The sequence below is a fragment of the Chitinophaga tropicalis genome (genome assembly GCF_009758205.1).
Classification (GTDB): domain Bacteria; phylum Bacteroidota; class Bacteroidia; order Chitinophagales; family Chitinophagaceae; genus Chitinophaga; species Chitinophaga tropicalis.
In genome coordinates this window covers 115,344-230,686 of the sequence record NZ_WRXN01000011.1, presented here as the reverse complement: position 1 = coordinate 230,686, position 115,343 = coordinate 115,344, and the positions used below count along the sequence as shown (strand labels likewise).

General features: G+C 45.8%; 105 protein-coding genes and 1 tRNA gene (2 of these 106 cut by a window edge). 61 read left to right on the top strand and 45 right to left on the bottom strand.

The genetic code is table 11. The annotated features are described in order from the left end of the window. From GO493_RS22760 to GO493_RS22735, 6 genes are all read left to right on the top strand, one after another. Positions 1-759: the 3' portion of an urease accessory protein UreD gene (locus tag GO493_RS22760; protein WP_157308528.1), read on the top strand. 15 nt of this gene lie to the left of the window's left edge; 759 of the gene's 774 nt are visible here — the last part of the coding sequence; the start codon falls outside the window, past its left edge; it ends in the stop codon at positions 757-759. Positions 760-784: 25 nt separating this feature from the next. Further along, positions 785-1,486, top strand: coding sequence for an urease accessory protein UreH domain-containing protein (locus GO493_RS22755; RefSeq protein ID WP_157308527.1), 702 nt, complete (start codon positions 785-787; stop codon positions 1,484-1,486). A 198-nt stretch (positions 1,487-1,684) separates the two neighbouring features. Further along, on the top strand, positions 1,685-3,097 hold the full coding sequence (gene gndA, locus GO493_RS22750; protein WP_157308526.1) for an NADP-dependent phosphogluconate dehydrogenase: 1,413 nt from the start codon (positions 1,685-1,687) through the stop codon (positions 3,095-3,097). A 58-nt stretch (positions 3,098-3,155) separates the two neighbouring features. Beyond that, entirely contained in the window at positions 3,156-4,661 is a 1,506-nt protein-coding gene (gene zwf / locus GO493_RS22745) for a glucose-6-phosphate dehydrogenase (protein WP_157308525.1), read from the top strand. A gap of 5 nt (positions 4,662-4,666) precedes the next feature. After that, complete coding sequence (gene pgl / locus GO493_RS22740; RefSeq protein WP_157308524.1) at positions 4,667-5,392, top strand: 6-phosphogluconolactonase; 726 nt, start codon at positions 4,667-4,669, stop codon at positions 5,390-5,392. Between the two features lie 186 nt (positions 5,393-5,578). Further along, positions 5,579-7,033 (top strand): alpha-L-fucosidase, encoded by a 1,455-nt coding sequence (locus tag GO493_RS22735; RefSeq protein WP_157308523.1) that lies wholly within the window; start codon positions 5,579-5,581, stop codon positions 7,031-7,033. Here the strand turns inward: GO493_RS22735 and GO493_RS22730 are convergent. From GO493_RS22730 to GO493_RS22720, 3 genes are all read right to left on the bottom strand, one after another. Continuing rightward, a complete protein-coding gene (locus GO493_RS22730) occupies positions 7,023-9,803 on the bottom strand; it encodes a S8 family serine peptidase (RefSeq protein WP_198315801.1) in 2,781 nt (926 codons plus the stop codon). The two genes, GO493_RS22735 and GO493_RS22730, sit on opposite strands and share 11 nt — an antisense overlap. Before the next feature lie 88 nt (positions 9,804-9,891). Beyond that, a complete protein-coding gene (locus GO493_RS22725; RefSeq protein WP_157308521.1) occupies positions 9,892-11,448 on the bottom strand; it encodes an FMN-binding glutamate synthase family protein in 1,557 nt (518 codons plus the stop codon). Between the two features lie 95 nt (positions 11,449-11,543). Further along, a complete protein-coding gene (locus GO493_RS22720; RefSeq protein ID WP_157308520.1) occupies positions 11,544-12,362 on the bottom strand; it encodes a mechanosensitive ion channel family protein in 819 nt (272 codons plus the stop codon). 140 nt (positions 12,363-12,502) lie between these two features. Between GO493_RS22720 and GO493_RS22715 the strand changes: the two genes are divergently transcribed. The 8 genes from GO493_RS22715 (at position 12,503) to GO493_RS22680 (ending at position 26,223) form a co-directional block, all read left to right on the top strand. Next, the gene (locus GO493_RS22715) at positions 12,503-15,064 is read left to right on the top strand and encodes a family 20 glycosylhydrolase (RefSeq protein ID WP_157308519.1); all 2,562 of its coding nucleotides are present in this window, start codon (positions 12,503-12,505) and stop codon (positions 15,062-15,064) included. 179 nt (positions 15,065-15,243) lie between these two features. Then, positions 15,244-17,829, top strand: a complete 2,586-nt coding sequence (locus tag GO493_RS22710) for a phosphatidylglycerol lysyltransferase domain-containing protein (protein ID WP_157308518.1) — start codon at positions 15,244-15,246, stop codon at positions 17,827-17,829. 10 nt (positions 17,830-17,839) lie between these two features. Beyond that, the gene (locus GO493_RS22705; RefSeq protein WP_157308517.1) at positions 17,840-18,538 is read left to right on the top strand and encodes an AcvB/VirJ family lysyl-phosphatidylglycerol hydrolase; all 699 of its coding nucleotides are present in this window, start codon (positions 17,840-17,842) and stop codon (positions 18,536-18,538) included. An 806-nt stretch (positions 18,539-19,344) separates the two neighbouring features. Further along, on the top strand, positions 19,345-19,617 hold the full coding sequence (locus GO493_RS22700; protein WP_157308516.1) for a hypothetical protein: 273 nt from the start codon (positions 19,345-19,347) through the stop codon (positions 19,615-19,617). 786 nt (positions 19,618-20,403) lie between these two features. Further along, a complete protein-coding gene (locus GO493_RS22695) occupies positions 20,404-20,997 on the top strand; it encodes a response regulator transcription factor (protein WP_157308515.1) in 594 nt (197 codons plus the stop codon). A gap of 238 nt (positions 20,998-21,235) precedes the next feature. Continuing rightward, positions 21,236-24,331 carry a SusC/RagA family TonB-linked outer membrane protein gene (locus GO493_RS22690; protein ID WP_157308514.1) on the top strand — a complete coding sequence of 1,032 codons (3,096 nt, stop codon included), beginning with the start codon at positions 21,236-21,238 and terminating at the stop codon, positions 24,329-24,331. Positions 24,332-24,342: 11 nt separating this feature from the next. After that, positions 24,343-25,860: a RagB/SusD family nutrient uptake outer membrane protein gene (locus GO493_RS22685; RefSeq protein WP_157308513.1), complete on the top strand. Its 1,518-nt coding sequence runs from the start codon at positions 24,343-24,345 to the stop codon at positions 25,858-25,860. A gap of 126 nt (positions 25,861-25,986) precedes the next feature. After that, positions 25,987-26,223 carry a hypothetical protein gene (locus tag GO493_RS22680; RefSeq protein ID WP_157308512.1) on the top strand — a complete coding sequence of 79 codons (237 nt, stop codon included), beginning with the start codon at positions 25,987-25,989 and terminating at the stop codon, positions 26,221-26,223. A 10-nt stretch (positions 26,224-26,233) separates the two neighbouring features. On the opposite strand, the gene GO493_RS22675 is transcribed toward GO493_RS22680, so the two are convergent. The 5 genes from GO493_RS22675 to GO493_RS22655 form a co-directional block, all read right to left on the bottom strand. After that, positions 26,234-27,208, bottom strand: coding sequence for a tetratricopeptide repeat protein (locus GO493_RS22675; RefSeq protein WP_157308511.1), 975 nt, complete (start codon positions 27,206-27,208; stop codon positions 26,234-26,236). Between the two features lie 147 nt (positions 27,209-27,355). Beyond that, on the bottom strand, positions 27,356-27,829 hold the full coding sequence (locus GO493_RS22670) for a MarR family winged helix-turn-helix transcriptional regulator (protein WP_157308510.1): 474 nt from the start codon (positions 27,827-27,829) through the stop codon (positions 27,356-27,358). A gap of 115 nt (positions 27,830-27,944) precedes the next feature. Next, positions 27,945-29,120, bottom strand: coding sequence for a mannonate dehydratase (gene uxuA, locus GO493_RS22665; protein WP_157308509.1), 1,176 nt, complete (start codon positions 29,118-29,120; stop codon positions 27,945-27,947). A 75-nt stretch (positions 29,121-29,195) separates the two neighbouring features. After that, entirely contained in the window at positions 29,196-30,512 is a 1,317-nt protein-coding gene (locus tag GO493_RS22660; protein ID WP_157308508.1) for a glycerate kinase type-2 family protein, read from the bottom strand. Between the two features lie 64 nt (positions 30,513-30,576). After that, positions 30,577-30,999, bottom strand: a complete 423-nt coding sequence (locus GO493_RS22655) for a hypothetical protein (protein WP_157308507.1) — start codon at positions 30,997-30,999, stop codon at positions 30,577-30,579. 187 nt (positions 31,000-31,186) lie between these two features. Between GO493_RS22655 and GO493_RS22650 the strand changes: the two genes are divergently transcribed. The 3 genes from GO493_RS22650 (at position 31,187) to GO493_RS22640 (ending at position 36,161) form a co-directional block, all read left to right on the top strand. Beyond that, positions 31,187-34,231, top strand: coding sequence for an amidohydrolase family protein (locus GO493_RS22650; RefSeq protein WP_232538958.1), 3,045 nt, complete (start codon positions 31,187-31,189; stop codon positions 34,229-34,231). 19 nt (positions 34,232-34,250) lie between these two features. Then, positions 34,251-35,540, top strand: a complete 1,290-nt coding sequence (locus GO493_RS22645; protein ID WP_157308506.1) for an amidohydrolase family protein — start codon at positions 34,251-34,253, stop codon at positions 35,538-35,540. 117 nt (positions 35,541-35,657) lie between these two features. Next, entirely contained in the window at positions 35,658-36,161 is a 504-nt protein-coding gene (locus GO493_RS22640; protein ID WP_157308505.1) for a pyridoxamine 5'-phosphate oxidase family protein, read from the top strand. 40 nt (positions 36,162-36,201) lie between these two features. Here GO493_RS22640 and tyrS read toward each other — a convergent pair whose 3' ends face one another. Beyond that, the gene (gene tyrS, locus GO493_RS22635) at positions 36,202-37,485 is read right to left on the bottom strand and encodes a tyrosine--tRNA ligase (RefSeq protein ID WP_157308504.1); all 1,284 of its coding nucleotides are present in this window, start codon (positions 37,483-37,485) and stop codon (positions 36,202-36,204) included. A gap of 118 nt (positions 37,486-37,603) precedes the next feature. Here tyrS and GO493_RS22630 point away from each other — a divergent pair, with 118 nt between their 5' ends. Beyond that, the gene (locus GO493_RS22630) at positions 37,604-38,299 is read left to right on the top strand and encodes a TapB family protein (protein ID WP_157308503.1); all 696 of its coding nucleotides are present in this window, start codon (positions 37,604-37,606) and stop codon (positions 38,297-38,299) included. Between the two features lie 110 nt (positions 38,300-38,409). Here GO493_RS22630 and rfbD read toward each other — a convergent pair whose 3' ends face one another. From rfbD to GO493_RS22600, 6 genes are read right to left on the bottom strand one after another with little or no spacing between them, the layout of a single operon-like run. Continuing rightward, entirely contained in the window at positions 38,410-39,273 is an 864-nt protein-coding gene (gene rfbD / locus GO493_RS22625) for a dTDP-4-dehydrorhamnose reductase (protein ID WP_157308502.1), read from the bottom strand. Next, positions 39,274-39,840: a dTDP-4-dehydrorhamnose 3,5-epimerase gene (gene rfbC, locus GO493_RS22620; protein WP_157308501.1), complete on the bottom strand. Its 567-nt coding sequence runs from the start codon at positions 39,838-39,840 to the stop codon at positions 39,274-39,276. It lies immediately after the preceding gene. Between the two features lie 3 nt (positions 39,841-39,843). Next, the gene (gene rfbB / locus GO493_RS22615; protein ID WP_157308500.1) at positions 39,844-40,899 is read right to left on the bottom strand and encodes a dTDP-glucose 4,6-dehydratase; all 1,056 of its coding nucleotides are present in this window, start codon (positions 40,897-40,899) and stop codon (positions 39,844-39,846) included. A gap of 39 nt (positions 40,900-40,938) precedes the next feature. After that, positions 40,939-41,877 carry a UDP-glucuronic acid decarboxylase family protein gene (locus GO493_RS22610; protein ID WP_198315799.1) on the bottom strand — a complete coding sequence of 313 codons (939 nt, stop codon included), beginning with the start codon at positions 41,875-41,877 and terminating at the stop codon, positions 40,939-40,941. Positions 41,878-41,908: 31 nt separating this feature from the next. Then, entirely contained in the window at positions 41,909-43,219 is a 1,311-nt protein-coding gene (locus tag GO493_RS22605) for a UDP-glucose dehydrogenase family protein (RefSeq protein ID WP_157308498.1), read from the bottom strand. Beyond that, on the bottom strand, positions 43,216-44,355 hold the full coding sequence (locus tag GO493_RS22600) for a DegT/DnrJ/EryC1/StrS family aminotransferase (protein WP_157308497.1): 1,140 nt from the start codon (positions 44,353-44,355) through the stop codon (positions 43,216-43,218). The genes GO493_RS22605 and GO493_RS22600 overlap by 4 nt, the downstream gene beginning before the upstream one ends. A gap of 106 nt (positions 44,356-44,461) precedes the next feature. Between GO493_RS22600 and GO493_RS22595 the strand changes: the two genes are divergently transcribed. After that, complete coding sequence (locus GO493_RS22595; protein ID WP_157308496.1) at positions 44,462-45,724, top strand: 3-deoxy-D-manno-octulosonic acid transferase; 1,263 nt, start codon at positions 44,462-44,464, stop codon at positions 45,722-45,724. Here GO493_RS22595 and GO493_RS22590 read toward each other — a convergent pair. Continuing rightward, entirely contained in the window at positions 45,694-46,542 is an 849-nt protein-coding gene (locus tag GO493_RS22590; RefSeq protein ID WP_157308495.1) for a hypothetical protein, read from the bottom strand. The genes GO493_RS22595 and GO493_RS22590 overlap by 31 nt on opposite strands. 128 nt (positions 46,543-46,670) lie before the next feature. Between GO493_RS22590 and GO493_RS22585 the strand changes: the two genes are divergently transcribed. Next, a complete protein-coding gene (locus tag GO493_RS22585) occupies positions 46,671-47,240 on the top strand; it encodes a thymidine kinase (protein WP_157308494.1) in 570 nt (189 codons plus the stop codon). Positions 47,241-47,295: 55 nt separating this feature from the next. Here GO493_RS22585 and GO493_RS22580 read toward each other — a convergent pair whose 3' ends face one another. Further along, positions 47,296-47,775, bottom strand: a complete 480-nt coding sequence (locus tag GO493_RS22580; protein WP_157308493.1) for a GtrA family protein — start codon at positions 47,773-47,775, stop codon at positions 47,296-47,298. A 141-nt stretch (positions 47,776-47,916) separates the two neighbouring features. Then, on the bottom strand, positions 47,917-49,401 hold the full coding sequence (gene accC / locus GO493_RS22575; RefSeq protein WP_157308492.1) for an acetyl-CoA carboxylase biotin carboxylase subunit: 1,485 nt from the start codon (positions 49,399-49,401) through the stop codon (positions 47,917-47,919). A 39-nt stretch (positions 49,402-49,440) separates the two neighbouring features. Here accC and GO493_RS22570 point away from each other — a divergent pair, with 39 nt between their 5' ends. The 4 genes from GO493_RS22570 (at position 49,441) to GO493_RS22555 (ending at position 52,548) form a co-directional block, all read left to right on the top strand. Then, entirely contained in the window at positions 49,441-50,106 is a 666-nt protein-coding gene (locus tag GO493_RS22570) for a heme exporter protein CcmB (protein ID WP_157308491.1), read from the top strand. A 61-nt stretch (positions 50,107-50,167) separates the two neighbouring features. Then, complete coding sequence (gene ccsA, locus GO493_RS22565; RefSeq protein WP_157308490.1) at positions 50,168-50,830, top strand: cytochrome c biogenesis protein CcsA; 663 nt, start codon at positions 50,168-50,170, stop codon at positions 50,828-50,830. Further along, positions 50,827-51,081 carry a CcmD family protein gene (locus tag GO493_RS22560; RefSeq protein WP_157308489.1) on the top strand — a complete coding sequence of 85 codons (255 nt, stop codon included), beginning with the start codon at positions 50,827-50,829 and terminating at the stop codon, positions 51,079-51,081. Before ccsA ends, GO493_RS22560 begins: the two co-directional genes overlap by 4 nt. A 48-nt stretch (positions 51,082-51,129) precedes the next feature. Further along, positions 51,130-52,548 (top strand): Glu/Leu/Phe/Val family dehydrogenase, encoded by a 1,419-nt coding sequence (locus GO493_RS22555; protein ID WP_157308488.1) that lies wholly within the window; start codon positions 51,130-51,132, stop codon positions 52,546-52,548. Positions 52,549-52,605: 57 nt separating this feature from the next. On the opposite strand, the gene GO493_RS22550 is transcribed toward GO493_RS22555, so the two are convergent. After that, the gene (locus tag GO493_RS22550) at positions 52,606-53,049 is read right to left on the bottom strand and encodes a type I restriction enzyme HsdR N-terminal domain-containing protein (protein WP_157308487.1); all 444 of its coding nucleotides are present in this window, start codon (positions 53,047-53,049) and stop codon (positions 52,606-52,608) included. 72 nt (positions 53,050-53,121) lie between these two features. Between GO493_RS22550 and GO493_RS22545 the strand changes: the two genes are divergently transcribed. The 4 genes from GO493_RS22545 to GO493_RS22530 all read left to right on the top strand — a co-directional run bounded on the left by GO493_RS22545 (position 53,122) and on the right by GO493_RS22530 (position 57,543). Next, entirely contained in the window at positions 53,122-53,892 is a 771-nt protein-coding gene (locus GO493_RS22545; protein WP_157308486.1) for an AMP nucleosidase, read from the top strand. An 18-nt stretch (positions 53,893-53,910) separates the two neighbouring features. Next, positions 53,911-55,638, top strand: a complete 1,728-nt coding sequence (locus tag GO493_RS22540) for an ABC transporter ATP-binding protein (protein ID WP_157308485.1) — start codon at positions 53,911-53,913, stop codon at positions 55,636-55,638. A 94-nt stretch (positions 55,639-55,732) separates the two neighbouring features. Continuing rightward, positions 55,733-56,782, top strand: a complete 1,050-nt coding sequence (gene queA, locus GO493_RS22535; RefSeq protein WP_157308484.1) for a tRNA preQ1(34) S-adenosylmethionine ribosyltransferase-isomerase QueA — start codon at positions 55,733-55,735, stop codon at positions 56,780-56,782. An 80-nt stretch (positions 56,783-56,862) separates the two neighbouring features. Beyond that, on the top strand, positions 56,863-57,543 hold the full coding sequence (locus tag GO493_RS22530) for a 2-C-methyl-D-erythritol 4-phosphate cytidylyltransferase (RefSeq protein WP_157308483.1): 681 nt from the start codon (positions 56,863-56,865) through the stop codon (positions 57,541-57,543). Positions 57,544-57,638: 95 nt separating this feature from the next. Here the strand turns inward: GO493_RS22530 and GO493_RS22525 are convergent, their stop codons facing one another. Beyond that, positions 57,639-58,622 (bottom strand): Gfo/Idh/MocA family protein, encoded by a 984-nt coding sequence (locus GO493_RS22525; protein ID WP_157308482.1) that lies wholly within the window; start codon positions 58,620-58,622, stop codon positions 57,639-57,641. Between the two features lie 62 nt (positions 58,623-58,684). Continuing rightward, on the bottom strand, positions 58,685-59,395 hold the full coding sequence (gene radC / locus GO493_RS22520) for a RadC family protein (RefSeq protein ID WP_157308481.1): 711 nt from the start codon (positions 59,393-59,395) through the stop codon (positions 58,685-58,687). A 229-nt stretch (positions 59,396-59,624) separates the two neighbouring features. On the opposite strand from radC, the gene GO493_RS22515 reads away from it, so the two are divergent. The 4 genes from GO493_RS22515 to GO493_RS22500 all read left to right on the top strand — a co-directional run bounded on the left by GO493_RS22515 (position 59,625) and on the right by GO493_RS22500 (position 62,524). Continuing rightward, positions 59,625-60,575 carry a ribose-phosphate pyrophosphokinase gene (locus tag GO493_RS22515; protein WP_157308480.1) on the top strand — a complete coding sequence of 317 codons (951 nt, stop codon included), beginning with the start codon at positions 59,625-59,627 and terminating at the stop codon, positions 60,573-60,575. Between the two features lie 36 nt (positions 60,576-60,611). Further along, positions 60,612-61,196 (top strand): 50S ribosomal protein L25, encoded by a 585-nt coding sequence (locus GO493_RS22510; protein ID WP_157308479.1) that lies wholly within the window; start codon positions 60,612-60,614, stop codon positions 61,194-61,196. A gap of 90 nt (positions 61,197-61,286) precedes the next feature. Continuing rightward, a complete protein-coding gene (pth, locus tag GO493_RS22505) occupies positions 61,287-61,871 on the top strand; it encodes an aminoacyl-tRNA hydrolase (protein WP_157308478.1) in 585 nt (194 codons plus the stop codon). Positions 61,872-61,912: 41 nt separating this feature from the next. Next, positions 61,913-62,524, top strand: coding sequence for a fumarylacetoacetate hydrolase family protein (locus tag GO493_RS22500; RefSeq protein WP_157308477.1), 612 nt, complete (start codon positions 61,913-61,915; stop codon positions 62,522-62,524). Between the two features lie 59 nt (positions 62,525-62,583). Here the strand turns inward: GO493_RS22500 and GO493_RS22495 are convergent, their stop codons facing one another. After that, positions 62,584-63,018 (bottom strand): MarR family winged helix-turn-helix transcriptional regulator, encoded by a 435-nt coding sequence (locus GO493_RS22495; RefSeq protein WP_157308476.1) that lies wholly within the window; start codon positions 63,016-63,018, stop codon positions 62,584-62,586. Positions 63,019-63,089: 71 nt separating this feature from the next. Between GO493_RS22495 and GO493_RS22490 the strand changes: the two genes are divergently transcribed. Both GO493_RS22490 and GO493_RS22485 read left to right on the top strand, forming a co-directional pair. Continuing rightward, on the top strand, positions 63,090-65,219 hold the full coding sequence (locus tag GO493_RS22490; RefSeq protein WP_317165456.1) for an alpha-ketoacid dehydrogenase subunit alpha/beta: 2,130 nt from the start codon (positions 63,090-63,092) through the stop codon (positions 65,217-65,219). A gap of 78 nt (positions 65,220-65,297) precedes the next feature. Further along, a tRNA-Met gene (locus tag GO493_RS22485) sits at positions 65,298-65,371 on the top strand. A gap of 50 nt (positions 65,372-65,421) precedes the next feature. Here GO493_RS22485 and rhuM read toward each other — a convergent pair. Further along, the gene (gene rhuM / locus GO493_RS22480; RefSeq protein ID WP_157308475.1) at positions 65,422-66,414 is read right to left on the bottom strand and encodes a virulence protein RhuM/Fic/DOC family protein; all 993 of its coding nucleotides are present in this window, start codon (positions 66,412-66,414) and stop codon (positions 65,422-65,424) included. A 607-nt stretch (positions 66,415-67,021) separates the two neighbouring features. Beyond that, positions 67,022-67,732 carry a hypothetical protein gene (locus GO493_RS22475; RefSeq protein WP_157308474.1) on the bottom strand — a complete coding sequence of 237 codons (711 nt, stop codon included), beginning with the start codon at positions 67,730-67,732 and terminating at the stop codon, positions 67,022-67,024. Positions 67,733-67,909: 177 nt separating this feature from the next. Between GO493_RS22475 and map the strand changes: the two genes are divergently transcribed. Next, entirely contained in the window at positions 67,910-68,674 is a 765-nt protein-coding gene (gene map / locus GO493_RS22470; RefSeq protein WP_157308473.1) for a type I methionyl aminopeptidase, read from the top strand. Between the two features lie 55 nt (positions 68,675-68,729). On the opposite strand, the gene GO493_RS22465 is transcribed toward map, so the two are convergent. The 4 genes from GO493_RS22465 to GO493_RS22450 all read right to left on the bottom strand — a co-directional run bounded on the left by GO493_RS22465 (position 68,730) and on the right by GO493_RS22450 (position 72,067). Continuing rightward, a complete protein-coding gene (locus GO493_RS22465) occupies positions 68,730-69,131 on the bottom strand; it encodes a ribosomal maturation YjgA family protein (RefSeq protein WP_157308472.1) in 402 nt (133 codons plus the stop codon). 300 nt (positions 69,132-69,431) lie between these two features. Next, positions 69,432-70,100: a response regulator transcription factor gene (locus GO493_RS22460; protein ID WP_157308471.1), complete on the bottom strand. Its 669-nt coding sequence runs from the start codon at positions 70,098-70,100 to the stop codon at positions 69,432-69,434. Then, positions 70,097-70,786: a sensor histidine kinase gene (locus GO493_RS22455; RefSeq protein WP_157308470.1), complete on the bottom strand. Its 690-nt coding sequence runs from the start codon at positions 70,784-70,786 to the stop codon at positions 70,097-70,099. The genes GO493_RS22460 and GO493_RS22455 overlap by 4 nt, the downstream gene beginning before the upstream one ends. A gap of 810 nt (positions 70,787-71,596) precedes the next feature. Then, a complete protein-coding gene (locus GO493_RS22450) occupies positions 71,597-72,067 on the bottom strand; it encodes a hypothetical protein (RefSeq protein WP_157308469.1) in 471 nt (156 codons plus the stop codon). Positions 72,068-72,292: 225 nt separating this feature from the next. On the opposite strand from GO493_RS22450, the gene GO493_RS22445 reads away from it, so the two are divergent. From GO493_RS22445 to GO493_RS22420, 6 genes are all read left to right on the top strand, one after another. Further along, complete coding sequence (locus GO493_RS22445; RefSeq protein WP_157308468.1) at positions 72,293-73,234, top strand: caspase family protein; 942 nt, start codon at positions 72,293-72,295, stop codon at positions 73,232-73,234. Between the two features lie 26 nt (positions 73,235-73,260). Continuing rightward, complete coding sequence (locus GO493_RS22440) at positions 73,261-74,337, top strand: SUMF1/EgtB/PvdO family nonheme iron enzyme (protein ID WP_157308467.1); 1,077 nt, start codon at positions 73,261-73,263, stop codon at positions 74,335-74,337. A 19-nt stretch (positions 74,338-74,356) separates the two neighbouring features. Continuing rightward, positions 74,357-74,686 (top strand): YegP family protein, encoded by a 330-nt coding sequence (locus GO493_RS22435; RefSeq protein ID WP_157308466.1) that lies wholly within the window; start codon positions 74,357-74,359, stop codon positions 74,684-74,686. Between the two features lie 98 nt (positions 74,687-74,784). Further along, the gene (locus GO493_RS22430) at positions 74,785-75,189 is read left to right on the top strand and encodes a tellurite resistance TerB family protein (protein ID WP_157308465.1); all 405 of its coding nucleotides are present in this window, start codon (positions 74,785-74,787) and stop codon (positions 75,187-75,189) included. A 2-nt stretch (positions 75,190-75,191) separates the two neighbouring features. Next, on the top strand, positions 75,192-76,433 hold the full coding sequence (locus GO493_RS22425; RefSeq protein WP_157308464.1) for a coiled-coil domain-containing protein: 1,242 nt from the start codon (positions 75,192-75,194) through the stop codon (positions 76,431-76,433). Continuing rightward, entirely contained in the window at positions 76,430-77,326 is an 897-nt protein-coding gene (locus GO493_RS22420) for a hypothetical protein (RefSeq protein WP_157308463.1), read from the top strand. The genes GO493_RS22425 and GO493_RS22420 overlap by 4 nt, the downstream gene beginning before the upstream one ends. A 652-nt stretch (positions 77,327-77,978) precedes the next feature. On the opposite strand, the gene GO493_RS22415 is transcribed toward GO493_RS22420, so the two are convergent. Next, a complete protein-coding gene (locus GO493_RS22415; protein ID WP_394350745.1) occupies positions 77,979-78,314 on the bottom strand; it encodes an acyltransferase family protein in 336 nt (111 codons plus the stop codon). A 324-nt stretch (positions 78,315-78,638) separates the two neighbouring features. On the opposite strand from GO493_RS22415, the gene GO493_RS22410 reads away from it, so the two are divergent. Then, entirely contained in the window at positions 78,639-79,055 is a 417-nt protein-coding gene (locus GO493_RS22410) for an acyl-CoA thioesterase (protein ID WP_157308461.1), read from the top strand. Between the two features lie 131 nt (positions 79,056-79,186). Then, positions 79,187-80,422, top strand: coding sequence for an ATP-binding protein (locus GO493_RS22405; RefSeq protein WP_157308460.1), 1,236 nt, complete (start codon positions 79,187-79,189; stop codon positions 80,420-80,422). Here GO493_RS22405 and GO493_RS22400 read toward each other — a convergent pair. Beyond that, on the bottom strand, positions 80,415-81,098 hold the full coding sequence (locus GO493_RS22400; RefSeq protein WP_157308459.1) for a VIT1/CCC1 transporter family protein: 684 nt from the start codon (positions 81,096-81,098) through the stop codon (positions 80,415-80,417). The genes GO493_RS22405 and GO493_RS22400 overlap by 8 nt on opposite strands. Before the next feature lie 24 nt (positions 81,099-81,122). Continuing rightward, the gene (locus GO493_RS22395) at positions 81,123-81,275 is read right to left on the bottom strand and encodes a hypothetical protein (RefSeq protein ID WP_157308458.1); all 153 of its coding nucleotides are present in this window, start codon (positions 81,273-81,275) and stop codon (positions 81,123-81,125) included. Positions 81,276-81,559: 284 nt separating this feature from the next. On the opposite strand from GO493_RS22395, the gene yiaA reads away from it, so the two are divergent. Together yiaA and GO493_RS22385 are read left to right on the top strand one after the other, a co-directional pair. After that, positions 81,560-81,976 (top strand): inner membrane protein YiaA, encoded by a 417-nt coding sequence (gene yiaA, locus GO493_RS22390; protein WP_157308457.1) that lies wholly within the window; start codon positions 81,560-81,562, stop codon positions 81,974-81,976. A gap of 42 nt (positions 81,977-82,018) precedes the next feature. Further along, a complete protein-coding gene (locus tag GO493_RS22385; protein ID WP_157308456.1) occupies positions 82,019-82,351 on the top strand; it encodes a DUF4870 domain-containing protein in 333 nt (110 codons plus the stop codon). 95 nt (positions 82,352-82,446) lie between these two features. Here the strand turns inward: GO493_RS22385 and GO493_RS22380 are convergent, their stop codons facing one another. Next, complete coding sequence (locus tag GO493_RS22380; RefSeq protein WP_198315798.1) at positions 82,447-83,505, bottom strand: isoaspartyl peptidase/L-asparaginase family protein; 1,059 nt, start codon at positions 83,503-83,505, stop codon at positions 82,447-82,449. A 131-nt stretch (positions 83,506-83,636) separates the two neighbouring features. On the opposite strand from GO493_RS22380, the gene GO493_RS22375 reads away from it, so the two are divergent. From GO493_RS22375 to GO493_RS22360, 4 genes are all read left to right on the top strand, one after another. Beyond that, positions 83,637-85,790, top strand: coding sequence for a hypothetical protein (locus GO493_RS22375; RefSeq protein WP_157308455.1), 2,154 nt, complete (start codon positions 83,637-83,639; stop codon positions 85,788-85,790). 31 nt (positions 85,791-85,821) lie between these two features. Next, positions 85,822-86,955: a glycoside hydrolase family 88/105 protein gene (locus GO493_RS22370; protein WP_157308454.1), complete on the top strand. Its 1,134-nt coding sequence runs from the start codon at positions 85,822-85,824 to the stop codon at positions 86,953-86,955. A gap of 84 nt (positions 86,956-87,039) precedes the next feature. Further along, entirely contained in the window at positions 87,040-88,206 is a 1,167-nt protein-coding gene (locus tag GO493_RS22365) for a PepSY-associated TM helix domain-containing protein (RefSeq protein ID WP_157308453.1), read from the top strand. A 180-nt stretch (positions 88,207-88,386) separates the two neighbouring features. Further along, complete coding sequence (locus GO493_RS22360; protein ID WP_157308452.1) at positions 88,387-90,840, top strand: glutaminase family protein; 2,454 nt, start codon at positions 88,387-88,389, stop codon at positions 90,838-90,840. Between the two features lie 493 nt (positions 90,841-91,333). Here GO493_RS22360 and GO493_RS22355 read toward each other — a convergent pair whose 3' ends face one another. Beyond that, entirely contained in the window at positions 91,334-91,573 is a 240-nt protein-coding gene (locus GO493_RS22355; RefSeq protein ID WP_157308451.1) for a hypothetical protein, read from the bottom strand. A gap of 170 nt (positions 91,574-91,743) precedes the next feature. On the opposite strand from GO493_RS22355, the gene GO493_RS22350 reads away from it, so the two are divergent. After that, positions 91,744-93,204 (top strand): sialate O-acetylesterase, encoded by a 1,461-nt coding sequence (locus GO493_RS22350; protein ID WP_157308450.1) that lies wholly within the window; start codon positions 91,744-91,746, stop codon positions 93,202-93,204. A 73-nt stretch (positions 93,205-93,277) separates the two neighbouring features. Beyond that, complete coding sequence (locus tag GO493_RS22345; protein WP_157308449.1) at positions 93,278-94,156, top strand: DMT family transporter; 879 nt, start codon at positions 93,278-93,280, stop codon at positions 94,154-94,156. On the opposite strand, the gene GO493_RS22340 is transcribed toward GO493_RS22345, so the two are convergent. Further along, the gene (locus GO493_RS22340) at positions 94,137-94,556 is read right to left on the bottom strand and encodes a hypothetical protein (protein ID WP_157308448.1); all 420 of its coding nucleotides are present in this window, start codon (positions 94,554-94,556) and stop codon (positions 94,137-94,139) included. The genes GO493_RS22345 and GO493_RS22340 overlap by 20 nt on opposite strands. An 82-nt stretch (positions 94,557-94,638) precedes the next feature. Continuing rightward, positions 94,639-94,881 (bottom strand): hypothetical protein, encoded by a 243-nt coding sequence (locus GO493_RS22335; protein ID WP_157308447.1) that lies wholly within the window; start codon positions 94,879-94,881, stop codon positions 94,639-94,641. A 314-nt stretch (positions 94,882-95,195) separates the two neighbouring features. Here GO493_RS22335 and GO493_RS22330 point away from each other — a divergent pair, with 314 nt between their 5' ends. From GO493_RS22330 to GO493_RS22295, 8 genes are all read left to right on the top strand, one after another. Then, the gene (locus GO493_RS22330; RefSeq protein ID WP_157308446.1) at positions 95,196-95,780 is read left to right on the top strand and encodes an RNA polymerase sigma-70 factor; all 585 of its coding nucleotides are present in this window, start codon (positions 95,196-95,198) and stop codon (positions 95,778-95,780) included. Positions 95,781-95,844: 64 nt separating this feature from the next. Further along, the gene (locus GO493_RS22325) at positions 95,845-96,855 is read left to right on the top strand and encodes a FecR family protein (RefSeq protein WP_157308445.1); all 1,011 of its coding nucleotides are present in this window, start codon (positions 95,845-95,847) and stop codon (positions 96,853-96,855) included. A gap of 49 nt (positions 96,856-96,904) precedes the next feature. Beyond that, positions 96,905-100,381, top strand: a complete 3,477-nt coding sequence (locus tag GO493_RS22320) for a TonB-dependent receptor (RefSeq protein WP_157308444.1) — start codon at positions 96,905-96,907, stop codon at positions 100,379-100,381. A gap of 23 nt (positions 100,382-100,404) precedes the next feature. Then, a complete protein-coding gene (locus tag GO493_RS22315; protein WP_198315797.1) occupies positions 100,405-102,027 on the top strand; it encodes a RagB/SusD family nutrient uptake outer membrane protein in 1,623 nt (540 codons plus the stop codon). Positions 102,028-102,060: 33 nt separating this feature from the next. Then, positions 102,061-103,203, top strand: a complete 1,143-nt coding sequence (locus GO493_RS22310; RefSeq protein WP_157308442.1) for a SusE domain-containing protein — start codon at positions 102,061-102,063, stop codon at positions 103,201-103,203. 34 nt (positions 103,204-103,237) lie between these two features. Continuing rightward, complete coding sequence (locus GO493_RS22305) at positions 103,238-104,380, top strand: glycoside hydrolase family 76 protein (RefSeq protein ID WP_157308441.1); 1,143 nt, start codon at positions 103,238-103,240, stop codon at positions 104,378-104,380. A gap of 63 nt (positions 104,381-104,443) precedes the next feature. Beyond that, complete coding sequence (locus GO493_RS22300) at positions 104,444-105,505, top strand: glycoside hydrolase family 76 protein (protein WP_157308440.1); 1,062 nt, start codon at positions 104,444-104,446, stop codon at positions 105,503-105,505. Between the two features lie 89 nt (positions 105,506-105,594). Then, positions 105,595-105,882, top strand: a complete 288-nt coding sequence (locus GO493_RS22295; protein ID WP_157308439.1) for a GIY-YIG nuclease family protein — start codon at positions 105,595-105,597, stop codon at positions 105,880-105,882. Between the two features lie 2 nt (positions 105,883-105,884). On the opposite strand, the gene GO493_RS22290 is transcribed toward GO493_RS22295, so the two are convergent. From GO493_RS22290 to GO493_RS22245, 10 genes are all read right to left on the bottom strand, one after another. Continuing rightward, positions 105,885-106,046, bottom strand: a complete 162-nt coding sequence (locus GO493_RS22290; RefSeq protein ID WP_157308438.1) for a phosphatidate cytidylyltransferase — start codon at positions 106,044-106,046, stop codon at positions 105,885-105,887. A 40-nt stretch (positions 106,047-106,086) separates the two neighbouring features. Next, positions 106,087-107,301 carry a DUF3570 domain-containing protein gene (locus GO493_RS22285; protein ID WP_157308437.1) on the bottom strand — a complete coding sequence of 405 codons (1,215 nt, stop codon included), beginning with the start codon at positions 107,299-107,301 and terminating at the stop codon, positions 106,087-106,089. A 6-nt stretch (positions 107,302-107,307) separates the two neighbouring features. Continuing rightward, positions 107,308-107,532 (bottom strand): DUF4266 domain-containing protein, encoded by a 225-nt coding sequence (locus tag GO493_RS22280; protein ID WP_157308436.1) that lies wholly within the window; start codon positions 107,530-107,532, stop codon positions 107,308-107,310. Next, positions 107,516-108,445 (bottom strand): FAD:protein FMN transferase, encoded by a 930-nt coding sequence (locus tag GO493_RS22275; RefSeq protein ID WP_157308435.1) that lies wholly within the window; start codon positions 108,443-108,445, stop codon positions 107,516-107,518. Before GO493_RS22275 ends, GO493_RS22280 begins: the two co-directional genes overlap by 17 nt. Before the next feature lie 7 nt (positions 108,446-108,452). After that, entirely contained in the window at positions 108,453-108,980 is a 528-nt protein-coding gene (locus tag GO493_RS31150; protein WP_157308434.1) for a thioredoxin family protein, read from the bottom strand. Continuing rightward, on the bottom strand, positions 108,956-111,436 hold the full coding sequence (locus GO493_RS22265) for a mechanosensitive ion channel family protein (protein ID WP_157308433.1): 2,481 nt from the start codon (positions 111,434-111,436) through the stop codon (positions 108,956-108,958). The genes GO493_RS31150 and GO493_RS22265 overlap by 25 nt, the downstream gene beginning before the upstream one ends. 82 nt (positions 111,437-111,518) lie before the next feature. Continuing rightward, the gene (locus GO493_RS22260) at positions 111,519-112,100 is read right to left on the bottom strand and encodes a nitroreductase family protein (protein ID WP_157308432.1); all 582 of its coding nucleotides are present in this window, start codon (positions 112,098-112,100) and stop codon (positions 111,519-111,521) included. Between the two features lie 11 nt (positions 112,101-112,111). Continuing rightward, a complete protein-coding gene (locus GO493_RS22255; protein WP_157308431.1) occupies positions 112,112-112,543 on the bottom strand; it encodes a thioesterase family protein in 432 nt (143 codons plus the stop codon). A gap of 19 nt (positions 112,544-112,562) precedes the next feature. Then, positions 112,563-113,141: an RdgB/HAM1 family non-canonical purine NTP pyrophosphatase gene (rdgB, locus tag GO493_RS22250; RefSeq protein WP_157308430.1), complete on the bottom strand. Its 579-nt coding sequence runs from the start codon at positions 113,139-113,141 to the stop codon at positions 112,563-112,565. Between the two features lie 42 nt (positions 113,142-113,183). Continuing rightward, positions 113,184-113,681, bottom strand: coding sequence for a hypothetical protein (locus tag GO493_RS22245; RefSeq protein ID WP_157308429.1), 498 nt, complete (start codon positions 113,679-113,681; stop codon positions 113,184-113,186). Between the two features lie 195 nt (positions 113,682-113,876). On the opposite strand from GO493_RS22245, the gene GO493_RS22240 reads away from it, so the two are divergent. Then, positions 113,877-114,995: a branched-chain amino acid aminotransferase gene (locus tag GO493_RS22240; protein WP_232538955.1), complete on the top strand. Its 1,119-nt coding sequence runs from the start codon at positions 113,877-113,879 to the stop codon at positions 114,993-114,995. 71 nt (positions 114,996-115,066) lie between these two features. Then, a protein-coding gene (locus tag GO493_RS22235) for a hypothetical protein (RefSeq protein ID WP_157308428.1) crosses the window boundary here: on the top strand, positions 115,067-115,343 show its 5' portion. Its footprint extends 14 nt past the window's final position; the window shows 277 of its 291 coding nt (coding positions 1-277); its start codon is at positions 115,067-115,069; its stop codon lies beyond the right edge, outside the window.

The window sequence follows — 115,343 nt, the reverse complement described above, 5'->3', positions numbered from 1 at the left end:
CAGATAAAGGCAGCTGTGAGGGAACAACATACTTTCCTGCAGCACAGCTATTATACACGGCCTTTTAAAGTGGCTGATATCAGTGGCAGGAATACGGATGTGCTGCATCTTACTGTTATGACGGCCTCGCCCGGCATACTGGACGGAGATGAATACCGTATCAGGGTAGAGCTGGAGGAAAATGCTTCGTTGCAGCTTTATACACAATCTTACCAGCGCATCTTCAACATGCAGCAGGGCGCCAGGCAGGATTTTACTGTCACCATGGCTGACGGCAGCAGTTTCATTTATCTGCCTCACCCCAGTGTGCCTCACCAGGACGCTGTGTTTGAAGGAACAAACCATATTACGCTGGGAGAGAACTGCCGTCTTCTGTGGGGAGAGATCATTACCTGCGGCAGGAAACTGAGCGGAGAAGTGTTCCGGTGCAGGAAGTTTCAGAACATCACCAGTATATTCCGTGATGGCAGGTTATTGTTCAAAGATGTGACATTACTCCAGCCGGAAGCGGTACCAGCCGGGATAATGGGAGAGTGGGAGGAATATACGCACCAGGGTTCCATGCTATGGTATGAAGAGGGCCCTGATATGGAAGATCTGGTGTATGAGCTTTTACAGGCTGAAGAAGGCATTACTGCGGGTGTTTCGGCAACGGCCTGCGGGGCATTGCTGATCCGTGCACTGGGGCAGGGGGGAGAGCAGTTGTATGAACTGTTTAAAAAAATAGCGAAGCTGTCAGGCAATGAAAGAAAGCTATAGTATCTGATCTTAAACACAAGGAGCTATGAACACGGAATTACAGGTACTATTACTAACGGCTGTCACCATCAGCTGCCTGCATACAGTAACGGGCCCTGACCATTATCTCCCTTTCATTGCCCTTAGCAGAACAAGGGGCTGGTCTGCCAGCAAAACAGTTATCTGGACGTTATTCTGCGGTTTAGCCCATGTAGGCAGCTCGGTGTTATTAGGGTTGCTGGGTATAGCCCTGGGATGGTCTCTTACAAAGATCGGCGGACTGGAAACGTTACGGGGCGGACTGGCAGGCTGGGCATTACTGACATTTGGTCTGCTGTATACTGTCTGGGGGCTGAAAAGGGCCTGGCAGAACAGGGCGCATAAGCATTTTGACGTGTATGAGAACGGGGACATTTATGTGTATGAGCACCGGCATGAGGGTGTTGTTTATCCACAGGAAAGAACGAAGGTCACCCCCTGGATCATGCTGATCATATTTGGCCTGGGGCCCTGTGAACCGTTGATACCCCTGCTTACTTATCCGGCGGCGCAGCATTCGGGATATGGTATGGTTATGCTGGTAACTGTTTTTACGTTATTTACGCTGCTGACAATGCTGCTGATGGTGATGCTGGGATATTATGGGTTTTATTTATTGAAAACCAGTTACTTAGAAAGGTATGTGCATGCGTTGGGTGGATTCGCTATCCTGGTATGCGGGATAGGTATGGTATACCTGGGCTGGTAAATTTAACGTGAATTTAAGGTGGCCGCTTTCCTGCAAGGAAGTGCCGGCTGTTGCTCCGGGAAGCTGTATGAAGGCCGGATGCGGGTCAAATTGCCTCTCAAAAAATCTGTTATATACAACAACACCCTAAAAACAGACTATTATTCGTGATTGATAATTTGTATTTTTAGGCATCTTTTGGCATTTACACGATAATTTATGGCACAAAGCGTATTCGATTTTGGCATGATTGGTCTGGGCGTAATGGGTAGGAACCTTTTACTGAACATGGCTGATCATGGTTTTTCCGTTATTGGTTTTGATAAAGATAATACCAAGACCGGGGCTCTGGAATCGGCTGCTACAGCTGGCACAACTGTAAAAGGGGTGGCAGAACTGGCAACCATGGTACAATTACTGGAGCGTCCGCGCAAGTTGATGATGTTAGTACCTGCCGGTAAGCCGGTGGATGACGTGATAGAATCTCTCATCCCTCTCCTGGAGAAAGGAGACGTTGTAATAGACGGTGGTAACTCGCATTATACAGATACTTTGCGCAGGGTAAAATACCTCAGGGAAAAAGGTATTCACTTTATGGGTATCGGCGTATCCGGTGGTGAGAAAGGCGCCCGTACGGGACCCAGCATCATGCCCGGTGGCGATCAGGAGGCATACAATCATGTAAAGCCTATGCTGGAAGCTATTTCTGCCAAGGTAAATGGTACACCCTGTGTGGCTTACCTGGGTAAAGAAGGCGCCGGTCACTATGTTAAGATGGTGCATAATGGTATTGAATATGCCATCATGCAGCTGATCAGCGAAGCATATTCATTGCTGAAACTGGCCGGCCTGGATAATGATCGTCTTCACCAGGTATTTAAATCCTGGAATGAGGGTGATCTGCAATCTTTCCTGGTAGAGATCACGGCAGATATTTTCCTGCAGAAGGACGATAAGACCAGCAACCGCCTGGTAGATATGATCTCTGACAAAGCAGGTTCAAAAGGTACCGGTAAATGGACTTCGCAGGATGCAATGGAATTGCCTGTGGCTGTTCCGGTTATCGATTCGGCAGTTGCGCTGCGTACCCTTTCCGGTTATAAAGATGAGCGTGTACAGGCGGCTGGTTTATACAAATCGCCTGCCGGCACAATAAACACCCCGGCAGACACCTGGATACAGCAGGTGCATGATGCCCTTCACTTCGGTATTATTATCAGCTATGCACAGGGGCTGGCTATGCTGCACCAGGCTTCAAAAGAGCTGGATATGCAGATACCGCTTCCTGAAGCAGTGAAGGTATGGAGAGGCGGATGTATTATCCGTTCTACCCTCCTGGAAGTATATCTGAAGGCTTACCAGGCTGCTCCTGAGCTGCCAAACATCCTGCTTAACAAAGATGTGGCGGCATTAGTAGAGAATGCAATAACGAATACCCGCGCAGTAGTAGCCCAGGCTGCACAGACAGGTACGGCTGCTGCTGCTATCATGTCTTCCCTGGCTTACTTTGACGCTTACCGCACAGAACGTATGCCTACCAACCTGGTACAGGCGCAGCGCGATTACTTCGGCGCGCACACCTATCAGCGTATAGATGTACCTGGTAGCTTCCATACCGTATGGGGAGAATAATTAGTTGAAGCTGCTGTTCCGTTTCAGCGGAACGGCAGCTCAGTCCAAACCTTAGCATATGCAAAATCACAAACGTCCGCCTGCCTCCATCGTCTTCATTTTCGGTGGCAGTGGGGACCTGAACTACAGAAAACTCTCGCCGGCTTTATATAACCTGTTCCTGGACGATTACATGCCGGAAAAATTCGCTATTGCCGGTATAGGCCGTAGCCCTTATGATAACAGCGCTTACCTGGAGCGTTTACTGGACGGTATTAAGAAATTTTCCCGCCGCAAAGGAGAGCAGAACGGTCACTGGGATGATTTCAGCAAGCATGTAAGCTACCTGCAGATGGATGCAGAAGACCAGGCATCATATAGCAAGATCACTGATTTTGTGAAGGCAAAAGAGGAAGAATGGGATGAGCATCCTAATGTGATCTTCTACCTGTCTGTTGCGCCTCAGCTGATGCCTGCCATTGCTCAGAAACTGGGCAGTCTGAACCTGTGCACAGATACACGCAGCACCCGCATTGTAATAGAAAAGCCATTCGGGCATGACCTGCAGAGTGCTCATGAGCTGAATACCCTGTTGCAGGGCTTATTCTCTGAAGAGCAGATCTACCGTATTGACCACTACCTGGGTAAAGAAACAGTGCAGAACCTGATTGCGCTGCGTTTTGCCAATGCGCTGTTTGAGCCGCTGTGGAACCGTAATTACATCGATCACATACAGATCACCGCTTCTGAAACCGTAGGCCTGGAAGGGCGTGGTGGTTATTATGAAAGCTCCGGCGCACTGCGTGACATGGTGCAGAACCATATCCTGCAGGTGATGTGTATGATTGCGATGGAAGCTCCCGTATCGTTCGATGCCAACGAGATCCGTAACAAGAAAGTGGACGTACTGAACGCCATCCGCAAATTCACTAAAGATAAGATACACGAAAACGCAGTACGCGGACAGTATTCTGCCGGCTGGAGAAAAGGCCAGGAGGTAGTTGGCTACCGTGAAGAGAAAGGAGTAGATCCTGAATCTACTACAGAGACTTACGCTGCCGTTAAGTTCTATATTGACAACTGGCGCTGGCAGGGCGTACCGTTCTATGTACGTACCGGTAAGAACATGCACCAGAAAGCTACCAACATCACCCTGCAGTTCCGCCAGGCACCGCATTATGCGTTCCCGGCAGAATCAGCAGAAACATGGAGGCCTAACCGTCTTACCATCAGCATACAGCCGGAAATGGATATCCGTATCCGCTTCCAGGCAAAACGTCCCGGCCAGAGCATGACACTGGAACCAGTGGAAATGGTCTTCAACTTCGATCATCAATATGGTGATGATCACGCTCCTGAAGCATATGAAACATTGCTGCTGGACGTGATGGAAGGCGATGCCACGCTGTTCATGCGTGCAGACCAGGTAGAAGCTGCATGGAAAGTGATCATGCCTATACTGGAAACATGGGAAACCCGTACACCGGTAGATTTCCCGAACTATGCACCTGATTCCTGGGGGCCTGAAGATGCTGATGCGATGATTGCCCGCGACGGCCATAGCTGGATCAATCTACCTAAATAATAGAAATGGAATTACACATTGCTAAAAACACCCAGGAGCTGAGTGAGAACCTGGCCGCCTGGATCAGCAATTACATCCAGGAAGTATTGCAGGACCAGCCCATCTTTACCTGGGCCCTGTCTGGAGGAAGCACTCCGAAGCAGCTATATACCCTGCTTACCAAAGAACCCTATAAACTTATCATTCCCTGGGAAAGGATACATTTTTTCTGGGGCGATGAAAGGGCGGTGCCTTTTGAGGATGAACGCAACAACGCACGCATGGCCTATGAGACCCTGCTGGACGTAGTGGGCGTTCCGTCAGAGAATATCCACGTAATGCGTACGGATATCTCTCCGGAGGAATCAGCTGCTGAATACGAAAAGACGCTGAACAAATATTTCAAAGACAGCGATACCACTTTTGACCTGGTGCTGCTGGGTATGGGTGATGACGGACATACCCTGTCCCTCTTTCCCGGTACCGAAGTAGTACATGAGAAAAAAGCCTGGGTAAAAGCATTCTTCCTGAAAGCGCAGGACATGTACCGTATCACCCTTACTGCTCCTGTAGTAAATGAGGCGGCCTGTGTGATCTTCATGGCTACCGGTAATGGCAAGGCCCTGACGCTGAAGAATGTGATAGAAGGTTCTTTTGATGCAGAGCAATTCCCATCCCAGCTTATCCGCCCGCAGGACGGAGAGCTGCACTGGTTTGTGGACGAAGCTGCTGCAAGCGCACTGGAAATGTAAACAAACGCAGATATTACGCAAGGATAAGCCCTTCCCATTACTGATGGGAAGGGCTTTTCATTTATGATTCCCGGCTGTATGAAACTATCGCAAAAAAAATCTATCACTAACTGCATAGATCCTATTAGGAATTGGCCGGTAAGCAACTTACTTTAGCACTGGTCTCAACACATTAATTCCATCTGTATGAAAAAACTCCTGTTCTACGCAGCAGTTACACTGCTTTTTATCAACTCCAGGGTAGCAGCCCAGAAGTATACTGCCAACTGGTCTTCACTCAACACCCGTGGCATACCATCCTGGTTCAGCGATGCTAAATTCGGCATCTTCATTCACTGGGGCGTATACGCCGTACCTTCTTTCGCTGTAAAGGGCCCCGGAGGTTATTCTGAGTGGTACTGGTGGCAGCTTAACGGCGCTAACGATAAAACCCATGAGAAAGTACAGGCATTCCATGATAAGAACTATGGAAAGGATTTCCAATATCAGCAGTTTGAATCGCAATTCACTGCCTCCCTGTATGATCCTGCGCAATGGGCCGATATTTTCCGGCGTAGCGGAGCTAAGTATGTAGTATTGACATCCAAGCACCATGAGGGATATTGCCTGTGGGATAACAAGCAGGCCAATACCTCCTGGGGACGTTCCTGGAATGCTGTAACAGGAACGCCCAAACGGGACCTGCTGGGAGACCTTACCACAGAAGTGCGGAAGGCCGGCCTGAAAATGGGATACTATTACTCTTTGTATGAGTGGTTCAACCCTCTCTGGAAAACAGATAAGGCCAGGTATGTAAATGAAGTGATGATTCCGCAGTTCAAAGACCTGGTAACCCGTTATAAACCGTCTGTGATCTTTTCTGACGGGGAATGGGAGATGACAGATACGGCCTGGCATAGTACAGAGTTGCTGGCATGGCTGTACAACGAGTCGCCGGTAAAGGATGAAGTAGCTGTGGATGACCGCTGGGGCAGTAATACCCGGGGAAAGAACAATGGGGCCACTTATCTCACTTCAGAGTACGGCAGTGGTATGCAGCCCGGCGTGGTATGGGAGGAAAGCCAGGGCATTGGTAATTCTTATGGTTATAACCGTATGGAGAATGTGGATGATTATAAGAAAAGTGAAGACCTTGTTTTAATGCTGGTAGATATTGTTTCCCGTGGCGGTAACCTGTTGCTGGACATAGGCCCTACGGCAGATGGCCGCATTCCGGTGATCATGCAGCAACGCCTCATAGATATCGGATCATGGCTGGAAACGAATGGAGAGGCTATTTACAATACACAGCCGTGGAAAGAGACAAGGCAATGGAGTGCCGGGGCAAGGCCGCCGGTAAAAGAGGCCAGCTTCATGGCCGATTACAACATTGCAAAGATGGTAAGGCCTCACAAAGTGTATGCTCATATCCAGCTATTCTTTACAAAGAAAGCAGATGCGCTTTATTGTATTGCAACAAGCTATCAGCCTTCTCTTGTAATAAGGAATTACACACCTGCAAAGAATGCAGCTGTGAGTGTGCTGGGAACTTCCGGTGCTGTTACCTGGAAACAGCAGGGGAAAGATTGTGTGATTGACCTTTCCCGCCTGCGTCCGGGGGATATTGGTAACGGGCTCTTTGTTGTTAAGATCAAAGGATGACCACTACCTTCTTTACAAATACTTTTTTACTGCCGTTATAAACGGCACAGATATAGATACCGGGAGGTATGCCCTGCAGCGAAACGGTGTGTAACAGCTGTACAATACGCTGAGTTAATACAGTACGGCCGTACATATCCGTTAGCTGCAGGGTATAGTTGCCCAGTTCCCGGCTCATTAAAGTTAACTGTCCGGAAGCCGGTACGGGGAATACATGGAAATCCCGGTTGCGTAATACCTGTACCTGCTGCACGTCTGAATAGACCGTCCTGCCATCTGTAAGTACCAGTTTTATCCTGTAGAAATATAGTCCTGATGCCGGTGGGTTATCAGTATACTGGTAGCTGAGAGAGCTGCTGATATTCATGCTGTCTAATCCCACATAGCTGTTCCCGTCCCTTCGTTCCCATACAATTGTTTTTAACAGGTGGAGAGAGCTGAGTACGGCAAAGATGTTTACCTGGTCCTCTGCATCAACATCTGCCAGTACCTGCCTGAAATAACAGCCAACCCCCTGTTCCTGGAAATTGACCGTATTGCTTTTCAATCCTGCCCATCCGTTTTTGTGCATTGGCCTTACGGCAAAGTTGACAGAATTGATATCCTGCCGGGAAAAAAGCAGGAAAGTATCTGTGGTGTACCTGTTGAAGGAGAGAGCGTCACCGGACAATGTATAGACCTCATAACCCGCGGCATTGGCCTGTGCCGGCCAGTATAGCAGGGCGGAATCCGTGCAGTTCAGTCCTGTGCTGATTTCCGGGGGAGTGGAAATAGAGAAATAGTTGCTGGTCCAGGCAGTATCTGTGGTGCTGATACGTAAAAGCCCCTGAGTGAAAGCTGCCGGTACCTGCCAGCGGGTAGTGCCGCCGGTTAATGATACGTTGGTGGCAATCTGTACCCAGGTGGCGCCGCTGTCTGCGCTGAAAGATACTGTGCCTATGCCGGACTGGAGGGTGCTCCAGCGGATGGCGATGTTCCGTCCGGCAGTCAGCATATCTCCGGCAGCGGGATATTTCCATTCCAGGGAGGAGAGGGGTATGAACTGGTAGGCCAGGAAGAAGGGCTGGCTGCTTCCTGTACGGGCATTTACATGCAGTTGCAGATTGCCGGTGGGAAAATCTATTGTTACCTGTTCCTGGTTGTTGATACTATCCCGTCCGCGTCTGGCTGTTCCGGCCAGGGAATCTGCTGAAGGATAGGCGCTTAATACCCAGGGATCAGACCTTTTGCCTGCTTCATCTGTGACCCAGAGGTCCAGGTCATTCACCAGGGCTTTTGCGGCGTTTGCTGCCGCGGCAGGATCGTTCCAGCCCAGTGTTACCTTCAGGCGGCGGGTATTGGCAGGAACTGCCAGGGGAAACGTTTGTGTCCCTCCTGCTGTAACCGTACCATTGAAGAGTCTTTTTTCTTTAACGGTGCGTATGGCCTCCAGGGCATTCAACAGTCCGAATCCGCTGCTGTAATCAGGGTAAAGATTGCCTATATCATCTGCGCTGTTGATCAGTATCGTTTTTACCAGTGTTGCTGCCGGAGTAGCTCCATAGGTTTGCCGGCAGGCTTCCTGAACTATGGCCGCTATCCCGGTGGTGGTGGCGGCAGCGTCGGAGGTGCCTGCCTGTCCGTAGGCAACTACCTGGGGAACAATACGCCCGTCATATGAAGGTCCTTTTGAGCTGAGTATGGGAATGCCGTAAGAAGTATCTATTCCGCCTGCTACCAGTACGTTCTTGGCCTGTTTAAAAGTACCGGAAAGGTTGGCATAGCCTGCCAGTCCCTGGTAGGTACCGCTTGCCGGCGCCTGGTTCCCGCTGTTACCTGAAGAGAATACATTCAATAAAGTATCCTGTGCATTGATCAGCTGATCATAGGCCACTGCTTCTGCGCCGTAATAATTTTCTATGCCGGTACCGTAGGAGTGATTTTGCAGGGTGATGCCGGCGTTACGGAAATAAGCCGGATCGTCAGGTAACAGCCTGTTGTAGGTTGAAGAGCTTAAGTGGGCCCCGGGCGCTACTCCACGGCCTGAAGGGCCGCTATTGCCTGTTCCGGCAATGAGGGTGCCCATAATGGTGGCATGTTCTGATGTGGTGGCAGCTGCCAGGGCAGAGGGGACGGCTTTGCCCAGCAGGTCAATATCTGTAGTATCAAATTTCTCTTCTTTCAGGCCAATTACCTGTCCCATCCCCTGCAAATCAGGGTATTGCTGTTGCAGGGCGTTGATATAGTTAGAGGAAGGGAGTGCATTGCTTACCAGTATCTCTGTGCCGGCCTTACGTAGCCTGTCTGCAAAACTGAGGGCGCGCTGGGCTGTAAACGCTGCCCAGTCGTCTTTCTTTACCAGTGCGGTTACGACAGGGTAGGGAGGATAGGCAGCGGTTATCCTGCAATACTGTAGTGACTTGTCTTCTTTTGCCAGGGTGGCCTGTACTACTATACTGTCCTCAGGATGAGCATGTTCTGCCTGTTGTAATAGTCCCTCACTGCATTTCCAGTTATTGTTGGCAGGGACTACCAGTAAGATCTGCTTTAGTTCCAGTGAATCAAAGTTGGCTTGTTGTACAATATGATGTCTGGGGCTGACGGACCTGATCAATCCATGTTTCTGCAGGGAAGCAGTTGCAACGGCAGTACGGTATTTAACAAGATAATAGCCTGAGGCAGAGGGAGGGGTGCTGTAGCGGAGTACGATACTGTCGGCAGTGGTCCTCTCCTGGGCAGATAAGCAATTGGTAATAAACAGGGTAAGTAGTATAAGGGCCCGGATTTTCATTGATGGGTAACAATTTTGGTCGATGCGTGAATTTAAGGAAAAATATTCTGAGTGGATGGCTGACCTGCGGCCAGCCATCCACAAAAAATTACCATGCATCGCTGCTCACTGTTTCCAGGATAGGTCCATTCAGTAAAGATCCTGCAGCTACGCTGGGATATATCTCTTCAAATGTCTTTACCTGGTTCATAAACACTCTTCTGGAAATGTGGCTCCGTGTAATATGGTGAGGCGATTCCAGTCCGGCTGCTGCTGTCAGCTCTACAGCGCTTTCAATCGTGTCACGGTGATAATTCGCAACGCGATGTTTTTTATCGTCCACTACCAGTCCTGCCATCAGCCATTTATCCTGTGTGGCTACGCCTGTGGGGCAACGGTTGGTGTTACAGATCAACGCCTGGATGCAACCCAGGGCCATCATCATGGCGCGGGCGCTGTTGCAGGCATCGGCGCCCAGCGCCAGTGCGCGGAGTATATGGTAGCCGGTAAGTACTTTACCGGAAGCGATCAGCTTTATTTTTCCTCTCAGGTTGTATCCTGTAAGTGTATCATGTACAAAGGCCAGGGCGTCCATCAACGGCATGCCTACGGAATTGGAAAATTCAGGAGGTGCTGCACCTGTGCCGCCTTCGCCACCATCAACAGTAATGAAATCTGGGTAACAGCCGGTTTCCAGCATGGCCTTACAGATAGCATGAAACTCTTTTTTCTGGCCTATACATAATTTGAAACCAACAGGCTTGCCTCCGCTTAGCTGCCGCATGCGGCTAATGAACTGCACCATTTCCCGGGGCGTGCTGAAAGCAGTATGATAAGGGGGAGAGGCTACGGTGGTATGTGGCTTTACGTGGCGTATAGCTGCAATTTCAGGTGTGTTCTTGGATGCAGGAAGAATACCTCCATGTCCGGGTTTGGCGCCCTGGGAGATCTTCAGCTCTATCATTTTTATTTGTGGAGCGGTGCATTTTTCTGCGAACAGTTTTTCGTCAAAGTTCCCGTTTTCCGTCCGGCAGCCGAAATAGCCGGTACCTATCTGCCAGATAATGTCTCCGCCCTGGTTGAGATGATGTTCGCTGATACCGCCTTCTCCTGTATTATGGGAAAAATTACCCAGCCTGGCGCCCCCATTCAGGGACTCTACCGCATTGGAGCTGAGAGAGCCATAGCTCATAGCTGAAACGTTGAATATGCTGGCGGAATATGGTTGTGTGCATTCATTGCCGCCTATCAGCACGCGAGGGTCTTTGTTCATTGATTCAAATGCCCTGGGTTGAATGGAATGAGCCATCCATTCGTACCCCTCGGCATAGACATTGAACTGTGTACCAAAGGGTTGGGAGTTCAGTTCCCGTTTTGCACGCTGGTAAATGGTGGAACGGTCTACCCTGTTCACCGGGCTGCCGTCAATATCACTTTCTACGAAGTATTGGTAGATCTTGGGACGGATGTCTTCCATCAGGTAACGCAGACGCCCCACGATAGGGTAGTTGCGCATAATGGCGTGTTTTTTCTGTGTGATGTCTACCAGGCCCAGGATGATCAATGGCCCTGCCAGTATCAGCAGCCACCAGGTCCAGGGGAAAAAATAACCAAGACAGGCAATAAATGCTATACTGCCTGCCGCGAACCAGATAAATCCTTTCATAATTAGCTCCTTTTTTAGCAGTGTTTCAGTTTTGCATGCCGCATGTGTGCAAAGCTGAAACGGTACCTTTTGTTAAGGGGCTAAGATAGGAAAAATCAAATGAGCTTATTATCCCTGAGTACAGTGGTAATTTTCATGATCAGCTCATTCCTGGTGCTTTCAAATGTGCGTATATCCTTGTTCTCTATCCAGCAGATCAGGGTTACTTTAATGTTAACGCCGTCTATGTTGGAGAAGAAGACGTCTGGTTCCCGGTCTGTATACAGGTTCTCTGTTCCTGTGATGGCTTTACAGACAAGCTCTTTTATGCGTAAGGTATTTTCATTTGCTGCGGGTATGGTGAATGGTATTTCAGCTCTTCTGCCAGGAGTAAGCGAGTGGTTGATAATGGGTTTCTGGAATATTTCCTTATTGGGGATGATCACATGGAGGCCATCCAGGGTGCGTAGCAGGGTGGAACGCAGCTGGATCTCTTCCACTTTCCCGGTAAATCCGTTCGTTTCTATCTGGTGACCAACTTCAAAGGGCCGGCGGAAAGTGATGAAGATGCCGGAAATGAAGTTGGCTGTAAGGTCCTGGAAAGCAAAGCCCAATGCCAGGCCAATAATACCGGCGCCTGCCAGCAGGGAGGTGACGGCTTTTTCCAGCTTCAGTACGTCCAGCGCCACAAAAAAGCCTATCAGCGTAATGATCACAGATATGATATTGGATAAGAGCCCGCTGAGCGCAGGGGTATCAGAGATCTTAAGGGTGAATCTGAAGACCAGTGTTTTTATCAGCCTTGCCAGCAGGTAGAATGCAATGAGTACAAGAATAGCTACTGCCATATTAGGCAGCAGCTTAATAGCTGCAACACCCCACCTGTGCAATTTATCGAATATAAGGTCTCCCCAGTTCGCAAAACTTGTATTCATAATGAATGGTTTGTAACAGTTATGGCCATAATAACTGTGCCAGTATACAGGTTTATTAAAGCCTGCTGCAGCCTGTACAGTATTAGTTTGTTTTACAATGCTATAACCTTATCTTACACCAGCTAACAACGTTATTGAATATGTACTTCGGAAAACTACTACTGGCATGTGGCGTTCTTATTGGCGTCATAAAAGACAGCTATGCACAGGCTCCATTTGACGCTTCCCAGCTAAAAGTCTCCTGGGAAGTAGTGGAGAACAATCATAAGGACAAAGCGCAGTTCCTTTCAGCCTTCACTATTATCAATAAAAGTAAGAAGCCTTTCCCGGCCAAAGGCTGGCAGTTGTATTTCAACTTTGTACGCGCCATTACTCCCGGCGAAACTACCGGTGGGGTATCTGCAGCGCATATCAACGGAGACCTGTACAAACTGTCGCCGCTGGATAACAGTAAAGGCATAGCCCCTGGCGATTCCCTGCGTATAGAGCTGGTAGCTGCAGCCTGGGCTGTGAACTTCACAGATGCCCCGGACGGTCTGTACCTTGTATGGGACGGGAATCCGGCCAAAGGCTACAGTCTGAAAGATTACAGTATCCGTCCATCTACACAACCGAAGCAATACCTGCGTTTCCCGGGCGATAAAACGGCCCTGGTATCTGCGGCAGATGTATTTGAGCAGAATAAGAACATCCGGGATATTCCGGCAGCACAGCTGCCACTGGTATTCCCTACGCCGCAGGAGGTGACAACCGGGACCGGTGCATTTAGCCTGGATGGTAATGCACAGATCAGCGCTGCTCCGGCCTTTGCTGCTGAAGCAGCTTACCTGGGCGGAGAGCTGGCTGTACTGCTGGGCAAAAAGCCCGCTACGGGCGCCAACGGCGCCATCAAACTGGAAACAGATGCAAGTCTTGCACCTGAAGCTTATGTACTACAGGTAACAGAGCAGGGCATCACTATAAAAGCTGCTGATGCGGCAGGGGTTTTTTATGGCATACAATCGCTTAAAAGCATGCTGCCTCCGGCATCCTGGGCAGGTGTACAGAAATCAGTACAGGTGCCTGCCATTACTGTAAAAGATGCTCCCCGCTATGGTTACCGCGCTTTTATGCTCGATGTATCCCGCAACTTCCACAGCAAGCAGGATGTGCTTCGTTTACTGGACCTGATGGCATTATATAAACTGAATGTTTTCCATTTTCACCTGACTGACGATGAAGGCTGGAGACTGGAGATACCCTCATTGCCGGAGCTGACGGAAGTAGGCGCCCGCCGCGGACATGCCCCTGATGAAAGCGCATTCCTGCAGCCAGCTTATGGCTCCGGTCCTGAGCTGGTGAATGAAGCAGGAAGCGGTCACTATACAAAGCAGGATTTCATAGAGATACTTCGTTACGCAACGGACAGGCATATACGCGTTATTCCGGAGATTGAAACACCTGGTCATGCAAGAGCTGCTGTTAAGGCTATGGAAGCGCGTTATCAACGGTTGATGAAGCAGGGCAGGAAAGAAGATGCAACAGCTTACCTGCTCTCTGACCTGAATGATCAGTCAAAATATAATTCAGTACAGAACTGGAATGACAATGTGATCAACGTAGCACAGCCTTCCGTATACAGGTTCCTGGATAAAGTAGTGGAAGAATTGCAGGCAGATTATGCAGCAGCAAAGGCGCCGCTTGAATATGTACATATGGGTGGAGATGAGGTGCCTGCCGGGGTATGGGAAAAATCGCCTGTGGTAGCAGCGCTGATGCAGAAAGATAAGAGCATCCGGGAAGTGAATGACCTTTGGTATTATTACTATGGAAAGGTACATGGGCTGCTGAAAGCCCGTGGATTGAAGCTCTATGGCTGGGAAGAAATGGGCATGCGTAAGACAACGATAGATGGTAAAGCGCATAATATTCCCAATCCTGATTTCAGCAACAGTGAATTTATGGTGGACGTGTGGAATAATATTATGGGTGGCGGCGCTGAAGATCTGGCTTACAGGCTGGCTAACGCTAACTATAGAGTAGTGTTGTCTGGTGTAAGCAATATGTATTTTGACATGGCCTATATGAAATCTTTTGAAGAGCCGGGCTTTTACTGGGGTGGTTTTGTGGATATTGATAAGCCTTTTTATTTCATTCCGGAGAACTATTACAAGAACGCGAAGGTGGATGAGCTGGGCAACCCGCTGAACCCTGAGATATTTAAAGGGAAGGATAAGCTTACTGCTTATGGCGCAGCAAATATTGCCGGTGTGCAGGGATTGCTGTGGAGTGAAACTGTGAAGAACACTGCACGTATGGAATATATGATGCTGCCTAAGCTGCTGGGACTTGCCGAGCGGGCATGGGCTAAAAGCCCTGAATGGGCTGAGGAAAAGGATGCCGGCAGGAGTGAGGAGCTTTATCAGCAGGCCTGGAATACGTTTGTAAACGTAGTTGGGAAAAGGGAGTTGGTGAGGCTGGATCATTATAACGGAGGTTATCAGTATCGTATTCCGACGCCTGGCGTAGTAGTGGACAATGGTACTGTCAGCGCCAATATACAGTTGCCTGGCCTGGTGATACGTTATACTACAAATGGTAAAGAGCCGGACAGTAAGAGTCAGGCTTATACTGCGCCTATCAGTGATAAAGGCACTATCCGCTTTAAAGCTTTTGATACCCGTGGCCGTGGCAGCAGAGTGGCGGAGATTGTGAATAAGTAATGATCTGAAATGCAAAAAAAGAGGGCTGGCCCATAGGCCAGCCCTCTTTTTTTGCCAGTCTGCTGTAAGCGTATAAGGTATTAAAATCTCATTAAAGTAACAGGTCTTTACGTTCCGCCTTTCAACTTACATGTAGCTTTGTGTGTATAACTGAAGGAAACCACAAAACCATACCTGTAATGAAGCTGAAAGGAAAGCTGAACCTCGGAACATTATTACGCAAGCTGCATTGGAAAGAGTTGCTGGCAGTATTATTTATTTTACTGGGCATTTACTTTTTCCGGCAGCAGCGGCATGAGCTGCATTCACTCATGCCTGCCATTGAGCGCGCTGACCGCCTGTGGGTGGTTGTTGGCGTATTGCTTACAGGAGGTTATATTCTCCTGCAGGCCCTGATGTATTTTTACAGCTTCCGCTCAGTAGGCAGCAAACTGGATATAGGGAAGGGTACAGAACTTTTCCTTAAGCGGAACCTGCTCAGTATTTTCCTGCCTGCCGGAGGGGTAAGCTCACTGGCTTACCTGCCGCAAAGCCTGCGCCGCAGTCATATCAATAAACAGCAGATACACCAGGCATCCGGTATTTACGGGTTTGTGGGGATCTTCTCTGTATTCCTTGTAGGCATACCGGTTGTTGGTTATGCTATTCTGCATGATGAGTCTATGATGGAGGCTGTTGGCGGACTGCTGACCATTTGCCTGGTGCTGGGAGGTACAGTATGGCTGGTACGCTCTGTGCAGACAAAAGGTGTGGCATACAGGCTGCTGTCAAAGTATTTTCCCTCTGCAGTACATCATGTGGACGAGATCTTTGCCTTTAACCTGCATACGCCTTCTTTTGTGCGTACCATCCTGGTATCGGCAGGAATAGAGCTGGTGGGTATTGCGCATCTTTATCTCAGTATGCTGGCAACCGGCGCAACGCCTTCCCTGGAGGCTGCGTGTGTGGGATATATAGTAGCTACGATCTTCCTCATTGTATCGCCTTTTTTACGCGGTTTGGGCGCCATCGAGCTGTCTTTGACCTATTTGCTTACCAACTATGGTTTTTCGTCCCTGCAGGCCCTGGAAATAACGTTATTGTACCGTCTTTTTGAATTCTGGCTGCCTTTGCTGGCGGGTGTGCTGGCGTTTATCCTGAAAGGGCGGCACCTGGTGTTGCGTTTATTACCGCCGGTGCTGATCTTCCTGCTGGGAATGGTAAATATCTTTTCTGTTCTGACTCCTCCGCTGGCCAGCCGTATGCGTATGCTGAGGGCTTATATTCCCGGGGAGAGCATACATGCTTCCAACCTGCTGGTGGTTTTTCTCGGGCTGATCCTGCTGGTAACGGCCACTTTCCTGTTCAGGGGGCTTCGTAGCGCCTGGATAGTGGCCTTGTTTGTATCTGTGTTGTCGGCGATAGGGCATATCAGTAAAGCGCTGGACTATGAGGAAGCTGCCATGGCGCTGGGAACTTCCATTATCCTGATCATCACAGCCAGGCAGTACAGGGTGAAGAGCAACCGGCAGCTGGTCAATATAGGGGTGATCACGGCAGTAGCCACACTGGTGGTGGTACTTATTTTCGGAACAATAGGCTTTTACTTTCTGAATGTGCGGCATTTTGGAATGGACTTTACCTGGCAGCGTTCATTAAGGGCATCGTTTCATGGTTTCCTGTTGCTGGAAGATGATGGATTATCTCCTGTAACACGTTTCGGAAGAGAGTTTCTGAGTGCTATCAGGGTACTGGGCGTGGGCGCCTGGGCTTTCCTTTTCTATACGATCATCCGCCCTTACCTGCCGGCCGGTAAGCAGACCAATGCTGCGCTGGAAAAGGCGCAGTATTACCTGAGCCAGTACGGGAGTTCTGCGATGGACCATTTTAAAGTAGGAGATGATAAGCTATTATATATTTCAGAGAGGCATCAGGGGTTTATTGCTTATCGTGTAGCCAGTAGTTTTGCAGTGGTGCTGGAAGAACCGGTATGTGCAGATGATGCAAAATTGCCGTTGCTGCAGGAGTTTGAAGAGCAATGCCGGAAAATGGGGTTACGGCCTGCCTTTTACAGGGTAGACGAGCAAAGTATGTACTACTTTGAACATCTCCGTAAAAAGAGACTGCTGATAGGGCAGGAGGGGATAGTGGATGTTTCTGCATTTACGCTGAGCGGGAAAGATAAAAAATCGATGCGTAACGGGTTGAACAGCCTGGCAGCAAAAGGGTATGTGACCACTATGCATCATGCGCCGTTGCCGTCTGCTCTGGTACAGGAATTGAAAGAAGTGTCTGATGAATGGCTGAAGCAGTACGAAGTAAAAGAGATGACGTTCTCTCAGGGGTTGTTTGACCCGGACGATATACGTGAGCAGGATGTGATCACGGTCACGGATGCGGAGGGGCAGGTGGCCGCTTTCCTGAATATCATACCGGATTATGCGCCGGGAGAATGTACCTACGATCTTATCCGTAAACGAACGGAAGCCCCGGGAGGTTGCATGGATGCGCTGATCATAGCATTGATACAGCATGCACAGGCACAGGGCCTGCAATATCTTAATCTCGGGCTGGTGCCCATGTCTGGTATCCAGCAGCCGCAGAATACAGCTGAACAGGTGGTGAAATTTGCATATGAAAAGATAAAAGCTTTCCGTCATTATCATGGGTTGCGTGAGTTTAAAGAAAAGTATGCAACGGAATGGTCAAATAAATACCTTGTGTACGAGCATGACTTTGACCTGATCCAGCTGCCAGCTGCCCTGAGTAAGGTGATGAAAGCATAAAGGAACAGTTATGACCGGAAGAAAATATTATTTGTTGTTGCTGACATGTCTGTTCAGCACAGTGATTGCAACTGCACAGACAGATATCAGTAAGTTGCCTGTAACAGTAAAAGCCCCTCCTGTGGGTATTGCGCAACATCCGGTAGTGCTTTATATTACCGGTGATGGCGGAATGAAGAAGTTCTCGGTAGATATGGTGAATACGCTGGCTGGAAAGGGTTTCCCGGTAATAGGCCTGAATGCGTTGAAATACTTCTGGAGTAAAAAAACGCCACAGCAGGCTGCTACTGATATAGCCGCTCTTTTGCAGCATTATGCTGCGCAGTGGAATAATCATGCGTTCATACTGGTGGGTTATTCAATGGGGGCAGATGTACTGCCTTTTATTTACAGGCAGTTATCGCCCGCCCTGCAGTCGCAGGTGCAGCACCTGGTGTTCATGTCTCCTTCTGCCAATACGGATATGGTAGTGCATTTGTCAGATATGCTGGGTAAGACCTCTACGGGTAATATGAGTGTGTCTGGCGCTATGAATGGTATTACAGGCAAGCCTTTGCTGCTGATATTTGGTCAGGATGAAAAAGATTTTGATATGAAGCAGCTTACTATCAGTAATTACAAGCACCTGGTGCTGCCTGGGGGGCATCATTATAATGATGATGCTTTGTCTGTTGTACAACAAATACTCTCACATATTAACATTCCCTGAGTAATAAATGCCTTGAATTAACCCCTTGTTAACAGCCTTGCCGGGCTGTTAAAGCCATGTAATTTCCTTGTCCTGTAAAGGTTTCATATACATGCGCTTACAGGAATGGGTTATTAGATTTTTTATCCGTTAACAAATTATTAACCAAATTCTGCGGCGTGTATTGTAACATTACAACGTAGTAATGTAGCAGAGAAAGTAAAAAGTATACCACTATTTGTCAGCCATGGAAACACCCCTCAGGTATCTACCTGAGAGGATTAAAACGAGACACCAAATTCTTGTAGCTAGAATGGATAAAAATTATGCTCTGAATATATTGCCCGGTTGTGGAATTGTGCTGTCGAAAGCCGCGGTAGACAAGCCTTTTAATGGTTGGTTTTTGATGAAAACTCCCCAGGTTTCCACCGGGGGAGTTTCTGTTTTTTGCTGTCAGACGGGCTGCAGTAAAAAACTGTTTAGCTGCAGCAAAATAGCAGTACAATTTTTTAGCTTGCATGCTTACTATCCTGTTTGTGGAATTGGCTTTTACTCTTACCCTCAAAATAGATTTTTATGAAAGATGTACTTACTTATGCCGGAAACGGCATACCCTGTTTTATTCACGAAGGAAGGGGAAACCCTTAATGAACATGTTGTTGTTGGTTAACTAAAAAACTATCAACCTTTCAATTCAGGACGCGACGTATGAAAGACACATATTTACTGGCTTCTCAACACACAACAGCTATGGAGAGAACCATTGTAGACTTGGATCAGTTCACCTGTTATTTTATTAAGAACATTGTAAACCCCGCTATGCCAGCATGCCTAAACGTTATTTTGAAAGACTGCAAACCATTGATTATCTGATAAGGATCAAAGGCACCGGAAAACCTGCTCATCTTGCAAAAAGATTGCGTATTTCCGAAAGGACCCTGTTTGAATTCTTAAAGATGATGAAAGAGCTCGGAGCGCCTATAGCGTATGATCGCTATAAGGAAAGCTATTATTACTCGGAAAAAGGCGGATTCAATATACGATTCGTCAAAAACCTGACACTTGCATTGGTGACGTTGGTCCCATTCATTGATTTTTGACCCACATCTCCACTGTTGAAATAGTTTTCCTCCTGCGTCTGCTTTTTTGCAGGGGATTTCCCTTGCCTCGGCGGAATTACTGCGGAGTATCATGCTCCGCAGTTAACTCCGCATTAACTATTCCCTTAACGGTGAATTAACTCTTCCCTCCTGAATCCTGCTTATCTTTCCTATTGTTCAAATCTTCTGGCAGAAGATCTTTTCAGATTATTTTTTCTCATAAGACGGTTTAGATTTCATAAGCTTCTGTACGCAGGTTTCTGTTAAGTTACCTGCCGATTTAAAAAAACAAAATGCCCTTACTGTTGAGCAGTAAGGGCATGAACATTCACATATCAACCGTTGCAGTTTCAGAATGGCAATAAATGCTTACCGCAACAAAAAAAAACTTTGAAAATCAATTTTTTGGGTGGATCGTTATATCAAAATTAGAGATAATGTTTTGAATACGTGGTTAACCGATTGTTAAGGCTCGCCGCACAGTAAAAATCCCGGCAGAAAACAAGCATACAGTCCCTCAACTTTTCTTGTAATACTCTCACCATTAACATGTAACTTTCAGTAAAATTTACGCCACAACCCTCTTTGCCAATTTCTTTTCCCTGGCCATAAACGTAGCCGCTTTTTTTCGTTAATTCTAATATTGTACAAATTTTTTATTAGTATTTAATGAAAAATCATATACTTATCCGATTGACTACTGCTTGTATTTGTTACAAATTTGTTTTGGTATGTAGGGCCACGTAATCTGAACAGTTGCAACCATATAAACCCAAAAAAAATAATATGAAAAATGTGAGGCGGAACAACGCAGATCCGGCAGGTGGGGATGACTCTTTAGAGACAGAAGCTGGAATTGGGGATGCAAAACAAATGATTCATCAACTGGCAAGAGATATATGCAACGTCGTATTTGTAGATACTGATATCCACGGACTAACACCAGCAGATGCCGCCGGTTTCCTGAAGAATGCTTACCCGGAAATGAACATAGTACTGTTTTCCCTGCACGGAAACCGTTCAATAACAGCAATACCACAAAGCAGCAGTCAAACTCCTCAGTCGCCAGCCCCTCTGGCAGAATTTATTACACAGGTATACGATACTGCCATGCAGGCCAATATAACTGCCGTACAGAAAGTATTTGCCTTTTTTAACAGGCAACCGGGCATTGTTACAGGCCAGTACGGTCTTTCTCCACGTGAGCTGCAGGTACTGGATTGCCTGGTAAATGGCCAGACCTATAAAAAGATAGCAGAGCATTGTCATATCAGTGTTGGTACAGTACGCTCCCACATTATGAATATTTACCGTAAGCTTGATGTCAACTCCCGTTCCAGCGCCATTGTCAAAGCCATGCAGGAGAAACTGGTAGGATAACCGGTTATTCCTGTACATAACTTTTTATCCCCGGCATTGTTATCAATAGAAACTCGTATTTTAGATCAGAACCTTTTCTGTCATTTCAGCTATCTGCCACTTGTCAATTTAGTTGCTATACCCCACATCAAACCGCTTGCAGGCATCTTACCTGCCAGTCCGTTTACCCCTTACTCCGCTTTCCGTTAATCAATAATGGCTTATTGAATATTGATCACGTATCAGAAAAAAAGATGTTATGAAAATTTCTACCAGAACAGCCGGAGCCCTGCTGCTGATGGTAACCGCTGCTTTTTTTGCCGGCGGGCAATCTTCAGTGGCCCAGGCAACATCCGCCGGACCGGAAACCAGTCGCATGCCGGAACAGACCGGCCCCGTAAAGGGAACCGTGAAAGATGATAAAGGAACACCCCTTATAGGGGTTACTATCCGCGTAAAAGGTACAAGCGCAGGCACTACCACCGGGCCGGACGGCTCTTTCACCCTCAACCTGCCTGAAGGAAAAGATTCGCTGGTGATCTCTTACCTGGGATATGTTACCCAGGAAATAAAGGCAGGCGCTTCTCCTGTAAATGTGGTACTGCTATCAGCCGAAAGTCAGCTGGAACAGGTAGTGGTGGTAGGTTATGGCACACAACGTAAAAGGGATCTTACCGGCTCCATTTCATCCCTGAAGGGTGAAGCGCTGGCAGCCCAGCCGGTGCAAACGCCTACCCAGGCGGCTCAGGGCCGTATTGCGGGGGTACAGGTCATTGCTTCCGGTCAGCCTAACTCCCAGCCACAGATCAGGGTAAGAGGTACCGGCTCTGTACTGGCCGGCGCTAACCCATTGTATGTAGTGGATGGAGTGCTGACAGACGATATACGGAATATTGCCACTGCAGATATCCTTACTATGGACGTACTGAAAGATGCTTCTGCAGCGATTTATGGTGTACGTGCAGCCAACGGGGTGATCATTATCACCACCAGGAAAGGCAAGGCCGGTAAACCACAGGTACGCTATGATGCCAATGCTGGCTATCGCGAAGCTTCCAACCTGGTAAAAATGGCCAACAGGCAGCAGTATATAGATTACCTGGCAGATGCTGCTCCGGGAAAGGACGCTATCAATAACCCCTATGTGTACGGCGGCACTACCAACTGGTATGATGCTGTGCTGCGCAAAGCTTTCCAGATGAACCATAATATTTCTGTTTCAGGTGGTTCGGAGAACAACACATATTACCTGAGCGGAGGGTATATCCAGGAAGACGGTATCATACAGACCAACAATTTTAAACGCTTTACATTCAGGGCCAACAATGATGTTAATATTACCGACAAGCTGAAGTTTATTTCCCAGATCTCCTATTCACGCGCTACGACCCGCGATGTGGAGCTGAAAGATACTTACCGTAACATTTACCGGGCAGCTCCGATAGTAAAGGCCTTTGAAGACGGGCGCTATGGTAACACCTCAGGGTGGGCTAACGTTGGTAATCCCTTACTCTCCCTCAATAAACGGAATGATGGCAGGCAGGAAAGCAGGGTGCAGGGGAATGTAGCACTGGAATATACTCCTGTGTCAGCATTGAAACTGCGCTCTGCTTTTAATGCAGACCTCAAATATGGGAATGACCGCGTTTATGCTTACAGGTACCTGAATGACGATGTTACATTCCTGGTGGCGGGAGGTAATCAGCAGACCCCCAACAGCCGCCTTACCAGAGAGGAATACCGGTCTCAGGGCTGGATATGGGATAATACTATCACTTTCGACAAAGCATTCGGCAGGCATTCCCTCACTTTACTGGCTGGTTCTGTGACAGAAGGTTTTTATACCACTTCCCTGAAAGGGGAACGTATAAATGTGCCTGAAGATCCTGACCTCTGGTACCTGGCCCTTGGAGATCCGAATATACAGTCCACGCTGACCAACACGGGCGATAAATACGCCCGTCAATCCTTTGTAGGACGCGTTAACTACAGCTATGACAGCAAGTATCTGCTCAGTGCATCTATCCGCGCAGATGGCAGCTCCAAATTCAGTGAGCGCTGGGGATATTTTCCTACCGTAGGGCTGGGGTGGGTACTGTCACAGGAAGGGTTTATGAAGGACCAGCAGTTGTTTGATTTCCTGAAACTGAGGGCAAGCTGGGGCCTGCTTGGGAATGATAACATTCCTACCAATGCCTATGTGGCTGTTACCAGCGTGGACGTACCTTACGTTTTTGGCGGCGCAGTGAACATTGGCGGTGCAATCAAAGATCTGAAAGACCCTTCCCTGAAATGGGAACAGACGGAGCAATACGATATAGGACTTGAATTTACCCTGCTTAAAAACCGACTGAGCGGTGAATTTGATTATTACAGCAAACACACAAAAGATGCGCTTGTAATAGTGAATACACCTGCATTGCTGGGAGACCAGGACAACTCCTATATAACCAATGCCGCCTCCTTTAAGAACCAGGGATTTGAAATATCCCTGAACTGGAAGGATAATATCACGGAAGAGCTTTCTTACAGTGTGGGTGGTAATATCACTTTCAACACCAATGAGCTGACAGGTCTGAATGGCGGTCAGGCTTTGCTTGGAGGAGAAGTTGGCCAGCAGAGTTTTGTGACCCGCACAGATAACGGTCATCCGGTAGGCAGCTTTTATGTAAGAAAAGCGCTGGGTGTGTTCAGGGACCAGGCGGAGATAGATAATTACAGGTCTGCAGATGGTAAGGTTATTCAGCCTAATGCGCAACCCGGGGACCTGAAGTATGCAGACCTGGACAGAGACGGGGATATTGATAATGACGACCGGTTCTATGCCGGCTCTTTCCAGCCCAAATGTTTCTTTGGCTTTAACCTTGGGCTTAACTACAGGGGCCTGGACTTCAGTGCTAATTTCTACGGTAATGCAGGAAATAAGATCTATAACGGTAAAAAGGCATACCGTTTTGATAATGCAGACAATATTGAGGCTGATTATGCCAGCAGGAGGTGGACAGCCGCAAGGCCATCTTCTACTGATCCGCGGGTGATCAATTCTGCTACACCTGCTTCCACTTATTTTATTGAATCAGGGACTTATCTGCGACTGAATAACCTGACAGTAGGATATACCCTGCCGGCAAAAATGCTGAAGGCGATAGGCATCAGCAATTTCAGGGTGTATGCTACCTCTCAGAACCTCTTTACGCTGAAGAAGTTCAGCGGGTTCAGTCCTGAGTTGCCAGGAGGTACAATTGATGATGCTAATGCTACCAATAACAAGAGCGGTGTGCTTGATGCAGGGATAGAGCTGAGTGCATATCCTACTACGCGGACTTTTGCTCTTGGCGTGAATGTCTCATTTTAAAAAGGAAGATCATGAATCAGATACATAAAAATACTGTTCTGTGGTGCTTACCGGCAATATTGCTGTTTTCCGGGATATTTGCCTGCAATAATTACCTGGATGTAAAACCACAGGGACAGTTAAACGAAGAAGCCGCCGCTTCAGATCCGGCAACAGCGCAGAAGCTGGTGATAGGTGTATATAACACTATGTGGGAAGGTAATATGCATGGTTTCCCGTTTGTGGTGATGACCAATGTTGCATCTGATGATGCGGATAAGGGCAGTAATGCTACTGACGATCTGCCTAATTCCGGCCGCATAGATAACCTGGACATGGATGCGTCCATCAATCATATAAACAGTATCTGGAGTGGTTATTACCTGGGCATTGCCCGTGCTAACCAGGCTATACAGGTATTGGGGGGCAGTACGCTGGAGGAAACACTTAAGAATCAGCTGCTGGGGGAGGTCCGTTTCCTGCGTGCATATTTCTATTTTAACCTGGTAAGGTTCTTTGGCGGAGTACCTGAAGTGGACAAGGTTATTTCTCCGCAGGAGGCCGCCAGTGCCACTTACCAGACCAAAGCCACCAAAGACGAGATCTATCAGTTCATTATTGAAGACCTTGAATTTGCGTTGGCCAATGTGGCTGCAAAAGGAGGCGCCAATACCAGTGCGGGGCGTGTTACAAAGGGAGCGGCAGCAGGTATGCTGGCAAAAGTGATGCTATACCGCCAGAACTGGCAAAGGGCATACAGCCTGGCAGATTCTGTTATTACGCAGAAGGTGGGCGCTTACGGTCTGGACAACAGCTATTTTGATATCTGGCGGGAAACGGGAGCTAACAGCCAGGAATCCCTGTTTGAAGTGCAGACAGGCATCAATTCAATATGTGAGGCAGGTATTGCCAGTTATGCGGAATGCCAGGGAGTAAGGGCCGGTGGCAAATTTGGATGGGCTGACCTGGGCTGGGGCTTTGGAGCGCCTTCTCAAAGCCTGCTGAATGAATATGCTGCCGGCGATACCCGCAGGGAAGCCTCTATTATTTTCATTGGTGCAACCGGTACTGTGCTGTGGGACGGCGTAAGGGTACCCAGCCAGGACAGTGTGGAAAATCCCCGTTATAATTATAAATCCTATCATAGCCAGGTAAAGGAATCCTATTGTGGTAACAGGGGGCGTATGCCTAAGAACCTGCGTATACTGCGTTATGGAGAAATACTGCTGATCCGTGCTGAAGCAGCTTTTGCCCTGGGTAATACGGCTACTGCGCTGGCAGATGTGAATGCGTTGCATCCGCGTGCCGGGCTGGCCCCTCTGGGCAGTATAGACAGGCATGCTATCTGGCATGAAAGGAGGGTGGAGCTGGCACTTGAACATGACAGGTACTTTGATCTGATCCGGCAGGATGAAGTAGAGCCGGGTACTGCTGCTGCTGCTTTTGCGGCACATGGTAAAACATTTGCGGCGAAGAATAAGGTGTTTCCTATACCTCGCCAGCAGATAGATCTGAGTAATAATAATCTTGTGCAGAACGACGGATACTGACCTGCTTTTTTCAGCAGCTCTGTAAAAAAATAATATTATGGAGCTGCTGAAAAAAATATCTGCAACCCCTTGTTTATTAATTATATTATGAATAAATTTATGTACCTATGAAAAAATAGATAACCTATGAAATGGATTGAAGAACTCAATGTGATCTACCAAAAACTGGGGGCGGTAGGCTTCGAAGAAGTAAAAAAAGAAATTTTAAGAGCTCAGATGAGCGGCCACGGCGGAGAAACTTACTATCTTGTTCTGCAACAGCTCATTATGATCAAGAAAGACAAAGTACAGATCTATGAACTGATCAAAGGTGAAGTAGAGAATATCATTCACTTCAGCAAACACATGATCCATCTGAATTAAGAGCAATGGCTCAGGATGCCAGTTCTTCTCTCAACCTGGTTGCTTTCCAGTAAACATGAGAATTTTCGGGTATTTTCAGCAGCCATTCCAGGCATTGCTGTTTGTCTCCTTCTCTGAGATAGCTCAGGGCTATGTAAAATGCTGCATCGTAGCGGTATGGTGAGTTGCCTGCATATATTTTCAGCAGGTCTGTACGGCCTTCTGTCATCCTTCTTTCGTCTACCAGGCTTACTCCCCTGTAATAACGTGCTGCGATATGCAGTGAGTCTTTCTGTAATACTTTGTCAAGCAGTGGTATTGCTGCTCCGAAATGTCCCCTGTTGAAATTTGCCGCCGCCTGGTGCAGCAGCAGTGACGTATCCTGCTCGCCCTGCACCCGGTGGGCGTGCATCATTTCTGTGCCGGAAAATTGTCTGTATATGTCTTTGCGCCATGGGCTCAGAAAGAGTAATCCGGCCAGGGCCGCTGCTATTATAGCGGTGATGCTTACGTATATACTGACGTTGACGCTGGGGGTATCTTTTGTATGGAACCAGCGCTGGCGCTGACCTGCTATTATTTCTTCCAGCTCATCCCGGACATTGTCAGCCTCCTGTTTGTTGTGTGGAGAAGCCAGGGCTTCTTCTATATACCTGATATGTTGTTCGTCCAGGCCGGGAGCAGGCGCTACCGGATGAAAGGCCATTCCCTTACCGGGGGATTTCTGCATCAGGTCCTGCTTCCATTTCAGCTGGCAGGCATATAGGAAAAAAGTTTCGAAGGGATTGGTAAGGGTGAGTTTGTGATGATGTGCATAATCGTAGATGGCCATCAGGACATCTTCAAATACATTGGCAGCTTCCCTGATATTACCGCCCCAACCTGTTACCATATGTTTCACTTTGCGGGCAAAACGTTTGTAAATAACATCTACAATGGCAGGGGAGCTGTCCAGTAAACCATCTATATATTCATCATCATTATTTATTATCCGGCTGGAAACCATAAGTTGTTTCGTCTGCTACTGAGATTAAAAGTATAAAACACTGTTCAATGGGCAAAAAATTAATGCACAGGCAATCTGAATACTATCTCTACAATGCCTGTGCCGAATTTTGAGTGCAGTAAAAGCGCTCTAAGCAGGTAGTTCCGCTTACCGGTGCTCACACAAAGCAGACACCAGTTTCCCTAATATCTGTTTCAGGGCGGAAGCGTCTTCCAGCCCTGTAATACCTGTATATTCTTTTTCTATTTCCTGGAAACTTTCCGCGGCAGAGACAATGAGTTTCTTCCCTTCGTCTGTCAGACAGATCACAGATGCGCGGTTATCTGTAGAATGTTTACATGTGTGTATATAACCACCGGCTTCCAGGTTTTTCACTACTTTACTCATTGCCTGTTTGGTGATACGCGCTTTTTTAGCCAGCTCATTATTTATAGTTCCTTCCGGTGGTATATTTATTATCAGTACAAGATCTCCCAGTTTAAAATTTTCGTATCCCCTTTTTTGCAGTTTGTCCAGTATTCTGTTATCCATGTCCCTTTTCAGCAATCCTAACATACGTATCAGGCTATGCTGCCGTTGCGCCAGATGGTATTGCAGTTGCTCATCCAGTGAACTGTTCATGTTATTACTTTTTCAGGGTCAATAAATATCTTTACCGGGCCAGCAGCCAGCTGCTAACCTTCTCGTTTCTTATCCCAACCTTATAAAGCTGCCAGCTGGCAGCAGGTGTGGACTTTCATTTATTAAAAAGGGAACGCGCAATACCGGTTTCCAATCCGCGCAGTTCTGCCAGTCCTCTGAGGCGGCCTATTGCGCTGTAACCCGGATTGGTTTTTTTATGCAGGTCATCCAGCATCTGATGCCCGTGGTCAGGCCGCATTGGAATAGATACATTCCTTTTATGCATGATAGCCAGGATGCCTCTTACTACTGCATACATATCCACATCTCCTTCCAGGTGATTAGCCTCGTGGAAATTGCCGAGAGCATCCCGCTGTGTGCTACGCAAGTGTATGAAGTGAATATGTTCGCCCAGGCGTTCTACCATCCCCGGTAGATCATTATCTGGTCTTACACCATAAGAGCCGGTGCAGAAACAGAGCCCGTTTGCAGCGTAAGGCGCTGCTGCCAGCAGTTCCCTTGCATCCTGTTCTGTGCTTACTATTCTTGGTAAACCCAGGATAGGGAACGGAGGATCGTCCGGGTGGATGGCCAGCCTGATACCTACTTCTTCTGCAACAGGAGCTATTTGCTGCAGGAAATAAAAGAGATGGAGTTTGAGTTGTGTGGCATCTATGCCTTTATATTTATCCAGCGCTTCCTGGAATTTTTGTAAAGTGAAGCTCTCTTCAGAACCCGGTAGCCCTGCAATAATGTTCTTTTGCAGCAATGCTTTTTCAGCCTCGGTCATACTGTCAAAATGTTCTTTGGCCATTGAGATCTCTGCCGGGTCATAATCATTCTCTGCACCTGGTCTTTGTAACATGAAGAGATCAAAAGCCATGAAAGCAGCCTTCTCAAAACGCAGTGCTTTTGAGCCGTCTGCTACGGTATAGGCAAGGTCTGTTCTTGTCCAGTCCAGTACGGGCATGAAATTGTAAGTCACAACATGGATGCCGCATCTGGCAAGATTTCTCAGGGATTGCTGATAGTGCTGTATGTATTCTTTAAACCTGCCGCTTTGTGTTTTGATATCTTCATGAACGGGCACACTTTCCACTACAGACCAGGTCAGGCCGGCAGCAGCTATTGTTTCTTTCCGTATCATGATCTCTTCAACAGTCCAAACCTCTCCATTCGGAACATGGTGTAATGCCGTTACAATACCGGTAGCGCCGGCTTGTTTAATATCGGCAAGGCTTACGGGATCATTAGGCCCGAACCACCGCCATGTCTGTTCCATTCTTAACATACGCATATAAAGGTTTAAATTATTCTTAATTTCTGCAAACGTAAGAAAATCTGCCGGGATGAACCAACTCCACTGTTACTTCTTCTCTGCCGGAGATGTCAATACTACAATAATGTCCATGACATTTGTCTGCGTAGGCCCTGTCTTCAGCAATCCGCCTGCCTGTTCAAAGAAATGATAGGAGTCATGTTCCAGCAGGTAATGTTCTGCATCCAGGCCTTCCTGCGCAGCCTTTGCCATGATGCCGGCATCTGCCAGGGCGCCTGCAGCGTCAGTAGGGCCGTCTGTACCATCGGTACCTGCGCTCAGTAAAAGGATGTTTCCTCTTCCTTCCAGTGCTATACCGGCGGCTAATGCCAGATGCTGGTTCCTGCCTCCCAGGCCGTTGCCGGTTACGGTAACAGTAGTTTCTCCACCTGTAAGGAGGCAGACGGCCTTTCCTGTTTCCTGCTGTGCAGCCTCCTGTACCAGGCGTCTGGCCAGTTGTACGGCATCTCCGGTTATGCCGTCACTGAGTATCCGGGTATCATATCCCAGTTCCCGTGCCTTTCGGGCAGCTGCTTCCAGGGCGATCCGGTTACTGCCTGTAAGGTGGTTGCTGACTGTTTCAAATCGCGGATGTCCCGGTTTAGGCGTTTCCGGGATAGTACCGGCGCATCCCTGTAACAGGTGCTTCCGTATGGCGGGAGGTATTTTCAGGGAAAGCCCGTATTGTTCCAGTATGTTGTATGCTTCCTTAAAGGTGGATGGGTCAGGTACAGTAGGCCCGGAGCCTATTACAGGCAGATCATCGCCTACCACATCACTCAGTATAAGGCTGCAGAATGCGCTGGTATTGGCCCGCAAAGCCAGCTGACCGCCTTTTACGGCAGACAGGTGTTTCCGTACAATATTCATTTCATGGATAGTGGCGCCGCTTTTCAGCAGCAATCCGAATACCTGCTGTACCTGTTGCAGGTCTGCTCCCTTTGGATAGTCTGCCATCAGGGAGGATGCTCCCCCGGATAACAGGAACAGCACTACATCATGCTCCCGGACTTCATTCAGCAGCTGCAGCATTTTCTGTGTAGCCTGTACGCTGCTTTGATCGGGCACCGGATGCCCTGCTTCTTCCAGCAGAATATGTTTTAAGGGTAACCCATGTGCGTGTTTGGTGATGACCATGCCTTTCAATGGCAGGCCTTCAAGGACGTCTTCCAGGCTCTGTGCCATGGCAGCCGATGCTTTTCCTGCACCAAATATCCATACAGGCCTGCCGGCCGGTAGTGGATAAACCCTACCACAGACCTGCAATTGACCGTTCTGCCACTGTACATGTTGCCGCATCAGTGCGGATGGCTGTACTGATGCTACTCCTGCCCCGAATATTTCTATAGCGTCTGCTCTCATCATACTGCAAAGAAAAAAAATAAGGATGCCGGGAAGCATCCTTATCAGAAATATTTTAAAAATTATGCTACTTATTTCGTTTCTCCTGCCTCTTATCCATTTTTGTTTCCAGCCGTTCTTTCTTCTTCATTTCCCAGTCATTCCACTTTTTATACTGATCTGCAGAAAGCACTGATTTAAAACGCTGGTTACGCTCTTCCTCCAGTTGTTTGATCTGCTGCATCTTATCTTTTTTGGGCAGCGTTGCATTAGCCTTTATCTGTTCTCTCCGGCGTGAAATGTCTGTGTTAATAGCATGAATATCTTTGTCCTGCTGAGCGGAGAGGTTCAGCCTGCGGTCAAGTTTATCGCTCATTTTGTCTGCCCGCGCTTCCGGGCTCAAACGAACTTTATGTGCTGTGGTATCTGCTTTCTGCGCTATACTTTCTCTGCTGAAACCAAGCAACAGGCATAATAACAGAGCGCCGAAACAGATCATATATCTTTTCATAAAAAAGGAATTATTCTCACTTACTAAATATAGGTATTTCCTGCAATATTAATACCAATCATCAAAAATCTAACGAAATATCAAGCCACCAGATTATTTTTAACTTTCAGATAATATACTAGTCTAATAGACTATTCTGATTCTCAGGATTGTATAACCAGGATCTAAACCGTTCAAAAACTAATCAATGAGTAAAATTCGTGTATTCCTCTACCGGAATAGTCTTTCCCGTCTTTTGCAGGGGAAGGGGCTTTCCTGTTTATGGATGTTAACCAGTGCGCTGCTTGCAGGCAGTAGCGTAAAAGCGCAGGCTACATTTCCTGTTAATGGTATTACAGACACAAGAGAAGGTTGCTATGCATTTGTGAAAGCCACTATTGTCAAAAGCCCGGGCGTTGTTCTGAACAATGCCACCCTGGTGATCAGGGATGGCCGTATAGTCAGCGCCGGCGGCGGGCCGGTACCTAAAGACGCTGTTGTTGTTAACTGTGAGGGCCGGTATATTTATCCGTCCTTCGTTGACCTTTACAGCGATTATGGTACGCCTCCTGTAAAGAAAGCCTCCGGCGGCTACAGGGCGGCCCCCCAGTTCATTTCCACGACCAAAGGGGCCTTTGGCTGGAATCAGGCCGTTAAGAGCGAAGTGAATGCCGCCTCGGTGTTCAGCAAGGATGAACGTACGGCAGAATCTCTCCGTAATGCAGGCTTCGGCGCCGTACTGACGCATCAGCAGGATGGTATTGCCAGGGGTACAGGCGTATTGGTAACACTGGCCAATGAACGTGAGAATAAAACAGTGATCAGGGAAAAGGCCAGTACCCATTATTCGTTTGACAAAGGCAGTTCTACACAGAACTATCCCAGCTCTCTCATGGGCAGTATAGCGTTGTTGCGGCAAACATTCCTGGATGCGCAGTGGTACCAGTCGCACCCTGCTAAAGAGGGCGCTAACCTTACCCTGCAGGCCTGGAATGACAGTCGCTCGTTACCACAGATCTTTGAAGTACAGGACAAATGGGACGTGCTCCGTGCAGATAAGATAGGAGATGAATTTGGTGTACAGTATATCATTAAAGCCGCCGGTAACGAATACCAGCGTATGCCTGAAATGGTGGCAACCAAAGCGTCTTTCATACTTCCGCTCAACTTCCCTCAGCCTATAGATGTGGAAGATCCGAATGAAGCGCGCTTTGTAGCACTGAGCGATATGAAACACTGGGAGCTGGCGCCTACAGAACCTGCCGCTTTTGAAAAAGCAAATATTCCCTTTTGTTTCACCGCAGCAGGGCTGAAAGATATAAAGCAATTTACTGCAGCTGTCAGGAAAGCCATAGATGCCGGCCTTAGTGAACAGAAAGCCCTGGAGGCCGTTACGCTGGCGCCTGCCCGTATACTGAAAGCAGAAGATCTTGTAGGCACTCTCGATGCAGGTAAACTGGCCAACTTCCTGGTAACCTCAGGGCCTGTATTTAATGAGAGTACTGTTATTTACCAGAACTGGATACAGGGACAGCAATACAATATCAAAGATGACGGATGGAAAGATATCCGTGGCACATATACACTTTCCGTAGGTAATACTTCCTATAATGTGCTGATAAAAGGCACAGCTTCTGCTCCCGCTTTATCTCTTTTACAACAGGATACCCTGGCGGGTTCAGTAACACTGGAAGGACAGCTGGTAAAGCTTTCATTTCCCCTGAAAAAAGGTGGTACGCAGGTGCGGCTGAGCGGTGTTGCCGGCGGTCAGGAATGGGACGGTACAGGTCTGGATACAACAGGTAAATGGGTGAAGTGGCATGCCGTGTTCAATGCAGCTTATACACCGAAGGATTCTACAAAATCTAAAACTCCGCAGCAGCCAGGTAAACTTTATTATCCTTTTAACGGCTATGGATGGGAAGAGCAGCCTAAACAGCAGGACCTGCTGATCAGGAATGCTACTGTCTGGACAAACGAGCAGGAAGGCAAACTGGAAAATACAGATGTACTGGTACGCAACGGTAAGATTGTGCAGATAGGGAAGAACCTTGCTGCCGGCAATGCAAGGGTAATAGATGGCACAGGCAAACATCTCACGGCAGGTATCATTGACGAGCATTCCCATATAGCTATTTCCAGGGGAGTAAATGAAGGCACCCAGTCTGTTACGGCAGAAGTGCGTATTGCAGATGTGATCAACCCGGACGATGTGAACATTTACCGTCAGCTGAGTGGCGGCGTAACTGCTTCTCATCTGTTACATGGCTCTGCTAATACTATTGGCGGACAAAGCCAGCTGATCAAACTCCGCTGGGGCGCAGATGCTGAAGAACTGAAATTTGCGGGCGCTGATCCCTTCATCAAATTTGCATTGGGTGAGAACGTAAAGCAATCCAACTGGGGAGATAATCAGAAGGAGCGTTTCCCGCAAACACGTATGGGGGTTGAACAGATACTTACTGATGCGTTTACCCGTGCACTGGATTATGAAAAGCTGGGGGCGGACAAACGTAAGGACCTGGAGCTGGAGACCCTGCTGGAAATACTGCACAGCAAACGTTTTGTAACCTGTCACTCCTATGTACAAAGTGAGATCAATATGCTGATAAAAACAGCAGACAAATTCAACTTCCGCATCAACACCTTTACGCATATACTGGAAGGATATAAAGTAGCCGATAAGATGAAGCAGCATGGCGCCGGCGCCGGAACGTTCTCTGACTGGTGGGCCTATAAGATGGAAGTGCAGGATGCTATTCCCTACAACGCTACCATCATGCAGCGTGCAGGGCTGACCGTTGCCGTCAATTCTGACGATGCAGAAATGGCCCGCCGCCTTAACCAGGAAGCAGCCAAGAGTATCCGGTATGGAGATATGACGGAAGAGGAGGCATTGAAGCTGGTAACGCTCAACCCCGCTAAACTGTTGCATGTGGCAGACCGGACCGGTAGTATCAAAGCCGGCAAGGACGCTGACCTGGTGCTCTGGAGTGACGATCCGCTGAGCATCTATGCAAAGGCAGAGAAAACAATAGTAGACGGTATTGTATATTTTGACAGGGAGAAAGACCTGGAACTGCGTCAGCGTATCAGTACAGAGCGTAACCGTCTTGTACAGAAAATGCTGGCAGAAAAAAAGAAAGGTACGCCTGTACAGAAAGCAGCTGCCACTGCCGAAGAAATGTATCACTGTGAAGACCTGCAGGGCGGACATCAGCGTGGTCTGAAAGGAGGTGAAAACGAATTGTAATCAGCAACAAACTGACATCATGAAACGACTTATATCAACATACATTGCTGTTCTTTCCTGTATGGCCGCTGCTGCACAGGAAACAATATATCCTGCCAAAGTGCAGGAAACACCGGTTTTCCTGACCAATGCCACTATTCATATCGGTAACGGGCAGGTAGTGGAAAAAGGTTCTCTTGCCTTTGCAAACGGTAAGATCACTGCCATAGGCAACAGCATACAGGCGCCTGCCGGAGCGAGGGTGCTGGACCTGCAGGGGAAACATATTTATCCGGGTATTATCGCTCCCGCTACCTCTCTTGGCCTGACGGAAATAGAGGCTGTCCGTGCAACAAACGATAATGAGGAAGTAGGAGAGATCAATCCTTCTGTAAGGGCGCTGGTGGCTTATAATACAGATTCCAAAGTACTTGCCACTATCCGGTCTGCCGGTATCCTGCTGGCACAGGTAACACCGGAAGGCGGGCTTATTTCCGGTTCTTCCTCTGTTGTGCAGCTGGATGCCTGGAACTGGGAGGATGCTGCGTATAAAGCAGACGGGGCCATTCATCTTTACCTGCCCAGCCTGCAGCCACCGGCCGCTAATCCTGGCCGGCCAACGCCGCCGAAAGACCGTACGGCAGAATTCCTGGAGAAAACCGGGGAAGTGCGCGCTTTCTTCCGTGAAGCAAAAGCATACCTGCAGGAGAACAAACATGCTGCCACTAACCTGAAATTTGAGGCAGTGCGCAGGTTATTCAGCCGGGAGCAGAAACTCTTCATACATGCAGATCTTGTAAAGGAAATGCTGGTGGCGGTTGATTTTGCCCGGGAGTTTGGATTTGATGTAGTGATAGTAGGGGGAGCAGACGCCTGGCTTATACCAGACCTGCTGAAGCAACATCAGATAGCAGTTGTCCTGGTACAGCCACACAGCCTGCCAATCATGCAGGACGATGATGTGGACCAGCCCTATAAAACACCTGCCCAGCTGCAGAAGGCCGGGGTGCTGTTCTGCCTGGGAAATGAAGGTTTCTGGCAGCAGCGTAACCTGACCTATGAAGCAGGTACGGCCAGCACATACGGGTTGTCAAAAGAAGAAGCGCTCAGCGCCATCACGCTGAACACCGCCCGTATCCTGGGGATCGACAAAACTACCGGTTCCCTGGAAACCGGTAAGGACGCCAACATAACCATCAGCGCAGGAGATCTGCTGGATATGCGCAGCAGCACTGTTACCCAGGCGTTTATCCAGGGCCGGGAGGTGAGCCTGGATAATAAACAAAAGCAGCTTTACGAACGTTATAAATATAAGTATGGCCTGAAATAAGCCTTCCACTCAGATCAAAAGGGCATGAGCTTGTTGAAAAACAGTCTCAGGCCCTTTTTCTTTATGTAATGGCATGATATTCTATTGACTTAGGCTAATTTATAAATAAGTTCTGTTATGGCTGCAATCCTGAAAAGAGAAGAGGCAATCAAAAAGGTGACAGACCTGATAAATGATGTACGTGTTTGTATGTTTACTACAATAGATGAGCATGGTCACGTAATATCAAGGCCCATGGCCACTGTAGAAGTAGATAAAGATGGAAATGCCTGGTTCTTCTCTAATGAATATTCCGGAAAAGTGGGACAGATATCAGAGAATAATGAGTTAAACCTGATCTATGCTCATCCCGGAAAAAGCACCTATCTGAATATTTTCGGAATAGGTTCCATTGTTATTGACCGTGAAAAAATGAAACAGCTATGGACGCCAATGGTACAGTCATGGTTTCCTGATGGCATTGACGACCCTCATCTCTGTTTGCTGAAAGTAGATACAAAGCAAGCCTGGTATTGGGATAATACTTCCAGTAAGATGGTGATATTCTTTAACGCGCTGACAGCGGTGATCAGGGGTAAGAAGTACGAAGAGGGGGAACATGGGGAGCTGAATATAGAATGATGACGGAATCACGGGTACCGTAATTCCGTCACCGGTAATTTTATTTAACTGTTACCAGGTAATAGTTTTTCTTCCCTCTCTGTATCAGGATATATTTCTGGTTTAATAACAGCGTGGTGTCAACCACTTTCTCAATGCCTTCCACTTTTAGTTTATTGATGCTGATACCTCCGTTCTGCACCATTTTTCTTGCTTCGCTTTTGCTGGGCAGGATAGCGGTGTCTGCGAGGAAGGTAACGATATCTTTACCGGCAGACAGGTCAGCAGCGTTGACTTCCACCTGGGGCACGCCATCCATAACGTCCAGCAGCTGGGATTCTGTCAGTGATTGTAAAACATCAGCAGTATCGTTACGGAACAGCAGTTCTGATGCTTTTACTGCAAATTCATAGTCTTTTTCGCTATGTACGAAGATGGTGATCTCTTTTGCAAGTCTTTTCTGTAAGAGGCGTTGTTCCGGCGTCTGGCGATGGGTAGCTATCAGCTCCTCTATCTCCGCTTTATCCAGCAGGGTAAAGATCCTGATATAGTTCTCCGCATCTGCATCTGCAGCATTGAACCAGAACTGGTAGAATGTGTAAGGGGAGGTGAGCCTGGCATCCAGCCATACGTTACCTTTTTCGGTTTTACCGAATTTGGTGCCATCTGCTTTTTTCATCAGGGGGCAGGTAAATGCGAATGCTTCTCCGTTGGCTTTACGGCGTACCAGTTCTGTACCGGTTACGATGTTGCCCCACTGGTCAGAGCCACCCATCTGCAGTTTGCAGTTTTTGGCAGTGTACAGATGGTAGAAGTCGTAGCCCTGTATGAGCTGGTAGGTAAATTCAGTGAATGACATGCCGCTGTCGCCCTCTATTCTCCTTTTTACGGAGTCTTTAGCCATCATATAGTTCACGGTGATGTGTTTACCCACATCACGGATGAAATCCAGGAATGAGATGTCTCTGAACCAATCAAAGTTATTGACCATTTCGGCCGCATTGGGCTTTGAAGGGTCGAAATCAAGGAAACGTTCCAGCTGAGCTTTGATACCTGCCTGGTTACGCGCCAGGGTATCCAGGTCAAGCATTCTTCTTTCTTCAGCCTTAAAAGAAGGATCTCCCACCATACCGGTAGCTCCGCCCACCAGCGCCAGCGGCTTATGCCCGGCCCTCTGCAGGTGCACCAGCAGCAGGATAGGTACCAGGCTGCCAATGTGCAGGGAATCTGCTGTAGGGTCAAATCCCACATAGGCAGTGGTCATTTCTTTCAGCAATTGTTCCTCTGTGCCTGGCATAATATCCTGCACCATTCCTCTCCAGCGTAATTCTTCTATCAGGTTCATGATTAATTGGGATAATTTTTGCAAACGTAAGAAAAGAATTTTAAACCATTTCCCCTTAGAACCGGGATCAGCAGGAAATTCGTACATTCATTCGTTCATAAATTGTAAAAAGCATCATATGAAAAAAGGCCTCTTTTTCGTGGCATGGCTCCTGGCAGCTGTAAATACCTTATCTGCACAGGACTGTAAAAACTACTATTACCTGTTGAACAATGCAGAAGTGGAAATGTCTATCTATGACAGCAAGGATGCCGTTGTAGCTAAAAATGTATATAACATATTGTCTGTCAATAAAGAAGGTGCAAGCACGGTATCTAATTTCAGCACCTCGCTGAAGGATGCCAAAGGCAAGGAAATGTCTTCCGGTAAAGGCCAGTTCAAATGTACAGGAGATAACATCTTTATAGACATGCAGATGTCTATGCCAAATATTCCGCAGCTGCAGAATATGAAAATGGCGTCTGAAGGCAGTGCTTTCCTGAGTTATCCTTCTTCTTTAAAGGAAGGACAGACGCTGCCGGATGCTTCCTATGAAATGAGTGGTAATGCCAATGGAATGGATATGAGCATGCAGTATAAGGTGACAGACCGTAAAGTAGCGGGCAAAGAGAAGATCTCTACCCCGGCGGGTTCCTGGGATTGTTTTAAGATCACTTATAACATGAACCTTTCACTGAAAATGATGGGGATGAACATGCCTATGCAAATGGCTGCCGCTGAATGGTTTGCACCGGGGTTTGGGGTGGTTAAGACTGAATCGGTGAAAGATGGTAAGAAAGTAGGAGCGATGGTGATCACTAAGGTGAAAAAGTAAACAGATTGATATACAGAGACAGGAAAACTGCTTATAAAAAACGCTTTTGCCTTTGGCAAAAGCGTTTTTTATAAGCAGTTTAGCCGGCTGCCTGCCGGTTAAAATTTGTTTTACAGATTCTTCAGGCAAACCCGTAAACTATCTTTCCAGTAAGGGATCTCCAATCCAAAGGTTGTTTTGATCTTCCCTTTATTGAACACGCTGTATGCGGGTCTTTTAGCTGGTGTAGGGTATTGGTCTGAAGTGATCGGGAATACCTTGCAGGATGCGCCTGTCAGTTCTTTTATTGCCACGGCAAAGTCATACCAGCTGGTCACGCCTTCGTTGCTGTAATGATATACTCCGCCGTAATTTCCGGGCACGTCCCATACTTTGGTGAGCACGTTCAATATAGCCCTTGACAGATCTACTGCATAGGTAGGTGTACCTGCCTGGTCAAACACTACGTTCAGGCTCTCTTTCTCCTGCATCAGCTCACGCATACGTTTGGCGAAGTTGACGCCAAATTCTGAGTAGAGCCAGGACGTGCGGATCACAATAGTATCCGGGTTGGTACCTATTGCTGCGGCCTCACCGCGCAGTTTGGAGCTACCGTAGATACTTTCAGGGTCAGCGCTGTCTGTTTCTGTATAAGGGCGGTTGCTTTTACCGTCAAACACATAGTCTGTAGAGATATGTACCAGCTGTACCTTGTGTTCCATAGCAAGTGTAGCCAGGTTCAGGACTGCTTCAAAATTGAGTTTGAATGCCAGTTCTTCATCACTTTCCGCTTTATCTACAGCTGTATAAGCTGCACAGTTGATACAGGCATGGATCTCCTGCCCGGTAAGGAAATTGCGGACAGCTTCTTCACTGGTGATATCCAGTTCATTAAAATCTGTATAAATAAAACTGAACGCCGGAAAATCGGCCGCAATCTTTTTCAATGCTTGTCCGAGCTGACCATTGGCGCCGGTTACCAGGATATTTTTCATTTAATTGTTTGTGTTGTAAACAAAATTATGAACACAGTTTTCCAGTGCGGGCAACACCAGGTCTTTCTCTGATACCAGTGCATTTTCCAGTTGTATGCCCCAGTCTATGTTCAATGCAGGATCGTTGTAAATGATACCGCCTTCACTGGCTTTGTTGTAGAAGTTATCAACCTTATACATTACTTCCGCGGTTTCGCTGATCACGGCATATCCGTGTGCAAAGCCTTTGGGGACAAGCAGCTGTAATTTATTTTCGGCAGACAGTTCGATGGCAAATGATTTACCGTAGGTAGGAGAGCCTTTACGGATATCTACTGCTACATCAATGATCCTGCCTTCCAGTACTCTTACCAGCTTGGTCTGTGCATAAGGTTCCTGCTGATAGTGCAGGCCACGTAATACGCCATAGGTAGATCTGGCCTGGTTGTCCTGTACAAAGGAAAGCTGCACGCCTTCTTTTTCGAAGGTCTGTGCGCTGTAGCTTTCAAAAAAATAACCGCGGTTATCATTAAACACTTTTGGTTCGTAAACCAGCAGTCCGGGTATACCCGTTTCAGTAAATGGCATTGATTATCTTTTTTGATATTGATCACTGTAATATTCCTGGTAAGCGCCGCTGGTTACATGGTCCAGCCATTCCTGGTTGGCCAGGTACCAGTCAACTGTTTTTTCCAGGCCTTCCTCAAATTGCAGGGATGGTTCCCAGCCCAGCTCTTTATTGAGTTTGGTGGCGTCGATGGCGTAACGCAGGTCGTGACCTGCACGGTCTTTTACGAAAGTGATCAGTTTGGCGGAAGTACCGGGTGCACGTCCCAGTTTTTTATCCATTATTATGCAAAGCAGGTTGATCAGATCTATATTCTTCCATTCGTTGAACCCGCCTATGTTATAGGTTTCACCAAGTCTGCCTTTATGGAAAATGGTGTCAATAGCGCGGGCATGATCTTCAACAAACAGCCAGTCGCGCACATTTTCTCCTTTGCCATAAACCGGAACAGGTTTACTGTTCCTGATATTATGTATGGCCAGTGGTATCAGTTTCTCAGGGAAATGATTGGAGCCATAGTTATTGGAGCAGTTGGAAATAATAACAGGCAGGTGATAAGTATGATAATATGCCATTACAAAATGGTCGGAGCTGGCTTTGGACGCTGAGTATGGAGAGCGTGGATCATATGGTGTCTCTTCTGTGAAGAGTCCTTTCTCCCCCAGGCTGCCATATACTTCATCTGTAGATACGTGATAGAACAGCTTTCCTTCATAATTATCCTTCCAGTATTTCCGGCTGGCGTTCAGCAGAACGGCTGTACCCATTACGTTGGTCCTGATAAAGGCCAGCGGGTCCATAATGGAGCGGTCTACATGGCTTTCTGCCGCAAGGTGGATCACACCATCAAAGGAATATTGAGCAAACAGTTCGTCAATAAATGTTTCATCTGTGATATCGCCTTTTACAAAAGTGTAATTAGGCTTGTCTTTGATATCATTGAGGTTTTCCAGGTTGCCGGCATAGGTCAGCGCATCCAGGTTCACGATCTGGTAATGAGGATATTTATTGACAAAAAGTCTTACCACATGAGAGCCAATAAAGCCCGCGCCGCCGGTGATCAGAATGGTATTATGCATAATATTAGTTTGCAGGGCATATACACGCCCTAATGTAGGTTACTTATTCAGCGCCTTTTTGAAATACTCGTAAGTGATCTTTAAACCTTCCTTCCTGTCTACTTTAGGTTCCCAGCCAAGCAGTTCCTTTGCTTTGGTGATATCCGGTTTCCGTTGTTTCGGGTCATCTTTCGGCAAAGGCTGGTAGATGATCTTCTGTTTGCTGTTGGTCAGGGCAATGATCTCTTCAGCAAATTCTTTCAGCGTTATTTCTGAAGGGTTGCCGATGTTGACAGGGAGGTGATAATCACTCAGTAAGAGGCGGTAAATGCCATCCACAAGGTCAGACACATAACAGAATGAACGGGTCTGTGAGCCATCTCCGAATACGGTCAGGTCCTGTCCCGTTAAAGCCTGGCTCATGAAAGCCGGCAATGCACGTCCGTCATCAAGACGCATACGGGGACCGTATGTATTAAAGATACGAATAATGCGTGTTTCTACCCCATGGAAATTATGATAAGCCATGGTAATGGATTCCATGAATCTTTTGGCTTCGTCATATACGCCGCGGGGGCCTACCGGGTTTACATTACCCCAGTATTCTTCCGGTTGGGGATGTATAGTAGGATCTCCATATACCTCTGATGTGGAGGCTACCAGTATCCTGGCTTTTTTCTCTTTGGCCAGGCCCAGCAGGTTGTGGGTACCGAGTGAGCCTACCTTTAATGTCTGGATAGGCATTTTCAGGTAGTCTATCGGGCTGGCGGGGGAAGCAAAGTGTAGGATATAATCCAGTTTACCCGGTACATGCACAAATTTGCTTACATCATGATGATAATATTCAAATTCCTTTAAGGGGAACAGGTGTTCTATATTTTTAAGATTGCCGGTAAGCAGGTTATCCATACCTACTACCTGGTATCCTTCTGCAATAAAACGGTCACACAGGTGTGAACCGAGGAAACCGGCTGCGCCGGTGATTAAAACTCTTTTCATATTCAATAACGAATACAGATGATGATAAATACTATTGAACAGCTGTGCGGCCTACACTTTCATAATGGAAGCCCAGTTCCTGCATACGGCTTACGTCAAACAGGTTACGGCCGTCAAAGATGGCAGGTTGTTTCAGGGCGCCTTTTATTTTATTGAAATCAGGCGTTCTGAACACGCTCCATTCTGTAGCAATGATAAGGGCGTCTGCATTTTCCAGGCATTCATACTGGTGCTGTGCATACTTTACCTTGCTGCCCAGCAGGCGTTCTACATTGGTCATCGCTTCCGGGTCAAACACAGTCACGGTGGCACCTGCAGCTACCAGGGCATCTATCATATATAAAGCCGGGGCTTCCCGGATATCGTCTGTATTAGGCTTGAATGCCAGTCCCCACATGGCGAAATGTTTGCCTTTCAGATCATTATTGAACCAGGCATTGATCTTGGGTATGAGGAACAGCTTCTGGCGTTCATTCACATCCATTACGGCATTCAGTATCTTAAAATCGTAGGCTACTTCTTCAGAAGATTTTACCAGCGCCTGCACATCTTTAGGGAAGCAGCTGCCGCCATAACCGATACCCGGGAAGAGGAAACGTTTGCCGATCCTGTCATCACTTCCTACGCCTCTGCGTACCATATCTACATCTGCACCCAGTTTTTCACACAGGATAGCAATTTCATTCATGAAAGAGATCTTGGTGGCCAGGAATGAATTGGCGGCGTATTTGGTCAGTTCTGCAGATTTCTCATCCATAAACAGGATAGGGTTACCCTGGCGTACAAACGGGGCAAACAGTTCTCCCATTACTTTACGCGCTCTTTCAGAGCGGGTGCCTATCACCACGCGGTCAGGCTTCATAAAATCATCTACAGCAACACCTTCGCGCAGGAATTCCGGGTTGGAAACCACGTCGAAAGCACAGTTGCAATAGCGGCCTATTACTTCCTGTACTTTTTCTGCCGTGCCTACCGGTACCGTACTTTTATCAACGATCACCTTGTAGCTGGTCAGGATCTTTCCTAAATGCTCCGCTACATTCAGGATATAGGAAAGGTCAGCAGAGCCGTCTTCTCCCGGTGGGGTGGGCAGGGCCAGGAAGATCACTTCCGCGTCCTTTACACCTTCTTCCAGGTTGGTAGTGAAATGTAAACGATCTTCTTTGAGGTTACGCTCGAACAATTTTTCGAGGCCTGGTTCATAAATGGTGATCTGGCCATTAGATAACTTGTTCACCTTATTGGCGTCAATATCAATGCAGGTGACATTATTGCCTGTTTCAGCAAAACAGGTGCCTGTAACTAAACCTACATAACCAGTGCCTACTACTGAAATCTTCATTTGGAGTGTTTGTTTATGAATGATTTAACAGAATGAATAATGTGCTGCAGCTGATCTGCGTCCATTTCAGTATGTATTGGTAAGGAAATTACTTTTGAGGTCAGTGAATCTGTAACCGGGAGGTTGAATGATGCCCCGCCGAAGCTGGCAAACATTTTCTGCTGGTGAGCCGGAACAGGATAATAGATCATGGCAGGCACTTTCTGTTCCTGCAGGTATTGCTGCATTGCGTTCCTGTCCACTCCATTCAGCTGAAGGGTATATTGGTGATATACATGGTAGCTGTTAGCCGCACGGAAAGGAGTAGTGATCTGGGGAATACCGGCAAATCCGGCATCGTAGGCATCCGCTACCGCCCTGCGGGCTTTGATATATTCATCCAGTAGTGGCAGTTTTATATTTAATACTACGGCCTGTAATGTATCCAGGCGTGAGTTGACGCCTACTACGTCGTGGTAGTAACGGGCTGATTGTCCGTGGTTGGCTACCATACGGATCTTTGCAGCCAGTGCATCGTCGTTGGTGAACAGGGCGCCGCCGTCTCCGTAGCAACCCAGGTTCTTGGAAGGGAAGAAGGAGGTACAGCCTATCTGGCCAATAGCTCCTAATTTCATTATGGTGCCGTCCTTAAAAGTATAGTTACCGCCTATGGCCTGGGCATTGTCTTCAATCACGGGAATGTTGTGCCTGCGGGATATCTCCATCAGTGGTTCCATCTCAGCGGCATGCCCATACAGGTGTACAGGAACAATAGCTTTGGTTTTTGGTGTGATGGCCTTTTCTACCAGCTCCGGGTCCAGGCAGAACGTACGTGGGTCTACGTCTACAAATACCGGTTTCAGTTTCAGCAACGCTATTACTTCGGCAGTGGCAATAAAGGTGAAGGAAGGAGTGATCACCTCATCGCCTGGTTCCAGGTCCAGTGCCATCATGGCAATTTGCAGGGCGTCAGTACCATTGGCACAGGGAATTACATGTTTTACCCCGAGATATTCCTGCAGGGCGGTGGAGAATTGTTGTACAGGTGCGCCATTAATAAAAGCAGCATTATCAAGCACTTCAGCCATCGCAGCATCCACCTGCGGCTTTATTTTTAAGTATTGGCGTTTTAAATCCACCATTTGAATAGGAACCATGACTGGGATAGATATTTTGTTTAAAGTGAGCAAATTTACAAATTTTGACATAGGATGGGCAGTATCTTTGCGCCGGACCGAAAAAACAGTAAAAGTACCTAAGAGCATGGCGGCAACGATCATATATAATACAGGAATTCAAATATACCGGGCTGGTGTGGCGCTGGCTGCGGCCACAGGTAATGCCAAAGCCCGGCGCTGGGAAGAAGGCCGCCATAACTGGAGGGAACATATGCAACGGCAGCTGGCGGGAGCCGGTCAGCTGGTATGGGTACATGCCGCCTCCCTGGGAGAATTTGAACAGGGCAGGCCTATACTGGAAAGCATCCGTGAGCAGTATCCCGGTTATAAAATACTCCTTACTTTCTTTTCTCCCTCAGGGTATGAGGTGAGGAAAGATTATAAAGGAGCAGATCACATCTTTTATCTTCCCCTGGATACGGCCCGTAATGCGAGGGATTTTATTGCCCTTGTCAACCCGTCTCTGGCCATTTTTATCAAATATGAGTTCTGGTATCACCTGCTCACAGAATTGTACCGCAGGCAGGTACCGGTATTGCTGGTGTCAGGGATTTTCCGGCCGGGCCAGATATTCTTTAAACCTTACGGCGGGATGTTCCGTAGCCTGCTGCGCCGGCTGACGCACATTTTTGTACAGAATGATCAATCCCTGGAATTATTAAAACAGGCGGGAATCACTCATGTTTCCCTGGCGGGAGATACCCGCTTTGACAGGGTATGGGCGCTCCGGCAGGAAGCCCGGGAACTTCCTGTAATAGAACGTTTTATAGCCGGAAGGCAAACCGTAGTTGCCGGGAGCACCTGGGCGGAGGATGAGGAGTTGCTGGCTGCCTGGTGGCAGCAGCATGCCTATCCCGGCCGTTGCCTTATTATAGCGCCTCATGAGATTGAGCCGTCTCATATCAATAAACTGATGGAACAGTTTCCGGGAGCACAGCGGTTCACTGAATGGGTAAATATGAATACCACACCGGCCACTGTGCTGATCATTGACAATGTGGGCATGCTTTCCCTGTTATACAGGTATGCAGCTGTAACTTATGTTGGAGGCGGATTTGGGAAGGATGGTATTCATAATATACTGGAACCGGCCACTTACAGCAAACCGGTACTCTTCGGACCTGTATTTCATAAATATCCTGAAGCTGCAGCCTTGCTGGCAGCGGGTGGAGGGGCTACGGTAAAAGACCTGGATACATTGACCGCACAGATAGAAACCCTGTTGCCGGACAATCTGGCCTGTATGCAAACGGGAGAACGCGCAGGGCAGTATGTAGCAGATAATAAAGGTGCTACAGAAAAGATATTGCAATATATTCAGGAGAAACGCTTTCTGACCAAAGCATAGAATTGCTGTACAGATTGGTTATCGTCCGCCCATCCCTGTCTGATCTTTAATTCTCTTTCAATCCAGTATTCCGCTTCCTGTAAGGAATGGAATTCATTGATTGTTTTCAGGGAACGTTCATAAGTATCCACATCGCCCCGGAACAGTTCCTGTACAAACTGGAATTTGTCATTGATCCCGATGGCGCTGCGAAGGTCTTTTACGGGTAATTCACTGTAACGGTCTGCCAGTTCAGTGTGGCCCTGCCTGAGGCGGTCGTTCAGAGATGGAGTGCTCTGGGCTACCAGCTGATTCAACTCCTTCAGTTCTTTACGTACGCCGTTGGTTTCCTGTCTGCTGCCACCCGCCATAACCGGTTCTGGTTGGGGGGCCGGAGCTGCAACAGGGGCAGGTTCCTGAGCCTGTCCGTAAATGGTGATGAACGCTGGTTTCCTTTCAACAGGCTGCTGAGGCTCAGTTGGGGGAGGAGGAGGTGGCGGTGTAGCCGGTTTGGGCAGACTGGTAGAATGATACGGTAATACCAGCGGATCTTTTCCGGAGACCGGATCAGGAGATGGGTTGGTAGTGATGGGCGCCGCAGGTGTATGGGCCGGGGCGGTTACAGGAGGTGGTGTATTTGTAACCAGCGGAGCGGTAGGCATGATCACTGCTACATGACTACCCTGTTTATGCTGTTCATGCTCACGTTCTCTCTGAAGGCTGCGCACATGCAGTATTTCCGCCTGCAGGAGCTGAGCATAATAAGAGATAGACTGCAAACCAGCGTTTGTATTTTTTAATTCCTGTAACTTGTCAATTAATGCACTTATTTTTTCCATAGCTATAAAAAAAAATAACTGAATGCAAAATGCGTTCCATGCCTTAATTGTAACGCTATATAGGGGAATTTATTTTATTTGCATAAAGTTAGGGCTTTTTAATTAACTGTTAATCAAAATAATAGAATATGTTTATTGAACCTTCTCTTGCAGGAGGGCGTAAAGGGTGGATAGAAGTGATCTGTGGCTCAATGTTTTCCGGGAAAACGGAAGAGTTGATCAGGAGATTGAAAAGGGCCCGGATTGCCAATTTGAAAGTAGAGATATTTAAACCAGTAGTGGATACACGTTATGATATGCAGCAGATCGTATCGCACGATGAGAGCCGTATTATGAGCACACCGCTGGAAAATTCACAGCAGATACTGTTGCTGGCGCAGGAAGTAGATGTAGTGGGGATTGATGAGGCCCAGTTCTTTGACGGGGAATTGCCCGATGTATGTGATCAGCTGGCCCTGAGAGGCATACGTGTTATCGTGGCCGGGCTTGATATGGATTATTTGGGGAAACCTTTCGGACAAATGCCTTTCCTGCTGGCAAAAGCAGATTATATCACAAAGCTGCATGCCATCTGTGTGAAATGCGGCAATATTGCCAATTATTCATACCGGAAAACAGCAGACAGGAATACAGTGCTTCTGGGAGAAACAGATGTATATGAACCGCGTTGCAGGCATTGTTATTACAATGCTCAATAAAAAAGAGGGTGTATCAAAATACGATACACCCTCTTTCTTTTATGAGAAATAACGTCTAAGACTGTGTTTTTACCTTGAATGTGAACTTCTTCTGGGTCAGGTAACTGAAACCTACCACAAATACGGTGGTCAGTATTTTAGAAACAGTAGGGAAGATATGCATATACTCCACAAAGAGTTTCATAAAGGCATAGTTCAGGCAGATACAGATGCCTACCAGCATAAAATATCTTACCAGCTGTACGCGGCCTTTGATATTGGAGTCAGAGAACACAATATACTTACTCAGCAGGAAGCCAGTTGGAAATGTCACTGCCAGCGCAATGAACAGGGCCGCAATATGACCGCTGATTGTCAGGAATGGCAAATGGATAGGTTTTTCCTGTAAGATAAAGTGATAACTGATGTAATAGAGTATGATGTCCATCGTCGTATTACCTCCCCCACAAGCCAGATAGCGGAACGTTTGCAAGGGCATGACCTTTGCAAAAGGCTGGTAAAAAAAATCTATCACCAATAAAATGAACCTTTTCATAGAAACAGTTGTGCAGCAACAAAACTAGTTAGTTTTACCGTTACTGTACCGCGCTTTAGAATTATCTTAACAAATTTTCTCTTTCTCCAATGTACGAAACGCTGTCTAAGGTCTGGTATAACAGCATATTATACTTTAAAATTATCTCAATAATTTCCTGTTCCTCCAACGTGCCGGTTGCCTGTTGAGGGGCTGTTGCCGGATCTTACGCAGTTCTTCTTCCCAGACACCTACGGCCAGTAATGCAGCTGCCCTGGCGGCGGCAGGGTCTGGCTGCTGTAAGGATTGCGGTGTAAAATATTTCCCGATGAAATTGGTGTCAAATTGTCCTTCAATAAAAGCCGGTTGTCTTAAAGCCCAGTTCCCGAAAGGCAGTGTGGTCCGTATACCTTTTACCTTATATTCCGCAATGGCCCGTAACAGGCGTTCTCTGGCTTCTTCCCGGTCAGCTCCCCATGCTATCAGCTTAGCTATCATGGGATCATAATAAATAGGAATGTCCATTCCTTCTTCATATCCGTCATCTACCCGTACCCCATATCCCTGTGGGCGCACATACGTACTCAATGTTCCGGTATCCGGCAGGAAATTATTGGCAGGGTCTTCTGCACAGATCCTCAGTTCTATGGCATGTCCGTTTATTTTCAGATCATCCTGTGTAAATGAGAGTTTCTCACCTCTTGCTATACGGATCTGCTCTTTCACCAGGTCCAGCCCGGTGATCATCTCTGTAACCGGATGTTCCACCTGCAAACGGGTGTTCATCTCCAGGAAGTAGAACTGCAACTGTTCATCTACCAGGAATTCTACTGTTCCTGCACCATAATAGTTGCAGGCACGAGCTACATCCAGTGCGCATTTTCCCATAGCGGCCCTGATAGCTGGAGTAAGGCAGGAGGAGGGGGCCTCTTCTATCAGTTTCTGGTGTCTTCTCTGTATAGAGCATTCACGTTCAAACAGATATACGTAGTTTCCGTGCTGGTCGCCCAGTATCTGTATCTCTATATGGCGGGGGGCTCCCACATATTTTTCAATAAAAACGGCGTCGTCCCCAAAGGCGCTCATTGCCTCGCTTTTAGCCAGCCGGATCTGTTCTGCCAGCTCTCCGGCATGCTGTACTACGCGCATCCCTTTTCCTCCGCCTCCGGCGGAAGCTTTGATCAGGATGGGGAAGCCGGTCCTTTTTACCACCTCTTCCGCCTCTTCGAGGCTGCGCAGCGGGGTTTCAGTACCTGGTACCATAGGCACGCCAAATTGTGCTGCGGCCTGTTTGGCAGCCAGTTTACTCCCCATTGTTTCAATGGAGGAAGCGCTGGGGCCTATGAAAGTAAGTCCTGCACCGGCAACTGCCTGTGCAAATAAGGCATTCTCACTCAGGAACCCGTAGCCGGGATGAATGGCGTCAGCTCCTGTTTTCCCTGCTGCTTCCAGGATCTTTGCTGATAATAAATATGACTGATTGGAAGGCGCCGGTCCTATACATACTGCTTCATCTGCATACTGCACAAAAGGCATGGTCCTGTCGGCTTCCGAATAGATGGCTACTGTGGCTATACCCATTTCCCGGGCTGACCGCATGATCCGCAGCGCTATTTCGCCACGGTTGGCTACCAGTATTTTTTTCATGAAAGCGAATATAGGGGTTTCTACTATCTTTGCCCCCACATGAAATCGACTGCCATCAGACAAACGCTTACCCTTGTAAAAAAAGACATATTGCTGGAGCTACGTCAGAAGTATGCTTTTTATGGTATCCTGCTGTATATAATCTCCACTGTCTTTGTCATTAACCTGATGATAGATAAGCCGGAGGAGAAGATATGGAATGCGTTGTTCTGGGTAGTGCAGCTTTTTGTAGCTGTTAATGCTATTGCCAAAAGTTTCCTGCAGGAAAGCCGTGGACGCCTGCTTTATTTCTATTCCCTGGTACATCCGCGCAACTTTATCGTTGCAAAGCTTATCTATAATATTGTGCTCATGGCTATTATGAGCCTGATCACGCTGGTTTGCTGTATTATGTTCCTGGGTAATCCTGTCATCAATTTCTGGTATTTCCTGGGAGTGATCATGCTGGGGGGGATCAGCCTGTCATTGCTGTTTACCATGCTTGCAGCCATTGCGGCACAGGCTAATCAGAATGCTGCGCTCATGGCCATCATGGGGTTTCCTATTATGTTGCCGCTGCTTATGATGCTTTCCAGCATAGCTAAATCTTCCTTTATAACCGTTTATCAGCCCGGTCTGCCTAAAATGTTCCTGATGCTGGCAAGTATGGATGTGCTGATCATCGCGCTGTCTATGGTGCTCTTCCCTTTTTTGTGGAAGGACTAGGGCCGGATTTTGCCATTATGGATAAAACCTGTAGGTTTGCCCCCAATATAGTTGGTTTAAAATGGCAAAGCATTGGTGGAAAGCCTTAACGGTACTGATCCTTATATACGTAATAATTAAAGGATTTACTATTGATATACCCATTATAGGTACAAACGGGCAATCTTCCCGCGGCCTTTTCTTCCACGTTCCTATGTGGATCTGCATGTACACCATGTTCACCATCTCTGTAGTCAATTCCCTTTTATATCTTAATAAGTATGATCTCCGCAAAGACGCCCTTGCCAGTGCTGCTGCCAGTGTAGGTGTTTTTTTCGGTATTCTCGGTTTTGCCACAGGCACTCTCTGGGCTACTTACACCTGGGGTGGTTCCTTTACCCGCGATCCTAAACAGATGCTTACAGCCGTAGCGCTGATGATATATATGGCCTACCTGGTGCTCCGCATGTCCATTCCGGACATTGATAAGCGCGCCAGGATATCGGCAGTGTTTAACATTTTCGCATTTGCTTTGTTGATTCCCTTAACATACATCATTCCCCGCATGGTAGATTCCCTGCACCCAGGAAGCGCCACCACACCAGGGTTTGCCTCCAGTGACACAGACAATAATATGAAACGGGTACTGTATCCCGCTTTCATAGGCTGGACACTGCTGAGTGTATGGATCTATACATTGCTTGTACGCTACAAAAAATTAGAGCTCAAAAATATTTTTAAATGATCAACAAGGCGTTCTCTTTCTGCTGTACCTTCCTGCTGTTACTCGTTTCTTTCCTGGCACATGCACAGGAAGGCCCTCAACAAAACACAGAAACAGGTCCGGTAAACGAATTTTTCCGCAGCAATGGCAAGATCTATGTTATAGTGGGAGTGCTGCTGATCATCTTCACAGGTATTGTTATTTTTTTAATATCCCTGGACAGGAAAATATCACGGCTTGAAAAGCGGGATAAGAACCTTCCGGGCAAATAAAGTCCAACGTTATAATTTACTACACAGATTACCAAAACGATTCTTTTTATGGCGCAAGAGCAACACTATGACTTCTTTCAGAGCGTTGAAAGAAGTTTTGACAAAGCCGCAAGTTTCACGAAATGGGAGAAAGGCATCCTGGAACAGATCAAAGCCTGTAATGCCGTTTATCGTATGAAGTTCCCGGTCCGCGTAGGAGATACCATCGAAGTGATCGAGGCCTACCGCGTACAGCACTCTCACCACAAACTGCCCTGTAAAGGCGGTATCCGCTTCAGCGATGCTGTAAACCAGGACGAAGTAATGGCCCTGGCAGCCCTGATGACTTACAAATGCGCTATCGTAAACGTTCCCTTCGGTGGTGCAAAAGGTGGTATCAAGATCAATCCCCGCAATTATTCACCTTTCCAGCTGGAAAACATTACCCGCCGTTATACTGCAGAACTGGTAAAGAAGAACTTTATCGGGCCTGGTGTTGACGTGCCTGCACCGGACTATGGTACCGGCGAGAGGGAAATGAGCTGGATACTGGATACATACATGAGCCTTCGCCCGGGAGAAATAGACGGTTATGGCTGTGTAACGGGTAAGCCTGTTTCCCAGGGTGGTGTACGTGGCCGTAAAGAAGCGACAGGTCTTGGTGTATTCTACGGGTTGCAGGAACTCTGCAACATTAAGGAGGATATGAAGAAATTAGGCCTGGAGCCCGGACTAATCGGCAAACGTGTAATTGTACAGGGTATGGGTAACGTAGGTTACCATGCTGCCAAATACTTCCATGAAGCAGGGGCAACAATAGTTGGCCTTATAGAATGGGACGGCGCTATTTACAGCGAAAAAGGCCTGGATCCGGATAAGGTGCTGAAGCACAGGAATGAAACAGGTTCTATTATAAACTATCCGGGTGCAGAAACATTGAAGAATAATGCCGACGGACTGGAAAAAGATTGTGATATCCTTATTCCCGCTGCGCTGGAAAATGTGATCCATAAAGATAATGCTGCCAATATCAAGGCCCGCATCATCGGAGAAGCGGCCAACGGTCCTATCACTCCTGAAGCTGACGAGATCCTGAATAAAAAAGGTGTGATTGTTGTACCTGATATGTTCCTGAATGCCGGAGGTGTGACCGTATCTTACTTTGAATGGCTGAAAAACCTCAGCCATGTACGCTATGGCCGTCTGGGCAAGCGTTTTGACGAGAACATGAACATCCACATCCTGAGCGTGATCGAAGACCTGACCGGGAAGTCTGTATCAGACAGGGAAAGGAAATTCATCGCTCATGGCGCAGATGAAGTGGACCTGGTATATTCCGGTCTGGAAGAAACAATGCATGCTGCATTGCATGAAGTACGTGAGATAATGGTTAACCATAAGGATATCCATGACATGCGTACTGCTGCATATGTATGTGCAATTGATAAAGTAGGCGCAGCTTACGAACAGCTGGGTATCTTCCCCTGATCTTTTATCTTTTTTATACGAAGTCCCGCACCGGTTCCGGTGCGGGATTTTTTGTAATTACAAATGTGCAGGTAGTTGTGTGATGAATTTCCATTGATTGATGTCTGTTTCATGTCTGCAACAGAAAGTATGGACCCCGTTGGTAATGACCAGGTAAGCCGCAGGAATGGCCATATGATAGCGGACTATCTGTTCCAGCGTTGTTTGTGTGAGCGGAACATCCATCTCTTTACATTCCACTATCATCCAGGGGCGGGTTTCCCTGTTGTAAACAACAATATCGCAGCGCTTTCTTAACTCGCCCAGATACAGTTCTTTTTCAATGCTTATCAATGAGGCGGGATAGCTTAATATTTGGGTCAGATAGTTCAGGAAATTCTGGCGTACCCATTCTTCCGGTGTGAGAACGACATATTTCTTACGGAAGCGGTCAAAAATGAGTGTTTTATCATTTTCATTGACAATTTTAAAATCAGGTGCCGGAAATTCGATCGCTATCATAATGTAAAGATAACAGAAACCGTCTGCCGGAGACTATCACTTTTTTTCTGTATATTCGTTTGCCAAAAGGCTATGAAGACAAAAGAAGAAATTGTAGCTAACTGGCTTCCCCGCTACACGGGAGAGAAACTGGAGAACTTTGGTTCCCATATCCTCCTCACCAACTTCAGCAACTATCTCACTTATTTTGCAGAATGGAATAACACCGAGATCATTGGCGCAGGCAAGCCTATGCAATGTGCTACTGCAAATGACATCACTATCATCAACTTTGGAATGGGGAGCCCAAGTGCAGCTACAGTAATGGACCTGCTGAGCGCGATCTCTCCCAAAGCAGTGCTTTTCCTGGGTAAATGCGGAGGGTTAAAGAAGAAGAATAATATCGGAGACCTGATCCTGCCTATAGCAGCTATCAGGGGAGAAGGTACTTCCAATGATTATTTTCCTCCCGAAGTCCCTGCGTTGCCGGCATTTGCCCTTCAGAAAGTGATATCTACCACTATCCGTGAATATGGTTGTGATTACTGGACAGGTACCTGTTATAGTACTAACCGCCGGGTATGGGAGCATGATGTTGAATTTAAACGTTACCTGGAACGTATCCGTGCTATGGCAATAGATATGGAAACTGCCACTATCTTTTCTGTAGGCTTTTTCAATAAGATCCCTACCGGAGCTTTGCTGCTGGTATCTGACCAGCCTATGATACCGGAGGGTGTGAAAACTGAAGAAAGCGATAAAAAGGTGACTTCCGAATATGTGGAGAGGCATCTGAAGATAGGTATAGATTCTCTTAAGAACATGAGAGATAGTCACCAGACAGTAAAGCACCTACGTTTTTAAGTGGTGTTTTCCTCAATTATGCAGCAATCACTTTTATCAATACAGGACCTTACGGTTTCTTTTGCCGGCAATCCTGCCGTTAATGGTATCTCTCTGGATATTGTTCCCGGTGAGGTGATGGGCATTGTAGGAGAATCCGGTTCCGGAAAATCGGTGACGGCGCTGGCCATTATGCGGCTGTTGCAGCAACCGGGTAGAATTACTGGCGGCAAGCTCCTGTACCAGGGCATAAACCTGCCTGAACTTACAGAGAATGAGATGCGTTCCTGGCGTGGCAATGAGATCTCCATGATCTTCCAGGAACCAATGACATCCCTGAATCCCCTGCATACCTGTGGGCACCAGGTAATGGAAGCCATCCTTCTGCATAAAAAGATCAGCAGGAATGAGGCGCGTGAACAAACACTTGCACTCTTCCGGCAGGTGCGCCTGCCAGACCCTGAGCTGCTGATGCATAGATATCCGCATCAGCTTTCCGGCGGACAAAAACAGCGCGTCATGATAGCCATGGCTATCAGTTGCGGCCCGCGATTATTAATAGCTGACGAGCCTACCACAGCGCTGGACGTGACTGTACAGAAAGCCATTCTGGGATTGCTCAGGGACCTGCAGCAGCAGACGGGCATGAGCGTTATCTTCATAACGCACGATCTTGGTGTGATAGCAGAAATTGCCGACAGGGTAGCGGTAATGTATAAAGGCCGTATTGTGGAGGAAGGGACTGTCACACAATTATTCAGCCATCCGCAGCATCCTTATACCAAAGGGTTATTGTCCTGCAGGCCGCCATTGGATAAACGCCTGTACAGGCTACCCGTTACCCGTGATTTTATGGAGGTGGACCCCTCAGGAAATATCATTGAGAAGCCGCAGGCCGTCAAAGCGCTGGTAAACAGCCTGGAAATACCTGAAAGCATTATAACAGGCAGAGCAACTTTCCTGGCAAAGCAGCCTCCCCTGCTGGAAGTGGAGAACCTGCACACCTGGTTTCCGGCCAGGCGTAATCTTTTCGGGAAAGTGCTTTCGTGGACAAAAGCAGTGAATGATGTAAGTTTTTTTGTAAAAGAGGGAGAGACGATGGGATTGGTAGGAGAGTCCGGTTGTGGAAAGACAACACTTGGAAGGACATTATTACGCCTGCAGGAGCCTACTGCCGGCAGCATCCGCTATAAAGGGAAGGAGATCACGGGATTGTCCCGTTCTTCGATGAGGGAGCTTCGTAAAGATATCCAGATCATTTTCCAGGACCCTTATTCCTCGCTGAATCCCCGTTCTACTGTGGGGCAGGCTATATTAGAACCTATGCAGGTACATGGTATGCATGGTAATGACCGTACCCGCAGAGAGAAGGTGAAAGAGCTGCTGGCTAAGGTGAACCTGTTGCCGGAGCACTATGATCGTTATCCGCATGAGTTTTCCGGTGGACAGCGGCAACGTATTGTAATAGCACGGGCCCTGGCGCTGGAACCTTCATTTATTATCTGTGATGAATCTGTAGCCGCGCTGGATGTCAGTATACAGGCACAGGTGCTCAATCTGCTGATGCAGTTAAGGGAAGAGTTCGGTTTCACATATATATTTATCTCTCACGATCTTTCAGTAGTACGCTTTATCAGCGACAGAATGATGGTGATGAACAAGGGGAAAATAGAGGAAGCCGGGCCGGCAGCGCAGGTGTATGAACATCCGCAGAGCCCGTATACAAAACAGCTAATTGAGTCTATTCCGAAAAATATTTATATTTAATCTTTTGTCGGATAATATAAGATAATCATTTTTTGATAGATAAGGTATTTATCAGTACCTTTGCAACCTTTAAAATTTCTATTCATACCGTAATATGAAACTATCACAGTTTAGATTCGACCTTCCTTTAAATCTGATTGCGCAGCACCCTTCCAAGACAAGAGACGAAGCACGTTTGATGGTGGTAAACCGTGCCACCGGGAAAATTGAGCACAAAGTTTTCCGTGACATTATCGGCTACTTCAATGATAAGGATGTGATGGTGGTGAACAACACCAAAGTATTCCCTGCACGCCTTTACGGCCGTAAAGAGAAGACCGGTGCAAAGATTGAAGTATTCCTGCTGCGTGAACTGAACAAACAGAATCGTTTGTGGGACGTAATTGTTGATCCTGCCCGTAAGATCAGGGTTGGCAATAAATTATATTTTGGCGATGATGAATCGCTGGTAGCAGAGGTGATTGACAATACCACTTCCCGCGGCCGTACCATCCGTTTCCTGTTTGAAGGAAATGATGAGGAGTTCAAACAGGTGCTGGACACGCTGGGTGAAACTCCGCTGCCTAAGTACATCAAGCGTAAGCCTGAAGAAGAAGACAAAGAGCGTTATCAGACAGTTTACGCCAAATATGAAGGCGCTGTGGCTGCTCCGACTGCTGGTCTGCACTTCAGCCGCGAGCTGATCAAGCGCCTGGAGATCAAAGGTGTGAAATTCGCAGAAGTAACCCTGCATACCGGTTTGGGAACTTTCCGTCCTATTGAGGTGGAAGACCTGAGCAAGCACAAAATGGATGCAGAGTACTTTAACATTGATGAGTACGCGGTGAAGATCGTGAACAAAGCGAAGGAAGAGAACCGTAAGGTATGTGCTATCGGTACTACTACGGTAAGAGCGGTAGAGTCTTCCGTTACTGCCCAGAATTTGCTGAAGGCAGCTGAGGGATGGACAAATACCTTCATTCATCCTCCTTATGATTTTGCAATTCCGAATGCCCTGGTAACAAACTTCCACCTGCCTAAAACAAGCCTGCTTATCATGGTTTGTGCATTTGCAGGTTACGACCTGGTAATGGAAGCCTATCAGCAGGCAATTAAGGAGAAATACCGTTTCTTCAGCTATGGCGATGCCATGCTGATCATCTAAGAAAGATAAACTATTGTAAAAGGTCCTGTCCAGTCTCGCCTCAGGCAAGAATGAGGCAGGACCTCTTATTTAGGCCCTATATGGAAACACGCAGAAAAATAGCGATCATAGTTGCCGGTGGGTCTGGTACCCGTATGGGGAGCGCCATTCCCAAACAATTTCTTGACCTGGCCGGTAAGCCGGTGCTCTGGCATACTATTCATTCATTTGTACGTGCATACAGTGATATGGAGATAGTACTGGTGCTTCCGGAAGCGCATTTTGACTATGTGACGCCATGGCTGGGAGAATTTAATACAGTCGCTCCCGTTACACTTGTAAAGGGGGGGGAGACCCGTTTTCATTCTGTGAAGAATGGCCTGCAACAGGTGGATGGCCCTGCAGTGGTTTTTGTGCATGATGGCGTACGTCCGCTGGTAAGTACTTCGTTGATTCAGGCCTGTTATGAAACTGCCCTTGCAGAGGGAAGCGCCATACCTGTTGTAGATATGAAGGATAGTATCCGTGAAACGGATGGCAGGGGAAACAGGGCTGTAGACAGGGAAAAATATAAGATCATACAAACTCCGCAGACATTTCTTTCTGAATGGTTACTGCCGGCATTTGCATTGCCTTACGACCCTTTATTTACGGATGAGGCTACGGTAGTTGAAAGGCAGGGGCATAGCATACAACTGGTGCCCGGAGAAGATTCGAATATTAAGATCACCCGTCCATTGGACCTGACTATTGCAGGAGCATTATTAAAAGATATTCAATAGCCGGACTGGCCTGTGGCCGGTAGTTCAGATCTCAAAAAAAAGCGTTTTTGCTGGAGGCAAAAACGCTTTTTTTTGAGCAGTTATTTTGTGGATACTTACTGAGCAACATCAGCAGACAATCCTTTATTGATCTTTGCAAGGATCTGATGTGCTACTTCCATTGCCTGTAATCCATCTATTGCATTTACTGGTACGGGCTTGTTATGCAGGATACTGTCACGGAACAATTCCAGTTCCATCCGTATTGCATTCACCTGTTTCACCTCGGGATTATCTATAGCGATGGTCTTTTTGCCTGAATTAGTTTCTATATCAAGCGTAAACAGCCCTTCATCTTCCGGCGTTTTCAGCTTGATGATCTCTGTTTTCTTATCCAGGAAGTCAATACCGATATAAGCGTCTTTCTGGAACAGCCGCATTTTACGCATCTTTTTCAGGGAGATCCTGCTGGAGGTAAGGTTTGCTACGCAGCCGTTATGAAATTCTATGCGTACGTTAGCAATGTCAGGAGTATCGCTCATCACAGCAACACCACTGGCGGAGATTCTGTTAACGGTAGATTGTACAATGCTCAGCACGATATCAATGTCATGGATCATGAGGTCCAGAATCACACTTACATCAGTTCCTCTCGGGTTAAATTCCGCCAGACGATGAACCTCAATGAACATTGGTTTCAGCTCGTGCCCTTTTAAGGCAAGAAAAGCCGGGTTGAAACGCTCTACATGTCCCACCTGGAATTTGATATTAGCCTCTTCCACCAGTTTTACCAGTGTTTTAGCTTCGTCCATAGTGTTGGTCATGGGTTTCTCTACAAAGATGTGCTTACCATTTCTGATGGCCTGTTCACATAACCTGAAATGCTGAGTGGTGGGAGCAATGATATCTATAGCATCAGATGCCTGTATCAGTTCTTCCGCGGAAGTATATCTTGGAATCGGGTACTGCCGGGCCACACTTTCTGCATTTGCATCACTTGGATCGAAAAATCCAACTACCTCTACATCCTTCATGGTGGCTAATTGGGAGAGATGTATTTTACCAAGATGGCCTACCCCAAAGATTCCTATTTTGAGCATGTTACTATTTGACAATAAAATAATTGCGAATGTAAGGAAAAAGAGGGTATTATATACAAAAGTTATATAATGGTTCCCTCTTCTGCCATACTGTAATATCCTGCTTCAGATACGATGATGTGGTCTACAACGGTGATGTCAAGTAATTTACCTGCTGCTTTTACTTTCCTGGTGAGGTCGATGTCTGCATTGCTGGGTTTCAGGTTGCCGGAAGGATGATTATGGCAAAGAATGAGACGGGTGGCGCCAAGTTCAAGCGCTTCCCTGAAAATGACCCTGGGATCTGCAAGGGTACCGGTAATACCTCCTGTACTGATACAACGGTGCTCCAGCACACGGTTGGCGTTATTCAGGTACATTACGTGGAAGGATTCATAGTTGTTATCTCCAAGTAATGGTTTAAAATAAAGGGCGGCATCGCTGCCGTTACTGATCACCTTTCTGCGCCGCATATAGCCAGCCTGCTTTCTGCGGGCCAGTTCCATAGCCGCCACTATTATAACGGCTTTGGCATTGCCAATCCCTTTTACACGTTTTAGCTGCCTTACATTCAGTTTGCTGATCTCTCCGAGATTGTTCCCGGAAAGCTGCAGTATTTCCTGTGCCAGATTGAGCGCTGACTTTTGCTTGTGACCGTTGTTAAGTAAAATAGCTAACAATTCTGCATCACTTAAGGCATTTGCACCTTTCCTGATCAGTTTTTCCCTTGGCCTGTCATCTTCGGCCCAGTTCTTCATAGCTACATGTGTTGTAGGGCTAACGTTGTTTATCATTTTGCTAAAAATATTAGTAAAGATAAAGGATTTCCATCCAAAAAAATTTGTGGTAACTTTCCATCAGCAAACAGTGCTGTAGAAAACGGGGTGAGAATGCAACTGGTTGTGAATAAGAGAGATATCTATTTGCGGAATATTCAATTACACGTCATAGGCTTTACCGCCAAAAAAAACTAGGGTACGTACTCCAATAAATCATAGTTTTGCACCTCTTTTTCTATAATCCATGCAACCATTAGTAAAAATTTTTACGGGAAACAGTAATGCGGCGCTCGCAGAGAAAATTGCCAGGAAATACGGCAACGGCCTCGGTAAGCTGACTATCCAGAAGTTCAGTGATGGCGAGTTTCAGCCAATTTACATGGAAAGTATCCGTGGTGATTATGTTTTCCTGGTACAAAGCACCAATGCTCCTTCAGATAACCTGATGGAGCTGTTGATGATGATAGATGCTGCAAAAAGGGCTTCAGCCGGCTATATCACCGCTGTTATTCCTTATTTCGGCTTTGCCAGGCAGGACAGAAAAGACAAACCCAGGGTGGCCATTGCCTCCAAGCTGGTAGCTAACCTGCTTACTTCTGCTGGGGCTAACCGTGTGATAACCATGGATTTACATGCTCCGCAGATCCAGGGTTTCTTCGATATACCGGTAGATCACCTGGATAGCTCTGCGATTTTCATTCCTTACATTGAGAATTTGAAGCTGGAAAATCTTACCTTTGCGTCCCCGGATGTGGGAAGTACCAACAGGGTAAGGGAAGTAGCCGCCTACTTCAATGCGGAAATGGTGATCTGCGACAAGCACCGTAAACGTGCTAATGAGATCGCTTCCATGGTGGTGATCGGAGATGTGAAAGACAAAGACATTGTGTTGATAGACGACATCTGCGATACTGCCGGCACACTCACAAAAGCAGCTAACCTGCTGCGTGAGAAAGGGGCCAGGAGCGTACGCGCCTTCTGTACACACCCGGTGCTGAGCGGCAAGGCTTACGAGAACATTGAGAACTCGGTGCTGGAAGAGATGGTGATCTGTGATACCATTCCTATTAAGCAGCAGAGTTCTAAGATCAAGGTGATCAGTGTAGCAGATCTCTTTGCAGTAGCCATCCGGAACATGCACGAGAACAAGTCTATTACAAACCTGTTCGTGCACAGCCACCGCAGAAGCAATTAAGAAGCATTATTTATCATAAACATAAATGTTTAATCAATGAAAACGATAACAATCGAAGGACAACTCAGGAGCGAATATGGCAAAAAAGCCACCCGCCAGGTACGTTCTGAGGGACAAGTGCCTTGTGTTATTTACGGGGGTGCAGAAACCGTAAGTTTTTCAGCTCCGGCTACAGCTTTTAAAAATCTGGTATACACTCCTGATTTTCAGCTGGCTGAAATTAAATTAGGTAGCAAAACCTACAGATGCGTACTAAAAGATCTGCAGTTTGACGTTGTAACAGATGAGCTGTCTCACATCGACTTCCTGGAGCTGATAGAAGACAAACCAGTATCAGTTACCCTGCCTATCAAGATCACTGGTCAGTCTGAAGGTGTAAAAGCCGGTGGTAAACTGGTTGTAAAGATCAAAGCGCTGAAAGTAAAGGCCCTGCCTAAATACCTGCGTGAGAACATCGAAGTGAACATCGACAAGCTGGAACTGAATGGTAACATCCGTGTTGAAGATGTGGTAGCTGAAAACGTAGAGATCCTGAACTCTCCCCGTATTCCTATCGCTTCCGTAGTAATGACCCGTCAGTTACGTCAGGAAGAAGCGGCTGCAGACACTAAAAAGAAATAATTTTCTTTTAAATATTTGTAGAAGGTCCCGTCCTGCAAGGCGGGACTTTTTCTATTTTTGCCCAGCATTGAGGATCTAAACAGCAATTTGATGAAATACCTGATAGTTGGATTAGGCAACATCGGAGCGGAATATGAACATACCCGTCACAATATTGGTTTTGATATTGCAACTGCTTTCGTAGCCAAGCATGGTGGCGTTTTTAAGAGTGACCGCCTGGCTGATGTAGCAGAATGCAAATGGAAGGGCCGGACATTTGTGGTGGTGAAGCCTACTACTTATATGAACCTTAGCGGTAAAGCTGTGAAGTATTGGATGGATAAGGAGAAAGTACCACTGGAAAACCTGCTGATCCTTGTGGATGATCTGGCATTGCCTTTGGAGGTATTGCGTTTGCGTCCTGGTGGTAGTGATGCCGGACAGAATGGTCTGAAAAGTATTCATGAGTCCCTCGGTACCAATCAATATCCCCGCCTCCGTTTTGGGATCGGTAATAACTATCCTAAAGGAAGACAGGTAGATTTTGTATTGGGGAAATGGCCGGCAGAGGAATGGAAAATTGTGACGGAGAAAATAGAGGTATGTACAGAGATCATAGAAAGTTTTGCTGCAGTTGGATTACCACGTACTATGAATGCCTACAACAATCTCAGTTTTCCCCGGGATAAACAGTAATTTAATCTGTTCATTAACCATAAATCAAGAATCGCCCAGACATGAAAATAATATGCGTTGGTAGAAATTATGCAGATCATGCGAAGGAGCTGAAAAACGAGGTGCCGTCAGAACCGGTGATTTTCATGAAGCCTAAGAATGCCTTGTTACAGAACAATCATCCCTTTTACTATCCTGAATTTACTGACAACCTGCATTACGAATGCGAACTGGTGTTGCGTATCAGCAAGAATGGCAAGCATATCCAGGAAAAATTCGCAGATAAGTATTATGACCAGATAGGAATAGGCATCGATTTTACTGCCCGGGACCTGCAGGAGAAACAAAAGCAGAAAGGATTACCCTGGGAGATAGCCAAGTCATTCGATAACTCTGCAGTAGTAGGACAATTCATTCCTATTACCCCCGAGCTGGACAAGAAAGATATTAATTTCTGTCTGTATAAGAACAAGACACTGGTGCAACAGGGTAATACAAAAGACCTGCTGTTCTCTTTCGATTACCTCGTTGCGTATATCTCTAAATTTTTTACCCTCAATATCGGCGACCTGGTATTTACAGGTACTCCGGCGGGAGTTGGTCCGGTAGAGATCGGCGATACGCTGGAAGGGTTTATTGAAAATGATAGTCTGCTGGAATTTATGATCAAATAAAGGCCGGCTTCCTTTATACAAAAACGCTTTTGCCGGGAGGCAAAAGCGTTTTTGGCATTTTATGGTATATTATTATATATCACATCCAATATCCGGGTAAGCTCAACATAATCTGCTTCCGTCAGGTCATGCCACCCTGTTTTCCTCATTTCCAGTACCAGGGGTCTTACATCCTTATATTTCTCTGTCCCTTTAACTGTCAGCTGCAAAAACACTTTTCTCCTGTCCTGAGGGGACCCTTCTCTTACCACCAGTTCCTTTTTCACCAGTAATTCTATTATCCTGGAGACAGTGGTAATATCCTTCGAAGTCAGCCTGGCAAGCTCATTGTGAGTGATTTTCTTGTGTTTATAGAGGTTTTCAATCAGCAGCCACTGATCCACTGTAATATCCTTCTTATGGGCATCAAATGTTTTCTGCCAGTAATTACGTATCCGTTTTAGGGTTGCATCCAGCTTAAAAAAAGAGGGATTATTTACAAAAGTATCAGGCATAATAGTTAATTTGCAGTAGCAATAGTTGTATCAGCAACTAAATCTGTTTACGACATTAAATCAATAATTCCGTGTTTAAAGATAGTGTAAGCGTTCCAACTTTTAAAGCTGCTAATGAAGGAAAGGAACGCCCCTCAGCAAAACAGGGTATGTTATTGAAGGCTTACCGCCTCATGTATCAGGCAGCTTGTATGGCAGCTGTTTATGAAGAGAACCGCCCCGTTTGTAAATATGTACATTCCACGTCACGCGGCCATGAGGCCATTCAGATAGCGGCAGGCATGCAGCTTATGCCCTGGGATTATGCAAGTCCTTATTATCGTGACGACAGTATGCTGCTGGCAATGGGTTTCACGCCTTATGAACTGATGCTCCAGCTCCTGGCTAAAGCAGATGATCCCGCTTCTGCGGGCCGTTCCTATTATTGTCATCCCAACAGTCTTGATCCTGACAAGCCCTGTATCCCACATCAGAGCAGTGCCACCGGTATGCAGGTCATTCCGGCCACTGGCATGGCGCAGGGGATTAAATACCTGGAGCAGTCGGGCGCAGCCGTTCTTCGTAAAGGACCGAAGGGAGAAGCGCCTGTAGTGCTGTGTTCCCTTGGGGATGGCAGTGTTACAGAAGGGGAGGTGAGTGAAGCCTGGCAAAGCGCTGTGCTATGGGAGCTGCCTATTATTTACCTTGTCCAGGACAATGAATGGGGGATTTCTGTCAGTGCAGATGAAGCAAGGGCTATGGACGCCTATGAATATGCTGCCGGTTTTAAAGGAATGGAGCGTATGCGTGTGGATGGCAGTGATTTTGAAGAATGCCTTCATGCTATGAATGCAGCTATCAGCTATGTCAGACAGGAGCGGAAGCCTATCCTGGTACATGCCTGTGTTCCTTTGCTGGGGCACCATACTTCGGGTGTCCGTAAGGAATGGTATCGTCCGGCAGATGATCTGGCGCTTCATGGAGCAAAAGACCCGTTGCCTCTCCTGCGGATGCGGTTGCTGGAAACGGGTATGTCGGCAGATGCCCTGCTTTCTCTCGAAGCCGACATCCGTAAGAACATTGATCTTGATTTTGACCGGGCAAAAGAGGCGCCTGAGCCGCTGGCAGATACTGTGAACCAGCATGTGTTTGCTCCTGCAACTGTTACAGCTGAAAAGGGTATCCGTATGCCTGAGGCAGGAACTAAGGTCATGATGGTGGATGCCGCATTACATGCAGTAGAAGAAATATTGCATGACTTCCGGGAAGCTATTTTCTTTGGTCAGGACGTTGGCGGCCGTTTAGGAGGTGTATTCAGAGAGGCCGCCACACTTGCAGAAAAATTCGGTGACAACCGTGTTTATAATACCGCCATCCAGGAAGCCTATATTATAGGCTCGACATCCGGCCTTTCAGCTGTGGGGGTAAAACCCATAGTAGAGATCCAGTTTGCAGATTACCTGTATCCTGGCTTCAATCAACTTGTTACGGAGATCTCAAAATCCTGCTATCTGAGTGCTGGGAAGTTTCCTGTCCAGACGCTGGTACGTATACCTATCGGCGCTTATGGAGGGGGAGGTCCCTACCACTCGGGCAGCGTGGAATCTACTTTGCTCAGTATCAAGGGGATCAAGGTTGTTTATCCTTCTAATGCTGCCGATATGAAAGGATTGATGAAAGCTGCTTTCCTTGATCCAAACCCGGTGGTGATGCTGGAACATAAAGGTCTTTACTGGAGTAAGGTGCCTGGTACCCAGGGAGCCATCACTGTAGAGCCGGCAAAAGATTATGTGATTCCGCTGGGTAAAGGCAGGGTAGTGCAATCGGCTCATCCGCGGGATGTAAAGAAGGGAGATACGATCTGTATCATTACCTATGGTATGGGCGTGTATTGGTCGCTCGCCGCTGCGGCAGCTTTCCCTGGTCAGGTAGAGATCATAGATCTTCGTACTCTTTTCCCGTTAGATGAAGAACTGGTATTCAATACAGTCAATAAACATGGCAAATGCCTGGTACTCACAGAAGAACAGCTCAACAATTCTTTTGCCCAGGCGTTTGCCGGTCGTATACAGCGGAACTGTTTTAAATCGCTGGACGCCCCGGTATTTACCCTTGGCGCCCTCGACCTGCCGGCAGTTCCGATGAATGTTATTTTGGAAAATGCTATGCTGCCTAATCCGGAAAAAGTGAGGGCGGTGATAAAAGAACTATTAGCATATTAAAAGTTTTTGTGTTTAACTTTTGGCTTTTAGGATTTTCCGATTATCTTTGCACTCCCGTTTTGAACAAGACGTGGTTATGGCGAGGTAGCTCAGGCGGTTAGAGCGCAGGATTCATAACCCTGAGGTCAAGGGTTCAACTCCCTTTCTCGCTACAGAATAGAAAAGGCTTTCAGCATTGCTGAAGGCCTTTTTGTTGGGAATATTAGTTGTAACCATTTATTAAGTTAACAACCACCTGCACAATTATATCTTTTTCATCTGGTTTACTTTCGGCAATCATAAGCGTAAGTGCTACTAACGCATTATCTGCAATACGTTTAGATCCATTCTCCCGATAAAGAATATTATTCTTCTCAAGAAACCATACGAACAGGAAAGCGGCGATTCTCTTATTCCCATCTGAAAAAGAATGGTTCTTTACAACGAAATATAAGAGATGTGCGGCCTTCTCTTCAATACTAGGATATAACTCTTGTCCTCCAAAAGATTGATAAATTGTTGAGATAGAACTTCGGAAAGATTCATCTTTTTCATTTCCAAATAAATTACTTCCTCCAAATTTATTTCTTAGCCCATAAATAGCTTTTGTTGCTTCTTCATAGGTGAAGACAAAAGATTCATGGAGATGGATAGCTTCAATTTTCAAATTGCGATGGTCGTATTTATCTAAAACATCCAGCGCATAAGTATAGTCTGTAATAACTTTTAATAATCCCGTAGCTTCATTAGTTGATAATTCCTGCGTGCCTGCAATATTGCCCATTAGTCGCACTGTTTGTTTTAGTGCTTCGAATTGCTGTTTTTGTTCGTGCAGACGCTTTTCGTTCAAGGCATAGCCTTTAATCAGATATTCTTTTAGCACTTTGCTGGCCCATATACGAAACTGAATGCCTCGTTTGGATTTAACCCGATATCCTACTGAAATAATTACATCCAATGAATACTGATCAATCTTACGCTTAATGGCTCTTTTGCCTTCATTTTGAACTGTCAAGGATTCCTTGACAGTTGCATTTCTTTCAAGTTCTCCTTCATTGAAAATATTATTTATGTGTAAGCTAATGTTCTGTTTGCTGCTTTGAAATAATTCAGCCATCTGATTTTGAGAGAGCCAAACAGTATCCTGATCAAGAGTAACATCTATAGATGTCTCCCCATCGGATGTCTGATAAATAACTATCTGATTATTTTCCATTATCATTTATCTTATTACTATGAAGGTAGCATATCCATAGCTAGAGGTGGTTAAAAGTTTCTATATCCTTCACTAACAGGTTGGATAGTTCTTCCTTTCTCGCTACAAGATGGCAAAGGCTTTTAGAGAACTTCTCTAAAAGCCTTTTTGTTTTGGTCGGAATTTCTTCAAACTATTCATTAAGTGAGACACGATTCCGGACCAGGTTGAACATGTTAATTCTATTTGGTGATAAAAGCCAGGATACGCCATCTTCTAATTGTTTAACATGCCAGATCGTAATTCCTGCTGTAAGTTCCCCCGTCAGACTACGCTGCAACATAAAAGGAGGAATCCACATGAGTTCTATTTTCCCGTCACCGTCCCAGCCCGCATCCAAAAATATTTCCCTTGCTATACTGATATATTCCTCCGTGTTTTTAAACACTCTTCCGGATTAATGGTGAAATTCAGATTATCTATCCACTGATACTCTTGCACGCTAAAAGTTCTTAAGGTCTCTGGCGGATAGGTTATTATTTTACTTTTATCTCTTTGGCTATTCATAATATTTTGTACTTTCTTTCTATGCTGTTTTCCGGATTTAAGTAATGTACTTTTAGTGATCTTAAAGTGATTTCGCTTCCTGCAGGCTTTCGGCAAGCCGGGTTAAATGTGAGGCATCTTCTACTTTAGGCGAGGATACTGAGACTGAATCAACTCTCTTGTTGGCGTAATAGACTATTAACTGTTCTTTAAACCGGATATCAGAGATATAGTTTCTTAATGGAACAACATCACTGAAACTTATTTTCTTCCCATTTTTTGTTACAAAAAACAGCTTTTTTGTTGCTGTATCTTCTTCAACTTTTACCAGTTGATTCTTTATCTCCCAAAAATCGTTATATGTGGTTGACATAATTAATTTTGTATCGCCTGAAGACATTAACCCGTAACTATCGAAAGCCATATTGTCAAAGTTCCTGCTGATAACTAATTTCAAACTATCTACATTCTTCGTTTTATCAAATTTTTCTAAAAATTCTTTTTGGAAAATAATTTCATCGATCAGCGCACTATTTGATACGATGCTATCTGTGCGATAATAGTATTGAATTGAATCCTGAATAATTTTAATTGCCTCGGGCCATAGCTTTGATTGGAAAAGAAGGGAATCTGTAAGATTTAAGAATGAACTATTATCCCGCTCACAGACCATCGGGATCTTAGCAACAGATACATGTTTAATTGTTATAAGTTTGCCGGTCTGGTTTTTAGAAGAATAATTGCAACTTAAGAACGACAATAGAACCACTGTCTTAAGGATTGAATTTCTCATATTGCAAATGTCTATGTTTCTGCTATTTTACGTAAATTTCTTCAGAAGAATAATTGGTTAGATATTTGCCTGATCTTGATATTAAAAGGGGAAGCCCATCTTTAAGAGCTTTTTTATAACTTAGTATTAGGCGGAGACTATAAAGTTAATATTTCAGAATACCCGAAAAAGAAAAATATGTCAATAACAAAAGAATCGGAATTAGTGGGAATGCAAAAAGCAAGTGAAGCTGTTGCATACACCTTAAAGGAGATGATTAATTATGCCCAACCCGGTATGAGCACAAAAGAGCTTGATGAATTTGGAGCTAAGATCCTATCGGACTTTGGTGCAAAATCAGCGCCATATCTGACATACGGATTCCCGGGCTGGACATGCATAAGTGTCGATAATGAGTTTTGTCACGGAATTCCTACGGATAGGCGCATTTTAAAAGAGGGAGACCTGATAAATATTGATGTTTCTGCAGAACTTGCCGGATTCTGGGCCGATAATGGAGGTTCCTTTGTTCTTGGAGAAGATGTGAATCAACATCAAAAATTAGTCAACGCTTCCAAAGAGATCCTGCGTAAAGCAATCAGTAACATAAAGGGAGGGGTAAAGATAGCAGATATTGGCCATCTTATGGAAACAGAAGCTAAGAAGCATGGTTACAAGGTTATTAAGAACCTTGGTGGACATGGAATTGGCCGGGGACTTCATGAAGATCCTGATCAGCTGTTGAATTATAAAAACCGTTTTGACCAAAGGAGATTCAGGAAGAATTCAGTCGTAGCAATAGAAACGTTTATTTCAACGTCATCTAACTATGCAGTTGAGCTCAATGACGGATGGACGATGGTAGGCGACAGGGGAGGGTATATGGCACAACATGAGCATACCATTGTCGTTACCGATGGAAAGCCTATAATACTAACGGAAGTGAACGGAATATTTAATTAAAGTTTAGGACTCCAGTTGGCCCAGACTTACCTATGTCAGAGCCCTTTTCAGAGTCTTATTGAACTTTGTGAGAGGTATTGATTGTAGCAAATGGTTTTATCTTTTCTATCAATATAGTGAAGCCAATGCCTAGCGTGTAAGAAAGTATGTCTGTCCAGGTGAAATAATTGCCAATAACAATATTGGCTATCCGCGAATGTTCAAGCCCGATCAGCTTTACCAGGTTAAAATACTGCATGATTTCTACGAGGTATGAAAATGCCAGCACTGCCAATGCTACTGGTATCACGGGTGCCTGAAGGAAGCTGCGTACAAAACAGTATATCAGGATAACTACCAGGAAATCCCCGACGTAAGGACGGATAAAGCCATCGTGCAGATAAATGGCGATAAGGACTTCGGTTATAAAAATCAGTATCGTCAGGATGACGTATATGTAGTTAAAACGTAGTTTCATAGAGATAATTTAGGATTTTTCATTTATTGCCCCCTGGCTGCTTAGCTGTCGTGATGGAAGTGATTAGTTTCGTCAAACCGATCTCTGTATTTATTTATCGGAATCTTCTACTGAAAGCTACATTTTTCGATAATAATGTTTTTGTATACGGCTACAAATTAGTGTTTTAATGTATAAATTAATATAATTCCAGTCTTTATATTTATGAGATATTTCCGGAGATATAAGTTTTGGGTTTAAATAAAAAAGGTGTCTCAGAAATAATTGAGACACCTTTTTATTTAGGTACGCTATATACCTTCACAATCTCACAATCCCATGTTTTATCGCATATACCGCCAATGTAGTCCTGTTCTTTACCTTTAACCGCTGAAATAGCGCCTCCCTGTACCCATCTATTGTTTTAGGGCTCAGGTTCATCTTATCCGCAATCTGATAATAGGTCATATCTGTAATAACCAATTTAAGGAACTCCCGCTCATTTTCTGATAGATTGGCTGACGGATGACTGGGCTTGACAACACCATTCAGGTTCTGGTTAAGGACCTCCGTAGCGATGTCAGAATAATAAAATCCATTATTTGCAACTGTTTCCAATGCCTGGTGCATATCTTCTACTTCTATGTCCTTCGAAAGATAACCCTTTACTCCTAAACGCAGCATACGTAGGATTTTATCTTCTGATTCAACCATTGAAACTACCAGGATTTTGATGGAAGGGTGTGTACGCTGTAGCCAATCTACTGCTTCAAAACCGTCAATATCCGGCATCTCAATATCCATCAGAATAATATCAGGAAACGGTGGCTCTTTCATTTTCTCTTTCAGCCCGCCACCATTCTCTGCTTCAAACAGGATGTTGTACTTATTTTGTGTGTCGCCGAGGTTAATAAGTTTGATCAGGCCTTTACGGAAGAGGTTGTGATCATCTACCAGTGCAATATTGAGTTTTGGGGTGGCGCTTTTCATATCGGGAGTGATTTAAGTATTTCGGGGTGAGGTATATCTATCGTTACTACAGTTCCTTCACCAAAGGTACTTACAATATTGAATTCCGCATTAATAAGGGCTGCCCTTTTCCGCATGTTTAACAGTCCTGTACTTTGTTTGTCGCCGCTCTGCTGTAATGCTTCCTGAACATTGAACCCTGACCCATTATCAGCAATGGTCAGTGAGAACCGGTCCGGCAGGAAGGAAAGTAATGTAGAGATCCTGGACGCTTTTGAATACTTCACAACATTATTCAATACCTCCTGGCAAAGCCGGAAGAGAATAATTTCATGTTCCGGCAGCATCCGGTATTCTTCACCTGCCCGGGTGACAACTGTTTCATACTTCCTGGTTTTGGACAGTCGGCTCAATTCATTATCTAATGCTTTTATAAAGCCGATGTGAATGATATGATCTGTATTCAGGTTCGCACTCAGCGCTTTTAGTTCGCTCATCAGCTGCTTGGCTAATGATTTTGTTTCAATGATGTTTTCACGCTGGTTTGCAGATATCTGTGGAAGTATCTCTGAAAGATTGATATTGATCAGAGAGACCAGGTGACTAAAATTGGCATGTAATTCTTTGGAGATATGATCAAGGGTTTGTTCCTGTATAGCCAGTTTGGATTGCAATAATGTTTGATTAAAGGTTTCGCGTAACTCCATCAACTCCTGTTGATGTCGGAATCTTTTTCGCTGATAGATGAACAGAAAATATATGATAGCGAAGCTAAGACCCAGAACAGTAGCAGTCGATATGATGATCGTTAGTGAGGTTGCGTAGGCTGAGGTTTGCATAAGAAGCTTATTAAATAACATGAACACAATAATAAATTTAGTGTATCATTAATAGGTAAAAACAATAGCAACAAAGACAGATAGTCTTTTTGCATGTTCATGAAGCCCAGCATTATTAAGAAGGGAAGTGAAGCTGCATGGTATAAGAATGTTCCTAAGAGCATCCAGACCAGAGGCTCTTTTTGTAATATAATGAAGCTGGTTTCCTGTAGCAGCTGTTTGAAGTAATAAAGACATAAAATGATGATTGGGATATGTGAGAAGATCACATTATAGGTGTTGTATTGAAATGGCCCCTGGATGAAGAAATAGTTGATCAATCCGAATATTATCAGTGCTAAGCCTCCAAAAGATATTACCCTTTTTATCCCTGGTGAATACAGAATATGATGGAAAAAAGCTAATAGAATTCCAAGGCGTATTATGATGAACAAATTATAGATCCAAAAGTTGTTCTTCGAAAAATGCCAGGAAAACATATTGTAGATATTCCATCTCCATACCATGGCAAACAATTCTGTTAGTAAAGACAGGATCACTAACATGGCGAAAAGCCTATAAGGCTTAGGCCATTTCTGCCAGAAACTTTTCAGGCAAAAAATGGCGCTAAGCGATAGAGGGACAAAATATAAATATTCATATCTGAAGGGAACCGGCATTCACTCAAATTACGGAATGTTACTCATAAAAATCATCATCACAGCGGGGAGGGCAGGGTAACCCTAAGTTAAAATCTTTAATATCTTCTACAGAACCATCTCCGGGAAAGAGGATAACTTCTCTTTCTAAAGATGCCCTTTCTGCATAGTTAGCTTCATGTTCTAATATCACATTGCTGTGTGTAACGGCATTTCCTACCATTTTTTCCCGGGTGGAGGTGAACAAAAGACATAACTGTCCTGCAAACTGGTGTCCTTCTTCGTACATACCAAAATGGATCCTGATACCATCTCCTCCGGCAAATTCTATCTCTTCCAGCAACTTCACAAAATGTTCCTTTGAATACCAGATTGATCTTGTATCGGGTTTACCTAACGCCTGACTAAGCAGATTGTGTTTCTGTTTTTGAAACCGGGTGATGCGGTCGGCGGAAAGCTTTTTTCCTACATAGAAAAAGGGTAGTGGTTTTGTAGTTACATGGTGTTGCATAAATAGATTTTTTGTTGAAAAAAGGGGTTGAGAAATTGTTTACGGTGCTAAGCTATGTATTCATTTGCCTACAAAAATCAACGGAAATCAAATACCGGAAAAATCCTCCCACGCTCAGAAGGGTTTCTCCCGGGGGGGATAAAAAAAGGGGATTTTTCCCCTGTCATACAGGTTTTTTCCTTCATGAAGCTTTGTAATCTTTGGTTTGTTAAAATGATACTCCTCATGAGAAAAGCACTGATTGTCGGCATTAATGATTATCCGGGAGGTGCAAGATTAAAAGGCTGTGTTGATGATGCAACAAAAGTGGCAGAATTGCTGGATGCAAATGCCGATGGCTCCCCAAATTTTGATGTGATGCTTAGCACAAATGTAAAGACAAAGGAAACCCTGAAATCTCTGATCCATAATGTCTTTAAGAATGACGACGAAGTGAGCCTTTTTTATTTTTCAGGCCACGGCTGTATAACAGATACGGGCGGTTATATCATAACGCCCGATTTCAGTCGTCATGATGAAGGTATTTCAATGGATGAAATACTGAAGCTGGCCAGCCAGTCTGCTGCGAGGCATAAAATAGTACTTCTTGATTGTTGTCACGCCGGCGCCATGGGGATACCTGCTTTGCCTGGTAACAGTGCAGCTTTTTTAGAGCAGGGAGTGATCATCCTGGCATCCAGCCGTAGTACTGAAGCATCAGTTGAAATTGCAGGACAGGGAGTATTTACCAGCTTATTGATAGATGCGTTGAAAGGAGGTGCGGCAGATATAGGCGGCGAAGTGACTCCGGGAAATACCTATAGTTATATTGATAAAGCGCTTGGCAGCTGGAAACAAAGACCCGTTTTTAAAGCGAATATTGTAAGAACTGTTAGTCTGCGAAAGGTGAATCCGGTAGTTGCTTTACCAGAGCTGAGGAAACTGAAGGAATATTTTCCTGAAGCCGGCTATATATATCCGCTTGATCCCAGCTACGAGTATACAACGGCAACGCCGGATACTGATCACATCAATATATTTAAGATCCTTCGCAGAATGCAGTTGATAGGTTTGATTGAACCGGTAGATGAAGAATATATGTACTGGGCTGCCATGAATAGTAAAGGATGCAGGTTAACCTCGTTAGGGACTTATTATTGGAAATTAATAAAAGACGGAAGGATATAACCTCAAAATGCAAATCCCTGTAAGCAATGAAGAGGCACTTTAAATATGATATCGCTATCTCTGTTGCAGAAGAAGATAAAGAAGTGGCAGAGCTGATCGCTGCAGAATTAAAGAAGAAAAAGATACGCTGTTACTTTTATGAAGAAGAAGCAGTTGCCAGCTGGGGGGAATATATTATCAACCTTACAAAAGATTCTTTTGGGGGGAATGCCAGATATGTATTGATGATAACCAGTAGTTCTTTTGTACAGAAGTATTGGTCCAATGTAGAACGGCAATGGGCGCTGGCAAATAAAGCGCGTATTCTGCAATTAAGACTTGATGATACAAAAGTTGATGGTATTTCCATGCATGTGGTACATCGTACCTGGGAGAATAACCCTGAGAAGATAGCTGATATCCTTGAAAAGAAAATTGCCAGGCAAAAGCGTTTAGAATCCCGTAATCTCATCAGGACATATGTGGTGATGATAGCGGCGATGGGTATAATTTTTCTGGTTTATTGTGTTTACAGAATATGTACTGGGCCTGAGCCCCGGCGGGAAATGAAGAAAGTATTGGTGGCGCCCCCCGCTTTAAGTACCGGAACTGATCCATTCTATATTAGTGAAACGGAAGTAACAGTAGCTCAATATAGGCGATTTTGTATTAGTCAGAAAAAGAGTCTCCCTCTACAACCCCCAGTATCAAATGATAATTATCCTGTTGTTAATATAACATGGTTTGAAGCTGAGGCATTTTGTGAATGGGTAAATGGGCGACTTCCTACCCAGGTAGAATGGGAACTTGCAGCGAATGCCGGACAGGCGTTCAAATACAGCGGTAGTAATAATGCCAGTAACGTTGCGATCTATAACAAATCGTACCCAGGTATAGCAGCCAGGAAAGCTTCAAATGCATTGGGCCTGTTTGATATGACTGGTAATGCTGCTGAATGGTGTGATGATTGGATAGATACTTCGGCTACCTGGAAGGCTGTGAGAGGAGGATCGTATAAAAGTAAGATTAAGCCAGTGAATGAACTTGCTATTGCTTACCCTGACAAGGAATGTCCCGATGCCCGTCAACCCTATATTGGCTTCAGAGTTGCCTGGAATAAATGAAAATTAAAACCACTATAATATGAGCAATCCCAAATTCGAAATCACTAAGCCCCACGCCCAGTTTTATTTCAATCTCAAAGCTGGTAACGGAGAAATCATCTTAAGCAGCGAAGGATACACAGCTAAACGATCTTGTGAGAATGGCATCGCATCTGTGCAGAAAAACGCTCCTGATGATGACCAATATGACCGTAAACATAATAATGGCAGCTATACATTTGTTCTGAAAGCTGGTAATGGTGAGCCTATAGGCCGTAGCGAAAGTTATACAAGTGCTGCGAGTCGTGATGCCGGAATTGAATCTGTGAAAAGGAATGCTCCCAACGCCTCTGTCGTTGATCTGACTTAGTACTCTGGGGATGCAAATAGAACCGGCGAAGACCAAAATACCGTGCCTTTGCCGGTCTTTTCTCTTCATATAATATTAACCCTTAAAGCACTTATAATATGTCATTAACTCCGGAATTAAAAGCTCATTTCCTCAACCTGTATCATATGGCACTGGCAGATTCCCATGTTGATATAAAGGAATTGGAAATGTTATACCGTATTGGAGAGGCAAGAGGCGTAAGCCGCTCTGATATAGACACTTTACTGTTACAGCCGGGTCAGCCCGAATTCTCTCCTCCTGAAACTGTTTTAGAAAAGATAGACTGCCTGTACGATCTCAGCCTGATAGCCTGGGCAGATGGCATTTTAGATGAAGAGGAGAAAGAAACCCTGATGCGTTACTGCATTCGGTTTGGATTTAAGGATGAGAATATTACTCAGATATGTGAATTCCTGCTGGATGAAGCTGCTAAAAACACTCCCAAACACCAGATATTATCTACTGTTTCTCAAAATCTTTAATCATGGGTATTCTAAAAATCACAAAAGGCCTGTTTGCCGTAAGGGAGGAACCTCCGGCTCCGTCTGAAAATACAGAAGAGAAAAGAGAAAAACTCAGCTACCAGGACTACGGTCTTCATCAGGCTTACCTGTTAGGTGGAAGTATTCCTGGCTTGCGAGTATGTTTGCAGAAAGTATATTTTGATTTTAAGGAAAGGATAAAGGATAATATAGATAAGCAGGAAGAACTGAAAAGACCGGTAAGGGTAAAGCTGGAAGAACATAAAGGAAATATAACCCGCTGGGAAAATAAAATTAAGAGGATAGAAGAAGAAGATATCCCGCGTTTAAAACAAAGAATAGAAACACTGAAGGAAGAAAAACTGAACATCCGGAAAAATCCCCAGGAGATTATAGGAGATTCAACCAGTAAACCCAGTTTCTATATCGGTAGCATTATCCTCGTTTTTCTCACAGTATACCTGTTTGTGTTTTATAGTTCAGCATCATATTCAGCATTCTTTAAGAACTTTGTGCTGAATGAAATAGGAGTGGCAAGCTCTATTTTTGACGCAAAGGCACTGTCAAATGCGCTGAATGACGGAGTTACGGAGCTGGTGCTGATCCTTACTATTCCTTTTGTATTCCTGGGGTTGGGCTATCTGATCCATAAACTGCAGGAAGAAAAGGGTTTCAGAAAGGTGATTAAAATTGCTACACTTATACTGGTTACATTTATCTTCGATGCTATCCTTGCTTATGAGATCACCGAAAAAATATATAACATAAGAAAGGAGAACAGCTTCGGCGATATCCCTGAATTTTCCATTCCATTAGCTTCGTATTCAATCAATTTCTGGCTGATCATCTTTGCAGGATTCATTGTATACCTCATCTGGGGTTTTGTGTTTGATTTTGTCCTGGAAGCTTTTGGTAAGCTGGATAAGGTAAAAGTAGCTTTGAAAGAAAAAGATCAGCAAATTGAAGATGCTACAAAGAATATCAGTGAACTAAAAACAGATGTTGATAAGATGAACCATCAGATTGATGATACTAAGACGCAGATAAAGAAACTCAATGAAACCATCAACAGCGTAATTATCCCACGGGAATTTGAGCAGGATGCTTTCAGCTTCATGTCTGGTTGGCTGACCTGGATGAAAGGGAACGGAAAGGCGCATACAGAGCTGGAGGCGGCAGAATCGATTGTACAGGAGTTTGTCAGCGTTGCTATTTACAATTACCCTAAAATGAACAACGGATGAAATATATATTACTCTTAGCCATTATACTATGGGGATGTGGATCGGATGAAAAAAAGCCGGCAGCCGGAATGACAGATAACGTAAAGGGCAAAAAAGCAGATAAGCAGATCAATCTGACCATACTGCTGGATCTCTCCGACCGGATAGATCCCGCAAAGAACCCTGACAAACCTGAGCATTCACAAAGAGATAGCGCTCTGATCGACTATCTCGCAGATTATTTCCTCAGCCAGATGAAGGCCAATGGGACTTATATGGCTAAAGGGAAAATGCGTGTGATATTTCATCCTAACCCTCCGGATCCTGGCATCAACCAGGCGGCAACAAAATTGAGTATCGATCTCTCGAAGATGGATTCCAAAGGGAAAAAGAATATTTATGAAACATTAAAACATACGGTAAGTGACAATATCAGCAGCATTTATAGTACAACCATCAGACAGGCCGCCTGGCCGGGATCTGATATCTGGCGTTTCTTTAAAAACGATGTAAATGAAATAGCTATTGATCCGGATTCCAGTTATCGTAACCTGCTGGTGATATTTACGGATGGATATCTTTATCACGCTGATTCGAAAGATGTTGTTGGCAACCGGTATGCTTATATCCTGCCTGATTTGTTTGACAAATACAAGTTGCGGAATGATGTTAAGTGGTCAGAAAAGATAGATAAGCTGGATTTCGGATTGATCAGCAAACGGACAGACCTGGACAAGCTTGAAGTACTGGTACTTGAGGTGACGCCTTCTGCGAAACACAAGAATGACGAAGATATTATTCGTAAAGTAATGGATAAGTGGTTTGCCGAGATGGGAGTGAAGAAGTGGAAAATTATCAATAGTGACCTACCAGAAACTACGGAACATAAAATAGAGAGCTTTTTACGCGGATAGCCATTTATGAGCGATGGATCAGATAGCTAAAATGACTATCTGATCCTCATCGCCGGAAAATTTTATCTCACTTTTGTCGATACCTTATCAGCAGTAGTTTCCCGTTCACGTATACCATATAAAATAGTTTTTACTATAGGTATTTTCTTTAGAAAATATGCCAGTACCAGGGTGGCTGTCAATGATATAAGGAAGCTGCTAAGAATGTGGCTTGCCAGTCCATTACCTAAATGCAGCTTTGCAAAGAATTGGTGACTTACATAGATATCCAGTGTATACAGACCAATCGTTGTCAGAAAGAGTTTTAACGGATTCAGATTTAACAGAATGTACACCAGCCCCAGAGCAATCACTATGCCGGCAAACGCTATGCAATAATTAATTATTTTCGATACAACTGCACTATGCGATTGTATTATTGCCGGGAATCCTGCAAGAGTCTTTATAAGACGCTCACTACTATGAAATTCCCAGATCTAGAATAAGGGTATATAAATTATAACTGCTGCAATCAGAAACAGATAACGCCAACGTACCAGATATTCTTTATAATAAATGGTCAGAGAGCCTGCCACAAAGAATATGAAGTGCCATTTCAGTAGGCCGAAACCTAAGATCTTTATTGGTATAATCTGCACCAGTAAAAAGACTATCACAGCTGCAGGCACTTTCCCACTTTTTGTGCCTGGAACATGACGTAGAAGAAGACATGACACAAAAATAAAACCCACAGGAACCACAATCCCATATCCGGATTTTCGTGAAGAGCCATCATGTGATGAGCAAAGTCAGGCAATTGACCTGTTGTAGCCCATTGTACCAGGTAGGCAATTAAATACCAGGCCAGGAAAGGGAGTACCAGTCTTGTTAAATTCCCGGTAATTGATCTGGAGACTCCGTACTTAGCCACACAGCCGCTGAGGAACATGAACAGTGGCATGTGGAATGAGTAAATAAGACGGAATAGGAAATTATCGAATCCTACAATATTGTCTTAAATTGAATGGCCAAGTACTACCAATAATATGCCCAAGCCTTTAGCAGTATCAATTAAGGCGCTTCTTTGTTTCATAGATATCTCAATACAGTAAAACAACTATCCCTGTAGCTGGGAAAATATAGACAGATGCGAAGTTATGGGCAATAAACAATATTCCCAAGTTGTTTATCCCCAGATGGTTCAGCCTGGCCACAGCGTAACCCAGCTCTTGGTAAAAGGCTCAAACTGGCATATTACTTTATGTCGGGAGATCAGATATACGATTTATATTTAAGTAGTATATCTTCGCTACCTGAAAATACTTAGTTAATTATGGAATATATAAAGGAATACACCGTTAAGCCAGAACACATTGACGTACAGGAAATAATGGATGGCCTGTACTACCCGTTTTATATGGAATATTGCCGGCATGACTTTATAAAAGATGTACTTGGTTTCAGCCTGGAGGAAGAAGCAAAGAAAGGGGTGAATATGGTACTTTCCCAGTATACTATCCAGTTTGTCCGTTCTCTGAAAAAGGGCGATACGTTTACTGTAACATGTGAACTGTTTGCTGATAAGAGTGAAAAGCCCCAGATCCACTTCCAGCAGAAAATAATGATGAATAATAAGGTTATTACCAAAGCTGTTTTTACAGGCACCTGTGTACCTGCCACCGGCGGCAGGCCATTTTTGCCTGAAGGGATTAAAGAAAAGTTGAAATCTGCTCCTGTATTGGAAGCTTAATAAATAAGAAGCTTTGGAATATCATTCCCAGGCTTCTTATCCCCAATCTTGCTTCTAACTTTCTCATTTTCTTCCTTTTTACTAAAAGAATTAGTAAATAGCAGCCTGAATCAGGAAAACGCAGGAAAAAGATGAAAGAAAAAGTCTCAGTAACCGATACTGGTATCCAGTCCTCCGGGTTGCCGAAGGATTATATGGAAGCCATTGCAGAATATATCTGGAACGGGTTTGATGCTGCCGCTACCACTATCAGCATTAACTTCGAAACAAACGCCATAGATACTATACATAGTTTATCTATCACGGATAACGGCACAGGGATCGATTATGACCTGTTGAAAGAAACCTTTGGTCATTTCAATGATTCTATCAAAAAAGCCTACTTTCAAAAATACTCTTCAGGTATAAAAGGAAACAAAGGCCGCGGCCGCTTCTCTTTCTCTGCATTCAGCGGTAAAGCATTCTGGCAGACCGTGTATAGGGATACAACTACCGGTACGCTCACTGAATATGATATAACCATCACCCGGAATTCAAAGGATTTTTTTGAACCGGATAATAAAAAAACTTCAAAGAAGAAGGCAACAGGGACTACTGTTACTTTCTCAGAACTGTTTGATGTAACAGGTTTCTCTTTCCAGTCTGATGACTTTAAAAACTTCCTGGTAAAGGAATTTGGATGGTTCCTGATGCTGAACAGGGAGAAGGAATATAAGATACTTATCAACGGACAACCCATAGAATATGTACAATCTATTGCGGAGAGCGATACCGGTACACTTGCGTTGAAAGACGCAGAAGGTACGCAATATTACTTCAGGATCACTTTTGTAAGATGGTCTGAGAAGATAGGAGATAAGTTCTTTTTTTACTTCCTTAATTCAAAGCAGGAAGAAGTGTTTAAAGATCTCACCTCTTTCAATAATAACGCAATAGGCTTTAACCACAGCGTTTATATAGAATCCCGCTATTTCGATACCTTCCATCCGGGGGATGTAGAACATACCCAGAATATGTTCGAAAAAACAAGGCAGCATATGGTGTTTAAAAACCTGATGACCCACCTGCATGAGCTATTGCGTAACAGGCAGAAAGCTTTTGTGGATGGAACGGCTGCCGGTAAGCTGGTAGATCTGTATGACAGGAATGATGTCCTTCCCAGGATAGAGGACAATCACAAAAGAACAGAATTCCTGCATACCCTGAAAAATATCTATAGTATGGAACCACGGTTGTTCCAGGGGCTCAATAAAGAGCAGCAACGCGTTTATACCGGTCTGATAGGTATTCTGCTACAAACAGACAGGAAAGAAGAACTGATGGAACTGATAAGCCGCGTTTCCAAACTCAGGGAAGAGACTAACTGATCAGCTTTGCCAATGAATAAGCCGCAACAGCAGCTATAATACCGGTCAGCGTTACTTTGAGGGTGCCCTTCAATAACGGCTGACCGGTTACTTTTGATTTGAAGTATCCGAAGATCATCAGCGCTATAATAGTGATGGCACAGGAAAAATAAAATCCCTGATGATTATTGCTGCTTACCAGGTAAGGGAATAAAGGAATGAACCCGCCTAAAAGATAAGCCACCGCAATGGTAATAGCTGATTTATATGCCCTGTTCTTATCCGGCTTATCCAGGCCCAGTTCATAACGCATCATAAAATCCACCCACTTGTGTTTATCCTGGCTTATCTGCATAGTTACCTGCCTGCTTAATTCCTTATCTACACCCATCCCTATAAAAATGGCTTCCACTTCCTGCCGTTCGGTTTCGGGTACTGCTTCCACCTCTTCATATTCCTTCTTCAGCTCAGCATCGTAATGTTCTACTTCCGTCTGCCCCGCCAGGAAGCCACCTAATCCCATCGAGATGCAGCCTGCTGCTATTTCTGATATACCGGATACAATGATCAGGTGATTGGTATCCAGCACCCCGCTTAAACCCGCTGTTAACGCAAAGGGGACAGTAAGCCCGTCAGACATGCCGATGATAATATCTCTTACAAGGTTGGAGCTGGTAATATGGGTTTCCGCATGCATAGATGATACGTTTACTTAAAAGTATCAAATTTCATTGCTCCATTTAAATTCTTCCTGCTTTATTTTCCATATAAATCCATCCATGATATAATGGGTGATCTGCGGCAATGCCAGCAGGGGGACTACCGTGACATCCCACATCAGTATTTGCAGCAGGATGGCGGGTGGGAAGAACACAAAATCATTTTCAATAAACCAGTTGAAATTTGTTGATCAGTGTATTGGTCAGCAAACGGAAATCTTCATATGAATGAAGTAGTTGATGCTCAGTTGTATATAGTGTTGCAATAAGGTGGGTCCCTTTGTTATATTCCATAGGTTGCAGGAAATATTGAATAGCAAAATACGTAAACTTATTGATTTTTATATGGTTATGTCTTTTAATCACTGAAATCCCTGAAAACCGCTATACCTCCGGGATAGATTATCCTCTACTTTTGTGTCGTAATAATCAAACAAGCATGAAACAAAAACCGTCATTAGCGTTTATTGCCACATCATGGCTGGCTTTGTTCATAGGAGTGTTCGGTTATATTATCGGTCTTTGGAATGCGCAGATGCAGCTTAATGAAAAGGGCTATTATTTTACTATCCTGATGTATGGATTATTTGCAGGTGTATCCGTACAGAAATGCGTAAGAGACCGTCTTGAGGGTGTGCCAGTTACAGACATCTACTACGGTATCAGCTGGGTATCTACCATTCTTTGCCTGTTGCTGCTTACAGTTGGCTTATGGAATGCTACCCTGTTGCCAAGCGAGAAAGGGTTTTATGCTTTTGCATTCCTGCTCAGCATCTTCGGCGCTATCAGCGTACAGAAGAATACACGGGATACTCAGGCTGCCAAAGCCGCAGCTTCAGCTTCAGACCAACACTGATCACAACGATAGTTCTACATATCTATTAACCATATCATTATCATGAAAAACCAAACGTTAGCTATCATAGCCTATATAACCGTGATAGGATGGATCTATACGTATATCCAGTATAAAAATAACCCGGTAAAAGACGCGCTGGTGCGTTATCACCTCGGACAGTCATTGGGTATTTTTATCATCGCGGCAATTATCACTACTATTTATAAAATAGTAGCAGGCATTATGCCATCTATAGGTTCTATTATAGCATTAGCCGGCCTTCTTCCATTGATGATGCTGGTGTATGGCATTATAGCGGCTTCTCGGGAAGCACAAAGCCCCGTTCCTGGTGTAGGAAAATATTTTGAGAACAGATTCGGTTTCCTGAACTGATCTCACGAGTGCACGCACCCACACTGAACGTATCCTGATTCCCTATAAAACCATGAAAATTGCAAGAAAGCTCCGTCCTGGAGCTTTCTTCGTTTTTATTTGTAGATCTCTATCGTTATTTTTCCATCGGCAGTCACAGTGCCTCTGTACATGCCTTCTGTATTGAACGGGAGTGCAGCATTACCATCTTTATCGAGCGCTATCAGTCCTCCGTCACCACCAAGCGCTCCTACTTTTTCTATCACTGTTTTGCCGGCATCCTGTACTGACAGCCCTTTATATTCCATTAATGCAGACAGATCGTAAGCTACTACGCTACGTATGAAGAACTCACCCCATCCGGTACACGAAACAGCCACGGTTTTATTATTAGCATAAGTACCCGCTCCGATGATGGGGGAATCCCCTATACGTCCAAATTTTTTGTTGGTCATTCCGCCGGTAGAGGTAGCGGCTGCCAGGTTCCCGGCTTTATCCAGGGCTACGGCGCCTACGGTACCAAATTTATTGTCCCGGTTTTCTATACCCAGCTTGCCTGCAGGCTGATAACTATGGTCCAGCTTACTTTTCATGGAATCTTCCTTCAGTGCTTTCTGTAAAGCATCCCATCTGTTTTGTGTACGGAAATAGGAGGGGTCGACTATCTCCAGTCCGGCATCTTTGGCAAATGTTTCTGCCCCTTTACCTGTAAGCATTACATGACTGGATTTTTCCATTACTGCCCTGGCGGCGCTGATGGGATTCCGTATAACAGATACGCCTGCTACGGCACCCGCTTCCAGCGTTTTCCCATTCATGATAGCGGCATCCATTTCGTTCCTGCCGTCATGTGTGAACACTGCTCCTTTGCCTGCATTGAACAGAGGATTATCTTCCAGCACTCTCACTGTGGCTTCCACCGCATCCAGGCTGCTTTTTCCTGCCTGTATGAGTTTATATCCTGTACTCAGCGCCTCCTGCAACCCGGCCTTGTAAGCCGCTTCCTGTTCAGGAGACATGTTCTTCTTAAGGATAGTGCCTGCTCCGCCATGCACTACCAATACATATTTCTGTTGATGGCTGCTATCGCCCGGGAGGGACATTGCGCCGGCCTGTATGCAGATGCCGGTTAGCAGGAGCAGGGCCATGGACCGTAAAAAGCTAAGTCGTTTCATGTTATCTAAATTATAAAAATCCTGTCACCCATAGGACACTATAGGATGCTTTCCTTCTGCGGATATCGCAAATTAATGATCTGTTGCTTTATGCAAACGTTTCCATAATTTTTGTTATAATGCGTTCCACGATGAAAAATAATTGCCGGTCATTGGTCCGCTTTCCCGCATTTTTATTACTGCTATGCTGTTCCATTGCTACGGCCCAGGTCCCTATTAACCGTGCCCAACTGGTGCAACGTCATAATGTGCTCAATCATCAGTTTGATTCGCTGTCATCTCTCACACTGGGTAATGGGGGATTTGCCTTCACTGCGGATATTACCGGCCTGCAAACCTTTCCGGAAGCTTATGCAAATGGAGTTCCGCTGGGCACTCAATCCGGATGGGGATGGCATGGCTTTAAAGATACCGCCGGCTACCGCTTTGAAGAAAGCCTGAAAACCTATCACCTGCATAACAGGGATATCACTTATGCTGTACAGTGGAGTCAGCAGGGCAGGGGTAAGGCCGCCGCCGACTGGTTCCGTCAGAACGTACATAGACTGCAATTGGGAAATGTTGGTTTTGAGATCATTAAAAAAGATGGAAGTGTGGCGGTCCTTAATGACATACAACAGGCAGACCAGCGGCTGGACCTCTGGAATGGCCTGCTTAGCAGCCGTTTTTCAGTGGAAGGTGTTCCCGTGGAAGTATCCACAGTAGTACATCCATACCAGGACATTATATCTGTAAGCGTACGTTCTGCCCTGCTCAGGGAAGGACGCCTCAGGCTGCGGGTGCGCTTTCCTTATCCTACAGGCGCTTTCACTGATGCCGGTGTTAACCGGAATAATGCAGACAAGCATACTTCAGGTGTATTCAGTGCAAAAAGGTATGATCTTACCTTGTATCATGAACTGGATGACTATCGCTATGTAGTAGAGATAATGGGTAACGCTCCGCTTACACACAGTCAACAGCAAAAGCATGATCACCTGCTGCAGCCTGCGGCCGGTGGTAGTGATCGTTATGAATGCAGTATCAGGTTTGGCAGGACAACTTCTGTTTTACTACTGCCCACCTATGACCTGGTCAAAAAAAGTAGTCAGAGCTATTGGCAACGTTTCTGGCAGGAGGGGGGAGCCGTAGATTTTTCCGGTAGCACAGATCCCCGTGCTCCTGAGCTTGAACGGCGTATTATCCTGTCCCAATATCTTATGGCGGTACAATGTGCCGATAACATGCCTCCGCAGGAAACAGGCCTGACCTACAACAGCTGGTTTGGTAAACCTCACCTGGAAATGCACTGGTGGCATGCGGTACATTTTGCACTGTGGAACCGCCCGGCACTGTTGGAGAAAAGCCTGGCCTGGTATGCAAAGGCAGCTGATAAAGCCACTGCGCTTGCCCGCCGTCAGGGATATAACGGCCTCCGCTGGCAGAAAATGACAGACCCGGAAGGTAATGAAAGCCCTTCCTCTGTCGGGGCCTTCCTCATCTGGCAGCAACCACATTTTATTTATATGACAGAGCTGCTGTATCGTCATGATCACAGGCGGGCTACACTGGACAAGTATAAGAAACTGGTTTTTGCTACGGCAGACTTTATGGCTTCTTACGCCTGGTATGATACAGCTACTCACCGCTATATCCTGGGAAAAGGGCTGATCCCCGCACAGGAGAGGTTCAAGCCTGACAGCACCTTCAATCCTGCATTTGAGCTGGCTTACTGGCGCTGGGGGTTGAACACTGCGCAAACCTGGAGGGAAAGACTGGGCCTGCCCCGGAAAAAGGAGTGGGACAATGTACTTAAGGAGCTGGCTGAGCTTCCTCAGCAGAATGGACTTTATCTTCCGGCAGAAAGTGCTCCCAACGGGTATACCTATCAGCCTTATATGACAGATCACCCGGCAGTATTCGGGAGCCTTGGAATGCTGCCTGCAGGTGCTCATATAGATACGGCCGTTATGCACCGGACTTTCGATAAGATCTGGAATGTCTGGAACTGGCAGGAAACCTGGGGCTGGGATTTTCCTCTCACTGCTATGACTGCCACCCGTCTTGGATTGTCTGAAAAAGCGATCGATGCGCTTTTCATGCCTGTGCAAACGAACACCTGGTTGCGCAACGGGCATAACTACCAGGATGAAAGGCTACGGCTTTACCTGCCGGGCAACGGTGGGTTGCTTGCTGCTATTGCCCTGATGTGCGCAGGTTATGATGGTAATAAAACACCTCATCCCGGTATTCCGGACAATGGTAAATGGAAAGTAAAATGGGAAGGCTTACAGCCTATGCCCTGATCAAATAAACATCCACGAAAAACGACCTGAAATGAAGATGTACTTTTTGTTCGTATCGGCCCTGTTGGGTATCGGAAGCATTCTTCCCTGCCATGCACAGCAGCCGCTGCCATCTAAGAAAGAAACCCTGAAAACACTGACACTTGCCAACAGGTATTTTATGGAAAAATGGCCGGACGCCGGGAAACCTATTGTCCTGAATAAAACCTGGCCCTCCAATATCTGGACAAGAGCTGTGTATTACGAAGGACTTATGGCACTATACGGCATTGACAAACAGAAAAGCTATTATGATTATGCTATCCAGTGGGGTGATAAACACCAGTGGAACCTGCGTGGCGGTATTACCACCCGGAATGCGGATAACCAGGCCTGCGGACAAACCTATATTGACCTTTACCTCATAGACAAACAGGAGGGTCATATTCAGAACATCAAAGCTTCTATAGACAGTATGCTGCGTTCTGATGTGATAGATGACTGGGACTGGATAGATGCTATTCAGATGGCCATGCCTGTAATGTCCCGGTTGGGGAAATTATATAAGGACACTGCTTACTTCCATCGCATGTATGAAATGTATGCTTATACTAAGTTCAAACATGGCACCAATGGTTTGTACAACCAGGAAGAGCACCTCTGGTGGAGAGATAAGGACTTTGTACCTCCCTATAAAGAGCCTAATGGGGGCAACTGTTACTGGAGCAGGGGAAATGGCTGGGTGCTGGCAGCACTGGTACGTACTATGGAGGACCTACCGCAATCTTCCCCTTATTACAGGATATTTCTGCAGGATTTCAAGGATATGTCAGCAGCTGTGCTGAAACTACAACGCCCGGATGGCTTCTGGAATGCCAGCCTGCATGATCCCAATCACTTTGGCGGTAAGGAGCTGACCGGCACTTCTCTCTTTGTTTATGGCATGACATGGGGTATCCGCAAAGGCTATCTTGATAAGAAGACTTACCTGCCGGCCGTTACCAAGGCCTGGAATGCGCTTATCAAAGAATGCGTACACGAAGATGGAAGATTGGGTTATGTACAAAGTACCGGAAAGCAACCATCAGATGGTCAGCCTGTTACCTATGACAAAATCCCTGATTTCGAAGATTATGGCCTGGGTTGTTTCCTGCTGGCCGGCACAGAGGTCTATAAGCTCAAATAAAAATTCCGTTTTCGAGCTACTTCCCACTGGCATTTATATCATTTTTGCAGCCTGGCAGCATAGGAAGCTGCTGCCAGTGCTGCAATGACTGTTAAAAAACTCATAGGGAAGATTCATCTCTGGCTCGGCTTTATATCCGGGCTGGGCGTATTCGTGATAGCTATCACAGGTTGTATCCTGGCGTTTCAGCTGGAAATTGAGAGTGTTACAAAACCGTATATACACACGCCTTCGCGCCCGGGAAAGAAAATGCTGCCTCCTTCAGCGCTTAAAGCTATTGCAGTAAAGCTGGTGACGGACAAACATCCCAATGCCGTTAGTTACCCCGGTAAGGATAAGAGTGCCTCTGTTATGTTCTGGGGTGCTGCCCCGGATTATTATTACCAGGTATTTATGGACCCCTATACAGGTAAAGTGCTGAAAGTATGGAGTGAGGAAGATGACTTCTTCCACTTTATACTGCATGGACATTTTTATCTCTGGCTGCCGCCAGCCATAGGACAGCCGGTAGTGGCCTCTGTTACACTGATCTTTGTAGTTATGCTCATTTCAGGCCTTATCCTCTGGTGGCCAAAAAATAAAAACGCTGCTAAACAACGTTTCTCTGTTAAATGGAATGCCAACTGGCGCCGGGTGAATTATGACCTGCATAATGTACTGGGTTTTTATATACTTACCATAGGGCTGATCATTGCCTTTACCGGCCTGGTATGGGGCTTCCAGTGGTTCAGCAAATCGCTTTACTTCGCAACTTCCGGCGGACAGGAATTACCTTCTGATGTTCCTCCTCTTTCAGATACTACCAGGGCTGCGATGTATGCCGTTGCAGAAGACCATGTATGGCAGGAACTGAAAGCAAATGCACCTGCTCATGCCGGTATCTTTATATCTTTCCCGAAAGAAAAAACAGAGGCTATTTCCGGCTCTGTTAACTACAGGCCAGGTACATACTATAAATCTGACTATTACTATTTTGACCGCAATACACTGGCGGTTTTACCTGCCAAAGGCCCACAGACAGGACGTTTTGCTGATGCTGGTTTTGCAGATAAGCTGAGAGGTATGAACTATGATATCCATGTAGGTGCTATCCTGGGTATTCCCGGTAAAATAATTGTTTTCCTTGCCAGTCTCGTCTGTGCCAGTCTTCCTGTTACCGGTATTTATATATGGTGGGGAAGGCGGAATAAGAAAGTAAAAAAATCTCCCGTAAAACGCCGTGCTGCTCCGCTTATAAAAAATAAAGCGTAAAAATTACCTTTCACACAAAATAATTTCTATTTTTCGACTTGTGCAGGTAGCATAAGTGAGTTTTTTTATCCACGTATAATTATAATCAGGTCTATGAGTCTCAACAATTCCGCAACCGCCATTGGCGGTTACGCGCCACGTCATGCATTTAATCATAAAAAAATAAAGCTCCACAAGATCATGGAAAGAACTCTTGGTATTGCTGCTATGCTGCTTACCCAGCAGCTGTATGCGCAGCAACAGCAGGCGCCCGCCTATCCTCTGGTAACTCACGATCCCTATTTCAGTGTCTGGTCTGCCTCAGATAAACTCACGGCATCGCCTACCCGGCACTGGACAGGGACAGAGCAGTCCCTCACAGGTTTCATAAAAGTAGATGGAGTTACTTACCGGGTACTGGGTGCCAGGGGAGAGTCGTACAATTCAGTGGTGGCCGCCGCTGATGAGAACGCCTATACCTGCAGGTACACTGAAACTGCTCCTGCCCAGGGATGGGAGGAAAACTCCTTTAATGACGCCGGATGGTCTGCCGGTACAGCGCCTTTTACTGACGATGCAGAGAGGAACGGGGGAACTGCCTGGAAAAGCAGGGAGATATGGATGCGCCGTACTTTCTCCCTGAAGAATACTAACCTTGAAGATCTCTTTCTGAAGATCTATCATGACGATGGTGCGGAGGTATATCTTAACGGAGAGCAGATCTACTTCAGAAACAGCGTGCTCAATCATATGGGTTATTTTGCAGTAAGTGAATCTGCAAAGAAAAAACTGCGTAAAGAGAATAACGTATTGGCCATCCATGTTACAAACACCGGTGGTGCAGCCTGGCTGGATGCCGGTTTTTCTGTAAAGGAAAAAGATACAGATATAGGTAAAGTACAGGAGGGAGAGCAGAAAGGTGTAGCCATAGATGCTACGCGTACAATTTACACTTTTACCTGTGGTAAGGCAGACGTCAGCCTGGCATTTACCTCACCCTTGTTGCTGAATGATCTGGACCTTTTGTCCCGCCCGGTTACTTATATCACTTATAAAGTAAAATCTAACGACGGTGCTAAACACGATGTGGAATTGTATTTTGGCGCTTCCTCAGACCTGGCGGTGAATACTTCTGCGCAGGAAGTTACAGCACAGCAATACAGCAACGTTGGGCTTTCCATCCTGAAAACCGGTACAGTAGCGCAGCCTGTGCTGGCTAAAAAGGGAGACGACCTGCGTATAGACTGGGGCTATCTTTATGTGGCGGTACCGCAGTCGCCCGCTGTAAAACAGTACATCACCAAAGGTTCCCAGGCATTAACTTCCTTCATTGGTAAAAGCCGGCCGGAAACAGTTACCGGTGGCAGAAAGCTGGTACTGAACACAGTCGTGGCTCTGGGTAAAGTGGATAAAGAAAAAGAGCAGGTGATCATGCTGGGATATGATGACCTGTATTCCATCCAGTACTTTGGTACCAACCTGATGCCCTGGTGGAAAAAGGACGCTTCATATACTTTTGAAAAAGAACTACAGAAAGCAGCATCCGGTTATACTTCCATTATACAACGTTGTGCTGCCTTTGATAAGGAATTGTATGAAAGCACCAGGAAAGCCGGTGGTGAAAACTATGCAAAGCTATGTGTACTGGGCTACCGCCAGAGCATTGCCGCGCATAAGCTGGTGAAAAGTCCGCAGGGAGAAATTCTTTTCCTCTCCAAAGAGAACTTCAGTAATGGCTGTATCAATACGGTAGATGTTACTTATCCTTCAGCTCCTTTATACCTGGTGTATAACCCTGAGCTGATGAAAGGAATGCTGAATGGAATTTTTTATTTCAGTGAAAGCGGTAAATATACACAGCCTTATGCCGCGCACGATCTTGGCACATACCCATTGGCCAACGGTCAGGTATATGGAGAGGGCATGCCTGTAGAAGAATCAGGCAACATGATCATTCTCACGGCTGCTATTGCCAGAGCAGAAGGTAATGCAAATTATGCAAAGCAACACTGGAAGACACTGACCACCTGGGCAGAATACCTGTTAAAAGAAGGTTTTGATCCTGCCAACCAGCTTTGTACAGACGACTTTGCAGGGCACCTGGCAAGAAATGCCAATCTCTCTGTAAAAGCAATTGTAGGGCTTGGCTGTTATGCCATGCTGGCAGAACAATTGGGCGATAAGGCAACTGCAGATAAATACAGGCAGGCAGCTAAGGAAATGGTACCTAAATGGATGCAGCTGGCGGATGATGGAGATCATTATACCCTGGCATTTGAAAACAAAGGCACCTGGAGCCAGAAATATAACCTTGTATGGGACAAAGTACTGGGCCTGGGCCTCTTTCCTTCATCTGTATACGAAAAGGAGATTAAATATTATCTGACCCGCCAGGAACAATTTGGTCTTCCGCTGGATAGCCGTAAAAAATACACTAAATCCGACTGGATATTGTGGACCGCAGTGCTGGCAAATAACCGCGCGGATTTCTCTGCCCTGGTAGACCCGGTGTATAAATACGCTGTGGAAACACCTACACGTGTTCCGCTGAGCGACTGGCATGAAACTACCGATGGCAGAATGGTAGGTTTCCAGGCAAGAAGTGTGGTGGGCGGTTACTATATGCAGTTGCTGGGAGATACTATCAAAAAATAAGAGAAGCAGATTGTAATACGCTGTAAATTAATATGGTGGCTGTTCTACGACAGCCGCCATATTTGTTTTACAACTGTAGTAATCGTACTACAAAACTATTTGAGAAGGGAATTTATATTTGCATTAACAAAGAGATTCAAACTATCCTACTATAAAAAAGGCAAACCCCTTTCCCTATTTTATTTATTGTCGATAATCTTTTCTTAAGATAGCAAAGTGTATGTGTATAGAGCGTACGCTTTCAAGAACTTGGTTTTTATTAGGATATGGTTAGAGGGTTGTTATTCTTAACGACCCTTTTTTATTTCCCGAAAAGTATCAGCAAAACATAAAAAAAGCCCGCAAACATAAATTTGCGGACTTCTACCTTTCGGGGTATGGATGTATTTAATTCAGGATTATTTAATAATGGATGTCTGGGATTAGCAGTTCAATGGGAGGGTGTGGATGAAAAACTGCTTAACATGTCTCGAATATAAAAATCCTTACATCATCAGTTCTGGCTGAACTCACTGAAGAAGCGGCGTGCAACATGTTTGAACCTTTTTATATCTTCTTCGTTTTCCAGCGCTATATCTGTATGATTTGTCGTTGAATTATAATATTGTAAAGCGGCGGCCGCAATATCCAGATTACCGTTCTTATCTGCACTGGCTTTGATAAAACGGCTGTTGCAATTCAGGTAGTGAAGTGCTTTAATGTCAAAATCAAAAGTGATAGTACCGTTTGCCATAATCTTTTCATTTTTATACCAGGATAACATAAAAATTTCGTGCCAAAAATTTCGGGGTGCTGAAAAAAACGATACAGTATCAAAAATCAGCTGCCAACATTGTTTATTACCTGAGGGTTGTGCATCTATTCCCCATTTTGTACCTTACCTTTCAGAAAACTCAATTAATCATGCAATTTCCCACGTTGTTAAAAGCACTTTGTACAGGGGTGTGTTCATTAGGTTTAGTCATAAATAGCTTTGCAGATGTTCGTTTACCTGCTTTAGTAGGAAGCAATATGGTACTACAACGGAATAAGCCTCTCCAGGTTTGGGGATGGGCAGACAAAGGCGAAAAAATTTCTGTCAGCTTTCGCAATCATACTTACAATGCTGTGGCAACAGCAGATGGAAAATGGAAAGTACAGTTGCCGGCGCAGACGGTGGGTGGTCCGTATACGATGACCATTACCGGACACAATACAATAAAACTGGACAATATCCTGGTAGGAGAGGTATGGGTGGCTTCAGGCCAGTCCAATATGGAAATGCCTGTAAGAGGTTGGGGGAAGGTGCTCAATTATGAGCAGGAGATAGCGGCCGCGAACTATCCTGAGATCCGCCTGTTCCAGGTAAAGCGTGCTACCAGCAGTGTTCCGCTGGATGATGTTAAACCCTGGGAAGGGGGCTGGCAACCCTGTTCGCCGCAAAGCATCCCTGAATTTTCTTCTACTGCTTATTTCTTTGCCAGGGAGATCTATGGGCATGAACATATTCCTGTAGGAATAATTCACAGTTCCTGGGGGGGGACTGTGGCAGAAGCGTGGACAAGCGGGGAATCTGTAAAACAGATACCTGCTTTTGCAGATACGGTGAAAGCTTATGAAAGCCTTCCTGCGCCGATAGCTCCGGGTAATCCTAATAAACCAACGCTTCTTTATAACGCAATGATCCATCCTTTGCTGCCTTATACCATTCGTGGTGTGATCTGGTACCAGGGAGAGGGCAATGCAAACAGGGCTTACCAGTACAGGAAACTATTTCCGCTGATGATCAAAGACTGGCGTAAGCACTGGAACAATGGAAACTTCCCGTTCTACTTTGTACAGCTGGCCGCATTTAAAGATCCGAAAGCAGAACCGGGAGAATCTGACTGGGCAGAGCTCAGGGAGGCGCAGCTGCTTACATTGTCATTGCCTAATACAGGGATGGCTACAGCTATGGATATTGGAGATGCAAAGGACATTCATCCCAAAAATAAACAGGAAGTAGGCCGCCGGCTCTCCCTCATAGCAAGAGCACAGGTTTATGGTGAAAAGATATCCTTTTCCGGTCCTGTTTATCAGTCCAGGCTGATTAGCGCCAATAAAGTGGTATTGACCTTTAAACATGCTGATAATGGGCTTAAAACAAAACAAGGCGCTGCATTAAAAGGATTTGCAGTAGCTGGTGAAGATAAAAAATTCCACTGGGCTGAAGCGACTATCACTGGTAATAAGGTAACGGTATGGAGCAGTGAGGTAGCTCGTCCTGTAGCTGTACGTTATAGCTGGGCAGATAATCCCGACGGCAACCTGTTGAATGGCGCCGGCTTACCCGCCAGTCCTTTCCGCACAGATGACTGGCAGGGCGTAACTTTTGGCCAGCAGTAACTATATTTGGGAGCCGGTTTCCGGCTCTCCTTTTCAAAAAATTGTGTGGAGGAAAAACAGAACGGAATTAAAGATGCGCCAGCTAATTACAGGTTTTCTCTTTGCATTGTTATGGGCTTCTGCTGCTGCAGCCACTAAGTTTGGTATACGGGTAGCAGATCCCTTTATTCTTGCCAACGTACGGTTTCTGATAGCAGGCAGCGGTATGCTGGCGTTTGCTTATCTTTTCCGGCGTGAACAAAGCGCCTGGCCGGAAAAAACGGAATGGAAGCATCTGCTGATCTTCGGCTTTATGAATACTACCATTTACCTGGGTTGTTTTGTTTTATCCATGAGATCTGTCTCTGCCGGAATAGGGAGTTTATCTACAGCTACCAGTCCTTTGTTCATTATGATCATCTCTGCATTCTGGATGAAGCGGGCATTGAAATGGTATGAAATAACAGGTATGGTACTGGGGCTGACCGGCGTGGCACTTGCCACCTGGCCTTTGCTGAAAGACAGCCATGCTACGGTAAGTGGTATTTTGATATTAATGTTTGGAATGGTGTCAGTGTCTGTTGCAACTGTCTATTATGCCCGTATCAAATGGAAATTATCCAATATTGTCATTAACGGATGGCAGGTATTACTGGGAGGTATCCTGTTATTGCCTGTTACCTGTCTTTTCGCAGATTTCAGAAATACCCGGTTCAATATTCAGTTCTGGTGTTCAGTAGGATGGCTTATCCTGCCGGTATCTGTAATAGCGCTGCAATTATGGTTCTATCTCGTCAAAAAGGACGCAGTAAAAGCCTCTTTGTGGATGTTCCTTTGCCCGGTGTTCGGTTTCTTTTTTTCCTGGGCACTGTTAAACGAACCCATTACCTGGTTTACACTGGCAGGTACTGTGTTAGTAGTAGGAGGTCTTTACCTGGCCCAACGTGATAAATTCAATCCTCAAAATCAATAGATTTGATCTTGTTGGCCAGGTTATCAATGCTTTGCAGCTCTATTTCCGCCATTTTCCTCTTGAGCATTGCCACTTCTCCGGGCGATATCAGGTCGTTCTGTAAGGCCATCTCTATCTTTTTCTGCAGCAGTTTTTTAGACCGCTCTACTTTCTTTGCTTTGAAATAAGCATTTGTTTTCTTTGAGATATACTTCCAGAACAGGGAGAGTACAATAGACACGCTGGGTGCTATAATCACCATCCAGGATTTTAACGGATAACTATCAGGTAGATTATTGGCCAGTAGAACTAATAGGGTGCCGCCTCCTGCGCCGGCTATACTGGCTGATGTTGAATTCGGTTGCTGTGAGTTGGAAGCTGCATGGGATGGATTAGCAACCGGGGAAGTTTCTTGGTCCAACGAATGACTGAGGTTTTATAGGATAATATGATAAAAGATTATAGGTAAGTAGGTGATATGGTATAATACCTGGTGATCGGTTTTATTTGCCTAATAATACGTCCATAGTCCGTAATAATTGCTGAGCATCATCCTGTTTCTCAAGGTCCAGCACCACAATGTGCCCGGATTTATCTTCTACTACCAGCATTTTTGGAGGGTATCTGCGGAATTTTTTCAGCCTTGCTGACTCTCTTGATGCACTTAACAGTGTGAGAGCCAATGAAGACAATGATGCAAAAATTGCAATAATCTCCAATACAATCGTAAATGTAGCAGACATCATGAGCGGGTTACAATTTGTGTTTTTAATAGCATAGCTATCAAATTTACGCCTTTTTTCCCATTCGACGCTTATACTTTCTTTAATATATACCAGCCTGAGTATTTAAGAATATTTGTTATGTGAAACCATTTCAGCTGGAAACCTTAAAAAAAATGCCTGTTTTGTAAGTAGTTTTTTTTCTTTTCCTGTCCTTAAGAGGAACATGTTCTTTTAAAAGACTATACCAACATGAAAAGGGGACATTTGCCGCGTTTATCTTTAGTATATTTAGCGGTTCCATTCCACGAACAGCGCAAGTGTAGCATGTGTGCCGTATGAGTAGCAGTGAAAATATCAGGTCCTGGCAGCAGCAGATTGCATATGAAAGTGATGAAAAAGCCTTTGCAGAGCTATTTCGTCACTTCTATGACCGTCTGTTGCATTTTTGTCTACAATATGTATACTCTCATGAAGCTGCTGAAGAGATCGTTTCAGATGTTTTTGTAAAGATCTGGAACCGGCGGGCAGAGCTGGAGAAAATAGCAAACCTGGAGGTTTATCTTTTCGTGGCGGTAAAAAACCATTCACTCAATTACCTGGAGCAATATTCTGTTTTACGGATCGCTCCTTTGAATGATGATTCCAGCATATCCCAGCTTACCACCTCTATAGATCCGGAGAGGACTATGGAATGGAAAGAGATCCTCTTTAAAATGGACCAGGAAGTAAACCGTTTGCCGGACCAATGCCGCCGGGTATTTAAGCTTATCAAAGAGGAGGGATTTAAATATAAGGATGTTGCCGAAATACTCAATATCTCTCCCCGTACTGTAGAAACACAGCTTTTCCGCGCTATGAAGCGTCTCAATGAAGTAATAGGCCCATACATTACTTCCAGGCTGAGACCTAAGAAGGATTGACTTCTGCTCTGAAAATTATTTTTAGATCCTGTAAGTAGTTTGTAAATATCTCCTGTCCTTATTTATGTACAGACGTATCATGATGAACGAAGAATTATTTACCACGTTAGCGGCCAGGAAGCTGGCAGGAGAAGCCACAATAGAAGAACTGGCAACATTGGAAAAGATGTTGCAGGAAGATGCTGTATTAAGAGAACAGTTCCATATCCTTCAGCAATACTTTACGGAATCAGCTTATCATTCCTCTGCAGATACTGAACAAGCGCTGCAAAGAACATTGTCAAGAATAGAAAGACCTGTTAAAAAACTCTTTCCCTGGAAATGGATGGCGGCAGCAGTGGCCGCTGTTACTATTACAGTAGCAGTAACGCTGATATACAGGCAACCGGCAAAACAGAACGGGCCAATAACTGCCCTGGCAGATACTACAGAATGGCTTCACCGTGAGAATGGCAAAGCTACCCGCGCCAGCATTGAGCTGACAGACGGTAGTAAGATCTGGCTTAACTCCCAGAGTAAACTAACCTATCCTGAAGTGTTTGATGGGGAATCCCGCAGTGTATATCTTGAAGGAGAGGCTTTCTTTGACGTTGCCGCAAATCCGCAGAAACCTTTTATTGTCCATCTTTCCACAGGTATGGTATATGTACTTGGTACATCTTTTAATGTACGTGCCTATGAAAATGAACCTGTGCAGACTTCCGTGAAGACGGGTAAGGTAGCATTTATCTCAGGAAGAAAAGATGATCCGGATACTGTCTTTATCACCCCGGATGAGAAAGTTACCTATCGCCCAACTGTGCAGAATATTGTTAAAGAGGCTACTGTAGCGGCAGAAGATATTGCGTGGACGGAAGGCCGGCTGGTGTTCAGGGACAGAACACTGGAAGATATTTCCTCAGAACTGGAAAGGACCTTTGGCAAGAAGGTGCTTTTTATGTCCGATGTACCACGTTATTACAGGCTCACAGGTTCTTTCAGGGATAATAACCTGCAGGATATCATGTACTACCTGGCAAGATCCAAAAACTTCCATTATACAATTACTGACAGTACTGTTTTAATCAGCGAATAAAAATCATAGTTCACGTTTTACTTCTCATCAATCAATTAACAACCGCGTTATGAAAGAAAGAATGCTACCCATGCTATCTTATGGTTCTTTCCGCCCGTTGTTCCTGCCGCTTTTTGTCTGCATGACCTTATTAAGCATGTTTGACCTGAAAGCACAGGTGGCATTTGCCGCCGGTGCAAACCACTACAGCGATGGACAACAGGTAAAAGAAAACGATAAGCCTCTTGAAAACCGTATCAGCCTGCAGGTCAATGATGAAAACCTTGCCCAGGTGCTGGAAAAGATCGAACAGCAAACAACTTATGTGTTTGTATATTCAAATGATGAGATCCGTTCTGCACAGAAAATATCCCTCTCCGTTAAGGATAAACAACTGACGGAAGTGCTGGACCAGATGCTATCTCCATTGAATATACGTTTTGAGATGATCAGTAATAAGATCATCCTGAAAAATAACCTGGCCAGGCAACAGGAAGATATCACTATCAATGGCCGTGTTGTAGATAATAAAGGAGAAGGTATACCTGGTGTAAACGTCCGTTTGCAGGGCACCAACATAGGGACCTCTACAAATGATAACGGTTTTTTTACGTTAAAGATCCCGGCTGGGCAAGCCAATGGTACCTTGGCCTGCTCTTCCGTTGGCTTCATTCCGTCGGAGGTAGGGATCGCCGGCCGTAATAATATTACCGTAATGCTTACTGCCGACTCTAAGGACCTGGGAGAGGTAGTGGTTACAGCTTACGGCACACAGAAAAAGACACAGGTAACAGCCGCCATCAATACCATCTCCACGAAAGATATTCAGAGCAGGCCTGTTACCAACATGTTCCAGGCATTGCAGGGAACAGCGCCTAACCTGATTCTGCAACAGAACACTGCAGAACCGGGATCAGCCATGACCCTCAACATCCGTGGTGTGGGCAGTCTTACCGGCAATGCTCCGCTTATTATCATTGATGGCGTACAGGCTGGCCGCGACGGTTTACAGAACCTGAACCCATATGATGTGGAAACCATCTCCGTACTGAAAGATGCAGCTTCCTCCGCTATCTATGGCTCGCAGGCTGCCAATGGTGTGATCTATATCACTACGAAAAGAGGCAGTAAAGATGAAAAGCCCTCTGTACAATATAATGGCATGTATGGCTGGCAAATGCCAACCACATTACCCCGTAATGTGGAAGGATGGGAATACATGACCCTGAAGAATGAAGCGCTGGTGAACTCCGGTAAAACACCGCAATTCACACCGGAAGAGATCAGCTACTGGCATCAGCGCGGTTCTGAGCCGGCTTACCTGAGAGAGATGATACGCCGTATCACTCCTCAGCAAAACCATAGCCTGAGCCTGACAGGGGGTGGTAAAAGCAGCAGCTATCTCGTTTCCCTCGGTTATGTGAACCAGGGCAACATGCTGGAAAACTCTTATGTAAACCAGGATTTCTACTACAAGCGTTACAATACCCGCGCTAATCTTTCTGTAGATGTGAGCAAGTATGTAAAGGTAAATGCCAACCTGGCCTATTCGAAGGCCTATACCCGCAAACAGGCGCCAGACATTGGTTTCCTGATAAGGGACGCGGTACGTACACCACGCATCTATGCTATTAAGGATTCCCTGGGTAACTATGTGGTACCGGCGTTGAACAGCAATAACGTATTTGCCCAGCTGGAATACGGTGGATATAATATGAAAGAAGTGGATAACCTGCTGGGGGGACTGGATATTACCATCACCCCGGTAAATCACTTTAAACTGAATTTTAACGCTTCCGGCAATTACTTCATCACCAATGAGAAAACCCGGGTAAACAAATACACTTACGCACCTTATTATACCACTGCCAATCCGCCGGTTTACAATCAGCAGTCCATCACTGAATATAAAGATGTAACCACAAATGTATACGGTACGGCAGAATATGAGAATACTTTCGGAAAGCATTATGTGAAAGCACAGGTCGGAGCGCGCAGTGATGCCATAACAGAATATAACGCTATCCGTGCCAGCAGGTATAACACGACCAACCTGGATGGAGACTGGGCCATTGGTGGTGGCTATATTCCAAAGCCTGACGGTAGCTTCGATTATGCCAACATCGGCACCTATAATGATATTACCAATCCTAACCTTTATGCACTGAACTCCCTCTTTGGCAGGGTGAACTACGCATACAATGATAAGTACCTGGCAGAATTTACCTGGCGTTATGATGGCTCTTCCAAACTGGCCCCTGGTCACCGCTGGCAGTTCTTCCCGGCTTTTTCATTAGGATGGCGTGTTACAGACGAAGCCTTCCTGCAGGACTTCAGGGATAAATACGGTAATGTGAAACTGCGCTATTCATGGGGACAGGTGGGTAACTCCAACATCGGAGGGTATAACTACCTGGCAAGGGTGACGCTGGACCCTTCCAAATATCCTTTTAATAATGCACCTAATACGGGAGCCAATTTCTCTGCTTACAATGAAACCCTGGAGTGGGAAATATCTACCATGAGCAACTATGGTATTGATGTAGATCTTTTTAATAGCAAGATCACTGCGTCGTTTGATTACTTCAACAAGAACACATCCGGTATTTACCTTTACCAGGTAGTGCCTGGTACAGCTGGTATAGGTTCCTCTCTGCAGAACGTAGGTAAGGTACAGAACCAGGGATGGGAACTTTCTGTTTCCTATCATGCTAAAACAGGTGAAGTGAGCCATACCATTTCCGGTAATCTCTCAGACAACCTGAACAAAGTGGTGAAATTTGGTCAGCCGTCAATACAGGGCGCTGACTTCACATTCATAGTGAAGGAAGGGTTTCCTATAGCGTCGTACTATGGTTACAAGTCTAACGGTCTTTACCAGAACCTGGACGATATCAAGAATGCGCCTAAGGTACCTTTTGCTTATAACCAGCAGGTAGTACCGGGAGATATCAAATATATTGACCGTAATGGTGATGGCGTGATAGATGCTGACGACCGCTACGTTTTCGGTAATCCTTTCCCCCGCTATACCTTCGGTTTCTCTTATGCTGCCACCTGGAGGAACTTTGATTTCTCCATGTTCTGGCAGGGAGTTGGAAAAAGATCACAATTCCTTCGCGGGGATATTGTAGAAGCATTCCACAACAATGAAGATCATGCAATGGAGCAGCACCTGGACCGCTGGACGCCCACCAACCCGGATGCCAGCTATCCACGTCTTACCATTGGCAGCGCCAACGCCAATAACTTCGCCTATTCAGACTACTGGATGTATGATACCAAATACCTGCGCCTGAAAAACCTGCAGATAGGTTATTCATTGCCTAAACGGGTTACAGACATGCTGAAGATACAGGGTGCACGTATCTACTTCACCAGCCAGAACCTGCTCACTTTAACGCCCGGACGTTTCAGGGAAGTAGGCGTTGATCCGGAGTTTACTCAGTATGATGATAAGCTGAGCTTCTCCAATTACAACGCTATTGCAGGACGTAACTATCCGAATGCGGCCACTTTCTCATTTGGCCTGGACCTGAAATTCTGATAATGGTTATTAAAGTTCATTGTATGAAGAAATTATTAGTATCAATACTTTGCGCTGCCACGCTGTTTTCCTGCCGTAAGCTGGACCAACCCATCACGCGCGATTATAATGAAGGCGCCTACTGGCGCAACGAAGAGGACCTGCAGGCCGCTCTTACCAGTTGTTACGAGAACATGTCTAACGATGGCTATTTCTTTGGAGATGAAGCCCTAAGCGATAATGCTTATGTGAACGGAGATGGTTTTGACCAGGTAACAAGAATATCCAGTGGGGCCTATGACCCTTCCAACAACCGGGTACAGGGAGAATGGGGCTATCGTTTTACCTGTATCCGCAAGTGCAACACTGTAGTGTTGAATGCGGATAAGGTTCCTGGAATAGATTCCGTACGCAAGCACCGTATCCTGGCAGAAGCCCGCTTCATCCGTGCATACTCTTATTTTCAGCTTGTAAACTGGTATGGGGACGTACCTTTCTATACCAACCTGATCACTATAGATGAGGCCAAGACCATAAGCCGTACGGATAAGGTTTCCATCCTCAACTTCATTCAGCAGGAGCTGACCGCTATACGTGCAGACCTGCCGGTAAACAACTATAGTGGCGCCGCTAACGGCTATGCTGAAAAGGATAAGGGCCGCATTACCCGTGGTGCTGCCATTGCGCTCAGTGCCCGGGTGCATATGTTCAAAAGCGAATGGCAGGCAGCTATAGACGACTGTGAACTGCTGATAAACAAAAGCGATAATGGTTCCTATGGTCTGCAAAGCAGCTATAGTAACATCTTCACTGTTGCCAATGAATACAACAATGAAGTGATCCTCGATTTCCAGTATGGCGGAGGCCGGACCTTTTCCACACAACGTACTTTCCTCCCGCAAACGGTAGCACTGCTCAGAAGTACGCTGGTACCCACCCAGGACCTGGTAGACGACTACATCATGCTGAACGGGAAAGGCATCTCAGAGCCAGGTTCCGGTTATGATGAGAACAACCCTTACCAGAACAGGGATCCCCGTTTTGAAGCTACTATCCTGCATGATGGCTCTACTATCACTGACTTTGAAGGTAAGGTACAGACCATACTCACCAAACCGGGTTCTGTTCCCGCCACCAACAGTGTAGAGGACCAGGGGGCTTCTCCTACCGGTTACTATTTCTATAAATATTATGACCGTACCGCCACTAACTATAACTCAGGCCTGAACCTCATAGCCCTGCGTTATGCAGATGTGCTGCTCATGTATGCAGAAGCGAAGAATGAGCTGACCCAGCTGGACGCCGGGGTATGGGATATGACAATACGTGCGCTGCGTGCCCGTGCTAAGTTTACGGATGAAGCAGCCCTGGGTTTCCCTGGAAGTTCCCAGGAAACGCTGCGCACCATTATACGCCGGGAAAGAAGAGCAGAACTGGCTTTTGAAGGCATCCGCGCTTTTGATATACGCCGCTGGAAGATTGCAGACCAGGTGATGAACAAACCGGTAAGAGGTATTAAAGTAACTTCCGGAGGCTTCAACACAGATCCGAACGGGTACATCATTGCAGAAAACAGGCAGTTCACCAATCCCAAGCACTACCTGTGGCCTGTACCTACATTTGAGCGCGACCAGAACACCAACCTCGGACAAAACCAGGATTGGTAATAATTCCACTACTAATACCACAAACTGACAGATATGAAAACATACTTTGCCAATATACTCTTCGCATTACCGGTAATTTCTGGGCTTCTGTTCGCCGGTTGTAAAAAAGACAATGAGCTGAACACCAACCTGAAAGCAGTAAGCCGGCTCACCGCTCCGGTAGATGATAAGTACATCAAATTACAGCCGGCTACCAGTGCTTCTGTAAGTTTTGAGTGGGACCAGGCCCGTGCAGAAGATGGTTCCCTGGTGCTGTACGAAGTGGTGTTCGATAAAGCCGATGGCGATTTTTCCAACCCACTGGCTACCATAGCTTCAGATGGGGGCGGTGTTCAGAATAAACTGACCCTCTCTCACAAGGACCTGAACAGTATTGCAGGTAAAGCGGGCATTGCTGCGTTGGCTACCGGCAAGCTGAAATGGACTGTCAACGCATCCAAAGGGTATAATATACTGCGCGCTGAGGAATCAAGGACTATAGAAGTAGAACGCCCTAATGGTTTTGCAGAGATACCGGTGGATGTTTACCTGACGGGGGAAGCTACAGAAAGTGGTACTGACCTGTCTAAGGCAATTAAGATGAAATCTACCACTGCCGGCGTATTTGAAATATATACTTCCCTGAAGGCCGGTACCTACCGGTTCACAGACAGGAACGCCGGTACACCCACTGCTTATTCTATAGATGGTTCTGTATTGAAAGAAGGAGGGGAAAGCACCCAGTCCGGCAGCACCAAAGTATATCGCCTGCGTCTTGATTTTAATAACGTGGTAGCAACGGTGACTGAGATCACCAATATAGGGCTTTGGTTTGCTCCTGAGAACAAAGTGATCTACAACCTGGCTTACGCGGGTAACAGCACCTGGCAGTTCCAGAACCAGGTGATCTCTTTTCACCAGGAATCATGGGGACGTGATGAACGTTATAAATTCCGTGTAGATGTTGCAGGAGCAGATGGTACTCCAGGTACTGAATGGTTTGGCAGCTCCAATGCAGATAATAATCGCCCTACAGCTACTACACCTTTATCTTTCTGGGAACTGAAACCTGTAATCAACAATGATCAGTATAACTATTGCTATAAGTTCAGTGCAGATGTAGATAACAAAGCCTGTGATGTGAAAGTGTATTTCTCTCCGGACAAGAACTATACACATGAAGTGATTGTGCGTTAGTTCACACCTATTCAGAACCATCAATCAAATGATTATGCGCAGAACTTTTTTATTATTCTCTATAGCAGCCGCTTTGACCACTTCCTTCTCTGCCTGTCTGAAAGAACCGGTGGATGACGGACCTGGCCCTGGTGCAGGAAAAACAACATATACTTACAACTGGCCAGCCATTGCCGATTCATCTTATTCATCGCTGATAAGCGGTTTTTATAACCAGGGAGGAAAGTATTTTAACGAGAACAACACCGGTAAGCAGGATTTTCACTACTGGCGTAATGCTCATGCGCTGGATGTACTGACGGACGCTTACCTGCGTACGGGAGCTGCTGCCGTCAAAACCCGTATGGATGATCTGCTGGAAGGCATGAAGGCAAAAAACGGGAATACATATATCAACCATTATTACGATGATATGGAGTGGATGGTACTGGCCTGCCTGAGAGCTTATGAAGCAACCAGTGACGATAAATACAAAGCCACTGCGGAACTGATCTGGAGTGATATTAAAGGTGGCTGGGACGATACCTGGGGAGGCGGTATTTACTGGAACAAGGACCGCCGTAATAAGAACACACCTGCCAATGCGCCTGCGGCCATTATTGCGGCACGTATGTACCAGCTGAACAGGAATGCGGAAGATCTTGAATGGGCAAAGAAGATCTATCAGTGGCAGAAGAATTACCTTGTAGACCCTGTTTCCGGCCTGGTATGGGATGGACTGGATGATACCGGCACCAATAAAGACTGGAAGTTCACTTACAACCAGGGTGTTTTTATAGGAGCAGGTGTGGAATTGTACAAGATCACGGGACAACAGGTATACCTGTCTGACGCTGTGAAAGCTGCTAATAATTCTCTTGGCGGAGACTTTACCAGCGGCAACATCTTTAAAGATGAAGGGGGAGGAGACGGAGGCCTGTTTAAAGGCATCCTGGTACGTTACCTGATGCTGCTTATTACAGATGGTAATCTGAGCAGTACTGATGCTGCAAAGTATATCAACTCTCTTGAGCTGAACGCACAGACCATGTGGCTGCAGGGAACTTCCCGCCCACAGATCATTTTCAGCAGCAGCTGGACAAAGGTCGGTACCAGTACGGACCTCTCCATACAACTTAGCGGAGCCATGCTTATAGAAGCAGCTGCAAAATTGAAAAGACTGGAACTAATAGATTAGTTTAGTCAATATAAACATGCCATAAGCCATCAAAGGTTTATGGCATGTATAAAATAATCCACTATGATACTCAGGTCTCTCTTTCTGCTGGTAACATTTACCAGTGCGCATGCTCAATTGCCGTCAAATGCTGAGCGGGCGGAAACATTGCTCAGGGCGGTAAATACCCATCTTTACAACCCGGAAACCAGGTTGTACCTTGAAACCAGTAACAGGAAAAAAAATGAGAACCCACATACCTATTTATGGGGGATGTGCGGGTTGGTACAGGCTACCAATGAACTGGAGTCTGTACAGAAAGGCCGCTCCTATATGCAGCCGGTGATCAATGCTATCAATGAATATTATGACACTAAGCCTCCTGCACCCGGATATGATTCTTATGTAGTCAGGGAAAAGGGAGGGGACCGGTTTTATGATGATAATCAATGGATAGCTATCGCTTACTTTGATGCATATACGCGTACAAAGCAGGCTGTCTTCCTGACCAGGGCCAAAGAGATATATGCTTTCATGATGACCGGTTTTGATGAGGTGAGCGGTGGCGGGCTGTACTGGAAGGAGGGGGATAAAACAACCAAGAACACCTGTTCCAATGGTCCGGGTATACTGGTAGCCATACAAATGTATGAGGCGACCAGGAAGAAGGCCTATCTTGATACGGCGCTTTTACTGTACCGGTGGACCAACAGGATGTTACAGGCACCTTCCGGCCTGTATTGGGATGCAATTAAACCTATGCAGGGCAATAAGGTGGATTCTGCTCTTTATACATACAATACCGGTACTATGCTGGAATCCAATGTAAAACTCTACACGATCACCCATGATAAGCATTACCTGGAGGAAGCCCAGCGGCTGGCTGCTGCCAGCCTGACCCATTTTTTCAGGAATGGCCGTTTCCCGGCTTCTTACTGGTTCAATGCTGTATTGCTGAGAGGGTATGAAGCCCTGTACAAAATAGATGGTAACAGAAAGTATATCAACGCAATGCAGCAGGATGCCGATCTTGTATGGGAAAAAGAGCGCGACGCCAACAACCTGGTAGGACGCCGTGCAGACAAAGACCTGCTGGGACAGGCCGGTATGATGGAAATTTATGCCCGGTTGGCGAGGATAAAATAAGTATCTTCGTTATACTATGAAATAGATATCATATCTGAAAAGGTTACCTCAACCAGGTAACCTTTTCAATTTCCGGAATATCGTTACTTATGTATATTGTCTATGTCCTTTTTTCCCGTAGTCATGAGAAGATCTACACAGGCCATACCACCAATTTGCTGAAGAGATTTTATTTTCATAACGTAAACGGGCGCCAGCAGGGTACATTATTGTACCGTCCCTGGGAAGTGATCTATCTCGAAACCTTTGAAACCAGGGCGGAAGCTATGAAACTGGAATGGTTCCTTAAATCCGGGAAAGGACGTGCCTGGATATGGGGGAGTATAAAAAAGGAATACTATGAAAAAGGTTATATCGGCAACTGTTTCCCCGGATAGTCTTATTTCCGGCCTCTTGATATTAACCAGATGATCAGTATTACAACAAGTGCTACGCCGATAATGCCGGTCCATACGCCAGCTTTAAAAATTCCTCCTACTATTTCGCAGCTGCTTAAAAAGATGATGGCAAAGCCCAACAGGGCCAGTTGTAAGTTTCTCATACCGTTTTTACAATGGATACATCATACTTTATGCCAATACCTATTGCCTGGTATGCCTGAATTCCAGTGCCAGTGTCAACATGTGGGCGGCGAGATGGTCAGAGCGCTTATAATAGGAATACCGTAATCCTGCCTCCCGGAAAGAATAATGCCTGAGCACGGGCTGGAACAAAGCATAGCGGACACTGATCCCTGCTTTATAACTGTTAAAAGCACTGAGGTCATAATCTGACGTATAAAACGCAGCATTGACATCATGTTCTTTATATGGCCGGAAATACTTTGCAGCCGTTTGTGTATAAAATCGCAGAAGGGGAGAAACAGTTAGCTGGGGATTGATCTTCACAGGTGTTTCCAGCTGGAAAGTATGTCCGTTAATGCCAAAATTGTCGTGGTAAAAGCGGTAATAGGACCGGAGTATAACATTATTTCCTACAAACATATTGAACTGCAGACCAAGTGGAAACTTCCATCGTTCACGGGGAAGATTTTCTACTCTCAGGGTATGTCCATCATTAAAATAAACACGGTGAAAAGGAGTAGAAAGTAATCCTTTCTGATAAACGGCCTCCGGGAATATGGCAAATTGTATACGTTTGTTCACTACCTGGAACAAGGCAAGATTAAGATTGTAGGATTGCCGCCGGTAAATATCGAACCAGGCGGTATCTCTGAGCTCTTCAGGATATACCAGGTCATGCGGACTGTAATAATCCGGGTCCAGCCTTCCCCAGCGGAGATCATCAAAATAACATTGCAATGAGGCTGATATCTGCCTGGACTGGTCGGCATTTTCATGTATAACAGAAACGCCTATAGGGAGGGAAAGATAGTCAGACTCCATGGAGAAGCCGGTGTTAATACCTGCTCTTATATGTGGTTTCTGCAGTTGTCTGCTATAGCCTGCGTTGATGTGGAATCTTCTGTCGTGCCGGGAGGCAGAAGAGATCACGGAGTTGATATTGTCTGTAGATGCTGAGGTGATGAAGTCTATACCTGCGGCAATATCTATGGTGTTTATTGAATCCCTGCGATGGGAAACAGATATATCTGTTGTAAATACCTGTAGCGCTTCTGTGCCAATACCACCCGTTACAGCAGAATGATCGCCATCCTGGGTGTAGTAGGAGTTAAGGATCTGTATGTCTGTCCGGGAAAGACGTTGTTTCTTATATGCCGTGCTGTCGTTCCCTTTTTGCGCGGACGCTGCAAAATAAGCAGCCAGTAATCCTGCAGCAATAAATAATCTTTTCATGCCAGGTCAGTTACACCCACATCCGCCGCTGCCTTTACCACTACCGCCGCCACTGCTTCCTTCACGGTACGAATGTGCGTTGTCTTCAGATTTATCTAAACTTGTTTTTCCCAGTTGCATTCCTTCATCATTCAGGTAAACCCGCTGATAGGGTTTTACGGCAACACATCCTGTCATTGTTGCTGCAACGATGATAAAGATGACAATGCTCCTGTTAGTCCACTTTTGCATTGATATGTATGTTAGCCGATTGGAAGATGTTGTTTTTATCGTCCACTACAATACAGTGTGCATCCGGCAGCTGATTGATAAAGTGGATGCCTGCCTGTACACCCATTACGGTAACGGCAGTAGCCAGGGCATCAGACAGTTCAGCACTGCGGCTTATGACTGTTACGCTTTTAATAAAAGGGACAGGCCATCCGGTACGTGGATCTATGTTATGGGAGTACCTGATGCCATCCCGTTCCACATATTGTTCATAGTTGCCGGAGGTTGCTACGGAGGCATTCTTTACAGGCAGCCAGAATAACATACGGCTGGTATCATCAGGGTGAGCAATGCCAACTATCCAGGGAGAACCGTCAGGTTGTGTGCCCCAGGCGGTCAGGTCTCCGCTGGCATTTATCACGCCGCTTTTGGCTCCGCCTGCTATCCACAGGGCTTTCACCCTGTCTGCTGCATAGCCTTTACCTACAGCGCCAAAGCCTATCTGCATGCCTGGTTGTTCCAGCCGGATATGGTTATTATCCTGTAAAAGGATATGCCGGTATCCGGTATTCTTTAGTGCAGTATCTACTGCTTCCTGGTCAGGCCATGCAAGATGATCATATTTGAAATTGAATAGTTGTTTCAGCGTACCTGACGATATATCAAACGCTCCCTGGCTCATATTGCTGATATGCTGGCAACGTTTTACCAGCTCATATACTTCTGCCGGAACTTCTACAGGGAGGTTTCCTGCCCGGGCATTCAGTTTTGACGTGACTGACTGCTCATTAAAAACGCTCAGCATTGCTTCTATCCGCTGTATCTCGGAAACGCCCTGTTCCAGCCGTTCCGTGATCTCAGCGTCATTGTCCCCTGTGGCTATCAGTTCAAAATCTGATCCCATCAGCCGGGTTTGCAACTTCCTGCTTTCCATAGACACACTATTGTAGTAATTGTTTGAGTGTATTGATAAACCCGTCTGGTGTTTGTTGCCGGGTAGGGACGTATGCCCTCAGTTTTTTCTCAGGGCTTAACAGCACTACCTGGGGGAAGGCGCCCTTCGGATTGAAAATTGCTGCCAGTGAATCATACTGGTTACGCAGAGCAGCTTCGATCTTTTTACGTTGAGGAAAATCAGCTTCCAGTAATACCAGGTGATCGCCGGCAAAACGCAAAAAGCTGCTGTCGGATAATATCTTTTTATTGAATTGTATACAGGGAATACACCAGTCGGAACCGGAAAATACCAGCATTACGTCTTTGCCGGTGGCCTGCGCCATCTCAAATGCCTTATCGGGATAATGCATCATTTGTGCCTGTGCGGTCCTGGAAGACATGGCACATATAATCAGTAACAGAATAACACTACGCATGGCTATCAGCACAAATGTAACGATAATATCTATATGTTGCCGGGCCCGCCGCTTCCCTGAAGTATATCGGGTTAGTCTGCCGCAGGCGGTTTCCACCCCATAGTGTCCATTTTGATCTGTACCTGCTGTGGTCCCGGGTGAGCAATATTGATACCTGCTTCCTGCAATAAAGCATATATCTCTGTAAGGACAGTACTTTTCATTGTTCCTGCCTGACCAAGGTCACTGATCCAGAACATTGCCTGTATATCAATGGCCCAGTCCCGGAAGTTCTGTAACAGCACTACTGGCTCGGGAGATTGCAACACGCCTTCATGACTTTGCAGCAGTTGCCGGATAAGGCTCAGTGCTTTCTGCGGGTCGGAGCCATAGGCAATACCGAGCACCAGGTCTACACGCCTGCTCCTGCTGCTGAGCGTCCAGTTCACCAATTGCTGTGCTATCAGTTCTCCGTTGGGTACTATCACTTCAGACCCGTCTCCGGCCGATATCTTACTGGACCGTATCCCGATCTCCTTCACCACTCCTGTTCTGTTGCCCAGTTCAATTACATCGCCTACTTCTATGGGTTTTTCAAATGCCAGTATTACGCCGGATACCAGGTTGTTCACAATATTCTGTAAACCGAAGCCTATACCTACACCTAAGGCACCCACTACGATGGCTATTTTGTCCAGCGGGATGCCTGAGGCGGCAAATGCCAGCAAAGTACCTGCTCCCAGGATGGCCAGCCGGATGAGCAGCATCATGGACCCTGGTCCCTTACGGGATTGGGTTGATTGTCCGGCAAATCCCAGCAGGTAGGAAATGATCTGGGTAATGATGGTAGATATCCAGATGATTAGCAGGAAGATAATAATGCCACTGAAGGAGAATGCAAATGTGCCGATCTTACGTTCTGCCACCAGGAAGTTGCTGATGGCTTCATAAATGCCGTCATACAGGTAAAGGTTCCTTGCCATCAGCGTAAGCCAGCCGGCGGTACCAAAGATGTACAGGATGGTTTTTAACCGTTTCTTGATCTGCTGGTAATCTATCATTGAAACGATGGTGGTGGAATCTTTATGTGCTTCTACCTGCAGGTAAACTGCTTCCATCAGTATTTCCACAACCAACACTATACAGAGCGCCATGGTAATATTTACCACACTGGTCGCCCCTATGATCCTGGCTGCCGTGACCCTGGCATCTGTTACCAGTACCAGTGATAATCCGCTCATAAAAATGAGCAGCCACACGGCATGCCGTGCATACCTGGGCAGGGGAAGCGTACTGCCCCGTAACGTGCGTAACAGGTAGCTGCCTGCTGCAATGGAGAGAATGCTGCTTATGAAGAGCACCCATTGTTCTGTAAATGTTGCCTGGATGAGTAAGTTGTTGATACAGTATAATATGAGCAATGCCACAAGTACCAGCCAGCGTTTCAGCAGGCTTTTAGGTACATTCTGTGCAATCATCCAGGTCAGGGCAAGGACGGCAATTATCCAGGTGATCTCGGAGTAAAGGATAGGGTACTGGATGGATAGGATAGAGGATACTGTGGTAACCAGCAGTAATGTGCTGGCTATGCGGTAACGGTACAGGTAACGGGAATGGAGCAGGATGGATTCTGCTTCTGTGGCTTCGTGGTTATTGCGGATCCTGTTTACATTATAGCTTACCCACCATGCAAATGCGATAGCGCCCAGCAGCCAGAGTATAAATAAAGGGCGTCTTACAGCAAAGAAGATGTTAAGTACTTTGATGTTTTTTTTGACGGACCTTTCCAGTACCTGGTTGAAGCGCGGGCCTTTTTTGTCTGGCAGCGGCGGTTCCCACAGGTAACTGAAGTCTTTATTGAACATCCGGGTACTGAAGCTGGTTATCTGGAAATCCATGTCTTCCAGCAGGTTGGTCACATCTATATAACGCCTGGCCACTTTATTCTGCAATAGTCCCAGGCGTAACAGGTTATTCCTGTTGGCGCTGTCTACCTGCCGCCATTTTGAGATCAGGGTAGCCATCTGTCCTACGTATATATCCCTCAGTTCATCTTCTGCGGGTATGTTGCGCATGGCGGTATCTTTCCTGAGCAGTTGCAGGGTATCACTGATATTCACCAGTTTATCGTGGAATCTGAAAAGGGTGTTCTGCCAGTTATCCAGCCGCCATTCCATCTGTACCAATAATACCCGGTTAGTATACAGGTCATGCACGTTGGGAGTACTGCCCAACGCTGCAACATCCCGTTTCACTACATTCATGGAAGAATCGATAAGCGGCAGGTTCTCGCTGATATCTGCTGTATCCAGTCCCCGGCGCAGGGTGCTCATCACCTGGTTGAGCATGAGTGTATAAGTTTCCAGGTGAGTAATTATCAGCGCAACGGAGGTATCGGAAAGTTTGAGGATGGACTTACCGCTGGCTGTGTCTTTTACCTGTTTGGAGATAAGCTTGCTCAGCGTGGCGCTGTCAATAGGTTTGGGTGATGGGTTAGTTGTCTGTGCATTGAGATTTACACAGATCAGCAAACAGCCAATGAAGGCCAGTATCTTTTGGGGGATATGGTTCATGGGTGAATGGTTTTATCTTTAATAGCCTCCGGCCGGCGGTAATATGGTTTTCTGCCGGCCAGAGGCTCAAAAATCCTTCAAACTATCTTTCCCACTTAAACTTCTCTTCTGCGGGTTTCAGCCTACGTCCATCGGGTATAACTTCGTCAGTATATCCCAGGTAGAAAAAGCCGAGGATCCTGTCTTCTTCTTTCAGGGAGAAGTATTCCTTCATAGCCGGGTGAAAAGTCATGCCGCCTGATCCCCAGTAACCAGCCAATCCCATTTCTGTAGCTCCCAGCCAGAGATTCTGAGTAGCGCAGGCTACGGCTGCTACTTCTTCTATTTCCGGTACGCCAGGCTTGGTACCTCTTTTCATGCAGATGGCTATTACATGAGAGGCCAGATCGCCCTGCTGCTGTAGCTTGTCATAAGTTGCCTGTGCAAACTTTTCTGCCGGAGTATTAGTTTTATACAGCTCTGCATGATCATTACAGAAGCGTTTAACACCGTTGCCGCTGAATACCACAAAGTACCAGGGTTCGGTATAACCATGTGTAGGAGCCCAGTCAGCCAGTTGCAGCAGTTCCTGCACCTGTTCATCCGGGACCTTTTTTCCGTTCATGCTCGCAGGCTTGATATTGCGGCGTTGTTCAATAATCTTCTTCAGATTTCCTTTTTCCATGCGTGTGTTTATTATTTTAACTTTTCTTTCCACTCTTCCGGCAGCCTGGCCACCTTCCGTGCGTTATAATCAAAATATATCATTCCCGATTTCGCTTCTGCTATTATAATGTTATTGCCATCGCGAACGGTGGTGATACGGTAATAAATATCAAAGCCAAAAGAAGTGATATCACCGGCGCCTACTGCTATATCAAAAACATCGCCATGAAATCCTTCTCCCTTATATATAACGGCCACATCGGCCATGATCACTCCTACATTGAGCTCTTTATCCAGCTCTTTATACCCCAGGGATGCCAGAAAACGGAACCTTGCCTCATGCATAAGAGAAAGGATAGCATCATTCCCGACATGTGAGCCATAGTTGATGTATGAAATAGTAACGGGTATCTGTGTGTTAAAGCCCAGCTGTTCCGGAATATCTATTTTTACTCTTGCCATCTTATCCTTTAGTTATCTGTTACTTAATTTCTTTCAGGAAGGCTACCAGTTTATGGAAGGCCTTTGCCCGGTGGCTATACTGGTTCTTTGTTTCCAGTTCCATTTCTGCAAATGTCTGTGTTGCGCCGTCGGGAATGAAAATAGGATCATAGCCAAATCCCTTGCTGCCTCTGCGTTCATGAAGGATAGTGCCTGGGCAGATACCTTCAAAAAGGAATTCCTCATTATCCATGATCAGGGAGATCACTGTTCTGAAATTGGCGCGGCGGTCTTCTTTTCCTTCCATTTCCTTCAGGACTTTGGCAATATTATCATCCGCAGATTTCTGCTCGCCTGCATAGCGGGCTGACAATACGCCCGGGGCGCCGTTCAAAGCAGGTATTTCCAGTCCGGTATCCTCAGAAAAACAATCCTTACCGGTTATGGTATAAATGGTGTCGGATTTTTCTGTGGCGTTGGCTTCCAGTGTATTGTGAGGTTCTGGTATGTCAATATCTATTCCTGCTTCCTGCAGGGTTTCAATAGAAAAACTGTTGCCCAGCACTGACCTGATCTCTCTTATTTTGTTTTCATTGTTGGTGGCAAATACGAGCTTCATTAAATAAAATTGGTGATTAATAGTTATAGGTGGATAATAGATTTAAATACCGAGAAGTTGCTTAAGCCCCATCCAGAGTTTGCCTTTCAGCATTTTGTCCTGCGCTATGAGCTGTAACGGATCAGAACAGATCAGCTGACAACCGTTCACCTGCAGCAGCTGATAATCGGCAATGGCTTCCAGGCCAAGTCTGGCAGGAGGGATGCCAAACAGGACAGCCTGTTTTACAGGAATAGCCTGTAACCATGTGGTAAATGGTATTGCGGGATGCTGGGCTATATTTACAAGCGCAATATCCTGCATACCCAGTTTACATGCATTCAATATATTGGTAAGCAGATTAAATAATTCCTCGTTTAAGTATGCTTCACTATCATTTTGTATGAACAGTACAATGTTTTTTTGATTTTCGCCTAAATATTTCACTTTAGGAGGCGCTTCTGCAGGTATTGCGTCGGGCTCCTTTTTCCCCGGAATGATAGGCTGGGTATATATCTTAGCTAAGATATACGGGTCCAGTTGCACTTTATCAAAGGACATGTATATATAGATTTAATTGAATGTAAAGGCTCCCCTTGGGGAAAAAATCAGTTTATTTGCATCTGATAGTGAGCAAATGTAAGAGTATTCAATTTTAGATTCAGGATTTCCGACTTTAGAATTTAACGGGAAACAGGACCATAAATTGAAATCGTAATTACCGTCAGACATCAAAACAATAAATAATAGGTCCTTATGATGGCAGTAGACAATCCAACAACAAGTCCAATACTGGAGGAAGCAGTAAAGAAGATCAAGGTGACCCGTACGCAGAAAAGCAGGATCAGCGAGATTGACTTTAATAACCTTGTATTCGGTAAGAAGTATGCCGACCATATGCTGGTGGCTGATTTTGATGGAAAAGAATGGAAGAACGCAGAGATACTGCCGTTCGGCAACCTTTCCGTAAGCCCTTCCAATGCTGCATGGCATTACGGACAGGCTATTTTTGAGGGGATCAAAGCCTATAAAGACCAGCAGGGAGAGCCTATGATCTTCCGCCCTTATGATAACTACGCCCGTTTTAATACATCTGCCGAAAGAATGGGGATGCCTTCGGTGCCGGAATGGTTGTTTATTGGTGGCATGGATATGCTGATAGACCTTGACCGTGACTGGGTGCCTACAAATGAAGGCAGCTCGCTCTATCTCCGTCCTTTTATGATTGCTGCGGATGAGTTCATAGGGGTACGTCCATCTGATACATATAAATTCGTTATTATAAATTCACCTTCCGGTCCTTATTTTAATAAGCCTATCCGTTTGCTGGTACAGGATAAATATATCCGTGCTTTTCCTGGTGGTGTGGGGTATGCAAAGGCGGCGGGTAACTATGGGGGGGCTATGTATCCTACCATGCAGGCCCGCAAGCAGGGGTATGATCAGATCCTCTGGGTGGACGGTATGGAATTTAAATACCTGCAGGAATGCGGCACCATGAACGTTTTTGCTATTATAGGCAATAAAGCGCTGACACCGGACCTGACCCAGGGTACTATACTGGCCGGGGTGACCCGTACCAGCGTAATGGACATCCTGACAGATATGGGGCTGACCGTAGAAGAAAGGCCTGTATCTATAGAAGAGATCGTCACTGCTTCAAAGAATGGTACTCTGCGGGAAGTATTTGGTACCGGCACTGCCTCCAGCGTTGCTTATGTAGAGCAGCTGGACTATAAAGACCATAAGATCACCCTGGACCCTTCAAAATATGAAGTAGGGGATGAGTTGCTGCAGCGCCTGGATGCTATCCGTACCGGTAAGGCTGCGGATACCAGGAACTGGAACTATAAAGTATCGAAACATTCTAAATAAGTCTTAGTTGTGTTGAATCAGAGGGCCATTTGCTTTATTGCAGGTGGCCCTCTTTATTTTATCTTTGTCCCATGACATTTTCTGAATTCACTAATTCTCTCAATCAATCCGCGCCTCCCGCCGGTCTGACATCCTACCTCCAGTCTTTATGGTGGGAAGGTAAGGGTAACTGGCAGCGGGCTCATGATATTGTAGAGCACCTTGACGACGATACTGCTGCCTGGGTACATGCCTACCTGCATCGTAAGGAGGGAGACAGGAGCAATGCCCGTTACTGGTATTCCCGGGCGGGCCGGAGCATGCCTCAAACCTCCCTGGAAGAAGAATGGAAGGATATTGTAACCTATT

What these genes read in the sequence shown, in the direction of transcription:
- GO493_RS22755 (WP_157308527.1), top strand. Translation starts at nt 785, where the DNA reads ATGAACACGGAATTACAGGTACTATTACTAACGGCTGTCACCATCAGC.
- gndA (WP_157308526.1), top strand. Translation starts at nt 1,685, where the DNA reads ATGGCACAAAGCGTATTCGATTTTGGCATGATTGGTCTGGGCGTAATG.
- zwf (WP_157308525.1), top strand. Translation starts at nt 3,156, where the DNA reads ATGCAAAATCACAAACGTCCGCCTGCCTCCATCGTCTTCATTTTCGGT.
- pgl (WP_157308524.1), top strand. Translation starts at nt 4,667, where the DNA reads ATGGAATTACACATTGCTAAAAACACCCAGGAGCTGAGTGAGAACCTG.
- GO493_RS22735 (WP_157308523.1), top strand. Translation starts at nt 5,579, where the DNA reads ATGAAAAAACTCCTGTTCTACGCAGCAGTTACACTGCTTTTTATCAAC.
- GO493_RS22730 (WP_198315801.1), bottom strand. Translation starts at nt 9,803, where the DNA reads ATGAAAATCCGGGCCCTTATACTACTTACCCTGTTTATTACCAATTGC.
- GO493_RS22725 (WP_157308521.1), bottom strand. Translation starts at nt 11,448, where the DNA reads ATGAAAGGATTTATCTGGTTCGCGGCAGGCAGTATAGCATTTATTGCC.
- GO493_RS22720 (WP_157308520.1), bottom strand. Translation starts at nt 12,362, where the DNA reads ATGAATACAAGTTTTGCGAACTGGGGAGACCTTATATTCGATAAATTG.
- GO493_RS22715 (WP_157308519.1), top strand. Translation starts at nt 12,503, where the DNA reads ATGTACTTCGGAAAACTACTACTGGCATGTGGCGTTCTTATTGGCGTC.
- GO493_RS22710 (WP_157308518.1), top strand. Translation starts at nt 15,244, where the DNA reads ATGAAGCTGAAAGGAAAGCTGAACCTCGGAACATTATTACGCAAGCTG.
- GO493_RS22705 (WP_157308517.1), top strand. Translation starts at nt 17,840, where the DNA reads ATGACCGGAAGAAAATATTATTTGTTGTTGCTGACATGTCTGTTCAGC.
- GO493_RS22700 (WP_157308516.1), top strand. Translation starts at nt 19,345, where the DNA reads ATGCCTAAACGTTATTTTGAAAGACTGCAAACCATTGATTATCTGATA.
- GO493_RS22695 (WP_157308515.1), top strand. Translation starts at nt 20,404, where the DNA reads ATGAAAAATGTGAGGCGGAACAACGCAGATCCGGCAGGTGGGGATGAC.
- GO493_RS22690 (WP_157308514.1), top strand. Translation starts at nt 21,236, where the DNA reads ATGAAAATTTCTACCAGAACAGCCGGAGCCCTGCTGCTGATGGTAACC.
- GO493_RS22685 (WP_157308513.1), top strand. Translation starts at nt 24,343, where the DNA reads ATGAATCAGATACATAAAAATACTGTTCTGTGGTGCTTACCGGCAATA.
- GO493_RS22680 (WP_157308512.1), top strand. Translation starts at nt 25,987, where the DNA reads ATGAAATGGATTGAAGAACTCAATGTGATCTACCAAAAACTGGGGGCG.
- GO493_RS22675 (WP_157308511.1), bottom strand. Translation starts at nt 27,208, where the DNA reads ATGGTTTCCAGCCGGATAATAAATAATGATGATGAATATATAGATGGT.
- GO493_RS22670 (WP_157308510.1), bottom strand. Translation starts at nt 27,829, where the DNA reads ATGAACAGTTCACTGGATGAGCAACTGCAATACCATCTGGCGCAACGG.
- uxuA (WP_157308509.1), bottom strand. Translation starts at nt 29,120, where the DNA reads ATGTTAAGAATGGAACAGACATGGCGGTGGTTCGGGCCTAATGATCCC.
- GO493_RS22660 (WP_157308508.1), bottom strand. Translation starts at nt 30,512, where the DNA reads ATGATGAGAGCAGACGCTATAGAAATATTCGGGGCAGGAGTAGCATCA.
- GO493_RS22655 (WP_157308507.1), bottom strand. Translation starts at nt 30,999, where the DNA reads ATGAAAAGATATATGATCTGTTTCGGCGCTCTGTTATTATGCCTGTTG.
- GO493_RS22650 (WP_232538958.1), top strand. Translation starts at nt 31,187, where the DNA reads ATGAGTAAAATTCGTGTATTCCTCTACCGGAATAGTCTTTCCCGTCTT.
- GO493_RS22645 (WP_157308506.1), top strand. Translation starts at nt 34,251, where the DNA reads ATGAAACGACTTATATCAACATACATTGCTGTTCTTTCCTGTATGGCC.
- GO493_RS22640 (WP_157308505.1), top strand. Translation starts at nt 35,658, where the DNA reads ATGGCTGCAATCCTGAAAAGAGAAGAGGCAATCAAAAAGGTGACAGAC.
- tyrS (WP_157308504.1), bottom strand. Translation starts at nt 37,485, where the DNA reads ATGAACCTGATAGAAGAATTACGCTGGAGAGGAATGGTGCAGGATATT.
- GO493_RS22630 (WP_157308503.1), top strand. Translation starts at nt 37,604, where the DNA reads ATGAAAAAAGGCCTCTTTTTCGTGGCATGGCTCCTGGCAGCTGTAAAT.
- rfbD (WP_157308502.1), bottom strand. Translation starts at nt 39,273, where the DNA reads ATGAAAAATATCCTGGTAACCGGCGCCAATGGTCAGCTCGGACAAGCA.
- rfbC (WP_157308501.1), bottom strand. Translation starts at nt 39,840, where the DNA reads ATGCCATTTACTGAAACGGGTATACCCGGACTGCTGGTTTACGAACCA.
- rfbB (WP_157308500.1), bottom strand. Translation starts at nt 40,899, where the DNA reads ATGCATAATACCATTCTGATCACCGGCGGCGCGGGCTTTATTGGCTCT.
- GO493_RS22610 (WP_198315799.1), bottom strand. Translation starts at nt 41,877, where the DNA reads ATGAAAAGAGTTTTAATCACCGGCGCAGCCGGTTTCCTCGGTTCACAC.
- GO493_RS22605 (WP_157308498.1), bottom strand. Translation starts at nt 43,219, where the DNA reads ATGAAGATTTCAGTAGTAGGCACTGGTTATGTAGGTTTAGTTACAGGC.
- GO493_RS22600 (WP_157308497.1), bottom strand. Translation starts at nt 44,355, where the DNA reads ATGGTTCCTATTCAAATGGTGGATTTAAAACGCCAATACTTAAAAATA.
- GO493_RS22595 (WP_157308496.1), top strand. Translation starts at nt 44,462, where the DNA reads ATGGCGGCAACGATCATATATAATACAGGAATTCAAATATACCGGGCT.
- GO493_RS22590 (WP_157308495.1), bottom strand. Translation starts at nt 46,542, where the DNA reads ATGGAAAAAATAAGTGCATTAATTGACAAGTTACAGGAATTAAAAAAT.
- GO493_RS22585 (WP_157308494.1), top strand. Translation starts at nt 46,671, where the DNA reads ATGTTTATTGAACCTTCTCTTGCAGGAGGGCGTAAAGGGTGGATAGAA.
- GO493_RS22580 (WP_157308493.1), bottom strand. Translation starts at nt 47,775, where the DNA reads ATGAAAAGGTTCATTTTATTGGTGATAGATTTTTTTTACCAGCCTTTT.
- accC (WP_157308492.1), bottom strand. Translation starts at nt 49,401, where the DNA reads ATGAAAAAAATACTGGTAGCCAACCGTGGCGAAATAGCGCTGCGGATC.
- GO493_RS22570 (WP_157308491.1), top strand. Translation starts at nt 49,441, where the DNA reads ATGAAATCGACTGCCATCAGACAAACGCTTACCCTTGTAAAAAAAGAC.
- ccsA (WP_157308490.1), top strand. Translation starts at nt 50,168, where the DNA reads ATGGCAAAGCATTGGTGGAAAGCCTTAACGGTACTGATCCTTATATAC.
- GO493_RS22560 (WP_157308489.1), top strand. Translation starts at nt 50,827, where the DNA reads ATGATCAACAAGGCGTTCTCTTTCTGCTGTACCTTCCTGCTGTTACTC.
- GO493_RS22555 (WP_157308488.1), top strand. Translation starts at nt 51,130, where the DNA reads ATGGCGCAAGAGCAACACTATGACTTCTTTCAGAGCGTTGAAAGAAGT.
- GO493_RS22550 (WP_157308487.1), bottom strand. Translation starts at nt 53,049, where the DNA reads ATGATAGCGATCGAATTTCCGGCACCTGATTTTAAAATTGTCAATGAA.
- GO493_RS22545 (WP_157308486.1), top strand. Translation starts at nt 53,122, where the DNA reads ATGAAGACAAAAGAAGAAATTGTAGCTAACTGGCTTCCCCGCTACACG.
- GO493_RS22540 (WP_157308485.1), top strand. Translation starts at nt 53,911, where the DNA reads ATGCAGCAATCACTTTTATCAATACAGGACCTTACGGTTTCTTTTGCC.
- queA (WP_157308484.1), top strand. Translation starts at nt 55,733, where the DNA reads ATGAAACTATCACAGTTTAGATTCGACCTTCCTTTAAATCTGATTGCG.
- GO493_RS22530 (WP_157308483.1), top strand. Translation starts at nt 56,863, where the DNA reads ATGGAAACACGCAGAAAAATAGCGATCATAGTTGCCGGTGGGTCTGGT.
- GO493_RS22525 (WP_157308482.1), bottom strand. Translation starts at nt 58,622, where the DNA reads ATGCTCAAAATAGGAATCTTTGGGGTAGGCCATCTTGGTAAAATACAT.
- radC (WP_157308481.1), bottom strand. Translation starts at nt 59,395, where the DNA reads ATGATAAACAACGTTAGCCCTACAACACATGTAGCTATGAAGAACTGG.
- GO493_RS22515 (WP_157308480.1), top strand. Translation starts at nt 59,625, where the DNA reads ATGCAACCATTAGTAAAAATTTTTACGGGAAACAGTAATGCGGCGCTC.
- GO493_RS22510 (WP_157308479.1), top strand. Translation starts at nt 60,612, where the DNA reads ATGAAAACGATAACAATCGAAGGACAACTCAGGAGCGAATATGGCAAA.
- pth (WP_157308478.1), top strand. Translation starts at nt 61,287, where the DNA reads ATGAAATACCTGATAGTTGGATTAGGCAACATCGGAGCGGAATATGAA.
- GO493_RS22500 (WP_157308477.1), top strand. Translation starts at nt 61,913, where the DNA reads ATGAAAATAATATGCGTTGGTAGAAATTATGCAGATCATGCGAAGGAG.
- GO493_RS22495 (WP_157308476.1), bottom strand. Translation starts at nt 63,018, where the DNA reads ATGCCTGATACTTTTGTAAATAATCCCTCTTTTTTTAAGCTGGATGCA.
- rhuM (WP_157308475.1), bottom strand. Translation starts at nt 66,414, where the DNA reads ATGGAAAATAATCAGATAGTTATTTATCAGACATCCGATGGGGAGACA.
- GO493_RS22475 (WP_157308474.1), bottom strand. Translation starts at nt 67,732, where the DNA reads ATGAGAAATTCAATCCTTAAGACAGTGGTTCTATTGTCGTTCTTAAGT.
- map (WP_157308473.1), top strand. Translation starts at nt 67,910, where the DNA reads ATGTCAATAACAAAAGAATCGGAATTAGTGGGAATGCAAAAAGCAAGT.
- GO493_RS22465 (WP_157308472.1), bottom strand. Translation starts at nt 69,131, where the DNA reads ATGAAACTACGTTTTAACTACATATACGTCATCCTGACGATACTGATT.
- GO493_RS22460 (WP_157308471.1), bottom strand. Translation starts at nt 70,100, where the DNA reads ATGAAAAGCGCCACCCCAAAACTCAATATTGCACTGGTAGATGATCAC.
- GO493_RS22455 (WP_157308470.1), bottom strand. Translation starts at nt 70,786, where the DNA reads ATGGAGTTACGCGAAACCTTTAATCAAACATTATTGCAATCCAAACTG.
- GO493_RS22450 (WP_157308469.1), bottom strand. Translation starts at nt 72,067, where the DNA reads ATGCAACACCATGTAACTACAAAACCACTACCCTTTTTCTATGTAGGA.
- GO493_RS22445 (WP_157308468.1), top strand. Translation starts at nt 72,293, where the DNA reads ATGAGAAAAGCACTGATTGTCGGCATTAATGATTATCCGGGAGGTGCA.
- GO493_RS22440 (WP_157308467.1), top strand. Translation starts at nt 73,261, where the DNA reads ATGAAGAGGCACTTTAAATATGATATCGCTATCTCTGTTGCAGAAGAA.
- GO493_RS22435 (WP_157308466.1), top strand. Translation starts at nt 74,357, where the DNA reads ATGAGCAATCCCAAATTCGAAATCACTAAGCCCCACGCCCAGTTTTAT.
- GO493_RS22430 (WP_157308465.1), top strand. Translation starts at nt 74,785, where the DNA reads ATGTCATTAACTCCGGAATTAAAAGCTCATTTCCTCAACCTGTATCAT.
- GO493_RS22425 (WP_157308464.1), top strand. Translation starts at nt 75,192, where the DNA reads ATGGGTATTCTAAAAATCACAAAAGGCCTGTTTGCCGTAAGGGAGGAA.
- GO493_RS22420 (WP_157308463.1), top strand. Translation starts at nt 76,430, where the DNA reads ATGAAATATATATTACTCTTAGCCATTATACTATGGGGATGTGGATCG.
- GO493_RS22410 (WP_157308461.1), top strand. Translation starts at nt 78,639, where the DNA reads ATGGAATATATAAAGGAATACACCGTTAAGCCAGAACACATTGACGTA.
- GO493_RS22405 (WP_157308460.1), top strand. Translation starts at nt 79,187, where the DNA reads ATGAAAGAAAAAGTCTCAGTAACCGATACTGGTATCCAGTCCTCCGGG.
- GO493_RS22400 (WP_157308459.1), bottom strand. Translation starts at nt 81,098, where the DNA reads ATGCATGCGGAAACCCATATTACCAGCTCCAACCTTGTAAGAGATATT.
- yiaA (WP_157308457.1), top strand. Translation starts at nt 81,560, where the DNA reads ATGAAACAAAAACCGTCATTAGCGTTTATTGCCACATCATGGCTGGCT.
- GO493_RS22385 (WP_157308456.1), top strand. Translation starts at nt 82,019, where the DNA reads ATGAAAAACCAAACGTTAGCTATCATAGCCTATATAACCGTGATAGGA.
- GO493_RS22380 (WP_198315798.1), bottom strand. Translation starts at nt 83,505, where the DNA reads ATGAAACGACTTAGCTTTTTACGGTCCATGGCCCTGCTCCTGCTAACC.
- GO493_RS22375 (WP_157308455.1), top strand. Translation starts at nt 83,637, where the DNA reads ATGAAAAATAATTGCCGGTCATTGGTCCGCTTTCCCGCATTTTTATTA.
- GO493_RS22370 (WP_157308454.1), top strand. Translation starts at nt 85,822, where the DNA reads ATGAAGATGTACTTTTTGTTCGTATCGGCCCTGTTGGGTATCGGAAGC.
- GO493_RS22365 (WP_157308453.1), top strand. Translation starts at nt 87,040, where the DNA reads ATGACTGTTAAAAAACTCATAGGGAAGATTCATCTCTGGCTCGGCTTT.
- GO493_RS22360 (WP_157308452.1), top strand. Translation starts at nt 88,387, where the DNA reads ATGGAAAGAACTCTTGGTATTGCTGCTATGCTGCTTACCCAGCAGCTG.
- GO493_RS22355 (WP_157308451.1), bottom strand. Translation starts at nt 91,573, where the DNA reads ATGGCAAACGGTACTATCACTTTTGATTTTGACATTAAAGCACTTCAC.
- GO493_RS22350 (WP_157308450.1), top strand. Translation starts at nt 91,744, where the DNA reads ATGCAATTTCCCACGTTGTTAAAAGCACTTTGTACAGGGGTGTGTTCA.
- GO493_RS22345 (WP_157308449.1), top strand. Translation starts at nt 93,278, where the DNA reads ATGCGCCAGCTAATTACAGGTTTTCTCTTTGCATTGTTATGGGCTTCT.
- GO493_RS22335 (WP_157308447.1), bottom strand. Translation starts at nt 94,881, where the DNA reads ATGATGTCTGCTACATTTACGATTGTATTGGAGATTATTGCAATTTTT.
- GO493_RS22330 (WP_157308446.1), top strand. Translation starts at nt 95,196, where the DNA reads ATGAGTAGCAGTGAAAATATCAGGTCCTGGCAGCAGCAGATTGCATAT.
- GO493_RS22325 (WP_157308445.1), top strand. Translation starts at nt 95,845, where the DNA reads ATGTACAGACGTATCATGATGAACGAAGAATTATTTACCACGTTAGCG.
- GO493_RS22320 (WP_157308444.1), top strand. Translation starts at nt 96,905, where the DNA reads ATGAAAGAAAGAATGCTACCCATGCTATCTTATGGTTCTTTCCGCCCG.
- GO493_RS22315 (WP_198315797.1), top strand. Translation starts at nt 100,405, where the DNA reads ATGAAGAAATTATTAGTATCAATACTTTGCGCTGCCACGCTGTTTTCC.
- GO493_RS22310 (WP_157308442.1), top strand. Translation starts at nt 102,061, where the DNA reads ATGAAAACATACTTTGCCAATATACTCTTCGCATTACCGGTAATTTCT.
- GO493_RS22305 (WP_157308441.1), top strand. Translation starts at nt 103,238, where the DNA reads ATGCGCAGAACTTTTTTATTATTCTCTATAGCAGCCGCTTTGACCACT.
- GO493_RS22300 (WP_157308440.1), top strand. Translation starts at nt 104,444, where the DNA reads ATGATACTCAGGTCTCTCTTTCTGCTGGTAACATTTACCAGTGCGCAT.
- GO493_RS22295 (WP_157308439.1), top strand. Translation starts at nt 105,595, where the DNA reads ATGTATATTGTCTATGTCCTTTTTTCCCGTAGTCATGAGAAGATCTAC.
- GO493_RS22290 (WP_157308438.1), bottom strand. Translation starts at nt 106,046, where the DNA reads ATGAGAAACTTACAACTGGCCCTGTTGGGCTTTGCCATCATCTTTTTA.
- GO493_RS22285 (WP_157308437.1), bottom strand. Translation starts at nt 107,301, where the DNA reads ATGAAAAGATTATTTATTGCTGCAGGATTACTGGCTGCTTATTTTGCA.
- GO493_RS22280 (WP_157308436.1), bottom strand. Translation starts at nt 107,532, where the DNA reads ATGCAAAAGTGGACTAACAGGAGCATTGTCATCTTTATCATCGTTGCA.
- GO493_RS22275 (WP_157308435.1), bottom strand. Translation starts at nt 108,445, where the DNA reads ATGGAAAGCAGGAAGTTGCAAACCCGGCTGATGGGATCAGATTTTGAA.
- GO493_RS22265 (WP_157308433.1), bottom strand. Translation starts at nt 111,436, where the DNA reads ATGAACCATATCCCCCAAAAGATACTGGCCTTCATTGGCTGTTTGCTG.
- GO493_RS22260 (WP_157308432.1), bottom strand. Translation starts at nt 112,100, where the DNA reads ATGGAAAAAGGAAATCTGAAGAAGATTATTGAACAACGCCGCAATATC.
- GO493_RS22255 (WP_157308431.1), bottom strand. Translation starts at nt 112,543, where the DNA reads ATGGCAAGAGTAAAAATAGATATTCCGGAACAGCTGGGCTTTAACACA.
- rdgB (WP_157308430.1), bottom strand. Translation starts at nt 113,141, where the DNA reads ATGAAGCTCGTATTTGCCACCAACAATGAAAACAAAATAAGAGAGATC.
- GO493_RS22245 (WP_157308429.1), bottom strand. Translation starts at nt 113,681, where the DNA reads ATGTCCTTTGATAAAGTGCAACTGGACCCGTATATCTTAGCTAAGATA.
- GO493_RS22240 (WP_232538955.1), top strand. Translation starts at nt 113,877, where the DNA reads ATGATGGCAGTAGACAATCCAACAACAAGTCCAATACTGGAGGAAGCA.